We start from the raw sequence: 112,687 nt of genomic DNA, 5'->3' as shown, positions 1-112,687 counted from the left end.
ATCCGGCCCGATAGGTGATGCCGTCGGAGCCTCCGGCGGGAGTATTTTCGCCAAGAAGAAGAGGCGGTCCGTCAGGTCAGCAGGCCGGCGGGAAAGATCCGCGCGGCATGGTCCTCGAGGTAGATCCGGAGCCAGGGCGTGTAGGGGGCGGGATTGCGCGCCACGTCCTCGCGGAGGTCGTCGAGCGGCATCCAGGCGGTCTCCATCACCTCGGCGGGGTCGGGGGCGAGGCTCAGGTCGCGGGGCGCATCGGCAGTGAAGAGGTCAACCACCTCGTGCTCGATGAGCCCGTCGCCCACCGGCGCGCGGTATTCGACGATGTCCCGGTGCGTGAGCGGCAGCCCCTCGATCCCGAGCTCCTCGAAGAGCCGACGGCGCGCGCAGATCTCGGGCGCTTCACCCCAGTGCGGATGCGTGCAGCAAGTGTTCGCCCAGAGGCCCGGGGTGTGGTACTTTCCCGCGGCCCGTCGCTGCAGAAGCACGGCGTCGCCATCGAGCACGAAGACAGACACCGCCTTGTGGCGCAGGCCCTTCTGGTGCGCCTCGAGCTTCTCGACGGGGGTGAGGACGCCGTCCACCCAGGCGGGGATGGCGATCGTCATGTGTAGGTCTCTGAGACAAGGCCGGTCAGGTGGGCGATGTTCTTCATGCCGATCTTCAGATGCGCCATCGGGCGGGCGCGGACGAGTTTCTTGTTCATGTAGGCCTCGAAGGTCAGGCGCTGCACGTCGACGTCGTGGCATAGCGACACGAAGCGCTCGCGGCGTTCGTCCGACCTGTAATAGGCGTTCTGCATGGAGGCCAGAACCCGGAACACGGTCTTGTGCTCCTTCATGAAGAGCTTGCGCGCCAGCTTGAGGTCGGCGGCGCGCCCGGTGGTCAGGCAGGCGGCGCAGGCCGAGGCTGCTGCCCGGCCGGCGATCATCGCGTAATAGATGCCCTCGCCCGAGGAGGGGGCGACGACGCCCGACGCGTCTCCCGCGAGCACAACGTCGCGGCCGTTGTCCCAGCGGTCGAGCGGACGGAGCGGGATCGGCGCGCCTTCCTTGCGCAGCGTCTCGCACTGGGCGAGGCCGGTCTGGCGGCGCAGGTCGACCGTCGCGGCCTTGAGGTCGATGCCGCGGTTCTCGGTGCCCATGCCGACGCTGACGGTGTCGCCGTGCGGAAACACCCAGCCGTAGAAATCCGGGCTGATGCGACCGTCGTAGATCACGTCGCAGCGGGCCGGATCGTAACCGGCTGCTGAGGGCGCCGCGATGATCTCGTGATAGGCGAAGACGTAAGGGATGTTCTCGGCGCCCGGAACCTCGGCCTTGCCGACACGGGAATTGGCCCCGTCAGCACCGACGATCAGCCGCGTCGGGAGCGCATCCTCCTCTCCCGTCGCCTTGTCGCGGAAGACGACCTCGGTGCCGTGCGTCCGATCGACCCTGAGGAACGTTCCGGTGAACCGCGTCACGCCTGCCGCCTCGGCACGGGCGCGCAGGAACGGGTCGAAATCCTTGCGGTCGACCATTCCGACGAACCCGTTCTCGACCGGGATGTCCACGTGCCGCCCGGAGGGCGAGACCATGCGGGCGGTGGTGATCTTGGCGAGAAGCTGATCCTCGCCGATGTCGAAGTCGCGCATCAGGCGCGGTGGAATTGCCCCGCCGCAGGGCTTGATCCGGCCCTCGCGGTCGAGAAGCGCGACCTTGTATCCGGAGCGGGCGAGATCCTCGGCTGCGGTGGCACCGCAGGGACCTCCTCCGACGACGACGACATCGAACATGCTCAAACTCCCGGTTGCAGGACGGGGGCGCGGGGCCGCCCTTCCATGATGACGAGCGCCATGACGGCGGCGGCGACGAAGAGCGCCGCCTCGATTGTGAAGACGGTTCCGAAGGCGGAAGCATCGCCGGTGATCTTGCGCATCGCGTCGACCGCCGCGGCGCCGGTGAGGCCGCCCGCGCCTGCCGCGATTGCCTGCGCCGCGCCCCAGAGGCCCATGCGTGTCCCCTCGCGCGACTCGCGGCCGTCGCCGGCGAGCTGCATCATCGACCCGATGGCCGAGACCGCGAACATGCCGTTGAAGAAGCCGAGCATGATGGCGGAGGGCACGATCGGCCCGCCCGGCCCCGTCGGCCCGATCCCGGCGAGGATCAGGAGCGCGGCAGCCGAGCCGAGGCACCCGGCCGCGACCCATGTCCGCAGGCTGCCGATGCGCAGGCCGGTGGCGACGATCCCGACGGTCAGCATTCCGGCGAAGACGCCGCCGTTCTGCGCTCCGGCAAGCTGTGTCGACTGCCCCGGCGTGAAGTCGAAGACGAGGCCCGCGTAGGGCTCGAGAATGAGTTCCTGCATAAAATAGGCGATCATCGACAGGAAGAGGAAGATCGTGAAGTTGCGCGCTTTCCGCTCGGTCCACACGTCGCGAAGCGCGTCCAAGAAGGGCGGGGGCTGCGCCTCGGGGATTGCGGTCACTCCGCGCTCGACACCCCAGACCGCGGCGATGGTGAGCGCCAGCATCGCCGTTCCGGTCGCGGTGACGATGGTGAGAAGGCGGGACGGCGAATAGGGATCGAGGAGGCCGCCCACCACGCCCGCGGTGACGGCGATGCCGAAGATCATCATGAGCCAGGTGATCGTGGCGGCCGCGGCGCGGCGGTGGGGTGCCGTCGCGGTGGCGAGGAGCGCGAGCAGCGATGTGCCGGAGGCGCCGACGCCGAGCCCGATCAGGGCGTAGGCGCCCATCGATATGACCAGGCCGGACCAGAACGCCGTCTTCAGCACGACCACGCCGAGCGCGGCGCCGATCCCGCCGAGCGCGAGAATCGCCATGCCGCCGACGATCCAGACCGTCCGGTTGCCGAGCGTGTCGGAGCGGAAGCCCCAATGGGGCCGGGTGATCTGTACCCCATAGTGGAGCGCGACGAGAAAGCCGGGAAGCGTCGCCGGTAGTGCCAGCTCGACCACCATGAGCCGATTGAGCGTAGAGGTGGTGAGGACGACAATCGCGCCGAGGGCGAGCTGGACGAGGCCGAGCCGGACGATGGAGAGCCACGAGAGTGTCACCTCAGAGCCCCCTCAGCGCGACAGCGGCGATCATCATCCCGCTGACGTAGAAGAGCACGCCCGTGCCGTTGTACCATGGCGCCTTGGCGCGCGGATCGCGCAGCATGACGCGCATCGCCCAGGCTTGGCCCACGAGCAGCGATGCGATGGCGGCGGCGTGGACTGGGAGATCCCAGAGCGCCAGTGCGGCGATCACGGCGAGCTGCGGCAGCGTCATGACGATGCATGCCACGCGGGCCGCGCGTTCGGGACCGAGCGTGACGGGGAGGGAATTCACGCCGGTCTGGCGGTCGCCCTCGAGCGCCTTGAAATCGTTGAGGGTCATGATCCCGTGCGCGCCGATCCCGTAGAGCAGCGCGATCAGGATGACCTGCGGGGAGGGGGCTCCGGCGCTCAGAACGGCCGCCCCGGTGAACCAGGGAAGGGTTTCGTAGGAGAGGCCGACGAGGCCCGGGCCCCAGACGCCCGAGCGCTTGAGCCGCACAGGTTCCGCGGAATATGCCCAGGCGGCAATCACGCCGAGACAGGTCGCACCGAACCCCCACGGGCCGAGCGCCGAGCCGAGCCCCAGCGCCAGCACCGACATCGCGAGCGCGACCCAAAGTCCCCATCGCCCGGGGACGCGGCCCGACGGAATCGGGCGGTCCGGCTCGTTGATCGCGTCGACGTGACGGTCGCACCAGTCGTTTGCCGCCTGGCTCATCCCGCAGACCACGGGCCCGGCGAGGATCATGCCGAGGATCACGAGCGGCCATGCCGACAGGGGGGAGGCACTCGACGCGACAACCCCGCAGAGATAGGCCCAGACGGGGGGAAACCATGTCACGGGCTTGATCAGCCGCAGGAGCGCCGCGGGATCCGGATACCGTCGAGGTTGTAAACTTGAGCTGACACTCATGTGTCAACTAGACACACGAATGCGAGTCGGCGCAAGACTTTCGGCGGTTCAGGCCTCGGTGCCCGTGTTGCGATCGAGGAGGTCGTACTTGCGCAGCTTCACATAGAGGCTCTGGCGCGACAGGCCGAGCATCTCTGCGGCCGCAACGCGGTTGTTGCGCGTGAGACTCACCGCCGTCTCGATGCACATCTTCTCGACGACTTCCGTAGTCTCGGCCACGATCTCTTTCAGCGTGGCCGATCCGACCAGCTCCATCACCGATCGGGCATTGTCGGCTGCGCCGTTCGGTTGCGCGCCGCGCAGCGCTTCGCTCCGGCTCGCGTCACGGATGAGATAGGCCAGAACCGGGTTCGAGCGGTCGTTGAGATAGGTCACCGAGATCTCGACCGGGGTCGCGCCCCCGAGCTCGGTCAGAAGCTTGGTGGCGTAGAGCCGCATCTGCCCCGCCCGGCGCGCATTTTCCACGATGACGTTCAGATCGACACGCCCGCGGCCGAAATAGGACGAGATGTTCTGTGCCTTCACTTCCGCGACCTGGGCGGCGTTCAGCAGATCGAGGAAGGCGTCGTTGCAGGACAGGATCTCGCCGCGAAGGTCGGTGAAGAGGATCGCGTCGGCGGTGCGTTCGAACATCACGCCGAGGTCTCGGGCGAGGCCGGCCGGCGTCTCCAGGCTGTCCGCCCGTGCGTTCAGGCGGCAGAGGAGCGAGCGTTCGCCCGCGGCCCGGAACATCTGCGCCGACAGCTCGACCTCGCGCCCGGATCGGCGGGCCGTCATCTTGAGGCTGCGCTCCGTGTCGCTGCCGGCCGCGTCCATCAGGCGGTCCATCATCTCGGCCCGGTCGCAATCGTCGAACTCCGCGGCGAGCCCCTGCCCGACGAGGCTCTCGCGCGTGCCGCCGAGGATCGACGCCGCGGGTTCGTTGAGATCGCTGATCGTGCCGTCGGATGCGGAGGCGAAGATGATCGGATCGTGCACCGACCGCAGCAGCAGGCGGTAGCGTGCATCGTATTCGCGCCGGGCCTCGTATCCCTGTTCGAGGGACATCTGGGCCTGAACGAGCTGTGCCTGCGTCTCCGCAACCGCCGAGAGATCCCGGCCGAGCATGAGGAATCCGCCTTCCGGGTGAGGTATCAGAGTGTATCGGACCGGCAGCTCGCGTCCGTGGGGCAGGATATGGTTGAGCTCGATCGGACGGCGCGGCGGCGCTCCGTCGATCAGGGCGGATCGCGCGGCGTTGAATTTGGCCTGACTTTCCCCCGTCAGGCTCTCCGCCACCGGGCGTCCGCTACAGTCGGGCAACCGCATTTCTGCGGCCTGCATGGGTGTGACCATCATCTCCGTCACGGTACCGTCGTCCGCAACGCGCAGCGAAAGGTCGGAAGCCGCGGCAACCACCGATGCGAGATAGGACGCATCGATTCCGTCTGAGACTGTGTCGCGCATACGCGGCTTCGGAGCATTGCTCATCTATCGCACCATAATGGTTCCGGCGGCGAGCGCCTCCTGCCGAAGCAGGGCGGCCCGGATATCGTTCGTGACGAGATCCACGCCTGTGAATTGTGTCAGGTTGTCCTGACGGTCGAGGACGGCGCCCCCTAAAACTGTCAACCCGGCGGACGCGCTTGTGTTCCGCAGCACTGATACCAATCGCGTCACGAAGGCAAGGAGCTCGGGCCGAGGGCAGGCGAACATGATGAGATCATAGGGATCTTTCTGCAGGGTGCTCAGGAACGTCGCCTCATCGGGGCCGAACATGAGCCGCACCGACAGGCCGTGCCGGCGCAATTGCGCCGCAGCGACATGGATCCCAAGCGTATGTGTCTCTCCCGGCGGCAGGATGAGGAGGGCGGAGCGAGTCTCGGTCCCATATCTCGTCTCGGATATGGCGGGCGGTGCCATCTGTGCCACCAGACCCTGCAGGCGGGATGTCGCTATCGAGACGCTCGCAAAGCCGAGCTCGTCGCTGAGCCAAAGTGCGCCAAGAGTCCTTGCCGCCTCCGGAATGCAGGTGCCCAGCAGGGAGGTATCCGGAAGCGGGAGGGCCCGCAGGCGCGCCAGCACGTCGGACGGGGAGAAGCCGGGAGCACGCGCCGCTTCGAGCAAGTACCGCGTCGCCGTGCCCTCGCGCTTCACGACGCGCTCGCCGAGGCGCCCGTTCAGAAGTGAGACAACGGTCCCGGCGAGCGAGGCAATATCGGCCCGGTCGTCCGGTGCGATCGTCATCTGGGTCATGCGCATCACCTTCTGCCGGTTGTGGCCGGGGGTCGCGGGCACGATGGTCCGTCCGCGACCCGGTCAACGTGAGTGTGTCAGCTTAGCAAAGCGCTCGCCAGTGCGAGCGTCAATTTGATCTGACAAGTCTACTTTACGCAGTCTCTCCGCATAAAGCATTAAATGTTAAAAGCTTACATGATTCTGGGTGAGCTTCGGCGGTTTCGATGTGAATAGTGTAAGTTTAGATTGACACATTTTCCCGTGCGGAGCTACGCTTTTCCCATGCGTCACACGGAATCGCCCATGTCATCAGCGACCCCCACCGGAGCGCGGCCGGCATCGCCCCTCTACAGCCCCGCGGAACGCGCGCGGCGGGACGCGACGGTCTGGACCCTGGTCCAGGGCGTGCTCGCGCCGCTGCAGTTCCTCGTCTTCCTGGCTTCGCTGACGCTCGTCCTCCGCTATCTCTGGAGCGGCGAGGGGCTCGAGGCGGCAACGCTGTCGATCGTGGTCAAAACCGGCATCCTCTATCTGATCATGATCACGGGCGCGATCTGGGAGAAGGTCGTCTTCGGTCAGTGGCTCTTCGCACCAGCCTTCTTCTGGGAGGACGTTTTCTCCTTCCTCGTGATCGGATTGCACAGCGCCTATCTCTGGCTGCTCCTCGCCGGAGCGGATCCGCTCACCCAGATGGCGGTCGCATTGGCGGCCTACGCCGCCTATGCCGTCAACGCGACGCAGTTCCTGCTCAAGCTCCGGGCGGCGCGCCGGATGGAGGCGCCGGCATGACCGACCGCTTCGCGCCTCCCGCCACCGCCGGCTGCCGCACCGCCCCCGTTCTGAAGGAGCGCGGCCAGCACGAGGTGTTCTGCGGGCTGACCGGGATCATCTGGCTTCACCGCAAGATGCAGGACGCGTTCTTCCTCGTGGTCGGCAGCCGCACCTGCGCGCATCTTCTGCAATCCGCCGCCGGGGTCATGATCTTCGCCGAGCCGCGCTTCGCCACCGCCATTCTCGAAGAGACCGACCTCGCCGGCCTCGCCGACGCGCAGGACGAGCTCGACCGGGTGGCGAGCGAGCTTCTCGCCCGCCGCCCGGACATCCGCCAGCTCTTCCTCGTGGGATCCTGCCCGTCCGAGGTCATCAAGCTCGACCTCGCCAAGGCCGCAGAGAGATTGTCGGCGGCACACGCCCCGAACGTCCGGGTGCTGAACTATTCCGGCAGCGGCATCGAGACGACCTTCACCCAAGGCGAGGACGCCTGTCTCGCCGCGATGGTCCCGAGCCTTCCCGAAGCCACGGCCGAGGAACTGCTGATCGTCGGCGCACTGCCGGACGTGGTCGAGGCGCAGGCTTTGGACCTTCTGGAGCGCATCGGGGTCGGCCCGGTGCGCGTGCTGCCGGCTCCGCGCGCCTCTGACCAGTTCGGCGTTGGCCCGGGAACGCGGATCGCGCTCGTCCAGCCCTTCCTCGGCGACACGCTTGCCGCACTCGAGCGCCGCGGCGCCTGCCACATCGCGGCGCCTCTGCCGTTCGGCGAGGAGGGCACGACCCTCTGGCTCAAGGCGATCGCGGCCGAGTTCGGCATCGCACCGTCGGTCGTGGACACGGTGACCGAGGCGCCGCGCGCCCGCGCTCGCAAGGCTGTCGCCCAGGCTGCGGACATCCTGCGCGGCAAGCGCATCTTCCTCTTCCCCGACAGCCAGCTCGAGATCCCGCTCGCGCGCTTCCTGACCCGCGAATGCGGAATGGAGGCGGTCGAGATCGGCACGCCCTTCCTGCACCGCCGCATCATGGCGCCCGAGCTCGACCTCCTCGCGGAAGGTCCCGTGATTTCCGAGGGGCAGGACGTGGACAAACAGCTCGCTCGCCTGCGCGCGGCGCGGCCCGACCTGACGGTCTGCGGCCTCGGTCTCGCCAACCCGCTCGAAGCCGAGGGCCTGACCACGAAGTGGGCGATCGAACTCGTCTTCACCCCGGTGCATTTCTACGAACAGGCGGGCGATCTCGCCGGCCTCTTCTCCCGCCCGCTCCGCCGCCGCGACACGCTGAAAGTGGGGCCGCATGATGCCGCTCTCGCTTCTTCTTGACGGAAATATCCCGGGGGTCCGGGGGCAGAGCCCCCGGCGCGCGCCATGAAGCTCTCGGTCTGGACATACGAGGGTCCGCCCCATGTGGGTGCGATGCGCGTCGCGACCGCGATGACGGGCCTGCATTACGTCCTGCACGCGCCGCAGGGGGATACCTACGCCGATCTCCTCTTCACCATGATCGAGCGCCGCAATCACCGCCCGCCGGTGACCTACACGACCTTCCAAGCGCGCGACCTCGGCTCGGATACCGCCGATCTCTTCCGCACCGCCTGCGAGGAGGCCTATGCCCGGTTCCGGCCGCAGGCGATGATCGTCGGGGCGTCCTGCACCGCAGAGCTCATCCAGGACGATCCCGGCGGCATGGCCGCGACGATCGGCCTGCCGGTGCCGGTCATCCCGCTCGAGTTGCCGTCCTACCAGCGCAAGGAAAACTTCGGCGCGGACGAGACCCTCTACCAGATTATCCGCACCCTCGCGAAACCCTGCGAGCGGACAGAGGCCCCGACCGTCAACCTGATCGGGCCGACCGCGCTCGGCTTCCGTCACCGCGACGACATCACCGAAGTGACGCGGCTCCTGTCGGAGATGGGCGTGGCGGTGAATGTCTGCGCGCCTTACGGGGCGAGCCCGGAGGATATCACCCGCCTCGGTGCGGCGCATCTCAACGTCCTCATGTATCCAGAGACGGGCGAGAGCGCCTGCCGCTGGATGGAGTGCGAGCTCGGCCTTCCCTTCACCAGGGTCGTCCCCATCGGCGCGGGCGCGACGCGCGATTTCGTGGCCGAAGTGGCGCAGCATCTCGATGTGGAACCCCGCCTCGACGAGGAAAGACTGCGGCTGCCATGGTATTCGGTGTCGGTCGACAGCACCTACCTGACCGGCAAGCGGGTCTTCGTCTTCGGGGACGGCACCCACGTCGCGGCCATGGCGCGTGTCGCCCGCGACGAGATGGGCTTCGAGGTCGTGGGTCTCGGCTGCTACAACCGCGAGATGGCGCGACCCATCCGTGTGCTCGCCAAGGATTACGGCGTGACCGCGCTGATCACCGACGATTACCTCGAGGTGGAGGCGGCGATCGAGGCCGCGTCTCCCGAGCTCATCCTCGGCACGCAGATGGAGCGCCATATCGGCAAGCGCCTCGGCATCCCCTGCGCGGTGATCTCGGCGCCGGTGCACGTCCAGGACTTCCCCGCCCGCTACGCCCCCGTCATGGGCATCGAGGGCGCGAACGTGCTCTTCGACACCCTGGTGCATCCGCTCGTGATGGGACTCGAGGAGCATCTTCTGACGATGTTCCGCGAGGATTTCGAGTTCCACGACGCCGCCGGCCCTTCGCATCACGGCACGGCGAATGCGTCGCCTGAGGAGGGGGGCTCCGCCCCCCAGACCCCCCGGGATATTTCCGTCAAGAAGAGGGACAACGTCGGCGCTGCGGTGGAAGTCGTCTGGCTGCCTGCGGCCGAGCAGGAGTTGAAGAAGATCCCGTTCTTCGTGCGCGGCAAGGCGCGGCGGAACACCGAGGCTTTCGCCGCTTCGCGCGGCGAGACCGAGATCGGCGTCGAGACCCTCTACGAGGCGAAGGCCCATTATGCGCGGTGATTGGGATATCCCCCAGGGCCCCGCGCCCTACGAGGTGGTGATCCTCACCCTCGATGCGCATGCCGCCGGGCCGGTGGAGCGCGCGCAGGTGGAGCTTTCGCGCGATTTTCCTGGTCTGCGGGTAAGCTGCTTCTCGGCGGCCGAATGGGGTGAGGCGCCCGAGGCGCTCAGCGCGGCGAAAGCGGCGATCGCGCGGGCGGACATAATCGTCGTCTCGCTGCTCTTCCTTGAAGACCACGTGCAAGCGATCCTGCCCGATCTTGCGGCGCGGCGGGCTGATGCCGACGCGCTGGTGGCGATGATCGCCGATGCACAGATCGTCAAGCTGACGCGTATGGGATCGCTCGACATGGGCGTGCCGCAAAGCGGCATGGGCGCACTGATGAAGCGTCTCCGAGGCTCGTCGAAGCCCTCCACGGAAAGCGGCGCGCGCAAGATGCAGATGCTGCGGCGGCTGCCGCGCATCCTGCGCTTCATCCCCGGCAAGGCGCAGGATCTGCGGGCCTGGTTCCTCTGCATGCAATACTGGCTCGGGGGCTCGGACGAGAACGTCGCGGCGCTCATCCGCTTCCTGCTGTCGCGCTATTCGGGCCGCGAAGAGTTTCGCGGAGCCCGCGCGCCCGAGCCGGTCGAATATCCCGATTGCGGCGTCTACCACCCGGATCTGCCGGGCCGGATCGGAAGGGATGCGGACGCATTGCCGCGGCCCGATGCGCCGGTCGCGACCGTCGGGCTGCTGATGATGCGCTCCTACGTGCTCTCGGGAGATACCGCGCATTACGACGGGGTCATCCGCGCCTTCGAGGCGCGCGGCATCCGGGTCATTCCGGCTTTCTCCGGCGGGCTCGACGGTCGGCCCGCGGTCGCGACCTATTTCCGCGATGCACGCGGCGCGAGCATCGACGCTCTGGTATCGCTCACGGGGTTCAGCCTCGTCGGAGGCCCTGCCTACAACGACAACGACGCGGCGATCGAGGTGTTGCAGGGGCTCGACATTCCCTACATCGCCGCGCATCCGCTCGAGTTTCAGACGCTCGGGCAATGGGCGGAGAGCCGTCAGGGCCTCGGACCGATCGAGACCACCATGCTGATCGCGCTGCCCGAGCTTGACGGCGCGACGCGGCCGCACGTCTTTGCAGGCCGGCACGGCGAGGAGGGATGTTCCGGGTGCAAGCGCGCCTGCACGGGCGCGGGCGGCAAGGCGATGGCGCCCTGCACGGAGCGGATCGACGCGCTCGTCGCGCGGACCGAGAAGGCGGCGCGCCTGCGCCGGAGCGACGCCGCCGAGCGGCGCGTGGGAATCGTGCTTTTCGGCTTTCCGCCGAATGCCGGGGCGGCCGGAACCGCCGCTTACCTGTCGGTCTGGGAGAGCCTCTACCATACGCTCCACCGGATGGCGGCGGAGGGCTACGACCTCGATCCGCCAGAGAGCGTCGAGGCTCTGCGCGCGGCGCTTCTCGAGGGCACCGCCCAGCAATACGGGCAGGACGCGAACGTCGCGGCGCGCGTAAGCGCCGACGACATGGTGCGCGGCACGCCGTGGCTGTCCGAGGTCGAGGCTGTCTGGGGGCCGGCGCCCGGCCGGATCCAGTCGGACGGCGGGGGCGTCTTCGTCCTCGGGGCGCAGTTTGGGAAGGTCTTCGTGGGGCTCCAGCCGGGCTTCGGCTGGGAGGGCGATCCGATGCGCCTTCTCTTCGAGAGCGGGTTCGCGCCGAGCCATGCCTTCGTCCAGTTCTACCTCTGGCTCAAGAACGGCTTCCGCGCCGATGCCATTCTGCATTTCGGCATGCACGGCGCGCTCGAATTCATGCCGGGCAAGCAGGCGGGCGCGGGACCCGGCGACTGGCCCGACCGGCTCATCGGCGACATGCCGAACGTCTATCTCTACGCCGCGAACAACCCCTCGGAGGCGACGCTGGCGAAGCGCCGCTCGGGCGCGGTGACGGTCACCCATCTGACGCCACCGCTGAATGCGGCGGGGCTCTACAAGGGTCTGCTCGAACTCAAGGAGTCCCTGACCCGCTGGCGCGAGATGGCACCCGGCGACACCCGGGCGTCGGAGCTTGCCGACCTGATCGCGGCCCAGGCCGGGGCGGTCGATCTCGTAGGTGACCCCGAAACGCTCTGGTCCCGGCTTCTCGAGACCGAAGAGGCGCTCATCCCGGACGGGCTGCACGTGGTCGGCGCGCCGATGAGCGATGCCGCCCGGGAGAGCTATCTCGCCTTTGCGCCGGACGCCCGGACGCGCGAGCGGATGGAAGCGGCGCTCGACAGCGGGTCGGAACTCGACGGCCTTATGCGCGCGCTTGCCGGGCGGTTCGTCGCGCCGGTGCCGGGCGGCGACGTGATGCGCAGTCCGGAGATCCTGCCGACCGGGCGCAACATCCACGCCTTCGATCCGTTCCGCATGCCGACCGTCTTTGCGATGGAGGAGGGGCGGAAGCAGGCGGAGCTGCTGCTCGAGACCCACGGCACGGTGCCGCGGTCTGTGGCGCTGGTGCTCTGGGGGTCGGACAACATCAAGACCGACGGGGCGCCGCTTGCGCAGGCGCTAGCGCTGATCGGCGCCGAGCCGCGCTTCGATGCCTTCGGGCGGCTCGCGGGCGCCGATCTCGTGCCGCTCGAGACGCTCGGTCGTCCGCGGGTGGACGTCGTCATGACGCTCTCGGGCATCTTCCGGGATCTGCTGCCACTGCAGACGCGCATGCTGGCAGAAGCGGCACTGAAGGCCGCGCAGGCGGATGAGCCCGAGGACATGAACCCGGTTCGGGCGCATGCCCTGGCGCATATGGCCGAGACAGCCTGCGGGATCGAGGAGGCCGCCTTGCGGGTCTTCTCGAATGCGGAAGGGGCCTACGGGTCGAACGTGAACGGGCTGGTGGAAAGCTCCGCCTTCGGGGACGAGGACGAACTCGCCGACGCCTACGAGACGCGCAAGAGCTTCGCCTACGGCATGAATGGCAAGGCTGCGCCCAACCCCGCGCTGCTGACGCGGATGCTGTCGGGGGTGGAGGTCGCCTATCAGAACCTCGAGAGCGTCGAGCTCGGTGTCACGACGGTCGACCATTATTTCGACACGCTCGGCGGGATCTCCCGCGCGGTGCGGCGGGCGCGGGGGCAGGAGGCCTCGGTCTACATCTCGGACACGACGCGCGGCGCCGGAAAGGTGCGCACTCTGACCGAGCAGGTGGCGCTCGAGACGCGGTCGCGCTCGCTCAACCCGAAATGGTTCGAGGGCATGCTCAAGCACGGCTCCGAAGGCGTGCGCCAGATCGAGGCGCAGGTGACGAACACGCTCGGCTGGTCGGCCACCACGGGATCGGTGGAGCCCTGGGTCTACCAGCGGCTGTCGGAGACCTTCGTGCTCGACGAGGCGATGCGCACGCGGCTCGCGGAGCTGAACCCGGTCGCCTCGAGCCGCATGGCGAACCGCCTGCTCGAGGCGTCGGACCGCTCCTACTGGCAGCCGGATGCCGCGACGCTCGATGCGCTGCGGGATGCGGCGGACGCGCTCGAGGACCGGATGGAAGGGGTGGCGGCAGAATGAGCGGGTATCGCGATATCAGCCAGGCCGGCGCGACCGGGAGCCATCGCCGGACCGGGGCTCTGCCCCGGACCCCGGAGTATTTTTACCAAGAAGAAGCGGGGGCGATCCGCCCTGCGCGGAAGGGGGAGCTATGAGTCCGCTCGACCACAAGCAGCCGCCTGCAGGGCGTGCCGCCATGCGAGAAGCGGCGGGGCTCGAGGCCCGCGGCCTATCGCGGCCGCCGGTCCTGAAGGGCCAGGACGGCGAAGGCTCGGTCCAGGTGCACCAGGACGAGAGCATGAAGATCGAGGGGGCGCAGGTCTTCTCGGTCTACGGAAAGGGCGGGATCGGCAAGTCGACCACCTCGTCGAACCTGTCGGCAGCCTTCGCCAGTATGGGCAAGAGGGTGCTTCAGATCGGGTGCGATCCGAAACACGATTCGACCTTCACGCTGACCGGGCGGCTGCAGCCGACGGTGATCGACATTCTCAAGGACGTCGATTTCCACGCCGAGGAGCTGCGGCCCGAGGATTTCGTCACGGAAGGCTGGGGCGGCGTGCAATGCATCGAGGCGGGCGGCCCGCCCGCGGGCACCGGCTGCGGCGGCTACGTGGTGGGCCAGACGGTGAAGCTCCTGAAGCAGCATCACCTGCTCGAGAACACCGACGTGGTGATCTTCGACGTGCTCGGCGACGTTGTGTGCGGGGGCTTCGCAGCGCCGCTGCAGCACGCGGACCGGGCGGTGATCGTGACCGCGAACGATTTCGACTCGATCTATGCGATGAACCGCATCATCGCCGCGGTGCAGGCCAAGTCGAACAACTACAAGGTGCGGCTCGCGGGTTGCGTCGCGAACCGCTCCAAGGACACCGACGAGGTCGACCGGTTCTGCGACGTCGTCGGCTTCCGGCGGCTGGCGCATATGCCGGACTACGACGCGATCAGGCGCTCGCGGCTGAAGAAGCGCACGCTCTTCGAGATGGAGGACGATCCGGACGTGCTGGCGGCACGAGCCGAATACGTCGCGCTGGCGAGGACGCTTCTGGCCGGCACAGAGCCGCTGGCGCCTGAGCCGCTGCCCGATCGCGAGATCTTCGAGCTGCTGGGATTCGACTGATGAGCTACGAAGCCACCCGTTCCCGCGTCGAGGACTACTTCGACCGCACCGCGACCGAGACCTGGGCGCGGCTCACCTCGGACGCGCCGGTGAGCCGGATCCGGGCGACCGTCCGCGCCGGGCGCGACGCGATGCGCGAGCGGCTGCTGGCGGCGTTGCCGGGCGATCTGGTGGGCGCGCGGGTGCTCGATGCCGGATGCGGCGCGGGTCAGATGAGCCAGGCGCTGGCAGAGCGGGGCGCGGAAGTGGTGGCGGTGGATCTCTCGCCGCAGCTCGTGTCGGTGGCCGAGGCGCGCATGCCGGAGGCGCTGACGGCGCGCGTCACCTTCGCCGCGGGCGACATGACAGATCCCGCGCTTGGCCGCTTCGATCACGTGATCGCCATGGACAGCCTGATCTACTACCGCGAGGGCGACATCGCGGCGCGGCTCCACAGCCTCATGCAGCACACGCGCCGCAGTGCCGTCTTCACCGTCGCGCCGAGGACGCGCGCGCTGATGGCGATGTGGTACGCGGGCAAGCTCTTCCCGCGCTCGGACCGCTCGCCTGTCATGGTGCCGCACGTGCCGGAGCGGCTCGCCGCGGTGCTCGGCGGCGAGGTCCGGGATCTCGGGCGGGTCACCTCGGGCTTCTACATCTCGCACGCGTTGGAGCTGCGGGGGTGAGCGGCCTCACCCGCATATCGAGGCGGCTCCTGCCGTTCGCGGATGCCGGCTCCGACGCGCTTCCGCTGCGCGAACTGCTGCGGCTGTCGCTCTTTCAGGTCTCGGTCGGCATGGCGGCGGTGATGCTGCTCGGCACGCTCAACCGCGTGATGATCGTCGAGCTCTCGGTCCCGGCGGTGGTTGTCGCGGTGATGATCGCGCTGCCGGTGCTCGTCGCGCCGTTCCGGGCGCTGCTTGGGTTCCGGTCCGACACCCATCGCTCCGCCATCGGCTGGAAGCGGGTGCCCTACCTCTGGTTCGGCACGCTCTGGCAGATGGGCGGTCTTGCCGTGATGCCGATGGCGCTGCTCGTCCTTGGTGGCGACGTGGTGCACGAGGTGCCCTTCGCGGGCGAGGTCCTTGCGGCGCTCGCCTTCCTGATGACGGGGCTCGGGCTCCACATGACCCAGACGGCGGGGCTGGCGCTCGCCTCGGACCGCGCGAGCGAGGAGACGCGGCCGCGGGTCGTGGCGCTCCTCTACGTGATGTTCCTGATCGGCATGGGCGTCTCGGCGCTGCTAATAGGCTGGCTCCTACGCGACTTCACGCCGCTCACGCTCATCCGTGTGGTGCAGGGGGCGGCGGTCGCGACGGTCGTGCTCAACGTGATCGCGCTCTGGAAGCAGGAGCGGGTGCGCCCGATGAGCCGCGAGGAGCGCGAGGCGCCGCGGCCGCGCTTCGCCGAGGCCTGGGCGGACTTTGCCGCGGGCGGTACGGCGGGCCGGCTGCTGGTCGTGGTGTTCCTCGGAACCATGGCCTTCAACATGCAGGACGTGCTGCTCGAGCCTTACGGTGGCGAGATCCTCGGGCTCTCGGTGTCCTCGACCACGCTCCTGACGGCGATGTGGGCGGCCGGCGCGCTTGGCGGCTTCGCGCTCGCGGCCAAGGCGCTCGCTCGGCGCGCCAACGTCTATCGCATGGCGGCGACGGGCGTTCTCATCGGCGTGGTGGCGTTTTCGACCGTGATCTTCGCGGCGCCGATGCAGTCGCCGGCGCTCTTCTTTGCTGGCGCGGGGCTCATCGGGCTCGGCGGGGGCTACTTCGCCGTCTCGACGCTTACTGCCGCGATGACCATGCCCGAGAGCGGCATCGCCGGGCGGGGTCTCGCGCTCGGCGCCTGGGGCGCGGCGCAGGCGACGGCGGCGGGTCTCTCGACCGCGATCGGCGGTGGCGTGCGCGACTGGGTCAACGTCCACGCCATGGCCGGAGACCTCGGCGCGCCGCTGGCGACGCCCGCGACCGGCTATTCGGTCGTCTACCACACGGAAATCGGACTTCTCTTCATCACCCTCGTCGCACTCGGACCGCTCGTCACGCGAGCCGCCCGCGCGCCCGAGGACCGGTCGGATCGGGGCTTCGGCCTCGCCGACTTCCCCACCTGAACCCGGCCGAGGAGGACCAGGGCAATGATCAACGATTATCCATTCGGGAACCTGGATCTGGCGAGTCTCTCGCTCTGGATCTTCTTCATCTTCTTCGTCGGCCTCGTCATCTACCTGCAGCGTGAGAACCAGCGTGAGGGCTATCCGCTTGTCGACGAGGACGGCACCCGCGCTGATGCGGGCGGTATCTGGCCGGTGCCGTCGGACAAGGTGTTCCGGCTGCCGCACGGCAAGGGCGAGAAGGCCGTTCCGTCGGGCCAGAACATCGACCGGACGGACCTGGCCATGGAGGCGACGAACGCGGCGGGGGGCTTTCCCTTCGCGCCGACGGGCGATGCGATGCTGGCCGGCGTCGGCCCCGGGTCGTGGTGCCCCCGCGAGGACGCGCCCGAACTCGACGGGCATGGCCATCCCAAGATCGTGCCAATGGCGGCGGGCGGCTTCGCGTTCCGGGCCGGGTTCGATCCACGCGGCATGCCGGTCGTCTCGGGTGACGACGTCATCGTCGGCATGATCTCCGACATGTGGGTCGACGCGCCGGAGCAGCTTGTGCGCTATCTCGAGATCTCGCTCGAGCCCGAACACGGTGGGGGCAAGCGGCTCGTGCCCATGACCATGGCGCGGATCTGGCCGAGCCAGGTCCAGGTCCGCTCGATCTACGGCAAGCATTTCGCCGGGGTGCCGACCACCAAGGCGCCGGGCGAGGTCACCAAGCTCGAGGAAGAGAAGATCATGGCCTATTACGGTGGCGGTCTTCTCTATGCCGACGCCAAGCGCGAGATCCCGCGGCTCTGAGGACAATGGGGCCGCGGGCGCGCCAGCCACGCGCCGCGGCCCGACGAAGGGGAGGGAAAGACATGGATCACGACGATTTTGCAGTCGAGCCGATCAAGGGCCTGCCGGAGCTGCCGCCCGAGGGCGAGCAAATCCTCTGGCAGGGGCGCCCGGACGCCTGGGCGCTCAGCTGGCAGGCGCTGAGCCTGCCCTGGGTTGCCGGCTACTTCGCCCTTCTGGCGATCTGGCGGTTCGTGTCGCTGATGGATCTGGTCCCGCTGCGCGCTGCCGTGGGCTACGCCGTGCCGTTCCTCGTCCTCGGGGGGATCGTCCTGGCGCTGCTGATCGGCTTCGGCGTGATCCAGGCGCGCAGTTCCGTCTACACGGTCACCAACCGGCGCATCGCGCTGCGTGTCGGCGCTGCGCTGACGCTGACGCTCAACCTGCCCTATACCAAGATCGCCGCGGCCGACCTTGCCCACGGTCCTCGCGGCACCGGCACCATCGCGCTGCAGCTGAAGGGTGGGCCGCGGTTCGCCTATCTCACCCTCTGGCCGCATTGCCGGCCGTGGAAGATCGCATCGCCGCAACCCGCGCTGCGCTGCATCCCCGAGGCCGGGCGCGTCGCGGCGATGATCGCCGACGCCGCGCAGGCCCGGCTCACGACACCGCAGGTGGAGCGCGTCGCGCAAGCCGCCGCGGTTGCGGCGGAATGAGGGAGAGGCAGCGATGACCACCAACACCGATTTCCGCAAGCCGAGTGAAGAGCTGGTCCCGGTGCCGCTCGTGCGGGGGCTCGTCGCGCTAGTCGTGACCAGCCTCGCGATCACGAGCTTCGCCGTCTGGAGCGACCGCCCCCTCGAGGCGACGCCGCCGCAAAGTCCCGTCGTGGAGGAACGCATCCTGTTCCTGTCCGGCGATCTCAGCGGCGCGGCCCGGGTGATGGACGAAACCGGGACCGTCATCGCCGACCTCTCGCCCGAGGAGGGCGGGTTCGTGTCGGGCGTGTGGCGCGTGCTCGAGCGCAAGCGCACGAATGCAAGAGTTCCGCTCGACGGGCCGATCCGGCTCGTCGGCACCGAGAACGGCCGCGTGGCGATCCACGATCCGTCCACCGGCTGGAGCGCCGACCTCATGGGGTTCGGCGCGGACAACGCGGCGGCCTTCGCCACGCTGCTGCGATAACGCCCATAGGGAGGGAAGAACCATGGGATTACTGACAAAGGACATCGAACGGGCCCCGTGCACCGTCGAGATCAGCCACTGCTTCGAGAGCCTGCACGCGCATGTGCGCTTCAACAACGGGACCACGGTCTATCCGGGCGACGAGGTGAAGGTGCATGGCCCCGAGATCATGGCCCCGTTCGGCGAGGTCGTGAGCGAGGAGCGCGAGGCGACGATTTTCCGCGCGAGCGCGCTGGAGCGTCTCTGGACCCGCCTGACGGGCGATTTCGAGGTCATGGAGCTCTGCGAATTCTCCTTCTCGGACGAGGTGATGTCATGAACGTGCAGAACAGCGATCTCGCCGCAGACGCCCGCGCCCGCGCCTCGACCGCCGAGGAAGGGCTCGCCATCCAGGAAGAGCAGGCCAAGCTCGACAGCAAGTTCGCCACGGATGTGGCGATGCAGAACACGCTGCTGACGCCGCGCTTCTACACGACGGATTTCGACCAACTCGACGCGATCGACGTCAGCCCGGTGCGCCGGGACTGGGACGCGCTCATCGCCGAGATGGTCGCCGATCCCAATAAGGGCCACTTCAAGAAGACCGAGGACTGGGACCATGTCGACTGGGAGGGGATGGAGCCGCAGCTCAAGAAGGAGTTCATCGACTTCCTGATCTCCTCCTGCACCGCCGAGTTCTCGGGCTGCGTCCTTTACAAGGAGATGAAGCGGCGCGGGTCCAACAAGGACGTCACGCAGCTCTTCCAGCTGATGGCGCGGGACGAGGCGCGGCACGCGGGTTTCATCAACGACGCGCTGCGCGAGGCGGGCGTTGCGGTGAATCTCGGCTTCCTGACGCAGAAGAAGAAATACACCTTCTTCCGGCCAAAATTCATCTACTATGCGACCTACCTGTCGGAAAAGATCGGCTACGCCCGCTACATCACGATCTTCCGCCACCTGCAGGCCCACCCCGAGCACCGGTTCCACCCGATCTTCAAGTGGTTCGAGGAATGGTGCAACGACGAGTTCCGCCACGGCGAGGCCTTCGCGCTCCTGATGAAGACCGACCCCAAGCTGACCTCGGGCGTCAATGTCTGGTGGATCAAGTTCTTCCTGACGGCGGTATTCGCGACGATGTACGTGCGCGACCACCAGCGGCCGGCCTTTCACAAGGCGCTCGGGGTCGATCCCGACTGGTACGGGCACGAGGTCTTCCGCAAGACGAGCATCCTCTCCGAGCAGATCTTCCCGATCACGCTCGACATCGACCACCCGGCCTGGCAGCCGACGCTCGAGGGGCTGAGCCGCGCCAACGTCGCGATCGCCAAGGGCAAGAAAGAGGGCGGGGTCGCGGGACGGCTCAGATCCTGGTCCAACCAGGCCAAGGCGGCTTGGTGCTTTGCCCGGCTCTACACGATCCCGGCGCATCGGCACGAGCTGCCCGAGAGCACACGGCTGGAGCCGGCCTACTGATGGTGGTCCGGGCACATATCGAGGCCAAGGCTGGGGGCTCTGCCCCCAGACCCCCGGGATATTTCCGTCAAGAAGAAGCGGGGGAGATGCGGTGAACGACGCGTCCTGGATCGCCGCGCTTTTTGCGCTCTTCGCCTGGTGGTTCTCCACCGGGGCGATCCTGCTCGTCGTGCGCCGCGCGGACCGGGCCGGGACCGGGGCGCGGGCTACGATGCTCGCGGTGCCGATGCTCGTGTTCGGGCTCTGGGGGCTTTGGGCCTCGGCAGGCGATCCGGGCATCACCGGCATCTATCTCGCGTTCCTCTCCGCTCTCGCGGTCTGGGGCTGGATCGAGATGGCGTTCCTCACCGGCACGATCACTGGGCCGAACGCGCATGTCTGCCCCCGGCACCTGCCGGAATGGGAGCGGTTCATCCGCGCCTGGGGGGTGCTCGCCTATCACGAGATGCTGCTCGCCGGCACGCTGCTGGCGCTGTGGGTCCTGACCGAGCACGCCGCCAACGCCTTCGGTTTCTACACCTTCGCGCTTCTGTTCTTCGCGCGGGTCTCGGCGAAACTGAACCTCTTTCTCGGCGTGCCGCGGATCAACACCGAGTTCATGCCTGCGGCGCTTGCCCACGTGCCGAGCCATTTCCGCAAGACCAGCGTCAACTGGCTGTTCCCGATCTCGGTCACCGCGCTCGCTTCCGCCTGCGCGGTGTGGCTGACGCTTCTCTTCACCGCGGCCGATCCGGCGGCCGCCGCGGGCTTCGCGCTTCTGGCCGCGATGACCGCACTCGCCCTCCTCGAGCACTGGTTCATGGTTCTGCCGCTGCCCGACGAGAAACTCTGGCGCTGGATGTTGCCCGCGCCCAACACCACCACGACGACGGGGGAGGACGCTCATGGATTATGACGCCATGTTCAAAGGCGCTCTGGAGGCACTGAAGAAAGAAGGCAATTACCGCATTTTCGCGGAGCTCGAACGCGAGGCGGGCGCCTTCCCGAAGGCCATCAGCCACGCCGCCGCCACCCCCGAGGAGGTGACGGTCTGGTGCTCGAACGATTATCTCGGCATGGGTCAGCACCCCGCCGTGATCGACGCGATGTGCGAGACCGCGCGGGCCTGCGGCACCGGCGCCGGCGGCACCCGCAACATCTCCGGCAACACGCACCAGCATGCGCTGCTAGAGGCCGAGCTTGCGGATCTGCACGGCAAGGAGCGGGCTCTGCTCTTTACCTCCGGCTACGTGTCGAACTGGGCGGCGCTCTCGACGCTCGGATCGAGGCTGCCGAATGCGGTGATCCTCTCGGACGAGAAGAACCACGCCTCCATGATCGAGGGCATCCGTCATTCCCGTGCAGGCAAGGTGATCTGGCGGCACAACGACCCCGAGGATCTCGACGCCAAGCTGTCGGACCTTCCGAAGGAGGCGACGCCCATCGTCGCTTTCGAGAGTGTCTATTCGATGGACGGAGACATCTGCCCGATGGAGGAGATCGTCGAGGTCGCGGAGAAGCACGGCGCGATGACCTATCTCGACGAGGTGCACGCGGTCGGCATGTACGGGCCCCGCGGTGGCGGCGTCTCCGAAGAACGCGGTCTCGCGGACCGGATCACGCTGATCGAGGGCACGCTCGGCAAGGCCTTCGGCGTCGTCGGCGGCTACATCACCGGATCGGAGGCGCTGTGCGATTTCATCCGGTCCTTCGCCTCCGGCTTCATCTTCACGACGGCTCTGCCGCCGGCCGTGGCCGCGGCGGCTCAGGTGTCGGTCGCGCATCTCAAGCGCAGCGAGATGGAGCGGATGCGCCAGCGTGCGCAGGTGAAGAAACTGCGGGCCCGGCTCGACGCGATGGGCATCCCGCATCTTCCGAACGACAGCCACATCATCCCGGTGATGATCCAGGATCCGGTGAAGTGCCGGATGCTGGCGGATATCCTCATGCAGGATTTCGGGATCTACGTGCAGCCGATCAACTATCCGACCGTGCCGAAGGGCACCGAACGGTTGCGCTTCACTCCCGGCCCGCTGCATTCGGACGACGATATCGATCATCTGGTGCGTGCCCTCGAAACGCTCTGGCGGCAATGCGCCCTGGCCCGGGCGGTGGCCTGAGGAGACACGGGATCTTGCGCGCCTTTACCTTTCCTTGGGCGCGCGGATACTTATCTCGGCGTGTGGGTCTTGTCCGGAGCGCGCCCGATGGTTCGTTTTCTTTGTGTTGCCCTCTGGGCCGTCGCCGCGCCGGCAATGGCGCAGGACGTCGCGCGCGGCGAGGCGCTCTTTTCCAATTGTACGGCGTGCCACCGCATCGTGGCACCGGACGGCACGGTCCTGCGCGGCGGTGGGCTTGCCGGCCCGAACCTCTATGGCGCGGCCGGCGGACGGGCCGGAGCCCAGCCCGGCTTCAACTATTCGCGCTGGCTGACCCGGCTCGGGGAGCAGGGGGTGACGTGGACCCCCGACGACTTCGCCGCCTATATCGAGAACCCGACGCAATACACAAAGAACGTCCTCGGCGACCCCGCGGCCCGCGCGCGCATGGCTTTCCGACAGAGCACAGGCGCCGCGGATATCTGGGCCTATCTCGACGCTCTCGGGCGGTAGCGCCCCGTCGCGCCGCCCCCCCCACGGCGAATTGAACACGGGGATTTGGCGCCGAATGGCGGGGCTCTACCTTGCCTGCGAAGACGACAGGAGAGGAAAGACCAGATGATCCAGACCCGCCGCGCCTTCCTTGCCACCACCGGGGCCGCCGCCGGCGCCCTGACCGTCCTGCCTTACGCAACCATGGCCCAGGCGAACATGTCGAACACGTTCCAGACCGACGAGGGTGAGATCACGGTTCACCCGGTGAGCCATGCGTCCTTCGTCATGGAGACACCGAAGGGGGTCATCTATGTCGATCCCGTCGGCGGCGCCGAGGCCTATTCGGATCTGCCCGCCCCGGACCTCATTCTCATCACGCACGAACACGGCGATCACTACGAGGCGGATACGCTCTCCGCGCTCGTGGGCGAGGGGGTTCACCTCGTGACCAACCCCGCGGTGGGCGACATGCTGCCCGAGGATCTCGCGGGCATGTCCGAGCAGATCGGCAACGGCGAGAGCACAGAATGGGAAGGTCTCTCCATCGAGGCGATCCCGGCCTACAACACCACCGAAGAGCGTCAGAACGTCCATCCCGAGGGGCGCGACAACGGCTACATCCTCGGCTTCGCTGGCTTCCGCGTCTACATTTCCGGCGACACCGAGGTGACCCCGGACATGCAGGCGCTCGAGGACATCGACCTCGCCTTCGTCTGCATGAACCTGCCGTTCACCATGTCGGCGGAGCAGGCGGCCGAAGGGGTGAACGCGTTCAACCCGACCTACGTCTATCCCTACCATTACCGCGGCCGCGACGGCGGCACTCAGGATCCGCAGGCCTTCGCGGAGATGGTGGAGACGGCCGAGGTCATGATGCCCGACTGGTATCCCGCCAACGACGAGCTCTGATCCGCGCGATGGAGCGGGCGGCCCCCGGCTGCCCGCATCACATCACCGCCGAGAGCCGTCTGTAGCTCATCGAGACGTGCGCCCGGCGGATCATGCCGACTGCGGCCATATCGCCCGCTTCGAGCGCGGTCGCGACCTGGCGGATCTCTTCGCGGAAGGCCGCGATCTCGGCGTTGAGGTCGAGCCGTCCGATGGCCTGCAGCCAGATGCGGGTTGTGCGGAAATGGAGCCGTTCCGACACTTCGGCGAGGGCCTCGTTGCCGATCAGCCCTTGCGTGAAGGCGAACCAGTCCATGTTGAACCGGGCGAAGGCCCGTCTGTCCGGAGCTTCGGCCAGCATCTCGCAGGAGTGGATGAACCGCCGCACTTCGGCGATCGTCGCGCTCGTCACCGGCGCCGGGGTCAGGGTGCCCGACAGCTGCGCCAGCTCCTCGCGCAAGGCATAGACCTGCCCCATCTCGCGCGCGTCGACATCGGTGACGATGGTTCCGACCCCGTGCCGCGCCTCGACGAGGCCTTCGTCCGCGAGCCGTCCCAGCACCCGCCGCAGCGGGGTGCGGGAGACCCCGAATTCGGCGGCAAGCGCCTCCTCCCCGAGCTTTTCGCCGGGGGGATAATCGAGCATGCAGATGCGGTTTCGCAGCTCGTGATAGAGCCGCTCGTGCCGCGTCTCCGCGCTCATGCGGCGAGGTTGCGCCGCAATCCCTCGAGCATGGTCAGACATTCCGCCAGCTGCTGTCGCGATACGTATTCGTCGGGCTTGTGCGCCTGGGCGATGGAGCCCGGACCGCAGACCACGACCGACATGCCGAGCTCCTGGAAGAGCCCCGCCTCCGTGCCGAACGGCACGACGTCGGCCGAGTTGCCGCCCGTGAGCTGGGTGACCAGCGCGCGCGCCATGTTGTCGTCCATCGGTTCGAGCCCCACGACCTCGCCGATGGTCTCGACGGTGATGTCGGCCCAGGGCGTGACGGCGCGCATCGCGGGCAGGAGCTCGGTCTCGATCAGGTGCCGCAGCTGCTCCTTCACGAATTCCGCATCGCCGTACTGGACGGGCCGCATCTCCCATTCGACCTCGGCACGGCCGGGGATGACGTTATGCGCGACGCCCCCCGCGAGCTTGCCGATGTTCACGGTCGTCCATGGCGGATCGAAGCGCGATTCGCGCGGGGCCCGCAGCTTCAGTTCCTCGGCGAGTTCCATCAGCCGCGTAACGTAGCGGACGGCATAGGCGACCGCGTTGACCCCGCGGTCGGGATTGGAGCCGTGCCCCTCGAGCCCGTGGAACCGCGCGGTGTATTCGCAGCAGCCCTTGTGGCCCTCGATGATCCGCATCTCGGTCGGCTCGCCGACGATGGCGATGGCGGGCAGGGCCTCGCGCTCCTTGAGGAGCGGAACGAGGGATTGGGCCCCGAGGCATCCCACTTCCTCGTCATGGGTGAAACAGAAATGCACCGGACGCCGCAGATTGGTGGCGGCGTAATCCTCCGCCATGGCGACGGCGGCGGCGATGAAGCCCTTCATGTCGCAGGTGCCGCGCCCCATCAGCAGATCGCCCCGTTCGGTCATCTGCCATGGATCGGTCGACCAGTCCTGATCGGCCACGGGAACAACGTCGGAATGGCCAGAGAGCAGCACGCCGCCGGCCATCTCGGGTCCGATCGTGCCCCAGAGATTGGCCTTCTGTCCGCTCTCGTCGCGGAATACCTCGACACGTGCCCCGGCGCTCTCGAGCCGGTCCGCCATGTGGTCGATCAGCGCCGCATTCGGGTCAGAGGATACGGTCGGATGCGCGATGAGGTCCGACAGGATGGCTTCGGTGCGCTCCAGCATCCTTACTCCTTCACGTACATCTTGCGGGGACGGTTGCAGAAGGTCTCGGCCGGGCCGTCGTCCTTGATCAGGATCGACTCGGTGATCTCTAGACCCCAGTCGGCCATCCAGAGGCCGGGCATGAAGTGGAACGTCATGCCGGGCTCGAGCACGGTCTCGTCCTCGGAGCGCAAAGAGATCGTTCGCTCGCCCCAGTCAGGCGGGTAGGACAGGCCGATCGGGTAGCCGCACCGCGCGCCGCGTTCGATGCCTGCCGATTCGAGCGGCGCCGCGAGGGCGTTAGCGATGTCGCAGGCCCGGTTGCCAGCGCGGGCGGCTTCGAGACCGGCTTCGAGGCCCTCGACGAGCGCGGCCTCGGCGCGGCGGAAGAGGTCGGACGGGGGGCCGAGGAAGATCGTCCGGCAGAACGGCGCGTGGTAACGCCGGTAGCAGCCCGAAATCTCGAAGAACGTCGCCTCGCCTTCCTTGAAGGGCTCGCCGTCCCAGGTGAGGTGGGGCGCCGCGGCGTCCGAGCCCGACGGGAGCAGCGGCACGATGGCGGGATAGTCGCCCCAGTGGCCGTCAAGGTTGGTGAGCGCATCCCGATAGACGTCGGCCACCACCTCGTTCTTCGGCACACCCGGCTCGACCCGCTCCACGAGGCCGTCGACAATCCGCTCCGAGATCCGGGCGGCGCGGCGCATGAAGACGAGTTCCTCCTCGGACTTGATGGCGCGCTGCCAGTTCACCAGAGCGGTCGCGTCGAGCAGGGTCGCGTCGGGAAGCTCCTGGGACAGGACCGCATGCGCCTTGGCCGAATAATAGTAATTGTCGAGCTCGACACCGATGCGCGCGCGTTCGAGGCCCATGCCGATGAGACGTTGGGCGAGGTCCTCCATCGGGTGACGCTCGGTCGACTGGACGTAATTGTCGGCATATCCGATGGCGCGGTCATCGCCCATCCAGACGGTCCGGACGGCGCCGTTGGCGTCCTGGTTGCGGCCCCACCAGATCGGGTCGGCGTCGGGCAGGACGATCACGCCCTGGTGCACGTAGAAGGACCAGCCGTCATACCCCGTCAGCCACGCCATGTTCGACGGGTCGGTCACGAACAACACTTCGAGGCCGGATCGTTCCATCGCGGTTCGCGTCTTCTCGAGCCGGCGGGTATATTCCGCTTCCGAGAATGGCAGGTCCTTGGCGAAGCGATGGTAGAGCATGTCGCACCTTTCCTGGCGGGGGGTCACTCCTCCGTCCTGCCCATTTGTGTACATCAGGGCGCGACGGAAAACGACATTAGGGGTCTATCCCCGTCATATGACCAATTTTTAAGCGATAAATCGGTTCCATGGCCGAGTGTGTTCGCAAGATGTGTACATCCTGACGTGGAGTGGCCGATTGACGCAAGGTCCCGTCGAGCGGATGGGACCTCGCTGCGGCGCCTCGATGATGCCGGGCGACGTACCGATTCGACTGATATCGGCATTTTCGATGGCAGTTTCGCCTGTGATCCTGCCGCATTTCTGGCCAGTTATCCCGTATCGGCGCGCCGTGATCGCGATTATCACTTGGACAGTTGCATCCTGTTTGGGCACGCGCTTTAGTCGGTCATCAGCAAGAGCGGAGAAAACTCCGCCAGACATAACGGGGAGCCAGGCCTTTGGCGCAAACGGCTGAGAACGACGCGTTCGTCGCATTCGAACGCGTGCAAAAGAGTTATGATGGCGAGACGCTGGTCGTGAAGGACCTCAACCTCGCCATGCCCAAGGGCGAGTTCCTGACGATGCTCGGGCCGTCCGGGTCGGGCAAAACCACCTGCCTGATGATGCTCGCGGGCTTCGAGACCGCAACTCACGGTGAGATCAGGCTCGGCGGGCAATCGATCAACAACATCCCGCCGCACAAGCGCGGGATCGGCATGGTCTTCCAGAACTACGCGCTCTTTCCGCACATGACGGTCGCCGAGAACCTCTCGTTCCCCCTCGAGGTGCGGGGCATGGGCAAGGCCGAGCGCGAGAAGAAGGTCAAACGCGCGCTCGAGATGGTCCAGATGGGGCGGTTCGGGGGGCGACGTCCCGCGCAGCTTTCGGGCGGCCAGCAGCAGCGGATCGCGCTCGCCCGCGCGCTCGTCTTCGAGGCCGAGCTGGTGCTCATGGATGAGCCGCTCGGCGCGCTCGACAAGCAGCTCCGCGAGCACATGCAGTTCGAGATCAAGCGCATCGCGGACGACCTCGGGATCACTGTGGTCTACGTGACCCACGACCAGACCGAAGCGCTGACCATGTCGGACCGGGTCGCGGTCTTCGATGACGGCCGCATCCAGCAGCTGGCTCCGCCGGACGAGCTCTACGAGGCGCCGAAGAACAGCTTCGTGGCGCAGTTCATCGGCGAGAACAACACGCTCGAGGGCCGCATCGAGGAGATCGGCGGCAACCGCTGCACCGTTCGGCTCGATACCGGTGACATCATCGACGCCAACCCGGTCAACGTGAAGAACAAGGGCGACCGGACGCGGGTGTCGATCCGCCCCGAGCGGGTGGAGTTCAATCCCGATCTCGGGCCCGAGGCGCACACGCTCAAGGCCGAGGTGAAGGAATTCATCTACATGGGGGACGTCTTCCGCACGCGGCTGTCGGTGGCGGGGAACGACGACTTCATCGTGAAGACGCGCAACCGCGCCGACCAGCATCGCTTCTCTCCGGGAGAGCGGATCACGATCGGCTGGCTGCCCGAAGATTGCCGCGCGCTCGACGCCTCCTGAGCCGCGCAGAGATCGACCATGCGCGGCGCCTTTTCGCGCCGCGCATATTTGGCGAAGTCGGGGTCCGACGATCCGACCCGTGGTCCGGGCCCGACACGACAACGGGAAACTGACAGGGAGACAAAGATGAAAATGACGAAAACGCTTCTGGCCACCACCGCGCTGACCGTTGCCGGCGGCGCCGTGGCGGCGCAGGACATGGTCGACAGCATGACGCTGGTGAGCTGGGGTGGCGCCTACCAGGCGAGCCAGGTCAGCGCCTATACCGATCCGTATGTCGAGATGCACCCCGAGGTCTCGATCACCTGGGACGAGAGCTCGCCCGAGGCGGTCGCCAAGCTGCGCGCGATGGCCGAGGCCAACAATATCACCTGGGACCTCGTCGACGTCACCGCGGCAGACGCCATGCGTCTCTGCGACGAGGGCCTCGCCATGGAGGTCGACCACGACGAGATCCTCGCCCCGGCCCCCGACGGCACCGAGGCATCGGACGATTTCGGCGACATGATCGTGTCGGACTGCTTCATCCCGCAGATCGCCTATTCGATCACTAACGCCTACCGCACCGATGTCGAGGAGTGGAACGGCGAGACGCCGTCGGATATCTGCGCGCTCTTCGACACCGAGAAATTCCCCGGCACCCGGACGCTCGAGCGCCGGCCGATCAACAACATGGAATGGGCCCTCATCTGCGACGGCGTTCCGTTCGAGGAGGTCTACGATACTCTCGAGACCGAGGAAGGCCAGGACCAGGCGCTCGCCAAGCTCGACACGATCCGCGACCAGACGATCTGGTGGACCTCCGCCGCCGAGAGCATCCAGGCGCTCGCGGACGGCGAGGCGGTGATCGGCTCGTCCTATAACGGCCGCTTCTTCTCGGCGATCGCCGAGCAGGACCAGCCGCTCGAGATGCTGTGGGACGCGCAGGTCTACGACATCGACGGCTGGGTGATCCCCGAGGGGCTGCCCGAGGACCGTCTGAACCGCGTGCTCGACTTCCTCTACTTCGCGACGGACACGCAGCGCCTCGCGGACCAGGCGAAGTACATCTCCTACGGCCCGGCGCGGCAGAGCTCGGCACCGCTCGTCTCGACCCATGCCGAGCTCGGGATCGAGATGGCCCCGCACATGCCGACGAACCCCGAGAACAGCGCCAACTCCTTCGTGCAGAACTACGAATGGTGGGCCGACTACCGCGACGACATCGACGCGAAGTTCCAGTCCTGGCTGGCGCAGTGATCTGACGGGCGGGCCCGGAAGCTCGCCCGAACAAACCGAAGGGGCAGGGCGGCGCACCGCCCGCCCCGCCTTCAACCAGACGACGCGCCGGGCAAACGGCGCGCGCAGGACCGACAGGGAACGGGCCCATGCCGAAGGGCTACATCATCGCCCACATTTCCGTCCGCGATCCGGACGGGTACCGCGAGTACGTAGAGAAGGACACGCCGATCCTCGAGGGGCTGGGCGGTCGCTTCGTCGTGCGTGGCGGCCGCGGGCAGGTGGTCGAGGGCGAGAGCCACGACCGCCACGTGGTGGTCGAGTTCCCGAGCTACGATGCGGCGCTCGCCGCCTACAATGACAAGGCATATCAGGAGGTCGCCGAGATCCGGCGGCGCACGGCGGATGCCGTGATCCTGGTGGTCGAGGGGACCTGAGAGATGAGTGACGCCACCGCCGATCCCAACAAGGTCGAGGCGCCGACGCCGGACGATCCTCTGGCGCAGGCCAAGGCGCTCGACAATCGCGACGCCTCGGGCCGGATGCTCGCCGCGGACGGAACGCCGCTGAAACGCCAGCTGGCGAAATCGCTCCGGGTCCAGAAGATCCGTGCGCTGATGCTGATCGCGCCGCTCCTGATCTTCGTACTGCTGACCTTCATCGCCCCGATCGCGGACATGCTGTTCCGCTCGGTCGAAAACCAGATCGTCTCCGAAACGCTTCCCGAAACGGTCGAGGCGCTCGAGGACTGGGATTACGAGAGCGGCGAGGCCCCCGGCGAGCCGGTCTACGATGCGCTCTACAACGACCTCTTCCTTGCGGCCGAATACAAGAACCACACCCGCCTCGGCACCCGCCTCAACTACGAGCTAACGGGCGTGTCGTCGCTCTTCCGGCAGGCGGGGCGCGACGTGGAGGATCGGGGCGAGGCGTACCTCGACCAGTTCGAGGAGTTGAACGATCAGTGGGAGGACGAGGTCGTCTGGGCCGAGCTCATGGGGTCGGACGAATGGCTCGAGGCGCAGCGCGCCTGGTCCGAGGACTCGGGCGATCGTCTGCCGAGGTTCCAACTCCGCGAAGGCGTCGCGGCGCTCCTGCCCGAGACCACGCGCAGCTTCCTCAACTTCGTTGAGTTCATCCGGACCGAGGACAGGGAGAGCCCGCTCGACGAGGAGCCGTGGAGCCGGGTCTATACCGCGCTTTACACCGACCTCATGAACAACGACGTCTCGGCCTATTCGGGACCGCATGCCGAGCTTCTGCAGGAGGCCGCCGCCGCCGTCCCGGACTTCGAGACGCAGACGACCAAGGAGTTCTTCCTGTCGGTCGACGACGATTGGGCCGATCCGGAGCTCTGGGGCACGATCCAGGCCTTCTCGCCCGACTACACCTCCGGCTACTTCCTGAGCGCGGTCGACATGCAGAAGACGCCCGAAGGCGCGGCGCTTCGCAACGAGGACGAGCGGATCTACGGGCTTCTCTTCAAGCGCACGATGTTCATGTCGCTCATGATCACCTTCAGCTGCATCCTGCTTGGCTATCCCATCGCCTACCTTCTGGCGAACCTGCCGGCGCGGACGGCAAACCTTCTGATGATCCTCGTGCTGCTGCCGTTCTGGACCTCGCTGCTGGTGCGGACGTCGGCCTGGAAGGTGATGCTGCAGCAGCAGGGCGTGATCAACGACGTGCTGGTCTGGCTCGGCCTCGTCGGGGACGGCAGCCGGCTCGTCATGATCAACAACCAGTTCGGCACGATCGTCGCGATGACGCATATTCTGCTGCCGTTCATGATCCTGCCGATGTACTCGGTGATGTCGACGATCCCGCCAACCTATGTCCGCGCGGCCAGATCGCTCGGCGCAACCAACATGACCGCCTTCCGGCGCGTCTACTTCCCGCAATCGGTGCCGGGCATCGGGGCGGGGTCGATCCTCGTCTTCATCCTTGCCATCGGCTACTACATCACGCCCGAGATCGTCGGCGGCACCACCGGCACGTTCATCTCGAACCGGATCGCCTACCACATCTCGTCCTCGCTCAACTGGGGTCTCGCGGCGGCGCTCGGCACCATCCTGCTGGCGGTCGTGCTGATCCTCTACTGGGCCTACGACCGGATCGTCGGCATCGACAACGTCAAGCTGGGGGGCTGAGCCATGACGACATCGGACGTGGTCATCACCGAAACGCGCACCATGCCCTACGGCTTCACCTGCGGCGTCGTCGGCGCGGCGGGAGCGTTCTTCGGTCTCTTCGTCGGCACCGCGCAGGGCTCCGGCCTCGCCGGCATCGTGATCGGGGCGCTCATCTGCGCGGGGCTCGCCTACGCGGCCATGGCCTATATGGGCACCGCGCAGGAGAGGACGTTCAAGTGGGGTGTGCTCGCGCTCTTCGCGCTGGCGGGGCTGCTGATCGGCTGGCTGCCCGGCCTCGTCGTCGGCACCCTTTTCGGCTGGTTCCTCGGCTGGTTCATCTACTGGATCGGCCGCTGCCGGTACCGCGCGAAGCTGCCGCCCTACCTCACCGGCGGGCAGGTGCTCTGGCATTATGCCTTCCGGATGATCTGCGGAGCGATCTTCGTCTTCCTGATCACGCCGATCCTCGTGGTGATGCCGCTCAGCTTCAACGCCGAGAACTTCTTCACCTTCACGCCCGAGATGCTGGCCTTCGATCCGGCGGGCTATTCGCTCAAGCATTACCGCGACTTCTTCCAGTCCTCCGAATGGCAGCAGGCGCTGAAGAACTCGCTGATCATCGCCCCGATCGCGACGCTGCTCGCGGTGACCTTCGGCACGCTTGCGGCGATCGGCCTCAGCCAGCCGCACGTGCCCGGACGGCAGGTGATCATGGCGATCCTGATCTCGCCGATGATCGTGCCGCTGATCATCTCGGCCGCGGGGATGTACTTCTTCTACTCGCGCGTCGGCCTGCAGGGCACCTATCTCGGCGTCATTCTCGCGCACGCGGCGCTCGGTATTCCCTTCGTCATCATCACGGTAACGGCAACGCTCGTCGGCTTCGACCGGTCGCTCACGCGGGCGGCAGCCAACATGGGCGCCAACCCGGTCACCACGTTTTTCCGCGTCCAGATGCCGCTCATCCTTCCGGGCGTGATCTCGGGCGGGCTCTTCGCCTTCATCACCTCCTTCGACGAGGTGGTGATCGTGCTCTTCGTGGGCTCCGCCAACCAGCAGACGCTGCCGTGGCAGATGTTCACCGGCCTCCGAGAGCAGATCTCGCCGACCATCCTTGCCGTCGCGACAATCCTTGTCGGCATCTCCATCGCGCTACTCTCGACGGTCGAGGTCCTGCGCCGCCGCAACGAGAGAATGAGAGGGATGAGCCCCGGCTGATGCTGAAGACGACGCTTGCCCGCATCGCCCACCCGGTCGAGAGGATCCTCGACCGGGTGTTTCTACGTCAGGCGCCGACGAACGTGGTGATCGATCCCTATCTCGGTTACGCGACCGAGGACGAGATCCTCTTGAGGGGGCGCGTCCTGACCTCCCTGCGCCGCACGACTCCGTCGCCGCAGGCCTCCTGGTGGGTCAATCTGCGACAGATGGCCGGGCTCTTCCTGACACGGGAGGTGGCCGAGCGCACGGTCTGCTGCGGGGACCACTCAGCGGTCACCGACGACGAGGGGTACTTCACCCTCCACGTCCCCCGCGGCGATGCCCGGCCAGGCTGGTTCTCGGCGGACGTCTCGGTCGATGGCGGCGATCCCGTGACGCTCGAGGCGCTGGTTGCCTCCTCCGCGGCGCCCTTCATGGTGATCTCGGACATCGACGACACCGTGCTGCACACAGGTGCCTATTCGCTCCTGCGCAACCTCTGGACGTCGCTGACCGGCAACGCGCTGACGCGCGAGATCTTCCCCGATGCGGTCGCGCTCATGAAGGGCTTTGAGGCTCTGGACGCGCCGATCTACTTCGTGTCGTCCTCGCCGTGGAACCTGCATTACTTCCTGCTCAGGATCTTCGACCGGCACGACCTGCCGAAAGGGCCCATGTTTCTGCGCGATCTCGGCATCTCGAAGACGCAGTTCATCTCGGGCACCCACGGCGATCACAAGGGCGCGGCGATCGATGCGCTTCTGGCTGCAAATCCCGCGCTGCCGGCGGTGCTGGTGGGTGATACCGGCCAGCACGACCCGAAGGTCTATCTCGCGGCCACCGAGCGACATCCGGGCCGCATTGCCCGCGTGATCCTGCGCGAACCCGGTAAGGGAGCGGACCGGCGGGACCTTGCCCGGATCGCACAGATGGAAACGCTCGGCGTGCGTGTCGATCACGGTCCGGACTACACCGACGTGTCACCCGAACTCGTGCGTCTTGCCTCCTGAGCGCCCCATATCACACGGCCCGATCACCGCAGTCCGGTTTCCTCGAGCATCCCCTGCCGCTTGGCCTCGTAGTAATAGCCGCGCGCGTACCAGCCGACCGCCTCGTCGTAGCTGTCCGAGAGGAGCCATGCTCCCCGCAGGTACTTCACCGCGTATCTGAGGTTGGTCTCCGCATCGAGGAGGTCGGAAGGCTGGCCGCGGAAGCCCATTCCCCGGGCGGTCGCGGGCAAGATCTGCATCAACCCGTAATAGGGGCCGTTGCGGGCGCCGGGACGGTGGGTGCTTTCGCGAACGATCACCTGATGTACCAGCGGGCGCGGCACGCCGTAGCCGTCGGCATACTTGTTGATGAGCTCCCGAAGCTCTGGCGTCTCGTTCGGATGCAGAGGGATCTGGCGCGGGGCGGCGGCGAAGCTCGCGGTTCCCGACGGTGCATTGATGCTGGCGGTGCCGCAGGCGGCAAGGCCCAGCGTGGCGACAAGGCAGAGCGTCGAAATCAGGCGCATGGGGCATTCCGGATCAGTTGGACCTGAAAAGCTCATAACCTCGGAGTTTCGATCTGTGGTCTTCAGATTGCCGGAAGGCCTTTTGTCGGCGTCCATCCGCCGATGGCGCTATCGCAACCCGGTTCGCGCATAGCTTGCCAAACGGGCATCCGAGCCTCATCGTGAGGCCATGACAGATTCTCAACCTACGCTTTTTGCACTTGGATACGGCTATTCAGCCGAGGCTCTCGCCCGGCGTCTGCTGCCCGAAGGCTGGCGAGTCATCGGCACGACACGGGATGACGACAAGGCAAAGCGGATGGAGGCCGAGGGCGTCGAAGCCATCGACTTCACATCGGAGGCGATTGCCGCGGCGTTGCCGCAGGCCACCCATCTTCTCGTTTCCGTCGGGCCCGACGACGAGGGCGATCCATCCCTCCGGCTCGCGCGGGATGCCATCGAAGAGCATGCCAGCGCGCTGTACTGGGCTGCCTATCTTTCGACCACGGGGGTCTACGGAGATCACCACGGCGCCTGGGTGGACGAGACGACGCCGCTTCTGCCGACCACGTCGCGGGGCGAGAAGCGGGTCGAGGCGGAACACGAATGGGGCACAATCCCGCAGCTTCCGCTGCATGTCTTCCGCCTCGCCGGTATCTACGGCCCCGGCCGTGGCCCCTTCGAGAAGGTGCGGAGCGGCAAGGCGCGGCGCATCGTCAAGCCCGGCCAGGTCTTCAGCCGCATCCACGTGGACGACATCGCCGCAGTTCTGCACGCCTCGATCGAGCGCCCGAATCCCGGCGCGGTCTACAATGTCTGCGACGACGATCCCGCGCCGCCGCAGGACGTGATCGCCCATGCCGCGGAACTGCTCGGGCTTCCGATTCCGCCCGAGGTCCCTTTCGACAAGGCCGAGATGTCGCCGATGGCGCGGAGCTTTTACGCCGAGAACAAGCGCGTCGCGAATGACCGCATGAAGAACGAGCTCGGCGTCGAGCTGATCTATCCCGATTATCGCAGCGGCCTGCGGTCGCTTCTGGAAGCCGAGCCCGCCTGACCGGCGGGCTCGCACACCGGTTCAGGCCCGGCGCTCGCTCATCCGCGCGATGCCCATCACGTCCAGAACCTTGGCCTCGATATCCTCGGCGTTGAGTTTCGCGACTGCGTACATGTCCTCGGGAGAGGCCTGGTCGATGAAGATGTCGGGCAGGACCATCGAGCGATATCTCAGCCCCGCATCGAACACGCCTTCCTCGGCCAGAAGCTGCGCGACATGGCTGCCGAAGCCTCCGACGGCGCCTTCCTCGACGGTGATGAGCCCGTCGTGCTCTTCGGCCAGTTGCAGGATCAACTCGCGGTCGAGCGGCTTGGCGAAGCGCGCGTCGGCGATGGTCGGCCGTATGCCCCGCGCCTCGAGCTTCTCTGCGGCCTCCTGCACCTCCTTGAGGCGGGTGCCGAAGGACAGGATCGCTACGCCCGATCCCTTCTGGATCGTCCGGCCTTTGCCGATCTGCAGCGGCGTGCCGCGCTCGGGCATCTCGACGCCGACACCCTCGCCGCGAGGATAGCGGAACGCGATCGGGCCCTCGTCATGCGCGGCCGCCGTGGCAACCATGTGCACGAGCTCCGCCTCGTCCGCCGCCGCCATGACCGTGAACCCGGGCAGGTTCGTCAGATACGCGACGTCGTAGCTGCCGGCATGGGTCGCGCCGTCGGCGCCGACGAGGCCCGCGCGGTCGATGGCGAAGCGCACCGGCAGCCGCTGGATCGCGACATCGTGCACGACCTGGTCGTAGCCGCGCTGCAGGAAGGTCGAGTAGATCGCGGCGAAAGGCTTCATGCCCCCTGCGGCGAGGCCGGCGGAAAAGGTCACCGCGTGCTGTTCGGCAATGCCCACGTCGAAACAGCGCGAGGGGAACTTCTTGTCGAAGAGATCGAGCCCCGTGCCGTCCGGCATCGCCGCGGTGACGGCGCAGATGCGGCTGTCCTCCTCGGCCTCGCGGATCAGCGCGTTCGCGAACACCTTGGTGTAGGCCGGAGCGTTCGGCGTGGACTTCTTCTGCTCGCCCGACGCGACGTCGAACTTCGCGGTCGCGTGACCTCGGTCGGGGCGTGTCTCGGCGTGTTCGTAGCCCTTGCCCTTCTTGGTCAGCACATGCAGCAGGATCGGCCCGTGCGCCCGTGCCTTGATGGCGCGCAGTACCGGCAGAAGCTGTGTCATGTCGTGCCCGTCGATGGGGCCGAGATAGCTGAAGCCCAGCTCCTCGAAGAGCGTGCCGCCCATCGCCATGCCCTTGATCATCTCCTTGGCGCGCTTGGCGCCCTCGCGGAAAGGCTCGGGCAGGAAGGATACGGCGCCCTTGGCCGCGTCCTTCAGCGTGTGGAAGGGCGCCTCGGTGTAGAGGCGCGAAAGGTAGGACGACATTGCCCCGGTCGGCGGCGCGATCGACATCTCGTTGTCGTTGAGGATGATGATCATCCGCTTGCCCATATGGCCCGCGTTGTTCATCGCCTCGTAGGCCATGCCCGCCGACATCGCGCCGTCGCCGATCACCGCGATGGCGTCGCCGTGGCCGGTGTCGCTGTCGCCACCGAGATCGCGCGCGACCGCGAAGCCGAGCGCCGCCGAGATCGAGGTCGAGGAATGCGCGGCGCCGAAGGGGTCGTAGGGCGATTCCGACCGCTTGGTGAAACCCGACAATCCGTCCTTCTGGCGGATCGTGCGGATGCGGTCGCGGCGCCCGGTGAGGATCTTGTGCGGATAGGTCTGGTGGCTGACGTCCCAGACGATCTTGTCGCGCGGGGCATCGAACACGGAATGGAGCGCGACGGTTAGTTCAACGACGCCGAGGCCCGCGCCGAGGTGGCCACCGGTCTCGGACACCGCCGAGATCGTCTCGGCGCGGAGTTCGTCGGCGACCTGTCGCAGCTCCATGTCGGAGAAGGCCTTGAGGTCGGCGGGCGTGTTGACCCGGTCGAGAAGTGGGGTCTTGGGGCGGTTCGTCATGTCGGGCTCGCGCCTCCTCTTTGCGCGTCGGCTGGATGGGGAGGGGCCGGCATCAGGTCCGCCGTGCGATAGCGAAGCGGGCCGCCTGCTTCAAGCCTTCGGCATCCTCTCCGAACCCAGATAGGGCCGCACAGGCGGTATCGACAAGGTCGGACGCGCGGCGCTTTGCCCCGTCCACGCCGAGGAGCGACACGAAGGTCGCCTTGTTCGCCGCTTCGTCCTTGCGTGCGGCCTTGCCCATTTCGGCGGCGTCGCCTTCGACGTCGAGCAGGTCGTCGGCGATCTGGAAGGCAAGCCCGAGCGCATTGGCGTAGGTCCGGAGCGGAACCGGATCGGCCCTGGCGAGCCGCGCCCCGGCTTCCCCCGCCCACGTGATGAGCGCACCGGTCTTGGCCGCCTGCAGGCGGGTGATGGCCTCGAGATCCAATGGCTTGTTCGAGGTCTCGGCCGCGATGTCGAGCGCCTGGCCGAGCACCATGCCCTGCGCGCCCGAGGCTTGCGCGAGCGTGAAGGCGAGATCGCCGCGCACCTCGGCGTCGGGATGGCAGCCGGGCGCGAGGCAAAGCTCGAAGGCGAGGCTCTGCAGGGCGTCGCCGGCGAGGATCGCGGTCGCGTCGTCCCATTTGCGATGCACGGTCGGCTGGCCGCGCCGGGTGTCGTCGTCGTCCATCGCGGGCAGGTCGTCGTGCACGAGGCTGTAGGCATGCACGGCTTCGATGGCGAGGGCGGCGTTCAGCGCGTCGGGGACGCCATGGAGGCGCGCGCCTTCCAGCACGAGGTAGCCGCGGAGCCGTTTGCCGCCGCTCACCGCATATCGCATGGCCGCGTGAAGGTCGGTGTGCGGGTGCGCCGCGAAGAGCCGGTCGAACCCGGCCTCGATCCGCTCCTGTGCCGCGGCGAGGTCGTCCTCGAAGGCCATCAGAGCCCTTCGACGGCCTTCGTGCCCGTGGGCTGTCCGTCGGCGTCGAGGGTGATCGCGGCGACCTTCTCCTCGGCTTCCTTCAGCTTGGCCTCGCAGCGCTTCTTCAGGGCAGCGCCGCGCTCGTAGAGCAGGATCGAATCCTCGAGCGGCACGTCCCCGCGCTCGAGTTGGCCGACCACGCGTTCGAGCTCGGCCATGGCCTCCTCGAAGGTCATCTCCTCGACGGGTTTCGCGGTCTCGCTCATCGCGCGGCCTCCATGAGTTCCTCGACATGCACGCGCCCCGCGGCGCTCAGCGCTTCAAGATCATAGCCGCCCTCGAGTGTCGATACCACGCGCCCGGAGCAGCAATCCTGCGCCACCTCGCAGAGCTCGCGGGTCAGCCAGCGGAAATCGTCGGTCTCCCATTCGAGGTTCGCGAGCGGATCGTCGGCATGCGCGTCGAACCCCGCGGAGATGATCAGTAGCTCGGGCGCGAAATCCCGCAGGCGCGGCAGAACCTCACCCTCGTAGACGTCGCGCATGGTATTGCCGGTGGTGCGCGGAGGCAGCGGCACGTTCATGATCTGGTCATGCGCGCCGCGCTCGTCCTTCTCGCCGGTGCCGGGCCAGAGCGGCGACTGGTGCGAGGAGACGAAGAAGGCGCGGGATTCGTCCCACAGCAGATCCTGCGTCCCGTTGCCGTGATGGACGTCGAAATCGACCACCGCGACGCGCGACAGCCCCCGGCAGTCGAGCGCGTGTTTGGCGGCGATGGCCGCGGTGCCGAAGAGGCAGAAGCCCATGGATTTTGCCGTTTCGGCATGGTGGCCCGGCGGGCGCGTCGCGCAGAAGGCGTTCCTGGCTTCGCCGGCGAGAACCATGTCCACCGCCTTGAGCGCGCCGCCGACCGCCCGGAGCGCGGAGGACCAGGATCCCGAGGAGAGCCACGTATCCTCGTCGATCGGAACGATGCCGCGCGAGGGAGTCTTGTCCCGGATGCGGTCGATGTAATCCTGCGGATGGCAACGCAGGAGATCGTCCGGCGTGCAGAGCGGTGCACTGATCCGGTCGAGGTCCAGCGGCTGAAGCGCGTGCAGGAGGTGATCGAGCCGCGCGGCGCGCTCGGGGTGGCCGTCGGGCGTGACGTGGGTCAGGCAATCGGCGTGGGTGATGAGGGCTGTCATGCCGGCGAGGTAAGCGCGAATGCGGGGGGAGCCGCAGGGGGGGGGGGCGCCCCCCGCGCCGCTCAGTCCGGCGAGAGCATGTATCCCGCCCCGCGCACAGTCTGCAGATAGCGTGGCTGCTTGGGATCGTCCTCGATCTTGCGGCGCAGGCGGGTGATCTGCACGTCGACGGCGCGTTCCTGGCTCTGGCCGCGGTCGCGGCCGAGATCCTCGACCAGTTGCGTGCGGCTGAGCGCCTCGCCGGGTTTCGCCGAGAAGATCCGCATCAGGTGGCTCTCGGTGGCGGTCAGGCGTACGAGATCCTCCCCGCGCCACATCTCGCCCCGCTCGATGTCGTATCGGATGGGACCCAGCGTGAGCAATTTCGGCGCCATGCTGCTGACGGCGAGATCCGGGATCCGGCGGAGGATGTTGTTGATCCGCAGCAGCAGTTCCTTCGGCTCGAAAGGCTTGCTGAGATAATCGTCCGCGCCGGCCTCGAGCCCCGCGATCCGGTCCTCGGTCTCGGATTTTGCGGTGAGCAGCAGGATCGGCGTCGTGCGCGCCTCGCGGATCCAGCGCGTCAGCGCCACGCCGTCCTCGCCCGGCATCATCACGTCGAGAACGATGAGGTCGAAATCGAGACCCGACAGGATCCGCCGCGCATGTCCCGCATCCCGTGCGGTGCTGACGAGAAAGCCGTTCCGCGCGAGAAACTTCTGCAGCAGTCCCCGAATCCGCTCGTCGTCGTCCACGATGAGCAGATGCGCATCCGGATCGCTCATGCCAGTTCCTCCCGGCGGCCTGTCCCTGCGGCGCGTCTCATGCGCGCCCGTTCCTCATGCCATGATACTGGCGGCGCTGCTCGGAATCCATCATCGCTTCCAGCACGGTGCGGAAGCCCGCCACGGCTTCGGGCCCGGCGTCGCGATACGCCTTCCGCATGCGCGCCCGCTGCGCGTCCGACAGCTGCTGTTCGAGCGCGCGGCCCGCTTCGGTCAGGTGGAGATGGCGCTCGCGCTTGTCGGCGCGCCCGACCCGGCTTTCCACTAGCCCGTCCGCGATCAAGCGCCGGAGCACGCGGTTGAGCGACTGCTTGGTCACGCCGAGAATGGCGAGCAGGTTCTTCACCGTGGTGCTCGGCGCGCAATGGATGAAATGCAGCGCCCTGTGGTGAGCGCGCCCGTAATCGTGTTCCTCGAGGATGCGGTCGGGATCGGCGGTGAAGCCGCGATAGGCGAAGAACATCGCCTCGATACCCTGCCGCAGCTGCTCGTCGGTGAGGAAGAGCAGGGACTCGCCGCCCTGATGTGTCGCGCGTTCGGGCTCCGCCATGCCTTCGCCTCGCGTTTCGCTGACTGCCTATCTGGACGGCACTTTAAGTCAGCTTTGTTGACATTCCAAGGCGCCGATGGTAGCGACTCGCAGTTTTTGCGACAGTTTATGTCCGGTTCGGACGTATGCGGCGCAATAAACGGAAAATCTGGTGGCAGGCAAGGAGAGACGCGATGGCCGGAGCCTATGATGACCGTGACGGCAAGATCTGGATGGATGGCCAGTTCGTGGACTGGCGGCAGGCCAACGTGCACGTCCTCACCCACGGCCTGCACTATGCCAGCTCCGTCTTCGAAGGCGAGCGCGCGTATAACGGCAAGATCTTCCTGTCGCGCGAGCATTCCGAGCGTCTGCACTACTCGGCCAACCAACTCGACTTCGAGATCCCGTTCTCGGTCGACGAGATCGAGGAAGCCAAGGCGCAGCTTCTGAAGGAAAACGGCTTCACCGACGCCTATGTCCGGGCCGTCGCATGGCGCGGTGCGGGCGAAGACATGGGTGTCGCCTCCCTGCGCAACCCGGTGCGGCTCGCCATCGCGGCGTGGGAATGGGGCAGCTATTACGGCGACGCAAAGACCCGCGGCGCAAAGCTCGACATCTCGAAGTGGAAGCGCCCGTCTCCCGAGACCGCGCCGAGCCACGCCAAGGCCGCCGGTCTCTACATGATCTGCACCATGGCCAAGCACGCCGCAGAGGCGAAGGGCTGCGGCGATGCGCTCATGTTCGACTATCGCGGCTATGTGGCCGAGGCGACGGGGGCGAACATCTTCTTCGTGAAGGACGGCGAGGTGCACACGCCGACGCCCGATTGCTTCCTCAACGGCCTGACTCGCCAGACGGTGCTGGGCATGCTGAAGGAGCGCCAGATCAAGGTTCGCGAGCGTCACATCATGCCCGAGGAGCTCGAGAGCTTCGAGCAATGCTGGCTGACCGGCACCGCCGCCGAGGTGACACCCGTGCGGCAGATCGGCGACTACAATTTCGAGGTCGGCGCCATGACGCGCGACATCTCCGACGCCTACGAAGCGAAGGTCCGCAGCTGAGCCTAGGGTGCCCGCGGGCCAACGCGGCTATGCTTGGGGGCGCGACGCTCTGATCTAGCCGCCGAGAAGACGCATCAGCGTGGCCTCCGACTTCCGGAGGCCCGCCTTTTCTTCGGCATCCCTCGCGAGAGCCGCGCGCGCATCGGCGGTCTCTTCCGTCAGGGCGATGACGTCGGGGTGGATGTACGAGTTTCGAGCGATGGTCGGCGTGTTCGCCAGACGCTCCGCGGCCGCCTCGGACAGCGCCTTGATGGTGGGTTTCTCCTGGGAGAGCGCGGTCTCGAGCGCCGCGACCGATCCCGTCCAGGTGCGGAAGGTCTTTGCGGTGACCGCGTCGGTCCCGGTCTGTCCGGCGAGAAAGGCGTTCACCTCGCCGCTCGTCACGCTGCGGGCGACTCCGCTCTCGTCGATCCATGACACCAATGTGGGGCCGGGCAGGTCGTCGAGCCGCGACAATGTCCGCTCGAGCGTCCGGTCCCGGAGCTGCTTGCGAACCCGCATCCCGCCCTTGCCTGGGAAGGCGAGGCGGATCGCGTCCCCGTCGAGGTCGAGATGTCGGGGGCGAAGCGTCGTCGCGCCGAAGGTGCGGTTCTCTTTTGCGTAGTTGGGGCTGCCGATCCGGAGCCCGGCCCGGTCGAGCAGCGCGAGGATCGCGGCGATGGCAAAGCCGTGATCGCCCGCCTCGCCCTCGCGCAGGTCCCGCAGGATCCGGCGCCGGAGCGCCGGCAGGGCCGATCCGAATTCGGCGAGGTGATCGAACTTGGCCTTGGCGCGAAAGGCGGTCCAGTCGGGATGGTAGCGGTATTGCTTGCGGCGGCGCGCGTCCCGCCCGGTGGCCTGCAGATGCCCGAGAGGCTCGGGGCAGATCCAGACATTCTCGTAGGCGGGCGGGACGGCGAGCGCGTCGAGCCGCTTGCGCTCCGCGCCGCGGGAGATGCGCGTTCCGTCCGGCGCGATATAGCTCCAGCCGCGCCCTTTCCGCTCGCGCCGGATGCCGGGCGAAGTGTCGGGATAGTAAAGGAGATCCTGCACGCTCTGCATGGGCGAGGAACGCCGGTCCGGCACCCCGGTTCCGGAGCCCGAAGGGCGACCGGATGCCGCGCCTCCTCCTTCGTCTTGCGGCCGGTGGGGGGAGGTGTCACGTTGCGCGCGAGCAGTGATGCGAGGCCCCTCATGCAGGACATTCCCGGCAATCTCGAGATCCGGACCCCCGAAACAGGGGCGCCCGCGCTCTTCGACGACGCCGATGCCGCGGTCGAACAGCTCTGCGCGCTCTATGACGAGGCCGTCGGCTTTCTGACCGAGGCCTTCCAGGAGGCGATGCGCACCGGGCATCCCTGGCTGCGCTACCGGGCCTTCTATCCCGAGGTGCGCATCACTACCACGAGCCATTCTAAGCTCGACAGCCGTCTGTCGTTCGGTCATGTCGCCGCGCCCGGCACCCATGCCGCGACGATCACGCGCCCCGATCTCTTCCGGGAATATCTGCGTCAGCAACTGCAGCTCCTGATGGCGACGCATTCGGTGCCGGTCCAGATCGGCCCGTCCACGACCCCGATCCCGGTGCACTTCGCGGTCGCGGCGCGCTCCGAGGTGACCGTCCCGCAGGAGGGCGCGGCGGAATTCCCGCTCCGCGACGTGTTCGACGTGCCCGACCTCACCTCGACCAACGACGACATCGTCAACGGCACCCATGCCCCCGATGCCGACGGCACCGAGCCGTTGGCGCCCTTCACCGCGCAGCGCGTCGACTATTCGCTTGCCCGGCTCGCGCATTACACCGCGACTGCGCCCGAGCATTTCCAGAACCACGTTCTCTTCACCAACTACCAGTTCTACGTGACCGAGTTCGAGGCCTTCGCGCGGCAGGCGCTGGCGGATCCCGAGAGCGGCTACACCAGCTTCGTCTCGACCGGGAATGTCGAGATCACCTCGCCCGACGAGGTGATCGAGCCCGTCCTCAAGATGCCACAGATGCCGACCTACCACCTGAAGCGGAAGGGCGGGGCGGGGATCACGCTCGTGAACATCGGGGTCGGGCCGTCCAACGCCAAGACGGCGACGGACCACATCGCGGTGCTGCGCCCGCACGCCTGGATCATGGTCGGGCATTGCGCGGGCCTCAGGAATTCGCAGTCGCTCGGGGACTTTGTTCTCGCGCATGCCTATCTGCGCGAGGACCGCGTGCTCGACGACGACCTGCCGGTCTGGGTGCCGATCCCGGCGTTGGCCGAGATTCAGGTCGCGCTGGAAAGCTCGGTCGCGGAGGTAACAGAGCTTTCGGGCTACGACCTCAAGCGGGTGATGCGGACGGGCACGGTCGCCAGCGTCGACAACCGCAACTGGGAACTGCGCGACACCCGTGGTCCGGTGCAGCGCCTTTCGCAGTCGCGTGCCATCGCGCTCGACATGGAAAGCGCGACCATCGCCGCGAACGGCTTCCGCTTCCGAGTGCCGTACGGAACGCTGCTCTGCGTGTCCGACAAGCCCCTCCACGGCGAGCTCAAGCTCCCGGGCATGGCGTCGGATTTCTACAAGACGCAGGTGGCCCGACATCTCCTGATCGGGATACGCGCGATGGAGCAATTGCGCGACATGCCGCTTGAGCGTATCCATTCGCGCAAATTGCGCAGTTTCTACGAGACAGCCTTCCTCTGACGGGCCGTGACGTGCCGGAATCGGGCAAAGACACGCGCATTTACACTGGTGCAACGCAATTTCTTGTGTTTCCAATCAAGATAGAGTTAATTTGGCGCAATTGGACCCAACAGGCGGGTCGACAAGGAGACCATGAAATGGCCAAGGCGATGACGAAGACGCAGCTTGTCGCTGCACTTGCGGAAGAGATGGGCAGCGACAAGAAGACCGCCGGCACGGCGCTCGACGCGCTGACCGGGATCATTACCAAAGAAGTTGCAGACGGCGGCGCCGTGACCCTGCCGGGCGTCGGCAAGATCTACTGCCGCGAGCGCCCCGAGCGCATGGTGCGCAACCCTGCGACCGGCGAACAGTTCAAGAAAGAGGCCGACAAGCAGGTCAAGGTGACCGTGGCGAAGGCACTGAAAGACAGCGTCAACGGCTGATCGATTGGCATCGAGACGATGCTCTAGAGGCCGCCCACGGGGCGGCCTTTGTCATTCCGGGAACATTGTTGCGCGGAACATGTTCTGAAGAACTCTTTTATGTTGACGCGGAACCGCGGCGACCCCCTCGGGTTCCCTCCCTCATAAGCCGGTCCTGTCGACGCGGTCCGGCAAGCCCTTTTTCAGGCTGCATGGAGAGACCACATGGACGACCTCGCCCGCCGCCTCGGCCTCCGGACCGATCCCGTCATCTTCTTCTCGTCCGCGATCTTCATGGTCGTGTTCGCGCTCGTTCTGATCGTCTTTACCGGACCGATCGGCGATGCGTTTGCCGCGGCGAGGACCTGGATCGTCACCAATCTGGGGTGGTTCTTCATACTGGGCGTGAACGTCTGGCTCGGTTTCCTGATCTGGGTGTCCTGCAGCCGCCACGGCCATATCCGCCTTGGCGGGCGCGATGCGCGACCCGACTATTCCAACATCTCCTGGTTCACGATGCTCTTCGCGGGCGGCATCGGCACGATCCTGATGTTCTGGGGCGTGGCCGAGCCGATGAGCCATTTCGCCGAACCGCCCCTTCCCGGTGTGGAGCCGCACTCCCGCGAGGCGGCGCAGGATGCGATCTCGATCGCGCTCTACCACCTCGGTCTGCACACCTGGACGATCTTCACGCTTCCCGGTCTCGCCTTCGCCTATTTCATCTACCGCTACCGCCTGCCGGTGCGTGTCTCCTCGGTCTTCTATCCGCTGCTGAAGGAGGGCATCCACGGGCCGATCGGCAAGACCATCGACGTCATCGCGATCCTCGGGACCCTGTTCGGGGTCGCGGTGTCGCTCGGCCTCGGCTCGAGCCAGGTCGCCGCCGGTCTCAACGAACTGATGGGAACCGGCACCGGCCCGACGATCCAGATTCTGATCGTGGTGGCGCTGACCGCGGTCGCCGTGACCTCGATTGTCGCCGGTCTCGACAGCGGTGTGAAGCTCCTCTCGAACGTCAACATCGGCATGGCCGTGGCGCTGATGGTCTTCGTGCTGATCGCCGGCTCGACGCTGTTCCTGCTGCGCGGGATCGTCGAAACGGCGGGCCTGTACCTCTCGAACCTGCCGCGGCTCGCGTTCTGGAACGACATGCTGGCGGACCGGGACCCGTCGACCGACGGCTGGGGCTGGCAGGGATCCTGGACGGTCTTCTACTGGGCCTGGACGGTGACGTGGTCGCCCTTCATGGGCCTCTTCGTTGCGCGGATCTCCTACGGCCGCACCATCCGCGAATTCGTCATGGGCGTCCTTCTGGCGCCGTCGCTCTTCACCCTCGTCTGGTTCGCGATCTTCGGATGGCAGGCCATGGGCTTCGACGGCATCGGCGAGGCGGCGCGGCAGGCGATGGGCGATCAGGCCGGACAGCTCAGCCAGGCCGTGGCGGATTCCATTCCGCTTGCCATGTTCGCCTTCCTCGAGAACTTCCCCGCGGCGACGCTGCTCCAAGGCTTCGCGGTCCTGATCGTGGCGATCTTCTTTGCCACCTCGTCTGACTCCGCGTCGCTTGTGGTGGATATGCTCTGCACCGGCGACACCGATCCCGGCCCGTCGCGGCAGCGGGTGTTCTGGGGTGTCGCCGAGGGGACGATCGCGGTGCTGCTGATCATGCTGGCGGGGCAGGCGGGTCTGACCGCGCTGCAGCAGGTGATCACGGTGGTCGGTCTGCCGGTCTTCTGCCTCGTCTTCATGATGATCCCGTCGATGGTGCTCGGGCTCATGGAGGAGGACATCGACTACATCACCGTCGGAAAGCGCCCGCAGCCTTCGGACCTGCATCCCGAGGAGAACGCCGTGTCCTCCTACGACACGGCGCGCAGCGGCGGCACCGAGGCCGCTCCGGCGGAATGACCGCCTGACGCCGAGGCGAAAACGACGAAGGGCCCGGCAGCGATTGCCGGGCCCTTCTCGATTGAGGCATCCGCGTGCCCGGTGGGCCTAGCCGAAGACGCGGCCCAGAGCGCCGTCCACCGCGGCTACGATCTCGTCGATGTCGTCCTTCGTGGCGATCAACGCGGGCGAGAAGCAGAGCGTGTTGTTCTTGCCCGGCACGGACCGGTTCGTCGCTCCGATGATGACGCCCTGCTTCATGCAGTCTCCGACCACGGCCTTGACCTGGGCTTCCGGCACCGGCCCCTTGCTGTCGCGGTCCGAGACCAGTTCCGCGCCGAGAAAGAGACCCTTGCCCCTCACATCGCCGATGACGCGATGCTTCTCCATGAGCTCGCCGAGGCGACCCATCATGTGCTCGCCCATTGCCGTTGTGTTCTCGAGCAGGTCCTCGTCCTCGATGATCCGCATGTTCTCCATCGCCGCGGCGGGACCGGCCGCACAGCCGCCGAAGGTCGAGATGTCTCGGAAATAATCCATCGGATCGGTCTCGTCCGACTTGAAGAGGTCGAAGACATGCTCGGTCGTCGTGAGGCATGCGATCGCGGCGTAGCCCGAGGCAACGCCCTTCGCCATCGTCACCATGTCCGGCTTTACGCCGTAATGCTGGTAGCCGAACCACTCGGTTCCGGTCCGTCCGACGCCGCAGACGACCTCGTCGATATGCAGCAGGATGTCGTATTTCCGGCAGATCTCCTGCACCCGCGGCCAGTAGCCGTCGGGCGCGGGAATCACGCCGCCACCCGCGGTCACCGGCTCGAGGCAGAGCGCGCCCACGGTGTCCGGTCCCTCGCGCAGGATCACCTCTTCGATCTGGTCGGCGGCCCATTCGCCGTAATTCTCGGCCGGAGCGCCCTCCTGCTCGTGGCGGCGATACTCGAGGCAGTGCGGCACCCGCACGAAGCCGGGCGTGAAGGGCCCGTATTGCGCGTTGCGCTCGTCCTGGCCGCCCGCCGAGAGGCAGCCGATCGTGGTGCCGTGGTAGTCGCGGTCGCGGAAGAGGATCTTGTGCTTCTTGCCGCCGTAACGCTTGTGCGCGATCTGGCGAACCATCTTGAACGCCTTCTCGTTCGCCTCGGAGCCGGAGTTGCAATAGTAGACGCGGCTCATCCCCGGCATCTTCGAGATCAGCTTCTCGGCGAAGAGTGCGCCCGGCACGTTGCCCGAGGCGCCCGCGAAATAGTTCATCTTGCAGAGCTGATCGTAGACCGCGCGGGCGATCTCCTCGCGCCCGTAGCCCACGTTCACGGTCCAGACCGCGCCCGAGACGGCGTCGAGATGCTCCTTGCCCGCCTGGTTCCAGACGCGCATGCCCTTGCCCTCGATGATGATGTTCGGATCCGAGGTCTCCCACGCCTTGTGCTGGCTGAGATGGTGCCAGACATGCGCCTTGTCGGCGGTGACGATGTGCGAAAGGTCGTTCGGGCTGAGATTGCCGTCCATGAAGATTGATCCCTGCTGCAAGGTGGGGCCGATGTTTGACCGTTTGATAAAATCCTGCACCTCGGACTTGTGCGTTGCAAGGCCCTCGCGCTTGACTCCGTGCGCGCGCCACGCGACATGCCCAAACATGACCCTCACCCTTCTCCAGGTCGCTCTCGGCGGTGCCGCCGGAGCCGTCGCGCGCTATCTGACAGGCCACGCCGCCGTGCGCCTGATCGGACACGGCTTTCCCTGGGGCACGTTCGCCGTCAATGTCGTCGGCTCCTTTCTGATGGGGGTTCTCGTCGTGGCACTCGCCGAATGGAACGCGAACCGGTTCGCGCCGCTCCTGCTCACGGGCATGCTCGGCGGCTTCACGACATTCTCGGCGTTTTCGCTCGATGCCGCAACGCTCTACGAGCGCGGCGAGCTGGCGCTGGCCGGCGCCTATGTCGGCGGATCGGTGATCCTGTCGCTGCTCGCGGTCTTCGCGGGCCTTGCGGCTGGGCGGGGGGCGCTGACATGAGCGGCGTCCAGACACTCACCGTCGCGCCGGGCGACAGTGACCAGAGGCTCGACCGCTGGCTCAAGCGGCAGTTCCCGCACCTCGCCCAGGGCCGGATCGAGAAGATGTGTCGGAAGGGCGAGCTGCGCGTCGACGGGGGCCGGGTGAAGAGCTCGCACCGGCTCGAGGCCGGCGCCGCGGTGCGCATCCCGCCGATCCCCGAGCCCGAGGAAGTAGCCTCGCGTCCCAAGCCGACCGTGTCGGGGCAGGATGCGGAGATGATCCGCGGCTGCGTGCTCTACCGCGACGACCACATCATCGCGCTGAACAAGCCGCCGGGCCTTCCAAGTCAGGGCGGCTCGAAGCAGACCCGCCATGTCGACGGCCTCTCCGAGGCGCTGATGTTCGGGGCGGAAGAAAAACCGCGCCTCGTGCACCGGCTCGACAAGGACACTTCGGGCGTTCTGCTGCTGGCACGGACCCGGGCGGTGGCGAACCAGCTGTCCGCGGCCTTCCGGGCGCGGGACACGCGCAAGATCTACTGGGCCGCGGTCGCCGGGGTTCCGACGCCGCAGATGGGCACGATCCGCTACGGGCTCGTGAAGGCGCCGGGCCACGGCAAGGGCGGGGAGGGCGAGAAGATGCTCTGCCTGCACCCGAACGCGGTGCCCGAGACCGAGGGTGCCAAGAACGCGACGACCGATTACGCGGTGCTTTCGGCGCTGGCGAAACGCGCGGCCTGGGTCGCGCTCGTCCCGGTGACGGGGCGCACGCACCAGCTGCGCGCGCACATGGCCGAGCTCGGCCACCCGATCGTCGGCGACGGCAAGTACGGCGGATCGGGGCAGGAGAACCTCGGCGACGGTTGGGGCGCGCAGCTCGGCGGAGAGATAAGCCGCAAGCTGCACCTGCATGCGCGGCACCTCTCGCTGACACATCCGGTGACGGGCGCGCGGCTGCAGATCACCGCGCCGCTGCCCGAACACATGAAGCGCACCTGGGAAACGCTCGGCTGGACCGAGGGCGACGTTCCCGTGGATCCCTTCGCGGAGGACGCATGACCGACCTGCGGCTCGTGATCTTCGACGTCGACGGCACGCTCGTCGACAGTCAGGCCGACATCCTCTCGGCGATGGGCGCGGCTTTCGCCGTCGCGGACCTGCCCGCGCCGTCGCGACCGGAGATCCTCGGCATCGTCGGCCTGTCCCTGCCCCAGGCCATCGCGCATCTCGCGCCCGAGGCCGACGCTGCGCAACTCGATGCGATGGTCGTGGGCTACAAGGCGGCCTATACAGAGCTCCGCGCGGAAGGCGGCGTCGAGCTCTCCTCGCCGCTCTATCCCGGGATCCGCGAGGTGCTCGAGACCCTGAACGCGCGCCCCGAAACGCTGCTCGGTGTCGCCACGGGCAAGTCGCGCCGGGGGCTCGACAAGCTGCTCGACGGTCACGGGTTGCGGGAGCTCTTCGTCACGCAGCAATGCGCCGACGATCACCCTTCGAAGCCCCATCCGGCGATGCTGCACGAGGCCGTGGCGGTCACCGGGGTCGATGCGGCCCGCGCCGTGATGATCGGCGACACCGAGTTCGACATGGAGATGGCGCGCGCCGCGGGTCTGCCGGGGATCGGCGTCAGCTGGGGCTACCACCCCGTTTCGCGCCTAGGGGCCGCCCATACCGTGATCGACAAGGCGGCCGAGTTGCCGGCGCTTCTCGACACGCTCTGGGAGGCGGCGTGAGAGCGGGGCTGGCTCCTGAGCAAGTGACGTATGGCGGAGCCTCCGGCGGGAGTATTTTCGCCAAGAAGAAGCCGCGGGCGATCCGCGGGGTGGAGGCGCGATGAGCGAGTGGGCGGCAAAGCGATTCTGGACGGCGGCCTCGGCGGAGGAGGTCGAGGGCGGGCATGCAGTGCGGCTCGACGGGCGCGCGGTGAAGACGCCGGCGAAGGCCGCGCTCGTCGTGCCGTCGCGTGCCATGGCCGAGGCGATCGCCGAGGAATGGCAGGCCCAGGACGAGCGGATCGACCCGCGAACGATGCCCGTGACCCGCGGCGCCAATGCCGCCATCGACCGTGTGCGCCCGCAGCACGGAGAGGTGGCCGACATGCTCGCCGCCTATGGCGACAGTGACCTTCTCTGCTACCGCGCCGACGCGCCGGCCGAACTCGTGGAGAGACAGGAAGCGGCCTGGGATCCCTTGCTCGACTGGGCGGCCGAGGCCTGCGGCGCCCGGCTCGCGCCGCGTACGGGTGTGATGCATGAGGGTCAGGACCCGGCCGCGCTCGAGCGGCTCCGGACAGAGGTGCACGCGCTAGACGCCTTTGCCCTTGCGGCGTTCCACGACCTCGTCTCCTTGACGGGATCGCTCGTCCTCGGGCTCGCGGCCGAGCGGAAAGCCTTCGACCCCGAGGCGCTTTGGGCCGCATCGCGCATCGACGAGATCTGGCAGCAGGAGCTCTGGGGCGAGGATGAGGACGCGCTTGCCGCGGCCGAAGCGAAGCGTCTCGCCTATCTCGACGCCGTACGCTTCCTCTCGCTGACGCGCTCCGCCTGAAGAGTGCACGTCGTAACGGCATATGGCGAAAACGCGGGCAATCGTCATGCTCTCTGCCTTGACCTCTAAGAATGAATGCGACCACACTCGGCGGCACTTAAGGGGGTTGCCCGGACCGAGGTCCGGGCTGGCCTGCTAGGGGATTAGCGAACCGCCCGACGAGACGGCGGCGCCTAACAGGAAGAGGTAAACATGAAAAAATCCGTGATTCTCGGCACGTTGACCGTAGCCGCGCTGAGTGCGGGCACCGCCGGCGCGCAAACTTTGAGCGACGTGCAGGAGCGCGGCACACTGAATTGTGGCGTGAATACCGGCCTCGTCGGCTTCGCCGCGCCGGATGCGAACGGCAATTGGGAAGGCTTCGACGTTGCGGTCTGCCGGGCTGTCGCGGCCGCCGTGCTCGAAGACCCGCAGGCCGTCGAGTTCGTGTCGCTAACCGGCAAGACCCGCTTCACCGCGCTGGCCTCGGGCGAGGTCGACATTCTGTCGCGCAACACGACCTGGACCTTCACTCGCGACGTCGACCTCAAGTTCGAGTTCGCCGGAATCAACTACTACGACGGCCAGGGCTTCATCGTGCCGAAGGAGCTCGGCGTCTCCTCGGCCAAGGAACTCTCCGGGGCGACCGTCTGCGTGCAGACCGGCACCACGACCGAGCTGAACCTCTCGGACTACTTCCGCAAGAACAACATGGATTACGAGCCGGTCCCGATCGAGACCAATTCCGAGGCGCAGCAGCAATACCTCGCCGGGGCGTGCGACGCCTACACGACCGACGCGTCCGGCCTCGCTGCGACCCGCGCCGCCTTCGAGGCACCCGGCGATCACGTGATCCTGCCCGAGATCATCTCGAAGGAGCCGCTCGGCCCGCTCGTGCGCCACGGCGACGACGAATGGGAAGACGTCGTGCGCTGGACGATCAACGCGCTGATCGCCGCCGAGGAATACGGCATCACGTCCGCCAATATCGACGAGCTGAAGCAAGGCACGGACAGCCCCGAGATCAACCGCATCCTCGGCTCCGCGGACAATCTCGGCGAGATGCTGGGCCTCGACGCCGACTGGGCGTACCGGGCGATCAAGGCGAACGGCAATTACGGCGAGATCTTCGCCAAGAACATCGGCGAGTCGACCCCGATCGGCCTTTCGCGCGGGCTCAACGCGCAGTGGACCGACGGCGGGCTGATGTACGCACCGCCCTTCCGCTGATCACGGCGACTGGGAGAGCGCGCATGCGTGCTCTCCCCCACGCGATCCGGCGATGCCGGGCCGCGGCATGAAGGCCATCGTCTGCGCGAGGACGGGACAAACCCGCCGGTGATCGGACGAGGCAGGCCACAGGGAAAACATCGATGACATCTCTCAGCGACCCGCAGCAGGAGCCGGGATCGTCGTTCAGGCTATCCATGCTTCTGAACGACACGCGATACCGATCTTACACATTCCAGTTCATCGCTCTCGTCTGCGTGGCGGCGCTTTTCGCCTGGCTCGGATCGAACCTTGCCGCGAACCTCGCCGCCGCGGGCATCGGGATCAGCTACGAGTTTCTCGGCCAGTCCTCGAACTACGACATCAACCAGACCCTCATCGAGTACAGCAGCCAGTCGACGCATCTGCGCGCGTCGATCGTCGGGCTCCTCAACACGCTGCTCGTGTCGATCCTCGCCTGCATCACCGCCACGATCATCGGCGTTTTCGCCGGTGTCTTGCGGCTGTCGAACAACTGGCTCGTGTCCAAGCTGATGGCGACCTATGTCGAGATGTTCCGCAACGTGCCGGTGCTGATCTGGATCATCATCATCTTCACGATCATGACCGCCGTGGCTCCGGCGCCGAGCGCGTTCCGCGGCGACGATCCGGACGCGTCGATGATCCTCGGCATGTTCGCTTTCACCAATCGCGGCGTCTACGTCCCGAAACCGCTGCTCGAGCCGACGGGCTGGGTGGTGCTGGGCATCTTCGCGGCGTCCGTCGTCAGCATGATCGCCTATCGGCGCTTTGCCACGCGCAAGCTCTATGACGAGGGCAAGCTGCTCCCGACGCTCTGGCCGAGCCTCGCGATCCTCTTCGTGCCGGCCGTGCTCGCGTTCTACGCGCTCGGGCGGCCGATCGGCCTTGAGATCCCCGAGCTCGGAGGGTTCAACTTCTCGGGCGGCATCACGCTTCTCGGATCTCTGATCGCGCTCTGGTTCGCGCTCGCGATCTATACCGGCGCCTTCATCGCCGAGAACGTGCGCGCCGGCATCCTGTCGGTGAGCCGGGGCCAGACCGAAGCCGCGGCCGCGCTCGGCCTCAGGCCGCGCCGGATCATGAACCTCGTGATCCTGCCGCAGGCGCTGCGGGTGATCGTGCCGCCGCTGATCTCGCATTACCTCAACATCACCAAGAACTCCTCCCTCGCCATCGCCGTCGGCTACATGGACCTGACGGGCACGCTCGGGGGGATCACGCTCAACCAGACCGGCCGCGCGATCGAGGCGATCCTGCTCCTGATGCTCTTCTATCTCGCGATCAGCCTCGCGATCTCTGCGCTAATGAACGTCTACAACAGCGCCGTCCGGCTGAAGGAGCGCTGAGATGAGCGACATGCACGAGCATTCCGTCGCCTATGTCCGCGACACGATGATCGACCAGCAGCCGGCCCCCGAAACGCAAGGCGGGGTCGTGAACTGGATGCGCGCGAACCTCTTCTCGAGCCTGTCGAACGGGATCCTGACCATCCTCGCGGTCTACGTGCTCTGGAAGGTCCTGTCCGGCGTGGCGCCGTGGCTCCTGAACGGCATCTGGACGGCCCCGTCGCTGTCCGCCTGTCGCGAGATTCTCCAGGGTGCGACCGGAGGGTGCTTCTCTGTCCTGACGGAACGCTGGAACCAGCTCCTCTTCGGCTTCCAGTACCCCTCCGATCTCTATTGGCGGCCGACGCTCGCCTTCGTCCTGCTCTTCGTCGCGATCGCCCCGGTGCTCTTCTACAAGGTCTTCCCGGCGAGGATGCTGATCTTCACGGCGATCTATCCGTTCCTCGCATATTGGCTGATCTGGGGCGGATCGCTGCTCGTGCCGGTCACGGCGGCGGCGGGCCTCGTGGCGGGATACCTTGTCTATTCCCGCCTCGTGACGATGAGCTTCGCCGCGGGCTTCTTCGGCGGCATCGCGGCGGCGTCTCTGGTCTGGTACCTCGCCGGATTGGTGCCGTTCGGCGGCGTCCTCGCGCTCGAGCCGGTAGACAGCCGCAACATGGGCGGCTTCATGCTGAACCTGATCCTCGGCACGGTCTGCGTGTCGCTCTCGATCCCCTTCGGCATCGCCCTCGCCCTCGGCCGCCAATCGTCGATGCCGATCATCAAGTGGATCTGCGTGATCTTCATCGAGTTCATCCGGGGCGTGCCGCTGATCACGCTCCTCTTCGTCGCGTCGGTGGTGCTGGCGTATTTCCTGCCGCCCGGCACCACGTTCGACCTGATCCTGCGTGTGATCATCATGATCACGATGTTCGCCTCGGCCTATATCGCCGAGGTGATCCGGGGCGGACTCGCCGCGCTGCCGAAGGGTCAGTACGAGGCGGCCGACAGCCTCGGCCTCGACTACCCGCAGGCGATGCGCCTCATCATCCTGCCGCAGGCGCTCAAGATCTCGATCCCGGGCATCGTCAACGTCGCGGTGGGTCTCTTCAAGGACACGACGCTCGTCTCAGTCATCTCGATGTTCGATCTCATCGGCATGATCCGCGGGCCTATCCTCGCCTCGACGGAGTGGAACGGCGTCTACTGGGAGCTTCTGGGATTCGCCGCGCTCCTCTTCTTCGTCACCTGCTACGGCATCTCGCAATATTCCCAATGGCTTGAGCGTCAGCTCAACACCGATCGCCGGTAAGGAGTTCAGAACAATGACAGACACCGCCGTCGAAACCCGCACCCCGGCGCAGATGAAGGTCTCGGACGAAGTCGCGATCCAGATCTCCAACATGAACAAGTGGTTCGGCTCGTTCCACGTCCTGCGCGACATCGACCTTACGGTCTATCGCGGCGAGCGCATCGTGATCGCGGGGCCCTCGGGGTCGGGCAAGTCGACGCTCATTCGCTGTATCAACGCGCTGGAGGAGCACCAGAAGGGACGGATCGAGGTGGACGGCACGGTGCTGTCCTCGGACATCAAGAACATCGACCGCATCCGCTCGGAGGTCGGCATGGTGTTCCAGCACTTCAATCTCTTCCCGCATCTCACGATCCTCGAGAACTGCACGCTTGCGCCGATCTGGGTCCGCAAGATCCCAAAGCGCGAGGCCGAGGAGACGGCCATGCACTTCCTCGAGAAGGTCAAGATCCCCGAACAGGCCGACAAGTATCCCGGTCAGTTGTCGGGCGGCCAGCAGCAGCGCGTCGCGATCGCCCGCTCGCTCTGCATGCGTCCGCGGATCATGCTCTTCGACGAGCCGACATCGGCGCTCGATCCCGAGATGATCAAGGAGGTGCTCGACACCATGGTCGAGCTCGCCGAGGAAGGGATGACCATGATCTGCGTGACCCACGAGATGGGCTTTGCGCGACAGGTCGCGAACCGCGTGATCTTCATGGACCAAGGCCAGATCGTCGAGCAGAACGAGCCCGAGGAGTTCTTCAACAACCCGCAGAACCCGCGCACGCAGCTCTTCCTGAGCCAGATCCTCGGGCATTGACGCCGGCGAGCGGCGGGTGGGGTGCGACCTCTCACCGATAAGTGCCGCGTCCCCTAGGGACCGGCACGCCGAGGTGTCAGAGCCGCGCCAGTTCGCGAGGAACCACGAATGTCGCCGGGCGGCCCATGCCCCAACCGGCTTGCGACCAGTCTTCCATGTCGAAATCCGCAACGAGGGTCGCCCCCGTCGGGTAATCGGCGAAGCGGGGATGGTCCGGCGCGTGAGCGACGAGGCGCTGCGCGACTTCCTGGAAGCCGGGATTGTGGCCGATGACGAGAACCCGCGCGGACTCAGCGTCGCGCAGGGCCTGCAGCACGGTCTCGGGATCCGCGTGATAGAGCCGGTCCTCGAACCGTGTCGCGGCCTCGATCTGCAAGAGGTCCAGCGTCTCTCGCGTGCGAGCCGAGGTCGAGCAGAGCACCTGGTTCGGAACGTAGTCTTCCGCGCGCAGCCAGTCTCCGAGCGCCTCGGCGCTCTTGCGGCCGCGCTTGTTCAGCGGGCGCGAATGATCCGGCTCGCTGAACGACCAGTCCGACTTGGCGTGACGCATGAGCACGAGCTGGAGCGGTGCGCTCATGTGCGCTGCTCGTGTTTCGGAAGATCCGGCGAGCGGATGAGCGAGCCCGCGCCGTGCTCGGTGAAAAGCTCAAGAAGACAGGCATTCGGTACACGGCCGTCGAGGATCACGACGCCGCGCACGCCCTGCTCGATCGCCTTGAGCGCGGTCTCGGTCTTGGGGATCATGCCGCCCGCGATGGTGCCGTCGTCGGTCATCTGGCGCACTTCCTCGGGCGAGAGCTGGGTGACGACCTCGCCGCTCGTGTCCTTGACCCCCGGCACATCGGTGAGGAGCAGGAGCCGGTCCGCCTGAAGCGCGCCCGCAATGGCGCCCGCGGCGGTGTCGCCGTTGACGTTGAACGTCTCGTTCGGATCCATGCCGGTCGCGACGGGCGCGATGACAGGGATGATCCCGGCCGCAAAGAGATCGCGCAGAACCTGCACGTTCATCTCGATCGGCCGGCCGACGAAACCCAGCTCGGGATCGTCCGCCTCGCAGACCATGAGATCGTCGTCCTTGCCCGAAAGGCCCACTGCGCGGCCGCCTTCGTCCATGATCGCCTGCACGATGCGCTTGTTGACGAGGCCGGTGAGGACCATCTCCACGACCTCGACGGTCGCCTGATCGGTGACGCGCTTGCCCCGCACGAATTCCGATTTGATGCCCAGCTTGTCGAGCGTGCGGTTGATCATCGGCCCGCCGCCATGGACGACGACGGGATGCATGCCGACCTGTCGCATCAGGACGATGTCACGGGCAAATCGCGCCATGTCGCGGACATCGCCCATGGCGTTGCCGCCGAACTTCACGACGACGGTCGCGCCGGAATAGCGTTGCATGTAAGGCAGCGCTTCGGAGAGCGTGCGGGCGGTGGCGTGCCAGTCTCTGTTCATGTCCTGCGGCTGCATCTAGGTGTCCGTTTCGCGGGCCCGACCGTTATCGGCGCGCGGGCACCCGGACGCAAGGGGAGGCGGCAGGGCCCTCGCGCCCTGCAAGGTCAGGCGTAAAGGACGCCGGGATCAGGGCAGCGTGGCGATGATCGCCCGCAACGTGTCGATGCCCTGACCCTTTTCGGACGAGGTGAGGACGATCTCCGGGAAGGCCGCGGGGTGCTTGGACAGCCGCTCGCGCACCTGGGCCAGCATCTTCTCGCGATCCTGTTCCTTGACCTTGTCGGCCTTCGTGAGCACCGCCTGGAACGTCACCGCGCTGCGGTCGAGAAGGGTCATGATTTCCTCGTCGGGCGGCTTCACTCCGTGACGGGAATCGATCAGCACGAAAGCGCGACGCAGATTCGCGCGGCCCGCGAGATAGGCCCTGAGAAGGGCCTGCCAGCGTTCGACCACCGGCAGCGGCGCGTTGGCGTAGCCGTAACCCGGCAGGTCGACAAGGTAATGGCTTGACCCGAGCGTGAAGAAGTTGATCTCCTGCGTCCGGCCCGGCGTGTTCGAGGCCCGCGCCAGCCCCTTGCGACCCGTCAGCGCGTTGATGAGCGTCGATTTCCCCACGTTGGACCGGCCGGCGAAGCACACTTCGAGGCGGTCGTCGCGCGGAAGCCCGTCCATCGCGACCACGCCCTTGAGGAAGTCGGCACCAGGAGAGAAGAGCCGGTGCGCGGCTTCTGCGGCCTGTTGTTCGGGTGCATCCGCGAGCGGGAAGGGCAGGGTGGTCATGTCAGCCTCACGGTGTCGCCTGCGGTGATGCGGCCGCCGCGGGTCACCTCTGCCTGCACGGAGAAATCTGTGTGGCCGAAGCCTTGCAGCAGGCCCAGCATGTCGATGTCCCGGGCTCCGGTCTCGGGATCGGCGTGGGTTGCCTTGCAACGCCCGGTGCGCTCGCGAACGGCGAGGATGGCCTCACCGATGCGGATCTCACGGCCGATCATCTCGAATTCTTCCCAAGGCGCGAGGCCGCCGACCCAGATGTTGCCGCGCCAGCGGTGGATCGAGAGCGGGCGACCCGCCGCCTCCTCGACCGCGCGGTGGCTGGCGAGATTGCAGATGGTCAGGGACGGAAACGCGCTGTCGGTCATGCCCTGTTGCCCGGCCGTGACGATGCGCGCCGGTTTGAAGGGGCTATCTTCGTGAAGCGGCGCGATCCAGTCGAGGAAAGCCTGCGCCTCGTCGTCGGGGCAAAAGGCCAGCGAGCCGAGTTCCGGATGTGTGAGTGTCACGCGCCGGCCTGCCTCGTCCAGCTTGGCCTCGATCGCCATGAGCGCAGGGATGTTCGCGCCCCGGGTGAAGTTCCGGCAGGGGGACCATGAGGTCCCGTCCGCGTCGCTTTTCTGGTGGGCAACGGCCCAGACCCGGTCCCATGGCATCGTTCGGCCTGCTTCCACAACGACCGAGCCCACGGTCTCGCGACCGTGGGCCTTGATCGGGTGGCGCCAGAGGCTCTGGACACTGGCGCCGCTTGTCACTTCTTGTCTTCCGTCTTGGTCTTCTTCTGGAAGCTCGACTTGATGTTGCCGAAGACGTCCGGCGTGTAGCCCTGGCTGCGCATGATCGCGTATTGCTGGGAGAACGTGATCGTGTTGTTCGCGATCCAGTAGACCACCAGGCCGCTGGCGAAGCTGCCCAGCATGAACATGAACACCCACGGCATCCAGGCGAAGATCATAGCCTGCGTCGGGTCGGGCGGCGCCGGGTTCAGCTTCTGCTGCAGCCACATCGACACGCCGAGCAGCAGCGGCAGGATGCCGATGAAGACCAGCGCGAGCAGCGAGCCCGCCTCGGGCGCGCCCCAGGGCAGCAGGCCGAAGAAGTTGAAGAACGATGTCGGATCGGGTGCCGACAGGTCCTGGAAGGGCCCGAAGAACGGCGCGTGGCGCAGCTCGAGGGTGACGAAGATCACCTTGTAGAGCGAGAAGAAGATCGGGATCTGCAGAAGGATCGGCAGGCAGCCCGAGGCCGGGTTCACCTTTTCCTTCTTGTAGAGCTCCATCATCTCCTGCTGGAGCTTCTGGCGGTCGTCGCCCGCGCGCTCCTTGATCTTCTCCATCTCGGGCTGGAGTTCCTTCATCTTCGCCATGGAGACGTAGGACTTGAACGCCAGCGGCAGCAGCAGCGCCTTGATCATCAGCGTCAGCAGGATGATCGACACGCCCATGTTGCCGATGAGCTGGTTCAGCTCGTGCAGCACCCAGAAGATCGGTTTCGTCAGGAAGAAGAACCATCCCCAGTCGATCGCATCCACGAAACGGTCGATCTCGGGGTAATCGGCGTCGGGCTCTGCGCCGAAGAGGCTGAAGAGCCAGTTCGGCTGGTTCTGGTAGCGGCGGATCGTGTCCCATTCCTTCGCACCCGCGAAGAGACGGGTCGACACCGATGCGCTCTCGCCCGCGCCGACCGTCATCGTCGGAAGAACCTGCTCGGTCTGGTAGATGTCGCGGGCCTCGTCGTACTTGGCCACTGCCTTGAAGCCCTGACTGTGATCGGGAATCAGGCTCGACATCCAGTAATGGTCGGTGAAGCCGATCCAGCCGTTCTCGTCGACCTGATAGACTTCCGCGCGGGCGCCCTCGCCGGCGTTCTGGTCAAGGTCGGTAAGGCCGTCCCACGAGGTCTCGGACAGCTCGCCATCGGCCATCGCGATGGCGCCCTCGTGAAGGATGAAGAAGTTCTTGGCGTTGGCCGGCTCGCCGTGCCGGGCGAGCACGCCGTAAGGCGCGAGCGAGGTGCTGGCGTCCCCGGTATTCTCGACCGCCTGCTCGACGGTGAACATGTAGTTCTGGTCGACCGAGATGGTGCGGCGGAAGACGAGGCCCGCGGGGCCCTCCCAGGTCAGCGTCACGGGGCTGTCGGGGGTGAGCGGACCCTCGCCCTCGACCTGCCATTCGGTGTTGGGGCCGGGAACGTCCTCGGGGCTCAGGCCCTGACCGGGAGCCCAGCCGTAGAGCGCATAATAGGCGTCCTGACCGCCGACCGGATTGAAGAGGGAGACGATTTCGGAATCCTCTTCGATCGTCTCGGTGTAATCCTTGAGCTGGAGGTCGTCGATCCGTCCGCCGAGCAGCGAGATGGACCCGACGAGGCGGGGCGTGTCGATCTCGACGCGCGGCGCTTCGGTGCTTTCCTGCGCTTCCTCGTCGGCATTGTCCGCCGACGCGGCATCGGGCGTCGCCGATGGCGTCACCGCCGGGCCACCCTCGACATCGGCCTCGCCGGTGGTCTGGGCGGTTTCCGTCGCGGTCGCGCCGTTGGGATCGGTCTGCGTCTCAGGTGGCGGGAAAAGCACGAACCACAGCAGGATCACGATGAAGCTGAGCGCGGTCGCGAGGATGAGGTTCTTGTTCTGATCGTCCATGAAGCGCGGATTCCGGGGTCCCGTGGCAGATGGGGGCGTTCAACAGACCGCGTGCCCGGAGGTCAAGGGGAAACGGGTGCCAGAGCCCGCGCCCGGGCGTCGCGCGGATCATATGACGGGGAGGTCAGGCCTCTTTTTGTCGGCGTGAACGAAGTGACCCGCGACAGGGTGACTGCCTGCGCCAGGGCGGCAGCGTGCAGCGGATACGTGCCGTGCTCCGCCTCCCCGGCATGATCCACGCCCGGAAGGTCGATGATCAACGTGATCGGCGGGTCAGGTCGGGCGCGCAGAGGTTCTGGTTGTGGCGGAGGACCCAGTCGGCGAAATGCGGCGCGGACATGGGGCGCGCGATGCGGAACCCCTGAACGTGTCCGCAACCGAGTTGCGCGAGGAGCGCGTGCTCGCCCGCGCTCTCGACCCCTTCGGCGAGCGTCTCAATGCCCAGCTGTTCGGCAAGGCTCAGTATGCCCGCGACCATGCGCCGCTGGCTCTCGTTGCGGTCGATCCCGGCGATGAAGCCGCGGTCGATCTTCACGCGGTCGATGGGAAGGCGGTGGAGCGCCATGATCGAGGCATGTCCGGTGCCGAAATCGTCGAGATCGATGCTGCAACCGAGACGCTTCAACCGGGAGACGTTTCGCGAGACCGTCGATTCCGTGTCCTCGCAGAATGCGGTTTCCAGCACTTCTATGCAGAGACGGTCACCCGAGACGTCCTGCCGGTCGAGCTCCCAGGCGATCCGGTCGGGCAGGGTCGGTTCGCGCAATTCGGTCCCGGTCAGGTTCACGCTGACCTTCGGAATGTCGAAGCCGCGGGCGCTCCATTCGTTCAGCGCCGCAAGTGATGCGCGGATCATGACCTCGCCGAGCCGCGCAAGATGCCCCCCGGCCTCGAGGGAGTCGAGGAAATCGGCCGGCGGGATCATGCCCCGCTCGGGGTGCATCCAGCGGGCGAGGGCCTCGACGCCACTGATGCGGCCCGTCGATGTGCAGATCTGCGGCTGGAACCATGGCTGGATCTGACCGCTTTCGAACGCGAGCGCGACATCGGCGCGCAGGGCGCGTCGCATCGTCCGGCTTGCCCCCATCCCCTGCGACCATGCGGTTATCCCGGAGCCCCCGCCGCCCGACGCGTCCATGAGTGCGGTCAGGGCGGCGTCGAGCAGTTCGGTGCCGCCGGCGACCGCGGGAAGGCGCGACCCGGCGCAGAGGCCGACGGCGGCGCTCAGGTAATGGCTGCGCTGCGTGCCCGACACCGGTCCCTCGAGGCGCGACTGCAGACGGCCGGCAAGGCCGGTCAGGCGCTCCGCATCCAGCCTCGCCGTCGGATCGAGCACGATCAGGTAGCGCCGGTCGCCGATCCGTACCGCGGTATCCTGCGGCCGGAGATCGTGCCGCATCTGCTCGAGCACCCTGGCGCGCAGGAACTCGGCCTCGCGTTCGCCGTAGATCTCGGCCACCTCCTCGAGCCCTCCGAGGTCGATGGCGATGGCCGCGGTCGAGAGATTCGCCGCGCGGGCCTCTGCAAGGATCTCGGAGCAGTGTTCTTCGGCCTCGGCGAGATCCATCCGGTCGACCTGCACCGCAGCGCGCGCGACGCGTCCGGGCGGTACGGTCCGCAGCGCCCCGGAAACGAAGGCGAGGAGCGGGACGAACAGTGCGACAAAGGCGAGCGCCCCCTCGCCGGCGAGCCAGTAGGAGCCGAGCGCCAAGGCCGGCACGAAGGAGAGGATCTGGATCCCCGACAGCCAGCGCTGCTGCGCAAACGTGACGATAGCGCGGTCGCGCGAGCGGCCTGGCTCCATGATGGCGATTCCCCCGATGTCCGGCAGTGTCGAGGCCAGACTAACGGGAAGAACATTTGTGGACGGTTAAAGCCGCTCGCCCGCCGCGTCCGAAGGACCCTCGTTCTTCGGATCGAGTGCGAGTCCCGCGAAGTCGAAGAGCTTCGGATCGAGCAGGTGCGAGGGGCGCGCATTCATCAGCGCGCGGAACATGACCTGCCGCCGTCCGGGGCTGTTGCGCTCCCAACCGTCGAGGATCTGCTTCACCTGCTGGCGCTGCAGGCCGTCCTGGCTGCCACAGAGATCGCAGGGGATGATGGGATAATTCATGGCCCTAGCGAACTTCTCGCAATCGGCCTCGGCAACATGCGCAAGTGGCCGGTAGAGAAAGAGATCGCCCTCCTCGTTCACCAGTTTCGGCGGCATGGTGGCGAGCCGCCCCCCGTGAAAGAGGTTCATGAAGAAGGTCTCGAGAATATCGTCCCGATGATGGCCGAGCACCACCGCCGAGCAGCCTTCCTCGCGCGCCACACGGTAGAGATGGCCCCGCCGCAGCCGCGAGCAGAGCGCGCAGAAAGTCCGTCCCTCGGGGATCTTGTCGACGACGACCGAATAGGTGTCCTGATACTCGATCCGGTGCGGCACGCCGCGCTCTTCGAGGAATTGCGGCAGCACCGTCGCGGGAAAGCCGGGCTGGCCCTGATCGAGATTGCAGGCGAGTAGATCGACGGGCAGCATCCCGCGCCATTGCAGCTCGTGCAGGATCGCCAGCAGCGTGTAGCTGTCCTTGCCGCCCGAGAGGCAGACGAGCCATTTCGGCTTCTCGCCTTCACGCGCGCCGGGGCCGATCATGCCGTACTGATCCACGGCCTCGCGCACGGATTGCACGAGGCGCTTGCGGAGCTTCTTGAACTCCGTGGTCTTCGGCGCGCCGCGGAAGAGCGGGTGGATGTCGTCTGTATGGTCGAGCATGGATCGCGGGATAGGCGCATGCGTCGCACCGGGCAAGGGGGAACGACGGGTGCAACCGTCACGTTTGCGCAGAGATGCAGATGCAAGGGAGACCAACATGCGTTCCACCATCCTGACCGCCTCGGCCGCGATCTTCGCCGCGAGCACCGTCTTTGCTCAAAGCGGCGAGGACATGAGCCCGGCCGCAACCGCCACCCTCATGGATCCGAGCGGCGCCGAGGTCGGCATGGTCGAGATCTTCGAGACCAATGATGGCCTGCTTTTCAACGTCGAGGCGAGCGACATGCCCGAAGGCGGCCACGGCTTCCACGTGCACCAGACCGGCGAATGTGCGGACGATTTCACCTCGGCGGGAGATCACTACGCGCCGAACGGCAATTCTCACGGTCTGATGGCCGAAGGTGGGCCGCATGCCGGCGACCTGCCGAACGTCTTCGCCAGTGCCGAGGGAGACGTTCGCGCGGACATCACCTCCACTGTGCTGAGCCTCGAGGACGGCGATGCACCGATCATGGACGACGACGGCTCGGCGATCATCGTGCACGAGAACCCGGACAGCTACGGCGAGGATGCCGGAGCCGGCGGGCGCATCGCCTGCGGCGTGATCGAGCAATCCTCGTGAAGGAGGCGCGGCCCCGAGATCATGTGCCGGGGCCGCGCGACCGCTAGAAGGGTGTCCGTAACGGCGGAAGCGCGTCCCGCCGCGCATGCGCCGCTTCCGGCGGTAGCCCGATATCGCGTTTCAGATGATCCGGAAGCGTGGCGGCGTCGGCCGGACGCTGCCGCCTTTTCCGAAGCTTGAACAGTGCCTTGAGCGCTGCGAACAGCACGGGGAACGCGCCGTGCCGCGCAATGATGCCGTCGATGCTGTCCGCGTTTGGCGTGCGATCGGAATGAATGAGATAGATCATGGAAGACATCCTCTGGTCTCGGTCAGAAAGCTGACTCGGAGCCAGGAGGCCCGTCCCGCACACCTAGACGCAGGTCGCCCGTGGATCTGCCACGTGGCTCCGAGGTTCGGGGTTGCGGGATATCGCGGCCGGCAGACGCTTCGGACGCGATGGGCGGTGTCAGGCGGCGGCTCGGAAGCCTCGCGACGACACCGGGTGGACCATGATCTTGGCCGGAGCGTTAAGTTCAGTCATGCCTAACCCTCCTTCTTGTCTGCGGGTCCGTGCCGGACACATACGCCGAATCACGGCCGTCACGCGACTCTTATTTTACCTATGGGCAGGTTTGCGCCCCGTCTCGCTGTGGCGTGGGCACAACGTCCCTCAATCGGGAACGTTGTCGATGCCGGACCGCCCCCAGGGGTGGCAGCGGCCGATGCGGCGGAGGGCAAGCCATGTGCCACGCAGCGCGCCATGGCGGGCGAGCGCTTCAAGCGCATAGGCAGAGCATGTCGGGTGGTAGCGGCAGTTGAAGCCGACCCAAGGCGAAAACACCAGGCGGTAGGCGCGCACCGGCAGGGCCAGCACCCAGGCCGCCGGCGCTCTGACGTCAGGCCGAAGACCGGGCATGAAGCCGGTTCAGCGCAAAGACGAGATCGTCCTGCAACGCGTCGAAGGGGCGTTCGGCGGTTGCGCCGGGCTTTCCGATGAGCACGTAATCGAAGCCCGGGCGGCCGTTCTCGGTCAGCACCAGACGCGCCGCCTCGCGCAGGCGCCGCTTGGCGCGATTGCGGGCGACGGCATTGCCGACCTTCTTCGAGCAGGTGAAGCCGACGCGCACGACATCCGTCCCGTCACCGCGGTGACGGGCTTGCACGAGCATCGCCTTGGTGCCCTGCTTGTCCGCGCGGGCGGCCGCGAGAAACTCGGGCCGCCGAGCCAGCGTCTCGATCCGGATGCGCGGACGCGCAGACGCCGCCGGGTCCGACCGAAAGCAATCGCTCTCGGGGGCCTCCGGCGGCGTCATGCGCGGCTGCGCGGTCAGGATGGTCAGGCGCTCAGCTTCTTCCGGCCGCGGGCGCGGCGGGCGTTCAGGACCTTGCGGCCGGCTTTGGTGGCCATCCGCGAGCGGAAGCCATGGCGGGCCTTCCGCACGTAGTTCGAGGGCTGGTAGGTGCGCTTTGTCATCGCTCCGTCTCCGTCGTCTGTCAGGGCCCGGGCGCGAAGGCGCGAGGGCAGAATCTCTCTGGAAGCCCGCGCTATAGGCAAGCAGCGGACGCGTGTCAAACCCCGCGTCAAACGTCGTGCGATGTCCCGCCTGCAACAAATCGGGGTCGAAGGCGCGGGGAAGTGTTACAGAGAGCGCGCCCAACGCGGGTTTGCCTCATGCCGCCGTCACCGGGCATCAAGGCCGCGTGATGCGGGTGTTTTAACGGCCCGCTGGCCTGCATCTTGCAGTCAGACGCCACTCACCCGTGCCGCGGAGGACAGACCGCTCCATGACGCAGATCGACACTCAGTCCCGCCACCAGGGAAGGACCGGCCTCATGCGCCACCTGCCGCTCATCGGAATCCTCGTCGTGGCCGTCGCAGGGTTCCTGACGCTGCGCGACGTCCTGAGCTTCGAGACGCTGGCCGAGAATCGCGACGCACTCCTGGCGTTCCGGAACGACAACCTCATCGGCCTCGCGGCGGCATTCGTCGGCATCTACGTCCTGATCGTCGCGTTCTCGCTTCCGGGCGCCGCGGTCGCTTCGGTCACCGGAGGGTTCCTATTCGGCCTATGGGGCGGAACGGTCCTGAACGTGATGGCGGCCACGGCAGGGGCGGTGGCCATCTTCTTCGCCGCGCGGATGGGGCTCGGGCGGTCGCTCTCGAAAAAGATCGAGGCGTCCGAAGGGACGGTCAAGCGCCTCAAGGACGGCCTCCACGAAAACGAGATCTCGGTTCTCTTCCTGATGCGCCTCGTGCCGGCGGTGCCGTTCTTCGTCGCAAATCTCGTTCCGGCGCTCGTGGGGGTCCGCTTCCGGAACTTCCTCCTGACCACTGCGCTCGGCATCGTTCCCGGAGCCTTCGTCTTCACCTCCATCGGCGTCGGCGTCGGCGAGGTCTTCGATCGGGGCGAGACCCCGGACCTGTCTCTTCTCTACGAGCCACAGGTGCTTCTGCCGCTCTTCGGGCTGGCAGCGCTCGCGGCGCTCCCTATGATCCTCAAGGCTTTGCGCGGAAAGAAGGGCCTTTAGATCCATGGACAACATCAAGACCGACCTGCTCGTCATCGGCGCAGGGTCCGGTGGCCTGTCCGTCGCCGCAGGCGCGGCCCAGATGGGCGCGGACGTCACCCTGCTCGAACGCCACAAGATGGGCGGCGATTGCCTCAACTACGGCTGCGTGCCGTCCAAGGCGCTGATCCAGACCGCGAAGGTTGCGCACGCCATGCGCCATGCCGCGCAATACGGCGTCGCAAGCGTCGAGCCGAAGGTCGACTACGCCGCCGCCATGGACCACGTTCACGGCGTCATCGCCAATATCGCGCCTCACGACAGCCAGGAGCGGTTCGAGGGTCTCGGCGTCCGGGTCATCCGCGAGGAAGGCCGCTTCGTGAACACCGATGCGGTTGTCGAGACCGAGAAGTTCCGCATCACCGCGCGCCGCGTGGTGCTCGCGACGGGATCGCGTCCCTTCGTGCCGCCCATTCCGGGGCTCGACACCGTCCCGTATCTGACCAACGAGACACTCTGGGACCTTCGCGAGCTGCCCGCGCATCTGATCGTCATTGGCGGCGGCCCGATCGGGATGGAGATGGCGCAGGCGCATCGCCGCCTTGGCGCGAGAGTCACCGTCATCGAGGGCCAGAAGGCGCTCGGCAAGGACGACCCCGAGATGTCCGCCATCGCTCTCGATGCCATCCGCGGCGAGGGCGTGGAGGTCATCGAGGGAGCGCAGGCCGCCAGGGTCGCCGGCTCGGACGGGAGCATCACGGTCGAGACGGACGACGGCCGGAAAATCGCCGGCTCGCACCTTCTCGTCGCCGTCGGCCGCAAGGCCAATACCGAGAGCCTGAACCTCGATGCCGCCGGCATCGGCACGACGCGGACGGGCATCCGTGTGGACAAGCACCTCCGGACCACCAATCGCAAGGTCTACGCGATCGGCGACGCGGCCGGCGGACTGCAATTCACCCATGTCGCAGGGTACCACGCGGGCGTGGTGATCCGCTCGACGCTCTTCGGTCTGCCGGCGAAAGCCGCGACATCGCACATTCCGTGGGTCACCTACACCGATCCCGAGGTCGCACATGTCGGCATGACCGAAGCCGAGGCGAAGAAGGAGTGGGGCGCGAACCACGAGGTTGCCCGCTTCGATTACGAGGGCAATGACCGCGCCCAGGCCGAGCGACATACGACGGGACGCGTCAAGGTCGTCGTCCATAACGGCAAACCCGTCGGCGCCTCGATCGTGGGCCATCAGGCGGGCGAGCACATCTCGCTCTGGGCCTTCGCGATCTCGTCGGGGTCCAAGATGAAGGACGTCACGGGCATGGTCGCGCCCTATCCGACATACGGGGAGCTTAACAAACGCGCGGCCGGCGCCTATTTCTCTCCGAAGCTCTTCGAGAGCGAGGCGGTCAAGCGCGTGGTCGGTCTGGTTCAGCGCTGGCTGCCGTGAGATTGCGCACCATTTAAGGCACCATGATCAATTCGCTTTCCGGCCGCTTTCTGATTCTCACGACAATCTTCGTGATGCTGGCCGAGGTGCTGATCTTCGTGCCCTCCGTGGCGCGGTTCCGCGAGAGCTATCTCGAGACGCGGCTCGAACGAGCGCAGATCGCCTCGCTCGCGGCGCTCGCGTCGGACACCATAGATCCCTCGCTCGAGGAAGAGCTCCTGCTGAACGCCGGCGTCTACAACGTCGTGCTGCGGCGCGACGAGGCACGCCAGCTGATGCTGGCCTCTCCGATCCCGGGCGAGATCTCGGCGACATACGATCTCCGTAACGCCTCGGCGATGACGCTGATCCGGGATGCGTTGATGCGTCTCGTGACGTCCGAGCAGCAGCTCGTGCGCGTCATAGGCAGCCCCTCCCGCGAGGCCGGCCTCCAGATCGAAGTCACGATGGATACCGGCGATCTGCGCACCGCGATGATCGAGTACGGTCTTCGGATTCTCGGCCTCTCGGCGGTCATCTCGGTGCTGACCGCCTGCCTGCTGTTTCTCGCCGTCCGCAGGCTTCTGGTGAAGCCGATCAAGAGCGTCGTCTCGCACATGCAGAACTACGCCGCGGCGCCCGAGGATGCGCGCCGCATCATCCAGCCGACCGCGACCGTCCGCGAACTGCGCGAAGCGGAGGACGCGCTGCAGAAGATGCAGACCGACCTGACGCAGGCGCTGCGCCAGAAGGAGCGCCTCGCCCAGCTCGGCGGCGCGGTGGCGCGGGTCAGCCACGATCTGCGCAACATCCTCACCTCGGCGCAGCTCTTCACCGACCGGATCGAGACCTCCGAGGACCCGGTGGTCAAGCGGCTGGCCCCGAAGCTGATCAACTCGCTGACCCGCGCGGTGTCGCTCTGCGAATCGACGCTCGCCTTCGGCCGCGCGGAGGAGCCCGCGCCGGTCCTGAGCCACGTGAACCTTGCCGAGGTCGTGGACGACGTGCTCGAGGCCGAGCATCTCGCGATCGGCGATGCGGACATCTCCCTCGCCGCCGACATCCCCCCGAACCTCATGCTGCGCGCCGATCCCGAACAGCTGCACCGCATCCTCTCGAACCTCGTCAAGAACGCCCGCCAGGCGATCCTTGGATCGGGTGTGGCGGGCGAGATCACGGTCTCGGCCCGTTCGGAGGACCTCGGCTGGCTCATCAAGGTGTCCGACACCGGGCCGGGCCTTCCGGCCAAGGCGCGGGACAATCTCTTCAAGGCGTTCCAGGGCGGCGCTCGCAAGGGCGGCTCCGGCCTCGGCCTCGCCATCGTTCAGGAACTTGTCCGAGGACACGGCGGCACGCTCGATCTTGCGCATAGCGGACCCGAGGGAACCGTCTTCGTCATCCGCCTGCCCATGGGCGAATGGAGCTGAGCGTCACATTTCCTTGGCGGAAGGGCGCCAGAAATCGGATCTTCCCCCTTGCGTCCCCGGGCCGTGGGAGATAGGTCACGCCGCAACGGACCGATAGCTCAGCTGGATAGAGTACCTGACTACGAATCAGGGGGTCGGGGGTTCGAATCCTCCTCGGTCCGCCACCACCTTTCTGTAAGATGTCAAGCAAAACCGACTTTCGTGTCATATTGCACATTGCTGACCCAGAAGCCGGTATATCCCGAAATCACAGCGACATTGCTCAGTTGAGCTGGCGATCTTAAGATCGGCCAATCCAGCCGTTGTCTGATCTCGGAAACCTCGCTTGGTCAAAAGCCTAGCTGCCACTCCCGGAACGAACTTCCCGCAGCTGCCGCTAACGGTGTCACATGCCGCGAGCGAGCCGGCGACTTCCTTGCTGTCGCGACTTGCGGCCAGGAACGGCGCCATTTCGATGCAGAGGTTCTGTGGTGACATCGCCTTTCCGATCAACCCGCTCTTTCGTGGTGAGAAGGTCGCCTTGGAGCAATTGGCCAGCTTGCAGGGTGCGACGTGAGCGCATTGGAGCGGGTCTCTATCCGCCACCTCGGTAAGGGCCATTTTCGCCTGAGAGACAAGTTTGCCTCCCTTCGGAGCTTCCAGCGCACGCGCATCCGTGTCTGTCCGGAGCCTAAAGGAGGCCAACAGCATCTGCGAAGCGTGCGGCGAAGCGGCTCCTTTCCTAAAGGCCGACGGCGAACCGTTTCTGGACATGCACCACGTTCTGCCGCTGGCGGCGGAAGGCCCGGATACTATCGACAATGCTGCCGCGTGCTACCCGAACTGTCATCGCCTTGTGCATCACGGAGCCGAAGCAGCATCGGCGCGCCTTCGGCTCGTCGACAACGTAACCCGTCTCAAAGACTTCCGAGCCGCGAGGGCTGAACAAGTCATGGCGGTGCAGGATGGGGGCAAAGTGGGGGGCGAGGGCAGATGTCAGGCCCATAACGCTTTGGAATGAAGCCAAATGTAGCTTCAACTGGCGGAGGCTGTGGGATTCGAACCCACGGACCCCGTGAAGGGTCAACGGTTTTCAAGACCGCCGCATTCGACCGCTCTGCCAAGCCTCCGGTATGCGGGTGTCTATGCCTGTGTTCCCGATTCTGGAAGGGTGCCGGAATTGCCGTCGCGAAGGGCATATGCCTTCCAAAGCTCCCGGCCGTTGGTTACACTTCCGATCGCGCCCGGACGCGGGCGCGGGTCGACACGCGGCAGACCGGGACAGCCGGCAGCGTGCGGGATCACGAGGACGGGCAAGGGCGAGCATGGTCACCACATCGAAGGATGAGCCCGTTTGCACAGGTCGCGGGACGGCTATGGCGACCATTCTTGCAGCCGTGGCACTCTCGGGCTGCGGTCCGGACGGGGTGAGGGCCGCCTTCGATCGCGTCAGCGGCGGGGAACAGATCGCCGGCCCGGAGACCGGTGGCGCGGCGGCGCGCGACATCGAGGCTCCGGACGTGTTTCAGACAACGGAGCCGGGATTGTGGGACGGACGTCCGTCGCTCGGCGGGGTCTGGGTTGCCCATCCCGATGTGGCGGATCCCGAGCGCGTCATCATCCGCAACCGGTCGAACGGACAGAGCGTCACGGGTGCACTCTTCAGGCGCGAGCGCGAGAGCTCCGGCCCTAAGCTCCAGGTCTCCTCGGACGCCGCCACGGCGCTCGGCATGCTGGCGGGGCAACCGGCGGACCTGACCGTCGTTGTCCTGCGCCGCGCCGGAGGGCGCATGTCCGAGGCGTCGCCAGGCGTGTCGGACGAGGCCGCGACCAGCGGCCCGGTCGATGCGCCCGCTGCGCAGCCGCCCGGTACCCGGCCGCCGGCCGCCGCCCGAAGGGCGCCGCCCTCGCTCGACCGCCCGTACATCCAGGTCGGCATCTTTGGCCTCGAGCAAAGCGCCCGCGACGCCGCGGGCGCCATGCGCGACGCCGGTCTCGATCCGGCGATCCGTGCGCAGACCGCCGGGGCCGGGTCCATCTGGCGTGTGCTCGTAGGCCCCGCACGTTCGGACGCGGAACGCTCGGCCCTGCTGGAGACGATCAAGGGCGAGGGGTTCCGTGACGCCTACGCCGTTGCGGAGTAAAGCCCGCCGCCTCATGTGACCGGGCGCGGACTCCCGCTCCCCGCCCGGTTGAGATACCAAACACCGAGCCCGCCCCATCGGAGGAGCCAATGACGATATTCAGATCACTCGCCACCGCGCTCGCCGCGGTTGTCGCCCTTGCCTTGCCGGCGCAGGCCTTCGACACCTCGGCGCGCGCCGCGTTTGTCCTCGATCAGAAGACGGGAACCGTGCTTCTGGCCAAGAACGCCGACGAGCAGATGCCGCCCGCCTCGATGTCCAAGCTGATGACGCTCTACATGGCGTTCGAGGCCATCGAGGAAGGGCGCCTGTCGCTCGACGAGCGCCTGCCGGTTTCCTCGCATGCCGCGAGCTATGGCGGCTCGACCATGTTCCTCGACACGACCGACAGGGTGCGGGTGGAGGACCTCCTTCGCGGGATCGTCGTGCTCTCGGGCAACGACGCCTGCGTGGTCATCGCCGAGGCCCTGTCGCCGGATGGAACCGAGGACGGTTTCGCCGATCTGATGACCCGGCGCGCGCAGCAGATGGGACTGACCAATTCCGTCTTCAAGAACTCCAACGGCTGGCCGGCCGAGGGACACGTGATGTCGATGCGCGACCTCGCGCTCCTCGCCAGCCACATCATCGAGGACTTTCCGGATTTCTACCCGATGTTCGCCGAACAGAGGTTCGAGTTCGACGGCCGCGCGCCGGCGAACGTGTCCAATCGCAACCCTCTGCTCGGTCTCGGGATCGGTGCCGACGGGCTCAAGACCGGGCATACCCAGGCGGCCGGATACGGGCTCGTGGGATCGGCCGAGCAGAACGGCCGCAGGATCATCTTCTCGCTGACCGGGCTCGACAGCAACCGCGCAAGGGCCGAAGAGAGCGAGGCGATCGTCAACTGGGCGTTCCGGCAGTTCGCCGAAAAGCGCATCGCGGAAGGCGGTACCCGTATCGCCACCGCCGATGTCTGGATGGGCGCGCAGCCGGAAGTCGGACTGGTTGCGGAGACCGACGTCTCGTTGCTCGTTCCGGTCCTGACCGGCGCTCCGCTCGAGGCCGAGGTCGTCTATACCGGACCGCTTGAAGCGCCGATCGCCAAAGGCCAGAAGCTGGCCGAACTCATCGTCCGCCCGGAGGGCCTGCCCGAGCATCGCGTGCCGCTCGTCGCGGAGAACGCAGTTCAGGGGGCCGGTTTCGTTAACCGGGTGATGACGGTCGGCGGCGTACTCCTGCGGAGATTCGGACCTTCTCCGCAGGACGTGATGTAATGAGCGACTCCCGATACGGCGCATTCCTGACCTTCGAAGGCATCGACGGCAGCGGCAAGTCCACCCAGTCGCGGCTTCTGGCCGAGGCGCTCCGTCAGGAGGGGCACGATGTGCTGCTGACCCGCGAGCCCGGCGGCTCCGCGGGCGCGGAGGAGATCCGCTCGCTTCTGCTCCATGGCGATCCCGATCGCTGGTCGGCGGAGACGGAGCTTCTTCTCTTCACCGCGGCGCGCCGGGACCATGTCGAGCGAACCATCACTCCGGCGCTCGAGGCGGGAAAGATCGTCATCTGCGACCGGTTCGTTGACAGCACGCGCGCCTATCAGGGCATCACGCGGGGCGACCTGCGGTCCAAGGTCGACACACTGCACGCGCTGATGATCGGGCTCGAGCCGGACCTGACCTTCCTCATCGACATCAATCCCAACATCGCTCTCGCCCGCGCGTCGAAGCGCGTGGGATCCGAGGCGCGCTTCGAGAATTTCGGAATCGAACTGCAGGCGACGCTGCGGGCAGGCTTCCTCAACCTCGCGCACCGCGCCCGCCGCTTCCGCGTTCTGGCGGGCAACCGTCCCGAGGCGGAGGTTCACAGCGACGTTCTGACCTATGCGCGCAAGTTCCTCGGTCACGTGTAATGAGCGATCCGCTTCCCGAACCGGACCGGGTCGAAGGCGCACCCCACCCGCGCGAGACGATGCGGCTCGTCGGCCAGGAGGCTGCAGAACGCGGCTTTCTCGACGCCTATGCCGGCGACCGCCTGCACCATGCCTGGCTGATCACCGGCCCGGAGGGCGTGGGCAAGGCAACGCTCGCCTGGCGCATCGCGCGGTTTCTGGTCGCGACGCCGCCCGCGGGGAGCGGGGGGCTTCTGGGGGACCCGGAGCCGCCGCAGACGCTCGACATCGGGGCCGACCACCCCGTCACGCGCCGCAGCCTTGCACTGGCAGAGCCGTCGATTTTCCTTCTGCGCCGCGGTCTGAACGACAAGGGTGACCGGATCGCCGCCGACATCCGCGTCGCCGACGTGCGCGGGCTCAAGCGCCGCATGGCGCTCTCCTCGGCCGACGGGGGGCGCCGGGCGATCGTCGTCGACGCGGCGGACGAGATGAACGTCAATGCCGCCAACGCGCTCCTGAAGCTGCTCGAGGAACCGCCGGCGAACACGGTGCTCCTGCTCGTCTGCCACCGCCCTGCGCGGCTCCTCCCGACAATCCGGTCGCGCTGCCGCGAGCTGCGCCTCGCCGCCCTCGGTCCCGACGAGATGGCCGAGGCGCTGAGCCTTGCCGGAGCCGAGGTGTCGCCGCAGGAGACGGAGGCCCTGACCGAGCTCTCGGCAGGGTCCGTCGGAGCGGCGTTGCGGCTCCTCAATCTCGGCGGGCTGCAGCTCTACGGCGACCTCGTCGACCTCATGGGTACGATGCCCGACATGAGCCGGCCCAAGGCGCTTGCCCTTGCGGACAGGGTGGCCACACGCGGGAGGGAAACGCAGCTCGACCTGCTCATTTGGCTCACCGATCTCGCGCTGGCGCGGCTTGCCCGGACAGGTGTGACCGGCACGCCGCCGGCGCGGGCCGCCCATCCCGAAGAGCCGCGGCTTCTCGCGCGGCTCGCGCCCGACCCGCGGGCCGGACGGGCCTGGGCCGAGATCGCGCAGAGCGCCGGGGATAGGGCACGCCATGGGCGGGCCGTCAACATCGATGCCGCCGCGCTCATCTTCGACATGGTCTCCCGCATCCGGGACACCGCGGCGGATGTCGCCGCCTGATCGCGAGGCGCCACGCGACAGCCGCGTCCCTTTAAGCCGCTCGCGCGATCGTGCGCGGGGTGGCTGCCTTGACCCTCTCCCGGCGATCCTAGATACCTCGCGGCACGCCCCCGAGCCCGAGAGGACGCGACCTCATGAGCGACGCTCTCATCACCGACAGCCATTGCCATCTCGACTTCCCCGATTTCGGCGAGACGCGGGATGAGGTGATCGCGCGCGCCATCGACTCCGGCGTGCACCGCATGGTGACCATCTGCACCAAGCTGAGGACCGAGCCCGCCGTCCGCGCCATCGCCGACGCGCACGACGCCGTCTTCTACGCTGCGGGCACCCACCCGATGAGCGCGGCGGATGAGCCTATGGCAACCGTCGAGGAGCTGGTCGCGCTGGCGCGCCATCCGAAATTCGTCGGCATCGGCGAGTCGGGGCTCGACTACCATTACACCGCCGAGAGTGCCGAGGTTCAGAAGCGCAGCCTCGGGGTCCATATCGAGGCCGCGCAGGAAACCGGTCTGCCGTTGATCATCCATGCCCGCGACGCGGACGAGGACATGGCGCGCATCCTGACCGAGGGCTACAAGCGCAGGCCCTTTTCCTGCGTCATGCATTGCTTCTCGTCGGGCGAGGCGCTGGCGCGATCCGCGCTCGATTGCGACTTCTACCTGTCGATGTCGGGCATCGCAGCCTTCCCGAAGTCGAAGGAGCTCCGCGCGATTTTCGAGGCGGCGCCGCTCGACCGCATCCTCGTCGAGACCGACAGCCCCTATCTCGCGCCTCCGCCCTATCGCGGCAAGCGCAACGAGCCGTCCTACACGGTCCATACGGCAAAGGTCGGCGCGGAGGTCTTCGGACTCTCCTACGCCGAGTTCGCCGCCGCGACCGAGGCCAATTTCGACCGGCTCTTCTCCAAGGCGGCCGCCTGGGCCGAGGCGGCATGACCGGCGAGAGACGTTTCACCATCCTCGGCTGCGGATCGTCGGGCGGCGTGCCGCGGCTCGGCGGCCATTGGGGCGCGTGCGATCCCGACAACCCGCGCAACATGCGGCGGCGCTGCTCGCTGCTCGTCGAGCAGGAGACCGAGGGCGGGACGACCACCGTCCTCATCGACACCTCGCCGGACCTGCGCGCCCAGCTTCTCGACGCGAATGTCGGGCATCTCGACGGGGTGGTCTACACCCACGCCCATGCCGATCACGTGCACGGCATCGACGATCTCCGGATGATCGTCTTCAACACCCGCGAGCGGCTGAAGGTCTGGGCGGACGGGCCGACCTGCGACAACCTCATCAACCGCTTCGGATACGCCTTCACCCAGCCGGCGGGCAGCCCTTATCCCCCGATCCTCGAGATGAACCCCATCGACGGCCCCGTGACGGTGGAGGGTGCGGGCGGTCCGGTAACACTGAACCCGTTCGAGGTGAATCACGGCAGCGTTGACGCCCTCGGCTTCCGCATCGGCGACGTCGCCTACCTGCCGGACGTGGCCGAGATCCCGGCAGAGGCATGGCCGATGCTGGAGGGTCTCGACTACTGGATCCTCGACGCGCTCCGCCGCGAGCCGCACCCGACGCATGCGCATCTCGCCAAGTCGCTGGAATGGATCGAGGCAGCGGCCCCGAAACGCGCCATCCTCACCAACATGCATATCGATCTCGACTACGAGACGCTCGCTCAGGAGACACCCGGACATATCACCCCGGCGCATGACGGCCTCGTCCTGAGAGTGCCGCTTTGACGCCCCGAGCGGACTGATGCAGGCGCTTCTCGAAGTCATCCTGCCCGTCTTCCTCGTCATGGGCGCGGGTTACCTTGCGGTCTGGCGCAATCTCTTCTCGGAAAGCGGCGTCGACGGCCTCATGGCCTTCACGCAGAACTTCGCGATCCCCTGCCTTCTCTTCCGCGCGATCTGGACGCTGGACCTCGGGCAGAGCTTTCATCCCGCGCTCCTCGTCAGCTTCTATGCCGGCTCCGCAACGGGATTCTTCCTCGGTCTCTTCGCCGGGCGGCGGCTCTTCAACCGGTCCTGGGAGGATTCGGTCGCGATCGGCTTCTGCTGTCTCTTCGCGAACTCGCTCCTCCTCGGGCTTCCTATCACCGAACGCGCCTACGGAGCGGGTGCGCTCGATGCGAACTACGCCATCATCGCGATGCATTCCCCGTTCTGCTACGGGCTCGGCATCACCGCGATGGAGATCGCCCGCGCTGGCTCGTCCGGGACCCGCGCGGCCGCCCTGCCGCTGCAGGTCCTGAAGGCAATGTTCCGCAACGCGCTGGTGATCGGCATCGCCCTCGGTGCGGCCTTCAACCTCCTGAATCTCGGGCTGCCCGGCCCCGTCGTGGACGCGCTCGACATGCTGATACGCTCCGCGCTTCCCGCCGCGCTCTTCGGCCTCGGCGGCGTCCTCTACCGGTACCGGCCCGACGGCGACTTCCGCATCATCTTCTTCGTCTGCGCGGTGTCGCTCCTGCTGCATCCGGCGATCACCTGGACGCTCGGCAGCGCGTTCCAGCTGTCGGACCCGGACTTCCGCTCGGCGGTAATCACCGCCGCCATGGCGCCGGGGGTGAACGCCTATGTCTTCGCCAACATGTACGGCCGCGCCCGGCGCGTCGCGGCCTCCTCGGTCCTGATCGCGACGGGGCTTTCCGTGATCACTGTCTGGTGCTGGCTCGCGCTCTTGCCGTGAGCGCGTGACGAGCAGGGCGCGGCCGCTACATCACCGGCAGCGGCGCGCCCCGCGCCCTTCGAACAGCTTCAGAACGGAATCAGACACAATGTCCATCTACGAGGCCATCAAGGCCGACCACGAGAACCATCGCAAGCTCCTCGCGACCATCGCCGAGACCGAAGGCGCATCGGAGGACCGCAAGGCCGCCTGGAACGAATTCTTCCACGACGTGAAAAGCCACGCGGCCGCGGAGGAGGAGACCTTCTACTCCAAGCTCATGTCCAAGACCTGGGGCCAGGACAGCGCGCGGCATTCCGTCGAGGAGCACGCGGAGATGGACGACCTGATGGAAGAGCTTCAGGGCATGGACATGTCGAGCCCGGCCTGGCTGCAGAAGTTCAAGCAGCTCAAGCACGATTATGAGCATCACATGGACGAGGAAGAGGACGAGGTCTTCGGCCGTGCGAAAGAGGTGATCCCGGAAAGCGAGATCGAAGGCTACGGCAAGACCTTCAAGGACCGCAAGGCCGAAGAGCTGAAGCTGGTCGAGAAGAAGCGCCAGGACAGTCTAGAAGACTGACGAGGCAAGGGCGCGCCGCCTTTCGGCCGGCGCGCCCGGACGGCCGGGAGATCACTCTCCGGGCTGCCCCTGCATGTTCCTCCGGGTGCCGTTTTCCCGGTCACGCTTCTCTTCTTCCTTGTGCGCATCCGTCTGATGGTCGATCTCCGCCTTGACCTGACCGTAGGCGAGCAGGGCGAAGAGGCCCGTGCCGCCGATGACGTTGCCGACGAAGCTCGGAAGGATCAGTCCGAACCAGCATTTCGCAGCGGTGATGTCGCCCGAAAGCCAGAGGATGAAGGCCTCGTTCGATCCCGCCACCACGTGAGTGAAGCCGCCCATCGCGATCAGGTAGGTGAAGAGGAAGATCACGAAGATCTCGAACCCCTCCGACGAGGGCAGCATCCAGACGACGGCGGCGATGAAGAAGCCCGCCGGCGCCCCGTAACGCAGCGCCTCGGCCCACGTGTATTCGGAGAAGTGGTGCGAAATCGCCTTCATCCCCTCGACATATTCGGGCGGAACGGTTCCGCCGTGAGTGGTCAGGAGCGCCACGAAGAACGTGCCGACGAGATTGGCCGCAAAGACCACCGCCCAGAGTCGCGCGGCGCAGCCGAAGAGCGACAGCGACTTGTCCTTCAGCACCGGAAGGACGACGGTGATGGTGTTTTCCGTGAAGAGCTGGATCCGCCCGAGGATCACGAGGATGAAGCCGATCGTGTACCCCATGTTCTCGATCGGCCCCTGGTAGGGGTGGTTCGCGAATATGGTGTGCAGGATCCCCTCGGCTAGGATCGAGGAGGAAATCCCGACGCCCGCGGCAATCCCCGACCACCAGAGCGAGCTCAACGGGCGCTTGATCTCTTCCCGGCCTTCGAGATTGATCACCTCGTAGACGGCGCGGGGCGCCAGCGCCCGGTGTTTCGCGATCTGGAGCGCTTCTTCGCGGGAATAGGTCGCGGAATGAGGGCCATCGCCCTCCAGATCGCGGGAAGTCTTGTCGGTCATTGATGTATCCGGAGCCAGGCGGCGCTACGCGCCGGCGTTAGTCGCAGTAACGCCGCGCGCCCAGACAGGTTCCCGAGTGACCTTCGGAATTCCGAATGTCAGCACGCAGGCGTTCCGCGGCACGCCTGTCCGGTCAGCCGATCTCCCGGGCGGTGATCGTGTAGGCGAAGCTTTCCGGATCGAGGGGATCCCGGCGGTCGCCCGCGATCTCGGCCTGCGGATACATGAGGAACGGCACCGGGTCGTTGGCCGAGCCTGGCAGACGCACGTCATGGGCGAAGTTGTAGCCGACCCAATTGCCTTCCCAGGCCCCGAACAACGTCCGGCGCGCCGCCTCGACCTTGGGGTGGTCGAGCGGCAGGTCCTTCGGCGGCTCCTCAAGCATCACCTTACGCACGTCGGCGGGGTCCGCCGGAACCCATCCGAACTCGCTCAGGAAGACCTCGGCCCGGCAGTGCTGGGCGCCGGTGACGTTGGACGATCCCGCGCCGAGGCTCTTGTAGCCGAACTCGGACGGCGCGACGCGAATGCCGTAGACATCCCGCGCGGGCAGGCCCGAGGCACGCGCGAGACCCACGAAGAGCGCGTTCAGGTCCGCGCATTTCCCGGTCAGATCGCCCATGTGCAGCATCGACGCGATATCGCCGAGACCGCAGCCGCGCGTCTCGGGGTTCCGGGCGCTGTTCTCGACGACCCAGTCGTAGATCCGGCGCGCCTTGTCGAAGTCGCCGGACGCCCCGTCGGTGATCTGCGCAGCAGTCTCCTGCACGATGCCGTCGGTCGGAATGAGGTCGGTCGCCGCGGTGTAGCGCGCGCGGTCCGCCTCGCTCAGGGGGGCGACGTCCTGCGGGGTGGTCAGGTCGATATACCGGTCCTCGATCCGCGCGGTGGCTGTGACCTCGATGACCCGCTCGCCGGCGCCTGCCTCCCAGGTCGCGTGGACCATCTCCGCACCGCTCTCGGGGTCCGTCTTCGTCTCGACGGTGTCGGCGCTGGTCTTCCATTGCGCGGAACCGGAGTTCATCCAGCCCGGCTCGGTGATGGAGGGAACCGGCACCCAGACCTGCGCGGGCTCCGAGGTTTCGGGAAGGACGATGCGCGTCGTGAGCTCGAACCGGCGCCAGCCGTCCGGTCGCGGCGTGAAAGCGGCGCGGGCGGCGTGAGGCAGCAGGGCAGAGGCTGCGGATGCGGCGCCGAGCGCCATAAGGGTCCGTCTGGTCAGGATCATGTCGCAACTCCGTGTTCGCAGGCGCGCTGCTACAACTACGCCTCCCAGCGTGCAACCGCCAGGCTGCGCGGCGCAGCCGCCCCGGCATGACGAGGACAGAGGTGGCGACTTGTTACAAGTCTCTCTTGATCTGCGCGTCATTTCCCGCATCCTGCCGCCCGAACACCCGAAGGAGCGGTAAACCTTGCAGGATATTGCAGAAGCATTCTCGCTCGCGCTGACGCTCGTGTTCTCCGGCGATGCCGATCTCTGGGAGATCGTGGCCTTGTCGCTGCGCGTCAGTCTGACCGCGACGGGGCTCGCCTGCCTTCTCGGCTTTCCCTTCGGGGCCATCGTCGCCATCGCGCGGTTCCGCGGCCGCGGCGCGCTGATCATCTTGATGAACGCGCTGATGGGATTGCCACCGGTCGTCGTCGGCCTTCTGGTCTACCTGCATCTCTCGCGTTCGGGACCGCTCGGGTTCCTCGGCCTCCTCTACACGCCGACCGCGATGATCATCGCGCAGACCATCCTCATCGCGCCCATCGTCGCCGCTCTGTCCCGACAGGTCCTTGAGGATCTTCACGGCGAGTATGCCGAGCAGTTCCGTTCGCTCTGCCTGACGCGCCGCCAGACGGCGCAGGCGCTGTTATGGGATGCGCGCTATTCGCTCATGACGGTCGCGCTCGCAGGTTTCGGCCGGGCGGTGGCCGAGGTCGGTGCGGTCATCCTCGTCGGCGGCAACATCGATCATCTCACCCGCGTCATGACGACGGCGATCGCGCTCGAGACATCGAAAGGGGATCTGCCGCTGGCCCTCGCGCTCGGCATCGTGCTCCTGGTGCTGGCGCTCGGGGTCAATGCCGGTGTTCAGGCCCTGCGCGTCGGCGCCGCACGCAGCGCATATGCCTGACATCGTTTTGTGGGGCGTCCGGTCCCCGCGACTCATCTGCGCGCTGCCGCCGGGAACAAACCAACCGCGGCGTTCCGTGCATCGCGGTGGACCTGCTAGATCCGCTTGGCGAATTTGGCGGGCAGGAAATCCTTGTCCGAATGAAGTTTTAGGAGCAGCTGCACGAGATCGGGTTCGTCCACGCGTTTCGCCGCGCTCCGGAGGTCGAACCAGCGGCGCGTCCGCTCCTTGCGCTCCTTCCAGCGCTTCTTCAGCTTCTCGACCACCATCGGGTAGACCGTCACATGGCAGGCGATGTCGGGCTTGCCGCCCATGCGCTTGACGTAGTGATACGCGCCGATCGGAACCTTGCCGACGAACCCGGTTGCACCGGCTTCCTCGAGCGCCTCGATTTCGGCGGCGGACCAGAGCTTCTTTCCGTCCATCGGCCAGCCCTTCGGCATCACCCACCGCTTCGTGTCGCGCGAGGTCACCATGAGCACTTCGAGCCCATGCTTCTTTGACCGCCGCAACGGGAGCGCAGCGATCTGCTGTTCATCCAGACATTTGCATTGCGTATCGAGCATGTGTGGGTCGCCGTCGATCAGTGACTTCACAGGGTAGACTACCAGAAGTCCGTAACAAGACCGTTGGCGCTACCGTGAATTGTTGTCGAAAGCCGCGGAACCTGCGTCGGGTGACGCCGCGACGCCACAAGATATGCCCGAGCGGGTGCTGCGTCATTTCGGTTCGGTGTCCCGCACCGTTGTTTTCCCGTCCGCAAGGGGCGGGCGGACGGTAATGGTCTCCGACCTTCAGCCGGTCAGGTCGAAGCGGTGAAGCAGGTGAAAGAAGCCGTCCTGCGCCTCCCCGAAAAGGCAGATCGACCCGATCACGAAGGGTTGTGGCAGAACGGGGTCGATCCAGTGACCGAGCGCCTCGCGGACGTGCCCGCGCTCTTCCTGCGGCAGGGGACCGGTGAGGGTGATGTGAAACCGGAACTCCTCCATCACGTACGGATAGCCCCATGTCTCGAGCAGCCGGTCCTGCCGCATCGACAGCGAGGCCTTGCGGCGGCGCGCGAGCTCTTCTGCCGAGGGGGCGGCGCGATGCGCGTCGAGACGCGACACAGCCGCCCCGGCCAGCGCCTCGAGCGGACCGGGATCGCCGTCCGGCACGAGCGCGAGAAACGGACCGATCGACACGAGCTTCAGCGCCCGGAAGCTGACCGGCGACATGGCAGCGGCGAGGTCACCAATATCGGCCGCCAGCGCATCCTGCGACGAATACGGCGCAAGCCGGAAAGGCGGCTTCATGGTCGCGTGAAGCCCGTATTTCCGCGGCCTGTCCGTCAGTTCGGCAACGGGTCGCGGCAGGCCCGGCACGTCGGGGTGTTCGCGCGGCTCGCCGGTCGCCGCGTCCCAGCCGAGCCAGCGCGCGCCGAAATCGGCGAAGGCTCCGGGCTCGGGCGCGTAGTAGATGGCAAAGCGCTTGTAGTCCGTCATGGGCTCTGGCCTAACCTTGTCGGTGTCACGTTGCAGTGTCAGGCAGGATTTCAAACAGCTCGGGAGCGAGCGGGCAAGATGACCGAGACCATTCTGACCAATGCGGAGATCGTGCGCGAGGACGAGGTCCTGCGCGGCACGCTGGTGATCCGCGGTGGCGAGATCGCCGAGATCTCTCCCGGGCGGAGCGGCGCGCCGGGAGCGATCGACTGCGGGGGCGATCACCTCATCCCGGGCCTGATCGAGCTCCACACCGACAATCTCGAGCGCCATATCGAACCGCGGCCGCGTGTGGACTGGCCGCACATGACCGCGATCCTCGCCCATGACGGCGAGCTCGCGAGCGCGGGGATCACCACCGTCTTCGACGCGATGCGCGTCGGATCGGTGATTTCGGACGGACGCGAGGATTACCGCAAATACGCCCGCGAGCTGTCGCGGGAGCTCTTCGATCTGCGGGGCAGGGGCGTGCTGCGGATCAGCCACTTCCTGCATCTGCGCGCCGAGGTCTGCTCTGAGACCCTGCTCGAGGAGCTCGGCGAATTCGGCGACGAGGACCGGGTCGGCATCCTGTCGATCATGGACCACACGCCGGGCCAGCGGCAGTTCCGCGACGTCTCGAAGCTGCGCGACTACGTGCTCGGCAAGCACGGCGGAAACGAGGCGGATTTCGAGGCGCATCTCGACAACTTGCGCGGGCTGCAGGCTCGGTTCGGCGCGGCCCACGAGGCGGGCGCGGTCGATGCGGCACGGCGGCTCGGCGCGGTGCTCGCCAGCCACGACGACACGACCGAGGCGCAGGTCGCGACGAGCGCCGGGCACGGCGTCCGGCTCGCCGAGTTTCCCACGACCGAGGAAGCCGCGGGCGCCTGTCACGCGCACGGGATCGCGGTAATGATGGGCGCGCCGAACCTCATCCGGGGCGGCTCGCATTCCGGCAACGTGGCGGCCCAGCGGCTGGCCGAGGAGGACCGCCTCGACATCCTGTCCTCCGACTACATCCCGTCCTCGCTGATGCTCGGGGCGTTCCGGCTCGGGGATCTCTGGGGTGACCTGCCCCGCGGCATCCGCACCGTGACGGCGGCCCCGGCGGACGCCACCGGCCTGACCGACCGCGGCCGTCTCGCCGAGGGCCTCCGCGCGGATGTCGTCCGGGTGACCCGCCTCGCCGGCACCCCGGTGGTGCGAAGCGTGCACGCGGCCGGGCGCCAGGTCGGCTGATCCCCCCGGGGGAGATTGCTCAGACCGTCAGGTCCTCCGGCTCGGGCACCCCGTTGGCGCGGCAGCAGGCGGTGATGGTGTTGGCCAAAAGGCAGGCGATCGTCATCGGGCCGACACCGCCGGGCACAGGCGTGATCGCGCCCGCGACCTCGGAGCAGCTCGCGAAGTCGCAATCGCCGACGAGCCGGGTCTTGCCGTCGCCCGCATCGATCCGGTTGATGCCAACATCGATGACCGATGCGCCGGGCTTGACCCAGTCCCCCGGCACCATCTCGCGCCGTCCGACCGCGGCGACGAGGATGTCGGCGCTGCGGCAGACCTCCGCGAGGTCCTTCGTCTTCGAGTGTGCGATGGTCACCGTGCAGCTGTCGCCGAGGAGAAGCTGCGCCATCGGCTTGCCGACGATGTTCGAGCGCCCGAGAACTACCGCGTTCAGGCCCGCGAGCGAGCCGTGGTGATCCCGCAGCAGCATCAGGCAACCGAGCGGCGTGCAGGGCACCATCGACTTCTGGCCGGTGAAGAGGAGGCCGGCATTGGCGATGGTGAAGCCGTCCACGTCCTTGGCGGGCGAGATCGCGTTGATCACCATGTTGGAATCGATGTGGTCCGGAAGCGGCAGCTGGACGAGGATGCCATGCACCGCCGGGTCCGCGTTGAGCTGGGCGATGAGCGCCAGCAGCTCGTCCTGCGATGCCGAGGCGTCGAGCTTGTGCTCGTAGGAGTTCATCCCCGCCTCGACCGTCTGCCGGTTCTTGGAGCGGACATAGACCTGGCTTGCCGGATCCTCGCCCACGAGCACGACGGCGAGGCCCGGGATGATGTCGTGCTCGGACTTCAGGGTGGAGACGTGGTCGGCCACGCGGGCCCGGACCTTGGCGGAAAATGCCTTGCCGTCGAGAAGTGTCGCGCTCATGACCTGTCCTCTTCTGATGTTCCGTCGGTCGCCGGCTCAGCGCCGGTGCCGAGCACCCGTTCCTCGCGCCGGATCGACCATTCGATCAGGTCCCGCCACAGCCTCTCGGCAAGGTCCGGATCGAATCCGGCCTTGGCGGCCCCGCCGCGCGCATTGGCGACGACCTCCTCGACGCGGGCCTCGATCCGGGCGGGCAGGCCCTCTTCCGGCTTGAGCTCCGCCGCCCGGTCGATGAGCCGCGCCCGATAGGCCAGCAGGTCGATGAGCGCCCGGTCGGTCGCGTCGACCTCGCGCCGCAATTCGGCCATGTCGGGCAGATCCTCGGGCGGGCGCATGTGTCTCTCCATCGGGGCCGGGTACCTTGCGCGTTGTGCGTCATGCCCGCCCCGATGGCAAATGTTCAGAACAGCCCCTCGACCTCGCCGGCATCGTTGAGGCGGATCACCTCCGCCGAGGGCTGTCTCGGCAGGCCCGGCATGGTCATGATCTCGCCGCAGATCGCGACGACGAAGCCCGCCCCCGCCGACAGCCGCACCTCGCGCACCGGCAGGTCGAAGCCGGTGGGCGCACCGCGCTGCCCGGGATCGGTCGAGAAGGAATCCTGGGTCTTGGCCATGCAGACCGGCAGGTTGCCGTAGCCCTGATCCTCCCATTCCTTGAGCTGCGCGCGGATCTTGCCATCGGCGACGACGGCGCCGGCGCGGTAGATCTTGTGGGCGACGGCCTCGATCTTCTCGAAGAGAGACATGTCGTCCGGATAAAGCGTGCGGAAATCGGCCTTGCCGCTGTCGGCCACCTCGGCGACGCGCGTCGCCATCTCGGTCATGCCCTTCGAGCCGTCGGCCCAATGCTTGCAGAGGATCGCCTCCGAGCCCTGACCCTCGACATAAGCCTTCACCGCCGCGATCTCGGCTTCGGTATCGCCGGCAAAATGGTTGATCCCCACGACGACCGGCACCCCGAAGCCCTTCACGTTCTCGATGTGACGCCCGAGATTGGCGCAGCCGGCCTTCACGGCCTCGACGTTCTCGGCCCCGAGATCTCCCTTGGCGACGCCGCCGTTCATCTTCATGGCCCGCACCGTGGCGACGACAACCACGCAGTCCGGCGCGAGGCCCGCCTTGCGGCACTTGATATTCATGAATTTCTCGGCCCCGAGATCCGCGCCGAAGCCGGCCTCGGTCACCACATAATCGGCGAGCTTGAGAGCGGTTTTCGTCGCGATGACCGAGTTGCAGCCATGCGCGATATTGGCGAAGGGACCGCCGTGAACGAAGGCGGGGTTGTTCTCGAGCGTCTGCACAAGGTTGGGCTGCATCGCGTCCTTGAGAAGCACCGTCATCGCGCCGTCGGCCTTGATGTCGCGCGCATAGACGGGGCTCTTGTCCCGGCGGTAGGCGACGATCATCGCGCCGAGCCGCTCCTGCAGGTCCTTGAGGTCCTTCGCGAGGCAGAGAATCGCCATGACTTCGGACGCGACCGTGATGTCGAAGCCGGTCTCGCGCGGAAATCCGTTGGCGACACCGCCGAGCGAGGTGGTGATCTGCCGCAGCGCCCGGTCGTTCATGTCCATCACGCGCCGCCAGGTCACGCGGCGGATGTCGATATCCTCCTCGTTGCCCCAGTAGACGTGGTTGTCGATCATCGCGGCGAGGAGGTTGTGGGCGCTGGTAATGGCGTGGAAGTCGCCGGTGAAGTGGAGGTTCATGTCCTCCATCGGCACGACCTGCGCGTAGCCGCCGCCCGCGGCACCGCCCTTCATCCCGAAATTCGGACCGAGCGAGGCCTCGCGTATGCAGATGCAGGCCTTCTTCCCGATCGCGTTCAGTCCGTCCCCAAGCCCGACGGTCGTCGTGGTCTTGCCCTCGCCCGCGGGGGTGGGATTGATCGCGGTCACGAGGATCAGCTTGCCGCTCTGACGATCCTTGAGCCCGTCGATGAAGTCCTGAGAGACCTTGGCCTTGTCATGTCCGTAGGGCAGCAGATGGTCGGCGCCGATCCCGAGGCGTTCGCCGATCTCGAGGATCGGCTTCTTGCGGGCCGCGCGGGCGATTTCGATATCGGTCTTTGGGGCCATTCCGCTTCCTCCCTCGGGCAGGTGTCCGAGGCATCAAGCACGGCTCCGCCTCGGCGGACAAGCAGTGATGCGTCGCAACCCGGGGCGAAGGCCGCAGCTTTTGGTCGTAGGGCAAGCCCTTGGACGCTGTCGGCGATGGTAATGGGATGCGCGGGACGTCATACCTGTAGCGTCAGGCGGGAGGGATGCGAGACATGGCGAAACCGAAGGTTCTGGTGACGCGGACATGGCCGGAAGCGGTCGAGGCGCGGCTGTCGCGGGACTACGACGTGACTTTGAACGCGGACGATACGCCGATGAGCGCGGACGAGATCGGCGCGGCGCTCGGCGAATACGACGCGGTCTGCCCGACGGTGTCGGACAAGCTGCCCGCGCGCTGTTTCGAGGACGGCCTGCGGGCAAAGATCCTCGGCAATTTCGGCGTCGGCGTGAACCATATCGATCTCGAGGCGGCGCGGGGCGCGGGCCTCACGGTCACCAACACGCCGGGCGTACTGACGGATTGCACCGCCGACCTCGCCCTGACGCTGATGCTGATGCTCGCGCGGCGGGCCGGCGAAGGCGAGCGGGAGCTGCGCGCCGGAAACTGGACCGGCTGGCGGCCGACGCACATGATCGGCCGGAAACTCTCGGGACGGGTGCTCGGCATCGTCGGCATGGGCCGCATCGGCATCGCGACGGTGCGGCGGGCGCAGGCGGGCTTCGGCATGAAAGTAGTCTACTACAACCGCTCCGAGCCCGGCGCAGACGCGATGGCCGGCCTCGACGCGCAGCGGCTCGAGACCGTCGAGGCCGTGATGGAGGCGGCGGACGTCGTGTCGCTCCACATTCCCGGGGGCGGCGCCAACCGGCACATGATCGGGGCGGACCAGCTCAAGCTCCTCGGACCCGACGGGCTCCTCGTCAACACCGCACGCGGCGACGTGGTGGACGAGGCGGCACTCGTCGCGGCGCTCGAGGCGGGCGAGATCGGCGGCGCTGGCCTCGATGTCTACGAGGCCGAACCGCAGGTGCCAAAGGCGCTGATGACGAGGCAGGACGTGGTGCTTCTGCCGCATCTCGGCTCGGCCACGCGCGAGACGCGGGAGGCGATGGGGCACATGGTGGCCGACAATCTCGATGCCTTCTTCGCAGGGCGCGATGTGCCGAATCCGGTGGGCTGACCCGAAAGTTCACGCAAGCGCCGCGCGGCAGGCGGCTTCCACACGCTCCGCGAAGACGCGCAGCTTCGGATCCTCGCTCGTCCGCGTTGGGCTGAGACAGGCGAGCGGGACCGGCAGCGGCGGCGTCGCCTCGCAGACGCGGACGAGGCGCCCCGAAGCAAGGTGTTCGGCGACCTCGAACTCGGGCTTCAGCGCGATCCCGAGGCCCGCCAGGGCCCAGTCGGTCAGCACGTCGCCATCGTCGCTTTCGAGAGGGCCGCTTACGGCGAAACTGCGGTGACCCTCGGGCGTCGCCAGCGTCCAGCGGAACTCCGTCGCTCCGGGAAAGCGCAGATTGAGGCAGTCATGCCCGTCCTCCACCAGCGCCGCGCCGTCCCTCGGATGCCCGCGGCGGGCAATGTACTCCGGTGCGGCGACGAGGCTGCGCGGGCAATCCGCGATCTTGCGGAACTTGAGCGTGCTGTCGACAAGCGGCCCCAAATGGAGCGCGAGATCCAGCCCCTCCGCGCTCATGTCGACGGCTCGGTCGGTGAGGCGCAGCCGCACCGCGATATCCGGGAAGGCCTCGCGGAAGGCGGGGATCATCGGCGCGATCACCCGCCGCCCGAGCCCGAGCGGCGCGGCGACGAAGACCGTGCCGCGCGGGGCGTCCGCCGCCGCCATGACCCGGCCCTCCGCCGTCTCGATCGACGACAGGATCTCGCGTGCGCCGTCGTAGAAGAGCTGCCCGGCCTCGGTCGGGGTCAATGCCCGCGTGGTGCGGTTGAAGAGCCGCGCGCCCAGGTGGCGCTCGAGTTCGGCGATACGCGAGGACGCCACCGCGGGCGAGCAGCGCTGATCGCGGGCGGCGGCGGACATGCTGCCCAATTCGTAGACACGCACGAACGTGCGGACGTTTGCGACATAGGCCATGGGCGACTTTTCGGTCGGGGTTGAAAGTGTCTCGGGATATCGAGGATTAACAGCCCCCCGGCCCGGCGTATAGCGTCACGCCGGCATGCAGCAGGGAAGGGACAGCACATGTACGATCTCGCGGCGATGGGCGCCTGGGCGGAATTCGCGGTGCGCTGGCTGCACGTCATCACGGCGATCGCGTGGATCGGCTCGTCCTTCTACTTTATCGCGCTGGACCTCGGCCTACGACGCGACCGCGACCTCGAGACCGGCGCCGACGGCGAGGAATGGCAGGTCCATGGCGGCGGCTTCTATCATATACAGAAATACCTCGTCGCACCGGCCGCGATGCCCGAGCACCTGACCTGGTTCAAATGGGAGAGCTACTGGACCTGGCTCTCGGGCGCCGCGCTCCTGATCATCGTCTACTGGTTCGGGGCGGAGTTCTACCTGATCGACCCCGCCACGCTCGACCTTGCAATCTGGCAGGCGATCGGCATCTCGGCGGCCTCGCTGGTTCTGGGCTGGCTGGTCTACGACCGGCTCTGCAAGTCGCCCATCGGTCAGCATCCGACGGCGCTGATGCTGCTGCTCTACGTGGTGCTGGTGGCGATGGCGTATTTCTACGACCAGGTGTTCTCGGGACGGGCGGCGCTTTTGCATCTCGGCGCGTTCACGGCGACGATCATGACCGGCAACGTCGCGCATGTGATCATCCCCAATCAGAAGATCGTGGTGGCGGACCTCAAGGCGGGGAAGAAGCCCGACCCGGAATATGGCCGCATCGCCAAGCAACGCTCGACCCACAACAACTACCTTACGCTGCCGGTTATCTTCCTGATGCTGTCGAACCACTACCCGCTGGCCTTCGCGAGCGAGTGGAACTGGGTGATCGCGAGCCTTGTCTTCCTGATGGGCGTGACGATCCGCCATTACTTCAACTCCATGCATGCGCGCAAAGCCAAGCCCACCTGGACCTGGGCCGCGACGGCGGTGATCTTCCTCGTGATCATGTGGCTCTCGACCGCGCCGATGTTCCGGCCGGATGCCGAGGAGCAGGCGGCGAAGGCGCAGCGCTTCGTCGAGGCCGAGGGCTACACGGAGGTCGCCGACATCGTGACCTCGCGCTGCTCGATGTGCCACGCGGCCGAGCCCGTCTGGCAGGGTGTGCTCTGGCCGCCGAAGGGCGTGAAGCTCGAGACCGAAGCCGACATCGCCGCCCATGCGCGCGGGATCTACCTTCAAGCCGGGCTCAGCCATGCCATGCCGCCGGGCAACGTTACCGACGTCTCGGACGCCGACCGCGCCGCCATCCGCGACTGGTTCGCCGCCGCGACCGGGAGCTGAGGTCACCGGCATTCGATATCCGCGCAAGGGCGCTTGTCCCATTGCCCGACTCGCTCTGATCCTGCTAGGTTTAGTGCGATGAACACGCACAGCCCCAATATCCGCGCAGAGCGCCGAGAGATTCGCCAGCTCGACGATGGCGCGATCAACCGGATCGCCGCCGGCGAGGTGGTGGAGCGTCCGGCCTCTGCGGTCAAGGAACTGGTAGAGAACGCCATCGACGCGGGCGCGCGGCGCATCACCGTCGACATCGCCGACGGGGGCAAGACGCTGATCCGCGTCACGGACGACGGTTGCGGCATGACGCCCGCCGACCTGCCGCTCGCGCTCGCCCGGCATGCGACGTCCAAGATCGACGGCACCGATCTGCTCAGCATCCATTCCTTCGGCTTCCGGGGCGAGGCGCTGCCGTCGCTCGCGGCGGTCGGGCGTCTGGTGATCCAGTCGCGCGCGGAAGGATCCGAAGCGGCGGAGCTCGCGGTCTCGGGCGGCGTGATGGCCGAGCCGAAGCCCTGCGCGCGGGCCTGCGGCACCACGGTCACGCTGCGCGATCTCTTCTACGCGACGCCGGCGCGGCTGAAGTTCCTGCGCTCGGACCGCGCCGAAACGCAGGCCGTGGGCGAGGTGATCCGACGCCTCGCGATGGCCGAGCCCTCCATCGGGTTCACGCTCCGCGACGTATCGGGCGGAGGCGAGGGACGCACGACCTTCCGCGCCGACCCGGTGACCGGGGATCTCTTCGACGCGCTCCGGGGGCGGCTGACCCAGGTCATGGGCCGCGAGTTCACCGAGAACGCGATTGCCGTCGACGCCGAGCGCGAGGGGTTCCGGCTGACCGGCCTTGCGGGCCTGCCGACCTATTCGCGGGGCTCGGCCGTGGCGCAGCACCTCTTCGTCAACGGCCGCCCGGTAAAGGACCGCATGCTCATCGGCGCGCTGCGCGGCGCCTACCAGGACTTTCTCAGCCGCGACCGGCACCCCGCGGTGGCGCTGTTCGTCGATTGCGCACCGAAGCTCGTGGATGTCAACGTGCATCCGGCGAAGTCCGAAGTGCGGTTCCGCGAGGCCGGGACGGTACGCGGCCTGATCCTGTCTGGCCTGCGGCACGCGCTGGCCGAGGCCGGGCACAGGGCCTCGACGACGGTGTCGAGCGCCGCGCTGGGCGCCATGCGTCCCGAGCCCTCGGGGCCGCCCCGGGTCTACCAGATGGACCGGCCCTCGATGGGCGCACGAACGGCCTCCTACGCGGCGCAGGCCCCGGCGCGCCCCGCGCCCGAGCCCGGCTTTGCCGAGATGCAGGGTGCGTGGAGCGGGCGCGTGGTCGAGGCCGAGCCGGAAGCGGAAAAGGAGCCCGCGGAAGCGCAGCCGCTCGGTGCCGCGCGGGGCCAGGTGCACGAGAACTACATCATCGCGCAGACCGAAGGCGGGCTCGTTATCGTCGATCAGCACGCCGCGCATGAGCGGCTGGTCTACGAGAAGCTAAAGACGCAGATGGCCGAACGGGGCGTTGCGGCGCAGGCCCTGCTGATTCCGGAGATCGTCGAGCTTTCCGAGCATGAGCGGGCGCTCCTGTTGGAGGCGGCCGACGAGCTGTCGCGGATGGGCCTGAGTGTCGAGCCGTTCGGCGGCAACGCGGTCGCGGTGCGCGAGACGCCGGCGATCCTCGGCGAGGTCAATGCCGAGGCGCTTGTGCGGGACGTGCTCGACGAGCTTGCCGATCAGGGCTCGAGCGGCCTCGTGCAGGAGAAGCTGGAGGCGATCCTCAGCCGCGTCGCCTGCCACGGCTCGATCCGCTCGGGCCGCCGGATGCGCGCCGAGGAAATGAACGCGCTCCTGCGCGAGATGGAGGCGGTGCCGCATTCCGGGCAGTGCAACCACGGTCGGCCGACCTACGTGGAACTGAAGCTCTCGGACATCGAGCGCCTCTTCGGGCGGACATGATCGAGACGGCTCTGGCGCGCCTCTCGGCCGGCGATCCGCTTGCGCTGGCGGTGGCAGGCGGGGCGTTGGTGCTCGCTCTGATCGTCGTGCTCCTTTGGGTTTCGGTCTCCCGCGCGGGACGGTCGGCGCGCACGACCGAGGATCTCGCGCGGCATCTCGGCCGGCTCGGGCGGGACGTGCAGGGGCTCGGTCAGGGACAGACGCAGCTGTCGGGCAGCCTGCAGACCGTGTCCGAGACAGCCGCACAGAGCCAGATGCACGTGCTCCAGGCGGTCGAGACGCGGCTTGCCGAGGTGCAGCGCCAGATGGGCGACCGACTCGCGGACAGCCAGCTGAAACAGGCGCGCAGCATCTCGGACATGCAGGAGCGGCTGAACGAGGTGCTGAACGGGCAGGCGCAGAAGACCGCGACCTCGCTGACCCAGCTGCAGGAGCGGCTCGCGGCGATCGACAAGGCGCAGGACAACATCACCAAGCTCTCGGGGGACGTCCTGAGCCTGCAGGACATCCTCTCGAACAAGCAGACCCGCGGCGCCTTCGGTGAGATCCAGCTCACCGACATCGTCGGCAAGGCACTGCCCTCGGACAGCTACACGCTGCAGGCGACGCTCTCGAACGGGCGGCGGGCGGATTGTCTCGTGCATCTGCCGCAGCCCCCGGGGCCGATTGCGATCGACAGCAAGTTCCCGCTGGAGCCCTACGAGGCGCTGCGCCGGGCCGACAGCAAGGAGCGGCTGAACCGCGACGCGCAGAGCTTCCGGCTCGCCGTGCGCAAGCACATCCGCGACATCGCCGAGCGGTACATCCTGGAAGGCGAGACAGCGGACGGTGCGATCCTCTTCCTGCCCTCCGAGGCGGTCTATGCCGAGCTTCACGCCAACTTCCCCGAGATCGTGCGAGAGGGCTTCGCCGCGCGGGTTTGGATCGTCTCGCCCACGACCTGCATGGCGACCCTCAACACGATGCGGGCGATCCTGAAGGACGCGCGGATGCGCGAACAGGCCGGCGCGATCCGCCGCGAGCTGGGCCTGCTCTACTCCGACGTCGACCGGCTCGGCAGCCGGGTCGAAAACCTCGACCGGCATTTCGGTCAGGCTCAGAAGGACATCGCCGAGATCAAGATCAGCGCCGAGAAGGCCGGCCGGCGCGCACGACGGCTCGACAATTTCGACTTCGAGGAGCTCTCGGGAGAGCCTGCCGCGGAGCCTCCGGCACTGACCGGAACCGACTAGCGGGGCACGCAATGGCGTCTGTGTAACACCTGCGACGTTTTCTCTTTCAATCTCCCGCCTATGTCGTTCACCCTGAGAGGGTCGCTGTGCGCCATGGTGCACCGAAAGCGGCGGACGCTCCGTCAGTTGCCGAAGATGCACGCGGAGCCGGATGAGGGAGGACGCACGCGTGGTGCCAGCGCCGCAGAACGCGATATCGTTCAGCGTTAAACAATACGGCATGCCCGACGCGCATGGCGGTTATTCAAGCCTTCGTCTATATCGACAGCAATTAGGGTGCTACCCGTCGCCGGAACCGGTGGTGGAGGACTTTGTGGTCGGTATGGACGGGTACGGTCCGGTTGCACGACACGAGTTGTTCAGCGTTAAACTAATTTCGGCGCGCCGCGCCGCGATCGAGGGAAGAGGCTCATGAAAGACACGCCGCAGGACATCGATCCCGTAGAATCGCAGGAATGGCAGGAGGCCGTCGAGGACGTGATCCTGCGCGACGGCCCGGACCGCGCCCATTACCTGCTCGACAAGGCCGTGCAGCAGGCCCGCGCGGCGGGTGCGATGCTGCCGTTTTCGGCCACGACGCCTTACCAGAACACGATCTCGCCGGATGACGAGATCGACGTGCCCGGCGATCTCGAGATGGAGTGGCGCATCCGCACCATCAATCGCTGGAACGCGATGGCGACCGTCGTGCGCGCCAACAAGGAAAGCGAAGGGATCGGCGGGCATATCGCCTCCTTCGCCTCGTCCGCGGCGCTCTACGACGTCGGCCTCAACCATTTCTGGCGCGCCAAGTCGACGATGCATGGCGGCGATCTGGTGTTCTTCCAGGGCCATGTGATCCCGGGGATCTACGCGCGTTCCTTTATGGAGGGCCGGATCGACGAGGAGACGCTGACGAGCTTCCGCCAGGAGGTAAACGGCAAGGGCCTGTCGTCCTATCCGCACCCGTGGCTGATGCCCGATTACTGGCAGTTCCCGACCGTCTCGATGGGCCTCGGCCCGATGATGGCGGTCTACCAGGCGCGCTTCATGAAATACATGGAGAACCGCGGCCTGATCGAGAAGTCCGACCGCAAGGTCTGGGCCTTCCTCGGCGACGGCGAGATGGACGAGCCCGAGAGCCTCGGCGCGATCTCGATCGCCGCGCGCGAGGGGCTCGACAACCTCATCTTCGTGATCAACTGCAACCTCCAGCGCCTCGACGGCCCGGTACGCGGCAACTCCAAGATCGTGCAGGAGCTCGAGGGCTCGTTCCGCGGCGCGGGGTGGGACGTCATCAAGCTGCTCTGGGGCCGCGGCTGGGACGATCTGCTCGAGCGCGACACATCCGGCAAGCTGCGCCAGCTGATGGACGAGACCATCGACGGCGACTACCAGACCTTCAAGTCGAAGGACGGCGCCTATATCCGCGAGCATTTCTTCGGGAAGTATCCCGAGACCGCGGAGCTGGTGAAGGACTGGACCGACGACGAGATCTGGGCGCTCCGCCGCGGCGGTCACGACGTCAAGAAGGTCTACAACGCCTACCACCGCGCGACCCACGCGGACGGCCAGCCGACCTGCATCCTCGTGAAGACGGTGAAGGGCTACGGAATGGGCTCGGCCGGCGAAGGTCAGAACATCGCCCACCAGTCTAAGAAGATGCAGGTCGACCAGCTGAAGGCGATGCGGGACAGGTTCCGGATCCCCATCGACGACGCCGATCTCGAGAAGGTGCCCTTCGTCACCCTCAACAACGCGCAGAAGTCCTACCTGACCGAGCGCCGCAACGAGCTGGGCGGAGAGTTCCCGAAGCGCACCTACGACGTGCCGAAGCTCGAGATCCCGGGCCTCGACAAGTTCAAGAAGGAGCTCCAGTCCTCCGGCGACCGCGAGTTCTCTTCGACCATGGCCTTCGTGCGGATCCTCACGACGCTCCTGCGCGACAAGCAGATCGGCAAGCACGTCGTTCCGATCGTGCCGGACGAGAGCCGCACCTTCGGCATGGAGGGGCTCTTCCGGTCCGTCGGTATCTACAACCCGCTGGGGCAGAACTACACGCCCCAGGACGCCGACCAGATGATGTTCTACAAGGAAAGCAAGGACGGCCAGGTCCTGCAGGAGGGCATCAACGAGGCCGGCTCCATGGCCGACTGGATCGCGGCGGCGACGGCGTATTCGACGCACGGCGTGCCGATGATCCCGTTCTACATCTTCTACTCGATGTTCGGCTTCCAGCGGGTGGGCGACTTTGCCTGGGCCGCCGGCGACAGCCGCGCGCGGGGCTTCCTTCTGGGCGGCACCGCGGGCCGGACGACCCTCAACGGTGAGGGCCTGCAGCACGAGGACGGGCACAGCCACGTCATCTCGTCCACGATCCCCAACTGCATCAGCTACGATCCGACCTTCTCCTACGAGGTCGCGGTCATCGTGCAGCACGGCATGAAGCGGATGTATCAGGATCAGGAGGATGTCTTCTACTACATCACCCTGATGAACGAGAACTACCAGCACCCCGAGATGCCGACGGGTGCCGAGGAAGGGATCATCAAGGGCCTCTACCGGATGTCCAAGACCTCGCGTCCCGGCAAGAAGCACGTCAACCTGATGGGCTCGGGCGTCATCCTCTGTCAGGCGATCCGCGCCGCCGAGATGCTGAAGGAGGATTTCGGCGTCACATCGGACATCTGGTCGGCGACCTCGTTCACCGAACTGGCGCGCGACGGACAGGATGCTCTGCGGCACAACCGGCTGAACCCGCTGGGCGAGGAGCGCGTGCCTTACGTCAGTCAGCTCATGCAGAACGTGAAAGGCCCGGTCATCGCTGCGACGGACTACGTGAAGACCTTCGCCGAGCAGATCCGCGCCTTCGTGCCGAACCGCTACACCGTTCTTGGCACCGATGGGTACGGACGGTCGGACAGCCGCGAGAACCTGCGGCGGTTCTTCGAGGTCGACGCCAACCACATCGCGGCGGCCGCGATGGTCGACCTTCACCGCGAGGGCGCCGTGTCCGACAAGGACCTGACCGAAGCGCTCAAGAAATACGACATCGACGGCGGCAAGCCGAACCCGCGCCTTTCCTGAGCGCCGGACGAGGGAGCGAGAGAGAATGACGACCGAAGTAAAAGTGCCCGATATCGGCGATTTCACCGATGTGCCTGTGATCTCCGTGCTGGTGAGCGTGGGTGACACGATTGCCGAAGAAGACCCGCTGATCGAGCTCGAGAGCGACAAGGCGACGATGGAGGTGCCGTCCTCCCATGCCGGCACCGTCAAGGAGATCAAGGTCGGCGAGGGCGACAGCGTGTCCGAAGGCACGGTCATCCTGATCATCGAAGAGGACGGCGCGGGGGCCGACGAGGGCAAAGATCAGCCCAAAGAGGAAAAGGTCGAGGAAGAGCCGAAAGCCGAGAAATCGGATGAGGCCGGCTCCTCGGGTGGCGGCGCATCGCAGCAGCCGGCGGCGGCCTCGGGCGGCGAGGAGCGCTCCTCGCAGCCCCGTCCCGGCGGTGCCGCGGGCGCCGTGACCGATCAGGGCTTCTCCAAGGTACATGCCTCTCCCTCCGTGCGCGCCTTTGCGCGCCGGGTCGGCATCGACCTCGGCACGGTGAACGGGTCGGGCCGCAAGGGCCGCATCCTGCGCGAGGACGTCGAGAAGGCGCTGAAAGGTCAGGCGGCTCCGGCGCCGGCTGGCGGTCAGGCGGGGCAGGGCGGCATGGGTATCCCGCCGATCCCGCCTCAGGACTTCTCCAAGTTCGGCGAGGTCGAGGATGTTGAGATGTCCCGGATCAAGAAGATCTCGGGCCCCGCGCTGCACCGCTCGTGGCTGAACATCCCGCATGTCACCCACAACGAAGAGGCGGACATCACCGACCTCGACAAGTACCGCAAGGAACTCGACACGCAGGCCAAGGAGGAGGGCTATCGCGTCACGCTCCTGTCCTTCATCGTCAAGGCCAGCGTCGCGACGCTCAAGAAGCACTGGGAGGTCAATTCCTCGATCCATCCCGACGGCGACAAGCTGATCCGCAAGCACTACTACAACATCGGCTTCGCGGCGGACACGCCGAACGGGCTGATGGTGCCGGTGATCAAGAACGCCGACCGCAAGGGGATCGTGGAGATCTCGCAGGAGCTCGGCGACCTCTCCAAGGCCGCGCGCGACGGCAAGCTCAAGGGCGACGACATGAAGGGCGCGTCCTTCACGATCTCCTCTCTCGGAGGGATCGGGGGTACCTCGTTCACGCCGATCGTCAACGCGCCCGAAGTGGCGATCCTCGGCCTCACGCGCTCCAAGATGGCGCCGGTCTGGGACGGTGAGCAGTTCGTGCCGCGCAACATGCTGCCGATGTCGCTCAGCTACGACCACCGCGCCATCGACGGCGCGCTCGCCGCGCGGTTCTGCGCGCATCTGAAATACCTGCTGGCCGATCCGCGCCGGCTGATGCTCTGAGGGGGCCCGAGATGGATATCAAGGTACCCGACATAGGCGATTTCTCGGGTGTTCCGGTGATCACCGTCCTGGTGAGCGTCGGCGACACGGTCGAGAAGGAAGATCCCCTGATCGAGCTCGAGTCCGACAAGGCGACGATGGAGGTTCCGTCGAGCCATGCGGGCAAGGTCACCGAGATCAAGGTCAAGGAAGGCGACAAGGTCTCCGAGGGGGACGTGATCATCACCCTCGAGGCCGCGGACGACGCGGGCGCCGAAGACGAGAAGGCCGATGAGCCGAAAGGTCAGGGCGGCGAGCAGGGCGGTGGCTACGGCGACCGCGGCTCCGATCAGAAGCAGGACGCCCCCAAGAGCGTGCAGCCCGCGGGTGGCGATCAGGGTAAGGGGGACGTGCACGGCGAGGTCGTCGTGCTCGGTTCCGGCCCCGGCGGCTATTCGGCGGCGTTCCGGGCGGCCGACCTCGGCAAGAAGGTGGTGCTGATCGAACGCTACCCCTCGCTCGGGGGCGTCTGCCTCAATGTCGGCTGCATTCCGTCGAAGGCGCTGCTGCACGTATCCAAGGTCATCACCGAGGCCGAGGAGATGGGCAGCCACGGGGTGAGCTTCGGAAAGCCGAAGATCGACCTCAAGGAGCTGCGCGAGTTCAAGGACGGCGTCGTCGGCAAGCTCACGGGCGGACTCGACGGGCTCGCCAAGCAGCGGAAAGTAGAGGTCGTGCGCGGCCTCGGCAAGTTCACCGGGCCGAACATGATCGCGGTCGAGGGAGATGAAGGCACGACCAAGGTCAGCTTCGACCAGTGCATCATCGCCGCCGGGTCGGAACCTGTCGAGCTGCCGTTCATCCCGCATGACGACCCGCGGGTGGTGGATTCCACCGGCGCGCTCGAACTCGAGGACATCCCCAAACGGATGCTCGTGCTCGGCGGCGGGATTATCGGGCTCGAGATGGCCTGCGTCTACGACGCGCTCGGATCGAAGATCACGGTCGTGGAACTGATGGATCAGATCATCCCAGGCGCCGACAAGGACCTCGTGAAGCCGCTGATGCAGCGCATCAAGGGCCGTTACGAGAACATCTTCCTCAAGACCAAGGTCACGGGGATGGAGGCGCAGAAGAAGGGCCTCAAGGTCACCTTCGAGGACGAGAAGGGCGAGAGCTTCACCGACACGTTCGACAAGGTGCTGGTCGCTGTCGGCCGCAAGCCCAACGGCAAGCTGATCGACGCCGAGAACGCAGGCGTAGCCGTGGACGAGCGCGGCTTCATCGCGGTCGACGAATTCCAGCGCACGGGACAGAGCCACATCTTTGCCATCGGCGACGTGGTCGGCCAGCCGATGCTGGCGCACAAGGCGGTGCACGAGGGCAAGGTCGCGGCCGAGGTCGCGGCGGGCGAGAACCGCGCCTTCGATGCGCGCGTGATCCCGTCCGTCGCCTATACCGACCCCGAAGTGGCGTGGTGCGGCCTGACCGAGACCCAGGCCAAGGAAAAGGGCATCAAGGTCGAGAAGGGCGTCTTCCCCTGGGCCGCATCGGGCCGGTCGCTGTCCAACGGGCGCTCCGAGGGTATGACCAAGCTGCTCTTCGACCCGGAGGATCAGCGCGTGATCGGCGCGGCGATCGTCGGCACCGCGGCGGGCGATCTCATCTCGGAGGCCGCGCTCGCGATCGAGATGGGGGCCGATGCGATCGACCTCGGCCACACGATCCACCCGCACCCGACGCTGTCGGAGACGGTGAACTTCGCTGCCGAGATGTTCGAGGGCACGATCACCGACCTGATGCCGCCGAAGAAGAAAAAGGGCTGACCTCAGCCCCCCCCTGAAACGACTAAGGCGGCGCGATTGCGCCGCCTTTTTTTCTCCAAAGACCTGGACGTTCGGATCAGGCGGCGACGCTCTCCCGTCCCATGCTCGTGACGAGCACAGTCATGCGCATAAGGCCGAGATGGTCTGCGTCGAGGATCTCGGCAGGCTTCTGCCAGCCGAGGATCGGATTTGGGGTGTGAAGGAATTCGCGCGCGCGCTCCCGACCCACCTTCGCTTCGAGAAGTTCGATCAGCTTCCGACGGCTTTCCGTGCTGCTCTCGTGCAAAACGGCCTCCCTCTAAATGATTCGACCCCTCTGTCCCAACTGAAAGTTGTAATGGCGAGGAGGCTGTGAGTCACGCTGCAGAGCAGCGTGTAAGCTTGGATTAACGCGGCTAATTTTCTGCATTATCCGGGTGTTAACGTTTGCTTCGGGCCGCATCTAATTGAAAAATAGACGCCTTCGCCCGCGCAAGAGCGCACGTATGAGGCGATTAATTCAGCGTCATTTACATATGTCGTGCGCTAAATGAGGCCCGGCCGCTCAGATTTTGAGGAAAGGCTGCGCGAGCCGCGGAAGAATTCCCCTGAACCGCAGCGGGGCATCGGTCACCGCGAGGCAGATGCAATCCTCCGAGATGTCGGCGACCGGCATGTGGTGATCCGCGTCGGTCGCGATCTCGACGTCACCCCGCGCGAAGGTCCCGCCCTCGTCGGCAAAGGCGCCCTGCAGAACGATGGTGATCTCGGTTCCGCGATGGGTGTGGTCGGGCATGGCGGTTCCTGCCGGAATGAAGAGAAGCCGTGCCGTTGCACCCTCGCCGGTCTCGAGAATTGCCTGCTTCACGCCCATGCCGACGGGGCGCCAGGCGACCTTGTCGAGCGAGCCGCCCACATAGGCCGCAAGCGGAGCGGGAAGCACGCCGCTGGCATCTATCGGACGCGGCGCGGCTTCGGGCGCCTCGCCGCGGATCCGGGCCAGCGTCGCCTCGAGGCAGTCGTCCGAGACCTCGGCGCCCGGGCCATCCGCGATGAGCGCGCCGCCGACCGCGTCGTAGCTCTCGGCCGCGGCGCGGCAGGTGTCGCAGAGCGACAGATGCGTCGCCACGGCAAGGTCGAACGCTTCGGGCAGGGTGCCTGCGGAATAGGCCATCAGAAGGTCGTCGGTGAGGTGATGCTCGATCATGACTGGAGTTCCGTTCACGTCATGGCATGGCGCAGGCGGTCCAGCGCCAGCCGGATGCGGGACTTGATGGTGCCGAGCGGAAGCCCGGTTTCCGCGGCGATCTCCCGATGGCTGAGATCACCGAAATACGCCTTCTCGATCAGCAGCCTCTGTTTTTCGGGTAACGTCTTCAGCGCATCGACCAGTTTCGCGCTGTCCTGTTGAAGACCGAGGATATCGGTCGCGTCGGGTTCGTGATCGGGGCCCCAGGGCAGATCCTCGGGTTCCGGGCGCCTTGTCCTGCGGATCGTGTCGATCCGCCGGTTGCGCGCGATGGTGAAGATCCACGTCGCGACGCTGGCGCGCGCGGGATCGAAGAGATGCGATTTGCGCCAGACCGTCGTCATCACGTCCTGCACGATTTCCTCTGCGAGCGCCGCATCGGATCCGGACTTCATCAGGAAGGCCTTCACCCGCGGCGCGAAATGTTCGAACACGGCGACGAAGGCCGCCTCGCTCCGGTTCTCCCGGATATCGTGCAATCTGCCCGTCCACGGGTCGGGAAGGCCTTTCGCGGCTGTCATCCCGGCATCGTGCACGGATCTGGCCGCCGGCTCGTGCCGCGGCGGGTGCGGCAATTCGACCGGGATCGGAGCCCCGGGTTCAAAATCCTCGACGCGTTGGGCATTGCGCAACATGTCCGGCATACGAAGGGGCCTCTACGCTGGATCACTTTTGGGTCTATGGATCTCAAAGTCATCCGCCTGTCCGCGGGTTCCGTAACAGTCCCGAGACCCGCATTCCGGAGTACCGAGTACATGCCATTCGAACGCCTGTCCGCAGCCCCGCGCAAGATCGCAGTGATCGGAGGCGGCATCTCGGGGCTGGGCGCGTCCTACTACCTGTCCGACGAGCACCACGTGACACTGTTCGAGGCCGAGCCGCGGCTCGGGGGGCACGCGCGGACGAAGCTGGCGGGCAAGCGCGGCGATCAGCCGGTCGACACCGGCTTCATCGTGTTCAACTACGCCAATTACCCGCTTCTCGCCGATCTCTTCGACCGCCTGGACGTGCCCGTCGCGAAATCGAGCATGAGTTTCGGGGCGAGCCTGCGCGGCGGAGCGCTGGAATACGGGCTGGCCGGCCCGCGGGCGGTCTTTGCGCAGCCGAAGAATGCGGTCAATCCGCGCTTCCTGCGCATGCTGCGGGACATCTTCCGCTTCAATGCGCGCGCGCTCGATGCGGCGACGGACACGACGCAGAGCCTCGGCGATTTCCTCGAGAAGCTCGGAACCGGGCCCTGGTTCCGCGACTACTACCTGCTGCCGCTCTCGGGGGCGATCTGGTCCACACCGACGGAGAAGATCCTCGACTTCCCGGCCCACGCGCTGATCCGCTTCTTCGAGAACCACGCTCTTCTGCACCATACCGGCCAGCACCAATGGTACACGGTGGAGGGCGGAAGCCGGGAATACGTTGCGCGGCTTGAGACGGCTCTGGTGCACCAGGGCGTCGAGATCCGCAGCGGCGCCCCGGTAGCGGGCGTGCGCCGCGGGCTGCGCGGCGCGGAAGTGCGCGCCCGGGGCGGGGCGTGGGAGCTCTTCGACGACGTGATCTTCGCCACCCATTCCGACGACAGCCTGAAGATGCTCGAGGATCCGAGCGGGGCGGAGCGGCGAATCCTCGGCGCCGTGGCCTACCAGCCGAACCGGATGGTGCTGCATTCCGACGACCGGATCATGCCCAAGCGGCGCAGCGTCTGGTCCTCCTGGAACTACACCGAGGACAAGGTGCGCGCGCTCAACACGATAGACCTGACCTACTGGATGAATTCGCTGCAGCCGATCCCGATGGACGATCCGCTCTTCGTGACCCTCAATTCCACCCGGGAGATCCGCGAAGAGCTGATCTTCGACGAGGCCGAGCTGCGGCATCCGGTCTACGATCTGGGAGCTCTGGAGGCGCAGGAGGCGATGCGCGCCCATAACGGTACCCGCAATACGTGGTATTGCGGCGCATGGATGAAGAACGGCTTTCACGAGGACGGCCTCGCCAGCGCATGGGACGTGGCAGGCGCCATCCGGGCGCGGGCGGGCCTCGTCGCGGCGGAGTGACGGAATGGCGCGGGTCGATCATATCGCGGGGCATACCTGGCACGGTCGCAAGGGATCGGTGAAGAACGCCTTCCGCTACTCGATCGATTACGTGCTGGTGGATGCCGGGTCCCCGGCTTCGGGGCCCGCTCTCTTCTCGCGGAACCGCGGCAATGTCGCGAGCCTTCATGATCGGGACCATGGCGGGCCTCCGAAGGACGGGCGCGGCGCGGGATGGGCGCGCGAGGTGCTGACACGGCATCAGGTCCGCGCGGACGGCAAACTCGAGCTCTTGGCGCAGCCGCGCCTTCTCGGCCACGTCTTCAATCCGGTGAGCTTCTGGCTCGCCCACGACGCGGCCGGCGCGCTCGTCGCTGTCATCGCCGAAGTCTCGAACACGTTCGGGGACCGGCATTCCTATCTCTGCTCCCATCCCGGCGGAGAGCCCATCGCACCCGGCGACATCCTCGAGGCGCAGAAGATCTTTCATGTCTCGCCCTTCCAGCCGGTCTCGGGAGGTTACCGCTTCCGCTTCGACATCTCGTCGGACCGGGTGGGAATCTGGATCGACTACACCCATGACGGCGGCGGCCTCGTCGCGACGCTCACCGGGCGGCGGACGGCGTTGACCAACCGGGGCATCCTCGGCGCGCTCCTCCGCCGCCCGTTCGGATCGCGCCGGGTGCTGGCGCTGATTCACTGGCAGGCGCTGAAACTCTGGTGGAAGGGGGCACGCTTCCGGTCCCGGCCCGAACCGCCCGCCCACGACGTGTCGTGAGCGACGGGCCGCGCTTTCCCGCGCATGCCGCCTTCGGAGGCGTGCTCTCGGCGGCAGGCCTGCCGATCTACATCCATGCGCCCAAGGTCTATGCCGACGAATACGGCGTGAGCCTCGCCGCGATGGGGACGGTTCTCTTCGTGCTGCGGCTCTTCGACGTCATCCAGGACCCCCTGCTCGGCCGGCTTGCGGAAGCGGTCCGGCGGCGACAGGGGCTTGCCGTCGCCATCGGCACCCTCGTGCTGGCGGCCGGGATGATCGGGCTCTTCGCAATTGCCCCGCCGATCCCGGCGATCTGGTGGTTCGCGCTGACGCTCACGCTGGTCTTCTCGGGCTTCTCCTTTCTCACGATCACCTTCTACGCGCGGGGTGTGGTGCTCGCAGGCGGCCTCGGAGAGGGCGGTCACGTCCGCCTCGCCCGCTGGCGCGAGACCGGCGCGCTGACCGGCGTCTGCCTCGCCGCGATCCTGCCGAGCGTGCTGCAGGAGGCCGGGCTGCCGGCATTCCCGATCTTCGCGCTGGTCTTCGCCGCGGCCTCCCTGGCGGCGGCGTGGATGATGCGGGGAGACTGGGGCAGGTCGCTCGAGGTCGCGCCCGCCGGCTTTCGGGCGGTTCTGCGCGATGCCACGGCCCGCCGCCTTCTGCTGATCGCCTTCGCGAACGCGGCGCCGGTTGCCGTCACCTCGTCGCTCTTTCTCTTCTTCGTCGAAAGCCGGTTGCAGGCGCCGGGCTGGGAGGGGCCGCTCCTCGTCCTCTTCTTCCTGTCGGCCGCATTGGCCGCGCCGATCTGGGGCCGGATCGCGCTTGCGCGGGGAGAGCGGGGCACCCTCATGGCGGCGATGGTCCTCGCGATCCTCTCCTTCGGGGGCGCGCTGACGCTTGGCGCGGGGGATGTCGCGCTCTTCGCGCTCATCTGCATCGCCTCTGGCGCCGCGACGGGCGCCGACCTCACCCTTTTGCCGGCGATCTTCGCCGGACGGATGGCCAAGATCGCGCCCTCCGCCACCGGCGGCTTCGCCCTCTGGTCCTTCGTGCAGAAGCTGACGCTGGCCTTCGCGGCGATCGCGCTCCTGCCGCTGCTGGACGCGCTCGGCTTCGAGTCCGGAGCCGAGAACCCGGAGCGGGCGCTGATCGGCCTCACGCTTCTCTATGCGGCCCTTCCATGCGGGCTGAAGCTCGTCGCGCTTGCGGTTCTGGCCGTCACACCGACCCGTGACGCACCGCGCGGCGCTGCGGCGGAACCATCGTGAGGCACGACCTGTTTCGCGAGTTCGAGATACCGGCGCGGCGCCGGAAGGAGGATACGTGACGGATCTGAGCGGCAAGACATACTGGCTGATCGGCGCGAGCGACGGGCTCGGCGCGGCGCTCGCGCGAAAGATGAGCGCGGAGGGCGTGTCGCTGATCCTCTCGGCGCGCAGCGAGGACAAGCTGCGGGACCTGGCGGGCGATCTGCCGGGCGAGGCGCGGGCCCTGCCGCTGGACGTCACCGATGCCGAAGCCGTCGCCCGGGCAGTGGAAGATGCGGGCGAGATCGACGGTGTCGTGTTCCTCGCCGGCGTCTACTGGCCGTTCGGGGCGGATGAATGGGACGCCGAGAAGGCGAACACGATGGCCGACGTGAACTTCACCGGCGCGATGCGCTGCATGGGCGAGATCGTGCCGCGCTTCGTCGCGCGGGACCGGGGGCACATCGTGCTGACGGGCTCGCTCACGGGCTATCGCGGGCTTCCGGGCTCCGTCGCCTACACCGCCTCCAAGGCTGGCGTGATGGCGATGGCCGAATGCATGAGATGCGATCTGCGCAAGACCGGCGTAAAGGTGCAGCTTGTCGCGCCCGGCTTCATCCGCACCCGGCTCACGGACAAGAACGATTTCAAGATGCCGCAGATCATGGAGCCGGAGAAGGCCGCCGGGATCGTCTTCGATCACATGACATCGAACAAGTTCCAGCGCGCCTTTCCGCGGCCGTTCTCCTGGGCGCTGCGCGGCGGGCAATTTCTGCCGGAATCGCTTTACTACCGGATCATGGGCTGAGGGCGGCTATCGCAGCGCCCGTCCCTTGAGGATTGCGCCTTCCCCGAAGCGGGCGCGGATGCGATCCGTCGCACGCTCGGCCTCGGAGCGTTTCGCGGCGCCGGGGTCCAGAAGATCCGGCGTGCGGTCCGCCACCTCGGCCGAGCAGAGATCCGAGATCCCGACGCCGAGCAACCGGTAGGCATGGCCCGGCTCGACCTGATCCATGAGCCCTCTTGCCGTCCGGTAGATCCGGTCGGCGTACTGGGTCGGCTCCCGCAGCGACTGCCGGCGGGTGATCAGCGTGAAATCACCGCGTTTGAGCTTCAGCACCACGACACGGCCCGCAATCCCCTTGGCCTTGGCACGGTCGGCGACTTTTTCGGCCATGCGCCAGAGATGGCCGTCGAGGAGATCGGGATCGGCTGTGTCCTCGTTGAAGGTCGTCTCGTTCGAAACCGACTTGATCGGCGAATGCGCGGACACCCGGCGATGGTCCTCGCCGCGCGCAAGATGCCAGAGGCGCGTCCCCATCGAGCCGAACCGCGCCGTGAGGTCCCGCTCGTCCCATCGCATGAGGTCTCCGAAGGTGCGGATGCCGGCGCGCTCGAGACTGTCCTGACCCGCCTCGCCGACGCCCCAGATCATCCGCACGGGTTTCTCGCGCAGGAAGTCCACCGTCTCGGCGGCTCCGATCACCGAAAAGCCGTGCGGCTTGTCGAGGTCCGACGCGATCTTGGCGAGGAACTTGTTGTGCGAGAGCCCGATCGAGCCGGTGATGCCCAGCTCGTCGCGCATGCGTCGCACGAGCCCGGCGAGCAGCACCGCCGGAGGCGCACCGTGAAGCCGCGCCGTGCCCCTGAGGTCGAGGAAGGCCTCGTCGAGGGACAGCGGCTCCACCGCCGGGGTGAGATCCTCCATCATCGCGCGCACGGCGCGGCTGACCTCCGCATAGACCTGCATGCGCGGTTTCACGATCACCGCGTCGGGGCAGAGCTCCAGCGCCTTGAACATCGGCATCGCAGAGCGCACACCCCGGATGCGGGCGACGTAGCAGGCGGTCGAGACGACGCCGCGCCGTCCTCCGCCGATGATCACGGGCTTGCCCTCGAGGTCGGGATTGTCGCGCTTTTCGACCGAGGCATAGAAGGCGTCGCAATCCATGTGCGCGATCGACAGGGACCAGAGCTCGCCGTGCGAGACGACGCGCGGAGAGCGGCAGGCCGGGCAGCGCGTGCCGGCGTCAAAACGGTTGAGGCAGTCGCGACAGAGGGCAGGCATTGGGATGAACTACGCGCAGATGCATGCACATCATAGGGTGTCCGGATGCCAGACGCCATGAGTGCGGCGCCAGACGACGCCTTCGCGGGAACGAAGGTGCTCCTGTTCCTCGGAAGCCGAATTCTGGTGATCCGGCGCGATCCATATCCGGGTATCGTGTGGCCGGGCCGCCTCGATCTTCCGGGCGGAGGACGGGAAGGGAGCGAAAGCCCGGAGGTCTGCGCGGTGCGCGAGACGAAAGAAGAGGTCGGGCTGGACCTCGATCCTTCGGCCTTCCTCTGGAAAGCAGACCGCCAGAACCAAATTGGGCGTCACTGGATGTTCGCCGCGAAGCTCTCTGCGAAACATGCCAAGGACGTGCGGCTGGGCACGGAGGGCACCGGGTGGACGCTCATGGCGCCAGACGTCCTGCTGAATCGCACGGACGCCATTCCGCCGCATCAGCAGATGCTGCGCCGCTTCCTTGCCGACACTGGTGAGGGAAGTCCCGGTATGGGCACCGGGACCGGCGGGAATAGACCGGTCCCGGCTGGGTCAGAGGTCTTCGGGACAGATAAAGACCCCAGGGGAACAGGGGGCTAACGCGGCGTTAGGCAGCCCGGTTCCCGAAAAGGTTTCCGAAAAGCTCACGAATTGGGAAGAACCCTCCGCGTTCCGTCGGCACATTGTCCGACAGGCGGGCTTTCGTCACGGATCTGAGCGCATTCGGACGCTCGAGAGAACTCATCGCCTCCGCGCGCAATTCTTCGATCGCGGCGTCGTATTCCATGTCGAGCGGAGCAGGATACTCGGCGGCGACCCGCGTCCGGCCGTCTTGCGTCTCAAAAGTCACAAGTCCCTCGAAAGAGGACGTTGCCGGGTTGTAGCGGATGTCGTCCACGGTGGATACTGACTCGTACATGTCGGACCTCGCTGGCTGAACCATCGTTGGCACCCTAACGCCGTTCTGCGCTTGCCGTTCCGGAATGTACGCAATTCTCCGGTAACACTCCCGTAATATGCCCCGATGCTCAGGCGATTTCGGCCAGGATCGACCGTGCGGCCCCTGCCGGATCGCGCGCCCCCGTGACCATCTGACCGATGACGATATGATCCGCGCCGCGGGTCAGGGTGTCCCGCGGAGGCGCAGAGGCGAAATCCTCCCCGCGCGAACTGCCACCGACGCGAATGTTCGGTGCAACGATCAGCCGCTCCGCCGCTTCGGACAGGGCGCGGACACGCGCCACGTACCCGGCGGCACAGATCACGCCGTCGGCGCCGGCGTCGAACGCGCGGGCCGCGCGCTCGGCCGCAAGCTCGCCCGGATCGCCGTCCCGCATGAGATTGGCATCGAGGTCTGCCCGGCCCAGAGAGCTCAGCATCGTCACCGCATAGATCTGCATGGCGGTCCCGGATGCCCCTTCCTTGGCCGCGCGAACCACATGCGGATCGCCGTGCACCGTCAGGGCGTCGATGCCGTTCCGGGCGAGCCCGCGCACCGCCGTCTCGATCGTTCCGGCGCTCTCGTAGAGCTTGAGGTCGAGCAGGATGCGTTTTCCGTGCTGGTCCTTGAGTTCGTTGGCAAGCGCGAGGCCGCCGCCGGTGAGCATGGCGAGCCCGATCTTGTAGAAGTTGACGTGTTCGCCGATCTTCTGCGCGATGGTCAGTCCCGTCAGCGCGTCGGCGACGTCGAGGGCCACGATAAGTCGATTGTCTGACATTCCATCTCCCGTCCTGCCGGCTTCCCGCGCCGACCTGTCGTATGCAATTAGGCCTATATGTCTTAGCCGGAACGGATTTCGCCCCTAGTTCGTTCCTTACCAGTTTATTCATTGCCGGAGATCGACATGGCCGACGAGACCAAGACCACGGGAACCACCGAGGGTGGGACGCCCGCTGACAAGCCCAAGGGCCATGCGACAAAGAAACCGACCAGCGTCGCCCCCATCACGTTGGGTGCGGCGGTGGTGGTCGCGCTCGGCATCGCGATCACTCTGAGCTTCACCCAGGGCAGCGGCGAGCCCGAGACCCAGATGGCCTCGGCAACCGGGTCGAACGAGATGGCCGAAGGCGAGGGTTCGGGCACCGAGATCGCTCAGGCGAACGAAGGCGCGACGGAAGCCGAGGCATCGCAGGGCGAAGTCGGCGAGTCCGTCGATCCGGCCAGCAGTGCCCCGGGCGGCGACGAGGCCTCCGAAGACAGCTCGTCGGACGATACCGCCTCCGAAAGCGGCTCGGACGAAGGTGGCGATGCGAATGCAGCGGGCCTGAGCGAGGATGCCGCCAGCACCGAAGAGGGTGGCGATGCATCGGCCTCCGAGGGCGCCGCGAGCGACGCATCGAGCGGCGAGAGTGATACGGCCGCATCGTCCGGCTCCGAAGGATCTGAGGCCGGCGGGACAGAGACCGCTCAGGCCGCCGAAGAGGGTGGTTCTTCGAGCGAACCGGCAGAGTCCGAAAGCGCGTCGGAAGGTGACGGCAGCGAAGCCGGTTCGCCGAGCGAAGGCCAGGCCGCCGCATCCAGCGAAGCCAGCTCGGAATCGGACAGCGCTTCGGATGGCAGCGACGAGGCATCGTCCTCCGAAGGTGAGCAGCCGGAGAGCTCTGACGCAGCGTCGTCGACCGGCAGCGGTTCGAGCGGTGGCGCCGCAGCGGGTGCCGCAGCCGGCGCCGCGGCAGGCCAGCAGGCCGCGTCCTCCGAAAGCGGTTCGGACACGACGCAGCAGAACGCCGAGAGCACCTCGCAATCCTCGAACGGCGGTTCCGATGCCTCCGGCGACCAGGCCGAAGGCAGTTCCGGCGAAGAGGGCCAGTCCTCCGCCACTTCCGGTTCGGCGCAATCCGGTGAGGACAACGCCGACGCTGAGTCCGGCTCGCAATCCTCGGAGGGTGACGCGCAGGCGGCCGGCGGTTCTTCGGCTGGCGAGAGCGGCGATCAGGCCTCGGACAGCGGCGCGCAGAGCTCCGAGGATCAATCGGGCTCCGATCAGCAGGCGCAATCCGGCCAGTCCGGTGACAGCCCGTCCGAACCGGCGATGTCGCCGGAGGACATGCAGGCGCTGTCCGAAGCCGCAACGCAGGCGATGGAAGCGGCCCAGCAGGCCCGCGAGGCCGCGGCAGGCGCAGCCGAGCGCGCCGATCAGGCCGCGCAGGCTGCGGCAGACGCCTTCGAGCAACTGCGCGAAGCCAGCGAAGCGCTTGCCAATCAGGAGTGAATGACCTGAAATTTCTCTTAAAAGGGCGCCCCGCTGCGGGCGCCCTTTTTGCATCTGTTGCAATCTTGCATCGCAGCATTCGCTCCCCATCTTGATAACGAGGCTCCGAGGGGATGTGCCTATGTCAGGGCATCCACGATACGGGGCGCTTGCAAGAAGAGGAGAACCCCATGAACTTGGAGAAGTTCACGGAACGGGCGCGCGGTTTCATCCAGGCCGCTCAGACGATCGCGATGCGGGAGAGCCATCAGAAACTCACCCCCGAACATATCCTGAAAGCGCTGCTGGACGACGAGGAGGGGCTTGCCTCGAACCTCATCACCCGCGCGGGCGGAGAGCCGTCCCGCGTCGTGCAGGCGCTCGACATCCGGCTGGCCAAGATTCCGAAGGTCTCGGGAGACGCGGGGCAGGTCTATCTCGACAGCGCCACGGGTCGCGTTCTCGACGAGGCCGAGAAGATCGCCAAGAAGGCCGGTGACAGCTTCGTTCCCGTCGAACGGATGCTGACGGCGCTGGCGGTGGTCAAGAGCCCGGCCAAGGAGGCGCTCGAAGCCGGCGCGGTGAGCGCGCAGAAGCTCAACGGCGCCATCAACGAGATCCGCAAGGGCCGCACCGCCGATACGGCAAATGCCGAAGAGGGCTACGACGCGCTCAAGAAATACGCGCTCGACCTCACCGAGCGCGCCGAAGAGGGCAAGATCGACCCGATCATCGGCCGCGACGACGAGATCCGCCGCGCCATGCAGGTCCTGTCCCGCCGCACCAAGAACAACCCCGTCCTCATCGGCGAGCCGGGCGTCGGCAAGACCGCCATCGCCGAAGGCCTCGCGCTGCGCATCGTCAACGGCGACGTGCCCGAGAGCTTGCGCAACAAGCGCCTGCTCGCGCTCGACATGGGCGCCCTGATCGCGGGCGCGAAGTATCGCGGCGAGTTCGAGGAGCGGCTCAAGGCCATCCTGAAGGAGATCGAGGCCGCCGCGGGCGAGATCATCCTCTTCATCGACGAGATGCACACGCTGGTCGGGGCCGGCAAGGCCGACGGCGCGATGGACGCCTCGAACCTCCTGAAACCGGCGCTGGCGCGCGGGGAGCTGCACTGCGTCGGTGCGACGACACTCGACGAGTACCGCAAGCATGTCGAGAAGGACGCGGCGCTCGCCCGGCGCTTCCAGCCGGTGATGGTGCAGGAGCCGACGGTGGAGGACACCGTGTCGATCCTGCGCGGCATCAAGGAGAAGTACGAGCTGCACCACGGCGTGCGGATCTCGGATTCTGCCCTCGTCGCGGCGGCGCAGCTCTCGCACCGCTACATCACCGACCGCTTCCTGCCCGACAAGGCCATCGACCTGATGGACGAGGCCGCCTCGCGCCTGCGCATGGAAGTGGACAGCAAGCCCGAGGAGCTCGACGCGCTCGACCGTCAGATCCTGCAGATGCAGATCGAGCAGGAGGCGCTGCGCAAGGAGGACGATGCGGCCTCGCGCGACCGGCTCGAAAAGCTCGAGAAGGAGCTCGGCGACCTGCAGGAGCGCGCCTCGGAGATGACCGCGAAGTGGCAGGCGGAACGTGACCGGCTGGGCGAGGCCCGCGCGCTGAAGGAACAGCTCGACCGGGCGCGCGCCGATCTCGAAATCGCCAAGCGCAACGGCGACCTCGCCAAGGCGGGCGAGCTTTCCTACGGGATCATCCCGCAGCTCGAGAAGCAGCTCGGCGAGGCCGAGGAGGCCGAGGCGCAGGAAGGCGTCATGGTCGAGGAGGCCGTGCGCCCCGAGCAGATCGCGCAGGTCGTCGAGCGCTGGACTGGCATCCCGACGTCGAAGATGCTCGAAGGCGAGCGCGAGAAGCTCCTGCGCATGGAAGACGGGCTGCACAAGCGCGTCATCGGCCAGAACCAGGCGGTCACCGCGGTCGCAAATGCGGTCCGGCGGGCGCGCGCGGGCCTGAACGACGAGAACCGGCCGCTCGGCTCGTTCCTCTTCCTCGGGCCCACCGGCGTCGGCAAGACCGAGCTCACCAAGGCCGTCGCCGAGTTCCTCTTCGACGACGACCAGGCGATGGTGCGCGTCGACATGTCGGAGTTCATGGAGAAGCACTCCGTCGCACGCCTGATCGGCGCCCCTCCGGGCTATGTCGGCTACGACGAGGGCGGCGTTCTGACCGAAGCGGTGCGGCGCCGGCCCTACCAGGTCGTGCTCTTCGACGAGGTCGAGAAGGCCCATCCGGACGTCTTCAACGTGCTCCTTCAAGTGCTTGACGACGGCGTTCTGACGGACGGGCAGGGGCGCACGGTCGATTTCAAGCAGACGCTGATCGTGCTGACCTCGAACCTTGGGTCCCAGGCGCTGTCGCAACTGCCCGAAGGCTCGGACAGCGCGGCGGCCAAGCGCGACGTGATGGAGGCGGTCCGGGCGCATTTCCGGCCCGAGTTCCTGAACCGTCTCGACGAGACGATCATCTTCGACCGGCTCAAGCGCGAGGACATGGCGGGCATCGTGGAGATCCAGGTGGGGCGGCTGCTCAAGCGGCTTGCGGCACGGAAGATCAATCTCGAACTCGACGACAGCGCGAGAGCGTGGCTCGCCGACGAGGGCTACGATCCGGTCTTCGGGGCGCGTCCACTCAAGCGTGTGATCCAGCGCGCCTTGCAGGACCCGCTGGCCGAGATGCTTCTCTCCGGCGATGTCGCCGACGGAGCGACGATCCCCGTCCATGCGGGTCCGGACGGGCTCGTGATCGGCGACCGGATCGCGACGAGCAGCCATCCCCGTCCCGAGGACGCCGTGGTGCACTGATCCGCGGAGCGTCGAAAACGAAAAGGCCCGCCGGTTCGGCCAGCCCCTAACGTAAATGTT

107 protein-coding genes and 2 tRNA genes are annotated in these 112,687 nt (G+C 66.9%); 65 read left to right on the top strand and 44 right to left on the bottom strand.

What is annotated here, in order from left to right; translation table 11 throughout:
- Positions 1–71: 71 nt before the first annotated feature.
- From idi to OCH239_RS21675, 6 genes are read right to left on the bottom strand one after another with little or no spacing between them, the layout of a single operon-like run.
- Positions 72–602 (bottom strand): isopentenyl-diphosphate Delta-isomerase, encoded by a 531-nt coding sequence (gene idi / locus OCH239_RS08790; protein ID WP_037261207.1) that lies wholly within the window; start codon positions 600–602, stop codon positions 72–74.
- Positions 599–1,771, bottom strand: a complete 1,173-nt coding sequence (locus OCH239_RS08785; RefSeq protein ID WP_037261204.1) for a geranylgeranyl diphosphate reductase — start codon at positions 1,769–1,771, stop codon at positions 599–601. Before OCH239_RS08785 ends, idi begins: the two co-directional genes overlap by 4 nt.
- A 2-nt stretch (positions 1,772–1,773) precedes the next feature.
- Positions 1,774–3,054 (bottom strand): BCD family MFS transporter, encoded by a 1,281-nt coding sequence (locus tag OCH239_RS08780; protein WP_037261200.1) that lies wholly within the window; start codon positions 3,052–3,054, stop codon positions 1,774–1,776.
- A 1-nt stretch (position 3,055) separates the two neighbouring features.
- Positions 3,056–3,952: a chlorophyll synthase ChlG gene (chlG, locus tag OCH239_RS08775; protein WP_037261197.1), complete on the bottom strand. Its 897-nt coding sequence runs from the start codon at positions 3,950–3,952 to the stop codon at positions 3,056–3,058.
- Between the two features lie 48 nt (positions 3,953–4,000).
- Complete coding sequence (gene ppsR / locus OCH239_RS08770; RefSeq protein WP_037261442.1) at positions 4,001–5,398, bottom strand: transcriptional regulator PpsR; 1,398 nt, start codon at positions 5,396–5,398, stop codon at positions 4,001–4,003.
- A gap of 24 nt (positions 5,399–5,422) precedes the next feature.
- Positions 5,423–6,229, bottom strand: a complete 807-nt coding sequence (locus OCH239_RS21675) for a hypothetical protein (RefSeq protein WP_157577831.1) — start codon at positions 6,227–6,229, stop codon at positions 5,423–5,425.
- Between the two features lie 243 nt (positions 6,230–6,472).
- Between OCH239_RS21675 and bchF the strand changes: the two genes are divergently transcribed.
- The 16 genes from bchF to OCH239_RS08685 all read left to right on the top strand — a co-directional run bounded on the left by bchF (position 6,473) and on the right by OCH239_RS08685 (position 23,486).
- Complete coding sequence (gene bchF, locus OCH239_RS08760) at positions 6,473–6,958, top strand: 2-vinyl bacteriochlorophyllide hydratase (protein WP_037261435.1); 486 nt, start codon at positions 6,473–6,475, stop codon at positions 6,956–6,958.
- Positions 6,955–8,259, top strand: coding sequence for a ferredoxin:protochlorophyllide reductase (ATP-dependent) subunit N (locus OCH239_RS08755; protein WP_037261195.1), 1,305 nt, complete (start codon positions 6,955–6,957; stop codon positions 8,257–8,259). Before bchF ends, OCH239_RS08755 begins: the two co-directional genes overlap by 4 nt.
- Before the next feature lie 45 nt (positions 8,260–8,304).
- Complete coding sequence (gene bchB, locus OCH239_RS08750) at positions 8,305–9,861, top strand: ferredoxin:protochlorophyllide reductase (ATP-dependent) subunit B (protein WP_037261192.1); 1,557 nt, start codon at positions 8,305–8,307, stop codon at positions 9,859–9,861.
- Entirely contained in the window at positions 9,851–13,408 is a 3,558-nt protein-coding gene (locus tag OCH239_RS08745; protein ID WP_037261189.1) for a magnesium chelatase subunit H, read from the top strand. The genes bchB and OCH239_RS08745 overlap by 11 nt, the downstream gene beginning before the upstream one ends.
- Positions 13,409–13,583: 175 nt before the next feature.
- Positions 13,584–14,504 (top strand): ferredoxin:protochlorophyllide reductase (ATP-dependent) iron-sulfur ATP-binding protein, encoded by a 921-nt coding sequence (gene bchL, locus OCH239_RS08740; RefSeq protein WP_051489395.1) that lies wholly within the window; start codon positions 13,584–13,586, stop codon positions 14,502–14,504.
- Positions 14,504–15,169 carry a magnesium protoporphyrin IX methyltransferase gene (gene bchM, locus OCH239_RS08735; protein WP_037261185.1) on the top strand — a complete coding sequence of 222 codons (666 nt, stop codon included), beginning with the start codon at positions 14,504–14,506 and terminating at the stop codon, positions 15,167–15,169. Before bchL ends, bchM begins: the two co-directional genes overlap by 1 nt.
- Positions 15,166–16,590, top strand: coding sequence for a PucC family protein (locus tag OCH239_RS08730; RefSeq protein ID WP_037261182.1), 1,425 nt, complete (start codon positions 15,166–15,168; stop codon positions 16,588–16,590). The genes bchM and OCH239_RS08730 overlap by 4 nt, the downstream gene beginning before the upstream one ends.
- Positions 16,591–16,614: 24 nt before the next feature.
- Positions 16,615–17,385 (top strand): photosynthetic reaction center subunit H, encoded by a 771-nt coding sequence (gene puhA, locus OCH239_RS08725; RefSeq protein WP_211241975.1) that lies wholly within the window; start codon positions 16,615–16,617, stop codon positions 17,383–17,385.
- Between the two features lie 62 nt (positions 17,386–17,447).
- The gene (puhB, locus tag OCH239_RS08720) at positions 17,448–18,080 is read left to right on the top strand and encodes a photosynthetic complex putative assembly protein PuhB (protein ID WP_037261179.1); all 633 of its coding nucleotides are present in this window, start codon (positions 17,448–17,450) and stop codon (positions 18,078–18,080) included.
- Between the two features lie 13 nt (positions 18,081–18,093).
- Positions 18,094–18,549: a photosynthetic complex assembly protein PuhC gene (puhC, locus tag OCH239_RS08715; protein ID WP_037261176.1), complete on the top strand. Its 456-nt coding sequence runs from the start codon at positions 18,094–18,096 to the stop codon at positions 18,547–18,549.
- Positions 18,550–18,571: 22 nt separating this feature from the next.
- Positions 18,572–18,868, top strand: coding sequence for a hypothetical protein (locus OCH239_RS08710; protein ID WP_037261173.1), 297 nt, complete (start codon positions 18,572–18,574; stop codon positions 18,866–18,868).
- Entirely contained in the window at positions 18,865–20,004 is a 1,140-nt protein-coding gene (acsF, locus tag OCH239_RS08705; protein WP_037261170.1) for a magnesium-protoporphyrin IX monomethyl ester (oxidative) cyclase, read from the top strand. Before OCH239_RS08710 ends, acsF begins: the two co-directional genes overlap by 4 nt.
- A gap of 91 nt (positions 20,005–20,095) precedes the next feature.
- Entirely contained in the window at positions 20,096–20,899 is an 804-nt protein-coding gene (puhE, locus tag OCH239_RS08700; protein WP_037261166.1) for a putative photosynthetic complex assembly protein PuhE, read from the top strand.
- Positions 20,889–22,103 carry a 5-aminolevulinate synthase gene (gene hemA, locus OCH239_RS08695; protein ID WP_037261163.1) on the top strand — a complete coding sequence of 405 codons (1,215 nt, stop codon included), beginning with the start codon at positions 20,889–20,891 and terminating at the stop codon, positions 22,101–22,103. The genes puhE and hemA overlap by 11 nt, the downstream gene beginning before the upstream one ends.
- An 87-nt stretch (positions 22,104–22,190) precedes the next feature.
- Complete coding sequence (locus tag OCH239_RS08690) at positions 22,191–22,595, top strand: c-type cytochrome (protein ID WP_037261160.1); 405 nt, start codon at positions 22,191–22,193, stop codon at positions 22,593–22,595.
- A 105-nt stretch (positions 22,596–22,700) separates the two neighbouring features.
- Complete coding sequence (locus OCH239_RS08685; RefSeq protein ID WP_037261157.1) at positions 22,701–23,486, top strand: MBL fold metallo-hydrolase; 786 nt, start codon at positions 22,701–22,703, stop codon at positions 23,484–23,486.
- A 37-nt stretch (positions 23,487–23,523) separates the two neighbouring features.
- Here the strand turns inward: OCH239_RS08685 and OCH239_RS08680 are convergent, their stop codons facing one another.
- The 3 genes from OCH239_RS08680 to OCH239_RS08670 are packed head-to-tail and all read right to left on the bottom strand — an operon-like array spanning position 23,524 to position 26,518.
- Positions 23,524–24,168, bottom strand: a complete 645-nt coding sequence (locus OCH239_RS08680) for a GntR family transcriptional regulator (protein WP_037261154.1) — start codon at positions 24,166–24,168, stop codon at positions 23,524–23,526.
- Positions 24,165–25,319, bottom strand: coding sequence for an acetylornithine deacetylase (gene argE, locus OCH239_RS08675; protein WP_037261150.1), 1,155 nt, complete (start codon positions 25,317–25,319; stop codon positions 24,165–24,167). The genes OCH239_RS08680 and argE overlap by 4 nt, the downstream gene beginning before the upstream one ends.
- Positions 25,320–25,321: 2 nt before the next feature.
- On the bottom strand, positions 25,322–26,518 hold the full coding sequence (locus tag OCH239_RS08670) for a M24 family metallopeptidase (RefSeq protein ID WP_037261147.1): 1,197 nt from the start codon (positions 26,516–26,518) through the stop codon (positions 25,322–25,324).
- A gap of 440 nt (positions 26,519–26,958) precedes the next feature.
- Here OCH239_RS08670 and OCH239_RS08665 point away from each other — a divergent pair, with 440 nt between their 5' ends.
- From OCH239_RS08665 to OCH239_RS08640, 6 genes are all read left to right on the top strand, one after another.
- Complete coding sequence (locus tag OCH239_RS08665; protein ID WP_037261145.1) at positions 26,959–28,059, top strand: ABC transporter ATP-binding protein; 1,101 nt, start codon at positions 26,959–26,961, stop codon at positions 28,057–28,059.
- Between the two features lie 126 nt (positions 28,060–28,185).
- Positions 28,186–29,298: an extracellular solute-binding protein gene (locus OCH239_RS08660; protein WP_037261142.1), complete on the top strand. Its 1,113-nt coding sequence runs from the start codon at positions 28,186–28,188 to the stop codon at positions 29,296–29,298.
- Between the two features lie 128 nt (positions 29,299–29,426).
- Positions 29,427–29,714: a DUF1330 domain-containing protein gene (locus tag OCH239_RS08655; RefSeq protein WP_037261139.1), complete on the top strand. Its 288-nt coding sequence runs from the start codon at positions 29,427–29,429 to the stop codon at positions 29,712–29,714.
- A 3-nt stretch (positions 29,715–29,717) separates the two neighbouring features.
- A complete protein-coding gene (locus OCH239_RS08650) occupies positions 29,718–31,427 on the top strand; it encodes an ABC transporter permease (RefSeq protein WP_084782307.1) in 1,710 nt (569 codons plus the stop codon).
- A gap of 18 nt (positions 31,428–31,445) precedes the next feature.
- Complete coding sequence (locus OCH239_RS08645) at positions 31,446–32,627, top strand: ABC transporter permease (RefSeq protein WP_425280283.1); 1,182 nt, start codon at positions 31,446–31,448, stop codon at positions 32,625–32,627.
- Positions 32,627–33,619: a phosphatase domain-containing protein gene (locus OCH239_RS08640; protein ID WP_051489381.1), complete on the top strand. Its 993-nt coding sequence runs from the start codon at positions 32,627–32,629 to the stop codon at positions 33,617–33,619. The genes OCH239_RS08645 and OCH239_RS08640 overlap by 1 nt, the downstream gene beginning before the upstream one ends.
- A 23-nt stretch (positions 33,620–33,642) precedes the next feature.
- Here the strand turns inward: OCH239_RS08640 and OCH239_RS08635 are convergent, their stop codons facing one another.
- Entirely contained in the window at positions 33,643–34,125 is a 483-nt protein-coding gene (locus OCH239_RS08635; protein ID WP_037261136.1) for a lytic transglycosylase domain-containing protein, read from the bottom strand.
- Positions 34,126–34,294: 169 nt separating this feature from the next.
- On the opposite strand from OCH239_RS08635, the gene OCH239_RS08630 reads away from it, so the two are divergent.
- Positions 34,295–35,161, top strand: a complete 867-nt coding sequence (locus tag OCH239_RS08630; RefSeq protein WP_037261133.1) for an SDR family oxidoreductase — start codon at positions 34,295–34,297, stop codon at positions 35,159–35,161.
- A gap of 21 nt (positions 35,162–35,182) precedes the next feature.
- Here OCH239_RS08630 and dxs read toward each other — a convergent pair whose 3' ends face one another.
- From dxs to OCH239_RS08600, 6 genes are all read right to left on the bottom strand, one after another.
- Positions 35,183–37,111, bottom strand: a complete 1,929-nt coding sequence (gene dxs, locus OCH239_RS08625) for a 1-deoxy-D-xylulose-5-phosphate synthase (RefSeq protein ID WP_037261130.1) — start codon at positions 37,109–37,111, stop codon at positions 35,183–35,185.
- A 52-nt stretch (positions 37,112–37,163) separates the two neighbouring features.
- Positions 37,164–38,030, bottom strand: coding sequence for a polyprenyl synthetase family protein (locus tag OCH239_RS08620; RefSeq protein ID WP_037261127.1), 867 nt, complete (start codon positions 38,028–38,030; stop codon positions 37,164–37,166).
- Positions 38,030–38,278, bottom strand: coding sequence for an exodeoxyribonuclease VII small subunit (locus tag OCH239_RS08615; protein WP_037261124.1), 249 nt, complete (start codon positions 38,276–38,278; stop codon positions 38,030–38,032). The genes OCH239_RS08620 and OCH239_RS08615 overlap by 1 nt, the downstream gene beginning before the upstream one ends.
- Positions 38,275–39,198, bottom strand: a complete 924-nt coding sequence (locus OCH239_RS08610) for a histone deacetylase family protein (RefSeq protein ID WP_037261122.1) — start codon at positions 39,196–39,198, stop codon at positions 38,275–38,277. The genes OCH239_RS08615 and OCH239_RS08610 overlap by 4 nt, the downstream gene beginning before the upstream one ends.
- Positions 39,199–39,260: 62 nt before the next feature.
- On the bottom strand, positions 39,261–39,962 hold the full coding sequence (locus tag OCH239_RS08605) for a response regulator (RefSeq protein ID WP_037261119.1): 702 nt from the start codon (positions 39,960–39,962) through the stop codon (positions 39,261–39,263).
- Between the two features lie 37 nt (positions 39,963–39,999).
- Complete coding sequence (locus tag OCH239_RS08600) at positions 40,000–40,512, bottom strand: MarR family winged helix-turn-helix transcriptional regulator (RefSeq protein ID WP_037261116.1); 513 nt, start codon at positions 40,510–40,512, stop codon at positions 40,000–40,002.
- Between the two features lie 173 nt (positions 40,513–40,685).
- On the opposite strand from OCH239_RS08600, the gene OCH239_RS08595 reads away from it, so the two are divergent.
- Positions 40,686–41,555: a branched-chain amino acid aminotransferase gene (locus OCH239_RS08595; protein WP_037261113.1), complete on the top strand. Its 870-nt coding sequence runs from the start codon at positions 40,686–40,688 to the stop codon at positions 41,553–41,555.
- Positions 41,556–41,609: 54 nt separating this feature from the next.
- On the opposite strand, the gene OCH239_RS08590 is transcribed toward OCH239_RS08595, so the two are convergent.
- Positions 41,610–42,596, bottom strand: a complete 987-nt coding sequence (locus OCH239_RS08590) for a DNA topoisomerase IB (RefSeq protein WP_037261110.1) — start codon at positions 42,594–42,596, stop codon at positions 41,610–41,612.
- Between the two features lie 132 nt (positions 42,597–42,728).
- Here OCH239_RS08590 and OCH239_RS08585 point away from each other — a divergent pair, with 132 nt between their 5' ends.
- From OCH239_RS08585 to OCH239_RS08575, 3 genes are all read left to right on the top strand, one after another.
- Positions 42,729–44,213, top strand: coding sequence for an AMP nucleosidase (locus OCH239_RS08585; protein ID WP_037261106.1), 1,485 nt, complete (start codon positions 42,729–42,731; stop codon positions 44,211–44,213).
- 137 nt (positions 44,214–44,350) lie between these two features.
- Positions 44,351–44,638, top strand: coding sequence for an HU family DNA-binding protein (locus OCH239_RS08580; RefSeq protein ID WP_037261103.1), 288 nt, complete (start codon positions 44,351–44,353; stop codon positions 44,636–44,638).
- Positions 44,639–44,842: 204 nt separating this feature from the next.
- Positions 44,843–46,525: a BCCT family transporter gene (locus OCH239_RS08575; protein ID WP_051489380.1), complete on the top strand. Its 1,683-nt coding sequence runs from the start codon at positions 44,843–44,845 to the stop codon at positions 46,523–46,525.
- Between the two features lie 87 nt (positions 46,526–46,612).
- Here OCH239_RS08575 and OCH239_RS08570 read toward each other — a convergent pair whose 3' ends face one another.
- On the bottom strand, positions 46,613–48,007 hold the full coding sequence (locus tag OCH239_RS08570) for an aminotransferase family protein (protein WP_037261413.1): 1,395 nt from the start codon (positions 48,005–48,007) through the stop codon (positions 46,613–46,615).
- 127 nt (positions 48,008–48,134) lie between these two features.
- On the opposite strand from OCH239_RS08570, the gene crcB reads away from it, so the two are divergent.
- From crcB to OCH239_RS08530, 8 genes are all read left to right on the top strand, one after another.
- Positions 48,135–48,512, top strand: coding sequence for a fluoride efflux transporter CrcB (gene crcB / locus OCH239_RS08565; protein ID WP_037261100.1), 378 nt, complete (start codon positions 48,135–48,137; stop codon positions 48,510–48,512).
- A complete protein-coding gene (locus OCH239_RS08560; protein ID WP_037261097.1) occupies positions 48,509–49,552 on the top strand; it encodes an RluA family pseudouridine synthase in 1,044 nt (347 codons plus the stop codon). The genes crcB and OCH239_RS08560 overlap by 4 nt, the downstream gene beginning before the upstream one ends.
- Positions 49,549–50,226, top strand: a complete 678-nt coding sequence (locus OCH239_RS08555) for an HAD-IA family hydrolase (protein WP_037261096.1) — start codon at positions 49,549–49,551, stop codon at positions 50,224–50,226. Before OCH239_RS08560 ends, OCH239_RS08555 begins: the two co-directional genes overlap by 4 nt.
- Positions 50,227–50,326: 100 nt before the next feature.
- A complete protein-coding gene (locus tag OCH239_RS08550) occupies positions 50,327–51,040 on the top strand; it encodes an ATP12 family chaperone protein (protein ID WP_037261094.1) in 714 nt (237 codons plus the stop codon).
- A 192-nt stretch (positions 51,041–51,232) separates the two neighbouring features.
- Positions 51,233–52,249 carry an amino acid ABC transporter substrate-binding protein gene (locus OCH239_RS08545; RefSeq protein ID WP_037261092.1) on the top strand — a complete coding sequence of 339 codons (1,017 nt, stop codon included), beginning with the start codon at positions 51,233–51,235 and terminating at the stop codon, positions 52,247–52,249.
- 143 nt (positions 52,250–52,392) lie between these two features.
- On the top strand, positions 52,393–53,616 hold the full coding sequence (locus OCH239_RS08540; RefSeq protein ID WP_037261091.1) for an amino acid ABC transporter permease: 1,224 nt from the start codon (positions 52,393–52,395) through the stop codon (positions 53,614–53,616).
- A gap of 1 nt (position 53,617) precedes the next feature.
- Complete coding sequence (locus tag OCH239_RS08535) at positions 53,618–54,910, top strand: amino acid ABC transporter permease (RefSeq protein ID WP_037261089.1); 1,293 nt, start codon at positions 53,618–53,620, stop codon at positions 54,908–54,910.
- A 13-nt stretch (positions 54,911–54,923) separates the two neighbouring features.
- On the top strand, positions 54,924–55,712 hold the full coding sequence (locus OCH239_RS08530; protein ID WP_051489379.1) for an amino acid ABC transporter ATP-binding protein: 789 nt from the start codon (positions 54,924–54,926) through the stop codon (positions 55,710–55,712).
- 76 nt (positions 55,713–55,788) lie between these two features.
- Here OCH239_RS08530 and OCH239_RS08525 read toward each other — a convergent pair whose 3' ends face one another.
- The 7 genes from OCH239_RS08525 to ttcA all read right to left on the bottom strand — a co-directional run bounded on the left by OCH239_RS08525 (position 55,789) and on the right by ttcA (position 63,331).
- On the bottom strand, positions 55,789–56,289 hold the full coding sequence (locus OCH239_RS08525) for a SixA phosphatase family protein (protein ID WP_037261087.1): 501 nt from the start codon (positions 56,287–56,289) through the stop codon (positions 55,789–55,791).
- The gene (gene argB / locus OCH239_RS08520) at positions 56,286–57,179 is read right to left on the bottom strand and encodes an acetylglutamate kinase (RefSeq protein WP_037261085.1); all 894 of its coding nucleotides are present in this window, start codon (positions 57,177–57,179) and stop codon (positions 56,286–56,288) included. The genes OCH239_RS08525 and argB overlap by 4 nt, the downstream gene beginning before the upstream one ends.
- A gap of 111 nt (positions 57,180–57,290) precedes the next feature.
- A complete protein-coding gene (yihA, locus tag OCH239_RS08515; protein WP_037261082.1) occupies positions 57,291–57,944 on the bottom strand; it encodes a ribosome biogenesis GTP-binding protein YihA/YsxC in 654 nt (217 codons plus the stop codon).
- Positions 57,941–58,690, bottom strand: a complete 750-nt coding sequence (locus tag OCH239_RS08510) for an MOSC domain-containing protein (protein WP_037261079.1) — start codon at positions 58,688–58,690, stop codon at positions 57,941–57,943. The genes yihA and OCH239_RS08510 overlap by 4 nt, the downstream gene beginning before the upstream one ends.
- Positions 58,687–60,576: a membrane protein insertase YidC gene (gene yidC, locus OCH239_RS08505; protein WP_037261076.1), complete on the bottom strand. Its 1,890-nt coding sequence runs from the start codon at positions 60,574–60,576 to the stop codon at positions 58,687–58,689. Before yidC ends, OCH239_RS08510 begins: the two co-directional genes overlap by 4 nt.
- Before the next feature lie 256 nt (positions 60,577–60,832).
- Complete coding sequence (locus OCH239_RS08500) at positions 60,833–62,380, bottom strand: GGDEF domain-containing phosphodiesterase (protein ID WP_051489378.1); 1,548 nt, start codon at positions 62,378–62,380, stop codon at positions 60,833–60,835.
- A 66-nt stretch (positions 62,381–62,446) separates the two neighbouring features.
- Complete coding sequence (ttcA, locus tag OCH239_RS08495; protein WP_037261073.1) at positions 62,447–63,331, bottom strand: tRNA 2-thiocytidine(32) synthetase TtcA; 885 nt, start codon at positions 63,329–63,331, stop codon at positions 62,447–62,449.
- A 97-nt stretch (positions 63,332–63,428) separates the two neighbouring features.
- Here ttcA and OCH239_RS08490 point away from each other — a divergent pair, with 97 nt between their 5' ends.
- Positions 63,429–63,953: a superoxide dismutase family protein gene (locus OCH239_RS08490; protein WP_037261071.1), complete on the top strand. Its 525-nt coding sequence runs from the start codon at positions 63,429–63,431 to the stop codon at positions 63,951–63,953.
- A 43-nt stretch (positions 63,954–63,996) separates the two neighbouring features.
- On the opposite strand, the gene OCH239_RS08485 is transcribed toward OCH239_RS08490, so the two are convergent.
- The 4 genes from OCH239_RS08485 to rpmH form a co-directional block, all read right to left on the bottom strand.
- On the bottom strand, positions 63,997–64,242 hold the full coding sequence (locus OCH239_RS08485; protein ID WP_037261068.1) for a hypothetical protein: 246 nt from the start codon (positions 64,240–64,242) through the stop codon (positions 63,997–63,999).
- Positions 64,243–64,605: 363 nt separating this feature from the next.
- Positions 64,606–64,851, bottom strand: a complete 246-nt coding sequence (gene yidD / locus OCH239_RS08480; RefSeq protein ID WP_037261065.1) for a membrane protein insertion efficiency factor YidD — start codon at positions 64,849–64,851, stop codon at positions 64,606–64,608.
- Positions 64,832–65,248 carry a ribonuclease P protein component gene (gene rnpA / locus OCH239_RS08475; protein ID WP_037261061.1) on the bottom strand — a complete coding sequence of 139 codons (417 nt, stop codon included), beginning with the start codon at positions 65,246–65,248 and terminating at the stop codon, positions 64,832–64,834. Before rnpA ends, yidD begins: the two co-directional genes overlap by 20 nt.
- Positions 65,249–65,271: 23 nt before the next feature.
- Positions 65,272–65,409 carry a 50S ribosomal protein L34 gene (gene rpmH / locus OCH239_RS08470; protein WP_037261060.1) on the bottom strand — a complete coding sequence of 46 codons (138 nt, stop codon included), beginning with the start codon at positions 65,407–65,409 and terminating at the stop codon, positions 65,272–65,274.
- Positions 65,410–65,720: 311 nt separating this feature from the next.
- Here rpmH and OCH239_RS08465 point away from each other — a divergent pair, with 311 nt between their 5' ends.
- The 5 genes from OCH239_RS08465 (at position 65,721) to OCH239_RS23860 (ending at position 70,296) form a co-directional block, all read left to right on the top strand.
- Positions 65,721–66,464 (top strand): TVP38/TMEM64 family protein, encoded by a 744-nt coding sequence (locus OCH239_RS08465; protein ID WP_037261057.1) that lies wholly within the window; start codon positions 65,721–65,723, stop codon positions 66,462–66,464.
- 4 nt (positions 66,465–66,468) lie between these two features.
- Positions 66,469–67,890, top strand: a complete 1,422-nt coding sequence (locus tag OCH239_RS08460) for a dihydrolipoyl dehydrogenase family protein (RefSeq protein WP_037261055.1) — start codon at positions 66,469–66,471, stop codon at positions 67,888–67,890.
- Positions 67,891–67,913: 23 nt separating this feature from the next.
- On the top strand, positions 67,914–69,296 hold the full coding sequence (locus OCH239_RS08455) for a sensor histidine kinase (protein ID WP_037261052.1): 1,383 nt from the start codon (positions 67,914–67,916) through the stop codon (positions 69,294–69,296).
- A gap of 87 nt (positions 69,297–69,383) precedes the next feature.
- A tRNA-Arg gene (locus OCH239_RS08450) sits at positions 69,384–69,460 on the top strand.
- A gap of 491 nt (positions 69,461–69,951) precedes the next feature.
- Positions 69,952–70,296, top strand: coding sequence for an HNH endonuclease (locus OCH239_RS23860; RefSeq protein WP_162149987.1), 345 nt, complete (start codon positions 69,952–69,954; stop codon positions 70,294–70,296).
- 19 nt (positions 70,297–70,315) lie between these two features.
- On the opposite strand, the gene OCH239_RS08435 is transcribed toward OCH239_RS23860, so the two are convergent.
- Positions 70,316–70,405 (bottom strand) — tRNA-Ser (locus OCH239_RS08435).
- Between the two features lie 246 nt (positions 70,406–70,651).
- Between OCH239_RS08435 and OCH239_RS08430 the strand changes: the two genes are divergently transcribed.
- The 8 genes from OCH239_RS08430 to OCH239_RS08395 all read left to right on the top strand — a co-directional run bounded on the left by OCH239_RS08430 (position 70,652) and on the right by OCH239_RS08395 (position 77,689).
- Positions 70,652–71,419, top strand: coding sequence for an SPOR domain-containing protein (locus OCH239_RS08430; protein ID WP_037261044.1), 768 nt, complete (start codon positions 70,652–70,654; stop codon positions 71,417–71,419).
- A gap of 89 nt (positions 71,420–71,508) precedes the next feature.
- On the top strand, positions 71,509–72,675 hold the full coding sequence (locus OCH239_RS08425) for a D-alanyl-D-alanine carboxypeptidase family protein (protein ID WP_037261041.1): 1,167 nt from the start codon (positions 71,509–71,511) through the stop codon (positions 72,673–72,675).
- Complete coding sequence (gene tmk / locus OCH239_RS08420; protein ID WP_037261039.1) at positions 72,675–73,310, top strand: dTMP kinase; 636 nt, start codon at positions 72,675–72,677, stop codon at positions 73,308–73,310. Before OCH239_RS08425 ends, tmk begins: the two co-directional genes overlap by 1 nt.
- Positions 73,310–74,440 carry a DNA polymerase III subunit delta' gene (locus OCH239_RS08415; protein ID WP_037261036.1) on the top strand — a complete coding sequence of 377 codons (1,131 nt, stop codon included), beginning with the start codon at positions 73,310–73,312 and terminating at the stop codon, positions 74,438–74,440. The genes tmk and OCH239_RS08415 overlap by 1 nt, the downstream gene beginning before the upstream one ends.
- 134 nt (positions 74,441–74,574) lie before the next feature.
- Positions 74,575–75,378, top strand: a complete 804-nt coding sequence (locus OCH239_RS08410) for a TatD family hydrolase (protein WP_037261033.1) — start codon at positions 74,575–74,577, stop codon at positions 75,376–75,378.
- Complete coding sequence (locus OCH239_RS08405; protein ID WP_037261030.1) at positions 75,375–76,175, top strand: MBL fold metallo-hydrolase; 801 nt, start codon at positions 75,375–75,377, stop codon at positions 76,173–76,175. Before OCH239_RS08410 ends, OCH239_RS08405 begins: the two co-directional genes overlap by 4 nt.
- 16 nt (positions 76,176–76,191) lie before the next feature.
- On the top strand, positions 76,192–77,127 hold the full coding sequence (locus OCH239_RS08400) for an AEC family transporter (RefSeq protein ID WP_037261027.1): 936 nt from the start codon (positions 76,192–76,194) through the stop codon (positions 77,125–77,127).
- A gap of 88 nt (positions 77,128–77,215) precedes the next feature.
- On the top strand, positions 77,216–77,689 hold the full coding sequence (locus tag OCH239_RS08395) for a hemerythrin domain-containing protein (protein WP_037261024.1): 474 nt from the start codon (positions 77,216–77,218) through the stop codon (positions 77,687–77,689).
- A 51-nt stretch (positions 77,690–77,740) separates the two neighbouring features.
- On the opposite strand, the gene OCH239_RS08390 is transcribed toward OCH239_RS08395, so the two are convergent.
- Together OCH239_RS08390 and OCH239_RS08385 are read right to left on the bottom strand one after the other, a co-directional pair.
- Entirely contained in the window at positions 77,741–78,676 is a 936-nt protein-coding gene (locus OCH239_RS08390) for a formate/nitrite transporter family protein (protein ID WP_084782300.1), read from the bottom strand.
- A 133-nt stretch (positions 78,677–78,809) separates the two neighbouring features.
- A complete protein-coding gene (locus OCH239_RS08385) occupies positions 78,810–79,904 on the bottom strand; it encodes a transglutaminase-like domain-containing protein (RefSeq protein WP_037261021.1) in 1,095 nt (364 codons plus the stop codon).
- Positions 79,905–80,088: 184 nt separating this feature from the next.
- On the opposite strand from OCH239_RS08385, the gene OCH239_RS08380 reads away from it, so the two are divergent.
- A complete protein-coding gene (locus OCH239_RS08380; protein ID WP_037261018.1) occupies positions 80,089–80,796 on the top strand; it encodes an ABC transporter permease in 708 nt (235 codons plus the stop codon).
- Between the two features lie 95 nt (positions 80,797–80,891).
- On the opposite strand, the gene OCH239_RS08375 is transcribed toward OCH239_RS08380, so the two are convergent.
- Together OCH239_RS08375 and OCH239_RS08370 are read right to left on the bottom strand one after the other, a co-directional pair.
- Positions 80,892–81,362 carry an NUDIX hydrolase gene (locus OCH239_RS08375; protein WP_051489376.1) on the bottom strand — a complete coding sequence of 157 codons (471 nt, stop codon included), beginning with the start codon at positions 81,360–81,362 and terminating at the stop codon, positions 80,892–80,894.
- Positions 81,363–81,590: 228 nt separating this feature from the next.
- Positions 81,591–82,280, bottom strand: coding sequence for a DUF1045 domain-containing protein (locus OCH239_RS08370; protein ID WP_037261016.1), 690 nt, complete (start codon positions 82,278–82,280; stop codon positions 81,591–81,593).
- Positions 82,281–82,358: 78 nt separating this feature from the next.
- Between OCH239_RS08370 and OCH239_RS08365 the strand changes: the two genes are divergently transcribed.
- A complete protein-coding gene (locus OCH239_RS08365) occupies positions 82,359–83,501 on the top strand; it encodes an alpha-D-ribose 1-methylphosphonate 5-triphosphate diphosphatase (protein WP_037261012.1) in 1,143 nt (380 codons plus the stop codon).
- Between the two features lie 19 nt (positions 83,502–83,520).
- Here the strand turns inward: OCH239_RS08365 and folD are convergent, their stop codons facing one another.
- From folD to OCH239_RS08350, 3 genes are all read right to left on the bottom strand, one after another.
- Positions 83,521–84,414 (bottom strand): bifunctional methylenetetrahydrofolate dehydrogenase/methenyltetrahydrofolate cyclohydrolase FolD, encoded by an 894-nt coding sequence (folD, locus tag OCH239_RS08360; protein WP_037261010.1) that lies wholly within the window; start codon positions 84,412–84,414, stop codon positions 83,521–83,523.
- Complete coding sequence (locus tag OCH239_RS08355; protein WP_084782297.1) at positions 84,411–84,749, bottom strand: chorismate mutase; 339 nt, start codon at positions 84,747–84,749, stop codon at positions 84,411–84,413. Before OCH239_RS08355 ends, folD begins: the two co-directional genes overlap by 4 nt.
- Positions 84,750–84,814: 65 nt before the next feature.
- A complete protein-coding gene (locus tag OCH239_RS08350; RefSeq protein ID WP_037261008.1) occupies positions 84,815–86,491 on the bottom strand; it encodes a formate--tetrahydrofolate ligase in 1,677 nt (558 codons plus the stop codon).
- Between the two features lie 194 nt (positions 86,492–86,685).
- Here OCH239_RS08350 and OCH239_RS08345 point away from each other — a divergent pair, with 194 nt between their 5' ends.
- Positions 86,686–87,654: a 2-hydroxyacid dehydrogenase gene (locus tag OCH239_RS08345; RefSeq protein ID WP_037261006.1), complete on the top strand. Its 969-nt coding sequence runs from the start codon at positions 86,686–86,688 to the stop codon at positions 87,652–87,654.
- A 9-nt stretch (positions 87,655–87,663) separates the two neighbouring features.
- On the opposite strand, the gene OCH239_RS08340 is transcribed toward OCH239_RS08345, so the two are convergent.
- Positions 87,664–88,566 carry a LysR family transcriptional regulator gene (locus OCH239_RS08340; RefSeq protein ID WP_037261004.1) on the bottom strand — a complete coding sequence of 301 codons (903 nt, stop codon included), beginning with the start codon at positions 88,564–88,566 and terminating at the stop codon, positions 87,664–87,666.
- A gap of 108 nt (positions 88,567–88,674) precedes the next feature.
- Between OCH239_RS08340 and OCH239_RS08335 the strand changes: the two genes are divergently transcribed.
- The 6 genes from OCH239_RS08335 to lpdA all read left to right on the top strand — a co-directional run bounded on the left by OCH239_RS08335 (position 88,675) and on the right by lpdA (position 99,308).
- Positions 88,675–89,895: a urate hydroxylase PuuD gene (locus tag OCH239_RS08335; RefSeq protein WP_037261002.1), complete on the top strand. Its 1,221-nt coding sequence runs from the start codon at positions 88,675–88,677 to the stop codon at positions 89,893–89,895.
- Between the two features lie 78 nt (positions 89,896–89,973).
- A complete protein-coding gene (gene mutL, locus OCH239_RS08330) occupies positions 89,974–91,836 on the top strand; it encodes a DNA mismatch repair endonuclease MutL (protein ID WP_037260999.1) in 1,863 nt (620 codons plus the stop codon).
- Positions 91,833–93,068, top strand: a complete 1,236-nt coding sequence (locus OCH239_RS08325; RefSeq protein ID WP_037260996.1) for a DNA recombination protein RmuC — start codon at positions 91,833–91,835, stop codon at positions 93,066–93,068. Before mutL ends, OCH239_RS08325 begins: the two co-directional genes overlap by 4 nt.
- Before the next feature lie 411 nt (positions 93,069–93,479).
- Entirely contained in the window at positions 93,480–96,134 is a 2,655-nt protein-coding gene (gene aceE / locus OCH239_RS08320; protein WP_037260993.1) for a pyruvate dehydrogenase (acetyl-transferring), homodimeric type, read from the top strand.
- 25 nt (positions 96,135–96,159) lie between these two features.
- Positions 96,160–97,503, top strand: coding sequence for a dihydrolipoyllysine-residue acetyltransferase (gene aceF / locus OCH239_RS08315; protein WP_037260990.1), 1,344 nt, complete (start codon positions 96,160–96,162; stop codon positions 97,501–97,503).
- An 11-nt stretch (positions 97,504–97,514) separates the two neighbouring features.
- Positions 97,515–99,308, top strand: coding sequence for a dihydrolipoyl dehydrogenase (gene lpdA / locus OCH239_RS08310; protein ID WP_037260987.1), 1,794 nt, complete (start codon positions 97,515–97,517; stop codon positions 99,306–99,308).
- 76 nt (positions 99,309–99,384) lie between these two features.
- On the opposite strand, the gene OCH239_RS08305 is transcribed toward lpdA, so the two are convergent.
- From OCH239_RS08305 to OCH239_RS08295, 3 genes are all read right to left on the bottom strand, one after another.
- Positions 99,385–99,594 carry an antitoxin Xre/MbcA/ParS toxin-binding domain-containing protein gene (locus OCH239_RS08305; protein ID WP_037260984.1) on the bottom strand — a complete coding sequence of 70 codons (210 nt, stop codon included), beginning with the start codon at positions 99,592–99,594 and terminating at the stop codon, positions 99,385–99,387.
- Positions 99,595–99,852: 258 nt separating this feature from the next.
- Positions 99,853–100,494, bottom strand: a complete 642-nt coding sequence (locus OCH239_RS08300) for a ChrR family anti-sigma-E factor (protein ID WP_037260981.1) — start codon at positions 100,492–100,494, stop codon at positions 99,853–99,855.
- Positions 100,495–100,508: 14 nt separating this feature from the next.
- Positions 100,509–101,057: a sigma-70 family RNA polymerase sigma factor gene (locus OCH239_RS08295; protein WP_037261397.1), complete on the bottom strand. Its 549-nt coding sequence runs from the start codon at positions 101,055–101,057 to the stop codon at positions 100,509–100,511.
- A 234-nt stretch (positions 101,058–101,291) separates the two neighbouring features.
- Here OCH239_RS08295 and OCH239_RS08290 point away from each other — a divergent pair, with 234 nt between their 5' ends.
- Genes OCH239_RS08290 through OCH239_RS08275 form a run of 4 tightly spaced genes read left to right on the top strand, consistent with a single transcriptional unit; the run spans position 101,292 to position 105,381 of the window.
- The gene (locus OCH239_RS08290; protein WP_037260977.1) at positions 101,292–102,587 is read left to right on the top strand and encodes an NAD(P)/FAD-dependent oxidoreductase; all 1,296 of its coding nucleotides are present in this window, start codon (positions 101,292–101,294) and stop codon (positions 102,585–102,587) included.
- A gap of 4 nt (positions 102,588–102,591) precedes the next feature.
- Complete coding sequence (locus OCH239_RS08285) at positions 102,592–103,344, top strand: DUF1365 domain-containing protein (protein WP_037260975.1); 753 nt, start codon at positions 102,592–102,594, stop codon at positions 103,342–103,344.
- A complete protein-coding gene (locus tag OCH239_RS08280) occupies positions 103,341–104,594 on the top strand; it encodes an MFS transporter (RefSeq protein WP_037260972.1) in 1,254 nt (417 codons plus the stop codon). Before OCH239_RS08285 ends, OCH239_RS08280 begins: the two co-directional genes overlap by 4 nt.
- A 55-nt stretch (positions 104,595–104,649) precedes the next feature.
- Positions 104,650–105,381, top strand: coding sequence for an SDR family NAD(P)-dependent oxidoreductase (locus OCH239_RS08275; RefSeq protein ID WP_037260969.1), 732 nt, complete (start codon positions 104,650–104,652; stop codon positions 105,379–105,381).
- Positions 105,382–105,387: 6 nt separating this feature from the next.
- Here the strand turns inward: OCH239_RS08275 and OCH239_RS08270 are convergent, their stop codons facing one another.
- Positions 105,388–106,641, bottom strand: coding sequence for a DNA polymerase IV (locus OCH239_RS08270; protein ID WP_037260966.1), 1,254 nt, complete (start codon positions 106,639–106,641; stop codon positions 105,388–105,390).
- Positions 106,642–106,686: 45 nt separating this feature from the next.
- Between OCH239_RS08270 and OCH239_RS08265 the strand changes: the two genes are divergently transcribed.
- The gene (locus OCH239_RS08265) at positions 106,687–107,223 is read left to right on the top strand and encodes an NUDIX domain-containing protein (RefSeq protein ID WP_244430328.1); all 537 of its coding nucleotides are present in this window, start codon (positions 106,687–106,689) and stop codon (positions 107,221–107,223) included.
- A gap of 7 nt (positions 107,224–107,230) precedes the next feature.
- Here OCH239_RS08265 and OCH239_RS08260 read toward each other — a convergent pair whose 3' ends face one another.
- Both OCH239_RS08260 and pyrF read right to left on the bottom strand, forming a co-directional pair.
- A complete protein-coding gene (locus tag OCH239_RS08260; RefSeq protein WP_051489374.1) occupies positions 107,231–107,542 on the bottom strand; it encodes a hypothetical protein in 312 nt (103 codons plus the stop codon).
- Between the two features lie 109 nt (positions 107,543–107,651).
- Complete coding sequence (gene pyrF / locus OCH239_RS08255) at positions 107,652–108,341, bottom strand: orotidine-5'-phosphate decarboxylase (RefSeq protein ID WP_037260963.1); 690 nt, start codon at positions 108,339–108,341, stop codon at positions 107,652–107,654.
- 126 nt (positions 108,342–108,467) lie between these two features.
- Between pyrF and OCH239_RS08250 the strand changes: the two genes are divergently transcribed.
- Positions 108,468–109,835, top strand: a complete 1,368-nt coding sequence (locus tag OCH239_RS08250) for a putative sodium/potassium/calcium exchanger (protein ID WP_037260960.1) — start codon at positions 108,468–108,470, stop codon at positions 109,833–109,835.
- 170 nt (positions 109,836–110,005) lie between these two features.
- Positions 110,006–112,627, top strand: coding sequence for an ATP-dependent chaperone ClpB (clpB, locus tag OCH239_RS08245; protein ID WP_037260957.1), 2,622 nt, complete (start codon positions 110,006–110,008; stop codon positions 112,625–112,627).
- The last annotated feature ends 60 nt before the right edge of the window (positions 112,628–112,687 follow it).

Origin of the sequence: Roseivivax halodurans JCM 10272, from assembly GCF_000521785.1 — a bacterium.
Classification (GTDB): Bacteria; Pseudomonadota; Alphaproteobacteria; order Rhodobacterales; family Rhodobacteraceae; genus Roseivivax; species Roseivivax halodurans.
The sequence above is the reverse complement of the archived record's forward strand: the minus strand, read 5'-3'. Positions and strand labels throughout refer to the sequence as shown.

Bases quoted from the DNA above. Each gene is read 5' to 3' on its own strand.
- idi (WP_037261207.1), bottom strand. From the start codon at position 602: ATGACGATCGCCATCCCCGCCTGGGTGGACGGCGTCCTCACCCCCGTC.
- OCH239_RS08785 (WP_037261204.1), bottom strand. From the start codon at position 1,771: ATGTTCGATGTCGTCGTCGTCGGAGGAGGTCCCTGCGGTGCCACCGCA.
- chlG (WP_037261197.1), bottom strand. From the start codon at position 3,952: ATGAGTGTCAGCTCAAGTTTACAACCTCGACGGTATCCGGATCCCGCG.
- ppsR (WP_037261442.1), bottom strand. From the start codon at position 5,398: ATGCGCGACACAGTCTCAGACGGAATCGATGCGTCCTATCTCGCATCG.
- bchF (WP_037261435.1), top strand. From the start codon at position 6,473: ATGTCATCAGCGACCCCCACCGGAGCGCGGCCGGCATCGCCCCTCTAC.
- OCH239_RS08755 (WP_037261195.1), top strand. From the start codon at position 6,955: ATGACCGACCGCTTCGCGCCTCCCGCCACCGCCGGCTGCCGCACCGCC.
- bchB (WP_037261192.1), top strand. From the start codon at position 8,305: ATGAAGCTCTCGGTCTGGACATACGAGGGTCCGCCCCATGTGGGTGCG.
- OCH239_RS08745 (WP_037261189.1), top strand. From the start codon at position 9,851: ATGCGCGGTGATTGGGATATCCCCCAGGGCCCCGCGCCCTACGAGGTG.
- bchL (WP_051489395.1), top strand. From the start codon at position 13,584: ATGCGAGAAGCGGCGGGGCTCGAGGCCCGCGGCCTATCGCGGCCGCCG.
- bchM (WP_037261185.1), top strand. From the start codon at position 14,504: ATGAGCTACGAAGCCACCCGTTCCCGCGTCGAGGACTACTTCGACCGC.
- puhA (WP_211241975.1), top strand. From the start codon at position 16,615: ATGATCAACGATTATCCATTCGGGAACCTGGATCTGGCGAGTCTCTCG.
- puhB (WP_037261179.1), top strand. From the start codon at position 17,448: ATGGATCACGACGATTTTGCAGTCGAGCCGATCAAGGGCCTGCCGGAG.
- puhC (WP_037261176.1), top strand. From the start codon at position 18,094: ATGACCACCAACACCGATTTCCGCAAGCCGAGTGAAGAGCTGGTCCCG.
- OCH239_RS08710 (WP_037261173.1), top strand. From the start codon at position 18,572: ATGGGATTACTGACAAAGGACATCGAACGGGCCCCGTGCACCGTCGAG.
- acsF (WP_037261170.1), top strand. From the start codon at position 18,865: ATGAACGTGCAGAACAGCGATCTCGCCGCAGACGCCCGCGCCCGCGCC.
- hemA (WP_037261163.1), top strand. From the start codon at position 20,889: ATGGATTATGACGCCATGTTCAAAGGCGCTCTGGAGGCACTGAAGAAA.
- OCH239_RS08690 (WP_037261160.1), top strand. From the start codon at position 22,191: ATGGTTCGTTTTCTTTGTGTTGCCCTCTGGGCCGTCGCCGCGCCGGCA.
- OCH239_RS08685 (WP_037261157.1), top strand. From the start codon at position 22,701: ATGATCCAGACCCGCCGCGCCTTCCTTGCCACCACCGGGGCCGCCGCC.
- OCH239_RS08680 (WP_037261154.1), bottom strand. From the start codon at position 24,168: ATGAGCGCGGAGACGCGGCACGAGCGGCTCTATCACGAGCTGCGAAAC.
- argE (WP_037261150.1), bottom strand. From the start codon at position 25,319: ATGCTGGAGCGCACCGAAGCCATCCTGTCGGACCTCATCGCGCATCCG.
- OCH239_RS08670 (WP_037261147.1), bottom strand. From the start codon at position 26,518: ATGCTCTACCATCGCTTCGCCAAGGACCTGCCATTCTCGGAAGCGGAA.
- OCH239_RS08660 (WP_037261142.1), top strand. From the start codon at position 28,186: ATGAAAATGACGAAAACGCTTCTGGCCACCACCGCGCTGACCGTTGCC.
- OCH239_RS08655 (WP_037261139.1), top strand. From the start codon at position 29,427: ATGCCGAAGGGCTACATCATCGCCCACATTTCCGTCCGCGATCCGGAC.
- OCH239_RS08650 (WP_084782307.1), top strand. From the start codon at position 29,718: ATGAGTGACGCCACCGCCGATCCCAACAAGGTCGAGGCGCCGACGCCG.
- OCH239_RS08640 (WP_051489381.1), top strand. From the start codon at position 32,627: ATGCTGAAGACGACGCTTGCCCGCATCGCCCACCCGGTCGAGAGGATC.
- OCH239_RS08635 (WP_037261136.1), bottom strand. From the start codon at position 34,125: ATGCGCCTGATTTCGACGCTCTGCCTTGTCGCCACGCTGGGCCTTGCC.
- OCH239_RS08630 (WP_037261133.1), top strand. From the start codon at position 34,295: ATGACAGATTCTCAACCTACGCTTTTTGCACTTGGATACGGCTATTCA.
- dxs (WP_037261130.1), bottom strand. From the start codon at position 37,111: ATGACGAACCGCCCCAAGACCCCACTTCTCGACCGGGTCAACACGCCC.
- OCH239_RS08620 (WP_037261127.1), bottom strand. From the start codon at position 38,030: ATGGCCTTCGAGGACGACCTCGCCGCGGCACAGGAGCGGATCGAGGCC.
- OCH239_RS08615 (WP_037261124.1), bottom strand. From the start codon at position 38,278: ATGAGCGAGACCGCGAAACCCGTCGAGGAGATGACCTTCGAGGAGGCC.
- OCH239_RS08610 (WP_037261122.1), bottom strand. From the start codon at position 39,198: ATGACAGCCCTCATCACCCACGCCGATTGCCTGACCCACGTCACGCCC.
- OCH239_RS08605 (WP_037261119.1), bottom strand. From the start codon at position 39,962: ATGAGCGATCCGGATGCGCATCTGCTCATCGTGGACGACGACGAGCGG.
- OCH239_RS08600 (WP_037261116.1), bottom strand. From the start codon at position 40,512: ATGGCGGAGCCCGAACGCGCGACACATCAGGGCGGCGAGTCCCTGCTC.
- OCH239_RS08595 (WP_037261113.1), top strand. From the start codon at position 40,686: ATGGCCGGAGCCTATGATGACCGTGACGGCAAGATCTGGATGGATGGC.
- OCH239_RS08590 (WP_037261110.1), bottom strand. From the start codon at position 42,596: ATGCAGAGCGTGCAGGATCTCCTTTACTATCCCGACACTTCGCCCGGC.
- OCH239_RS08585 (WP_037261106.1), top strand. From the start codon at position 42,729: ATGCAGGACATTCCCGGCAATCTCGAGATCCGGACCCCCGAAACAGGG.
- OCH239_RS08580 (WP_037261103.1), top strand. From the start codon at position 44,351: ATGGCCAAGGCGATGACGAAGACGCAGCTTGTCGCTGCACTTGCGGAA.
- OCH239_RS08575 (WP_051489380.1), top strand. From the start codon at position 44,843: ATGGACGACCTCGCCCGCCGCCTCGGCCTCCGGACCGATCCCGTCATC.
- OCH239_RS08570 (WP_037261413.1), bottom strand. From the start codon at position 48,007: ATGGACGGCAATCTCAGCCCGAACGACCTTTCGCACATCGTCACCGCC.
- crcB (WP_037261100.1), top strand. From the start codon at position 48,135: ATGACCCTCACCCTTCTCCAGGTCGCTCTCGGCGGTGCCGCCGGAGCC.
- OCH239_RS08560 (WP_037261097.1), top strand. From the start codon at position 48,509: ATGAGCGGCGTCCAGACACTCACCGTCGCGCCGGGCGACAGTGACCAG.
- OCH239_RS08555 (WP_037261096.1), top strand. From the start codon at position 49,549: ATGACCGACCTGCGGCTCGTGATCTTCGACGTCGACGGCACGCTCGTC.
- OCH239_RS08550 (WP_037261094.1), top strand. From the start codon at position 50,327: ATGAGCGAGTGGGCGGCAAAGCGATTCTGGACGGCGGCCTCGGCGGAG.
- OCH239_RS08545 (WP_037261092.1), top strand. From the start codon at position 51,233: ATGAAAAAATCCGTGATTCTCGGCACGTTGACCGTAGCCGCGCTGAGT.
- OCH239_RS08540 (WP_037261091.1), top strand. From the start codon at position 52,393: ATGACATCTCTCAGCGACCCGCAGCAGGAGCCGGGATCGTCGTTCAGG.
- OCH239_RS08535 (WP_037261089.1), top strand. From the start codon at position 53,618: ATGAGCGACATGCACGAGCATTCCGTCGCCTATGTCCGCGACACGATG.
- OCH239_RS08530 (WP_051489379.1), top strand. From the start codon at position 54,924: ATGACAGACACCGCCGTCGAAACCCGCACCCCGGCGCAGATGAAGGTC.
- OCH239_RS08525 (WP_037261087.1), bottom strand. From the start codon at position 56,289: ATGAGCGCACCGCTCCAGCTCGTGCTCATGCGTCACGCCAAGTCGGAC.
- argB (WP_037261085.1), bottom strand. From the start codon at position 57,179: ATGCAGCCGCAGGACATGAACAGAGACTGGCACGCCACCGCCCGCACG.
- yihA (WP_037261082.1), bottom strand. From the start codon at position 57,944: ATGACCACCCTGCCCTTCCCGCTCGCGGATGCACCCGAACAACAGGCC.
- yidC (WP_037261076.1), bottom strand. From the start codon at position 60,576: ATGGACGATCAGAACAAGAACCTCATCCTCGCGACCGCGCTCAGCTTC.
- OCH239_RS08500 (WP_051489378.1), bottom strand. From the start codon at position 62,380: ATGGAGCCAGGCCGCTCGCGCGACCGCGCTATCGTCACGTTTGCGCAG.
- ttcA (WP_037261073.1), bottom strand. From the start codon at position 63,331: ATGCTCGACCATACAGACGACATCCACCCGCTCTTCCGCGGCGCGCCG.
- OCH239_RS08490 (WP_037261071.1), top strand. From the start codon at position 63,429: ATGCGTTCCACCATCCTGACCGCCTCGGCCGCGATCTTCGCCGCGAGC.
- OCH239_RS08485 (WP_037261068.1), bottom strand. From the start codon at position 64,242: ATGATCTATCTCATTCATTCCGATCGCACGCCAAACGCGGACAGCATC.
- yidD (WP_037261065.1), bottom strand. From the start codon at position 64,851: ATGCCCGGTCTTCGGCCTGACGTCAGAGCGCCGGCGGCCTGGGTGCTG.
- rnpA (WP_037261061.1), bottom strand. From the start codon at position 65,248: ATGACGCCGCCGGAGGCCCCCGAGAGCGATTGCTTTCGGTCGGACCCG.
- rpmH (WP_037261060.1), bottom strand. From the start codon at position 65,409: ATGACAAAGCGCACCTACCAGCCCTCGAACTACGTGCGGAAGGCCCGC.
- OCH239_RS08465 (WP_037261057.1), top strand. From the start codon at position 65,721: ATGACGCAGATCGACACTCAGTCCCGCCACCAGGGAAGGACCGGCCTC.
- OCH239_RS08460 (WP_037261055.1), top strand. From the start codon at position 66,469: ATGGACAACATCAAGACCGACCTGCTCGTCATCGGCGCAGGGTCCGGT.
- OCH239_RS08455 (WP_037261052.1), top strand. From the start codon at position 67,914: ATGATCAATTCGCTTTCCGGCCGCTTTCTGATTCTCACGACAATCTTC.
- OCH239_RS08430 (WP_037261044.1), top strand. From the start codon at position 70,652: ATGGCGACCATTCTTGCAGCCGTGGCACTCTCGGGCTGCGGTCCGGAC.
- OCH239_RS08425 (WP_037261041.1), top strand. From the start codon at position 71,509: ATGACGATATTCAGATCACTCGCCACCGCGCTCGCCGCGGTTGTCGCC.
- tmk (WP_037261039.1), top strand. From the start codon at position 72,675: ATGAGCGACTCCCGATACGGCGCATTCCTGACCTTCGAAGGCATCGAC.
- OCH239_RS08415 (WP_037261036.1), top strand. From the start codon at position 73,310: ATGAGCGATCCGCTTCCCGAACCGGACCGGGTCGAAGGCGCACCCCAC.
- OCH239_RS08410 (WP_037261033.1), top strand. From the start codon at position 74,575: ATGAGCGACGCTCTCATCACCGACAGCCATTGCCATCTCGACTTCCCC.
- OCH239_RS08405 (WP_037261030.1), top strand. From the start codon at position 75,375: ATGACCGGCGAGAGACGTTTCACCATCCTCGGCTGCGGATCGTCGGGC.
- OCH239_RS08400 (WP_037261027.1), top strand. From the start codon at position 76,192: ATGCAGGCGCTTCTCGAAGTCATCCTGCCCGTCTTCCTCGTCATGGGC.
- OCH239_RS08395 (WP_037261024.1), top strand. From the start codon at position 77,216: ATGTCCATCTACGAGGCCATCAAGGCCGACCACGAGAACCATCGCAAG.
- OCH239_RS08390 (WP_084782300.1), bottom strand. From the start codon at position 78,676: ATGACCGACAAGACTTCCCGCGATCTGGAGGGCGATGGCCCTCATTCC.
- OCH239_RS08385 (WP_037261021.1), bottom strand. From the start codon at position 79,904: ATGATCCTGACCAGACGGACCCTTATGGCGCTCGGCGCCGCATCCGCA.
- OCH239_RS08375 (WP_051489376.1), bottom strand. From the start codon at position 81,362: ATGCTCGATACGCAATGCAAATGTCTGGATGAACAGCAGATCGCTGCG.
- OCH239_RS08370 (WP_037261016.1), bottom strand. From the start codon at position 82,280: ATGACGGACTACAAGCGCTTTGCCATCTACTACGCGCCCGAGCCCGGA.
- OCH239_RS08365 (WP_037261012.1), top strand. From the start codon at position 82,359: ATGACCGAGACCATTCTGACCAATGCGGAGATCGTGCGCGAGGACGAG.
- folD (WP_037261010.1), bottom strand. From the start codon at position 84,414: ATGAGCGCGACACTTCTCGACGGCAAGGCATTTTCCGCCAAGGTCCGG.
- OCH239_RS08355 (WP_084782297.1), bottom strand. From the start codon at position 84,749: ATGCGCCCGCCCGAGGATCTGCCCGACATGGCCGAATTGCGGCGCGAG.
- OCH239_RS08350 (WP_037261008.1), bottom strand. From the start codon at position 86,491: ATGGCCCCAAAGACCGATATCGAAATCGCCCGCGCGGCCCGCAAGAAG.
- OCH239_RS08345 (WP_037261006.1), top strand. From the start codon at position 86,686: ATGGCGAAACCGAAGGTTCTGGTGACGCGGACATGGCCGGAAGCGGTC.
- OCH239_RS08340 (WP_037261004.1), bottom strand. From the start codon at position 88,566: ATGGCCTATGTCGCAAACGTCCGCACGTTCGTGCGTGTCTACGAATTG.
- OCH239_RS08335 (WP_037261002.1), top strand. From the start codon at position 88,675: ATGTACGATCTCGCGGCGATGGGCGCCTGGGCGGAATTCGCGGTGCGC.
- mutL (WP_037260999.1), top strand. From the start codon at position 89,974: ATGAACACGCACAGCCCCAATATCCGCGCAGAGCGCCGAGAGATTCGC.
- OCH239_RS08325 (WP_037260996.1), top strand. From the start codon at position 91,833: ATGATCGAGACGGCTCTGGCGCGCCTCTCGGCCGGCGATCCGCTTGCG.
- aceE (WP_037260993.1), top strand. From the start codon at position 93,480: ATGAAAGACACGCCGCAGGACATCGATCCCGTAGAATCGCAGGAATGG.
- aceF (WP_037260990.1), top strand. From the start codon at position 96,160: ATGACGACCGAAGTAAAAGTGCCCGATATCGGCGATTTCACCGATGTG.
- lpdA (WP_037260987.1), top strand. From the start codon at position 97,515: ATGGATATCAAGGTACCCGACATAGGCGATTTCTCGGGTGTTCCGGTG.
- OCH239_RS08300 (WP_037260981.1), bottom strand. From the start codon at position 100,494: ATGATCGAGCATCACCTCACCGACGACCTTCTGATGGCCTATTCCGCA.
- OCH239_RS08295 (WP_037261397.1), bottom strand. From the start codon at position 101,057: ATGACAGCCGCGAAAGGCCTTCCCGACCCGTGGACGGGCAGATTGCAC.
- OCH239_RS08290 (WP_037260977.1), top strand. From the start codon at position 101,292: ATGCCATTCGAACGCCTGTCCGCAGCCCCGCGCAAGATCGCAGTGATC.
- OCH239_RS08285 (WP_037260975.1), top strand. From the start codon at position 102,592: ATGGCGCGGGTCGATCATATCGCGGGGCATACCTGGCACGGTCGCAAG.
- OCH239_RS08270 (WP_037260966.1), bottom strand. From the start codon at position 106,641: ATGCCTGCCCTCTGTCGCGACTGCCTCAACCGTTTTGACGCCGGCACG.
- OCH239_RS08265 (WP_244430328.1), top strand. From the start codon at position 106,687: ATGCCAGACGCCATGAGTGCGGCGCCAGACGACGCCTTCGCGGGAACG.
- OCH239_RS08260 (WP_051489374.1), bottom strand. From the start codon at position 107,542: ATGTACGAGTCAGTATCCACCGTGGACGACATCCGCTACAACCCGGCA.
- pyrF (WP_037260963.1), bottom strand. From the start codon at position 108,341: ATGTCAGACAATCGACTTATCGTGGCCCTCGACGTCGCCGACGCGCTG.
- OCH239_RS08250 (WP_037260960.1), top strand. From the start codon at position 108,468: ATGGCCGACGAGACCAAGACCACGGGAACCACCGAGGGTGGGACGCCC.
- clpB (WP_037260957.1), top strand. From the start codon at position 110,006: ATGAACTTGGAGAAGTTCACGGAACGGGCGCGCGGTTTCATCCAGGCC.